At 71.4% G+C, this 109,614-nt stretch carries 123 protein-coding genes and 1 tRNA gene (1 of these 124 only partly in view); 57 read left to right on the top strand and 67 right to left on the bottom strand.

What is annotated here, in order from left to right; all coding sequences use genetic code 11:
- On the top strand, positions 1-822 hold the end of the coding sequence (locus C464_RS09400) for an FAD-binding and (Fe-S)-binding domain-containing protein (protein ID WP_006113453.1). 2,256 nt of this gene lie to the left of the window's left edge; only the last 822 of its 3,078 coding nucleotides appear in the window; its start codon lies off the left edge, out of view; its stop codon occupies positions 820-822.
- 30 nt (positions 823-852) lie between these two features.
- On the opposite strand, the gene C464_RS09395 is transcribed toward C464_RS09400, so the two are convergent.
- The 3 genes from C464_RS09395 to C464_RS09385 form a co-directional block, all read right to left on the bottom strand.
- Complete coding sequence (locus tag C464_RS09395) at positions 853-1,062, bottom strand: hypothetical protein (RefSeq protein ID WP_006113452.1); 210 nt, start codon at positions 1,060-1,062, stop codon at positions 853-855.
- Positions 1,063-1,100: 38 nt separating this feature from the next.
- Complete coding sequence (locus C464_RS09390; protein ID WP_006113451.1) at positions 1,101-2,102, bottom strand: DUF5787 family protein; 1,002 nt, start codon at positions 2,100-2,102, stop codon at positions 1,101-1,103.
- Between the two features lie 81 nt (positions 2,103-2,183).
- Entirely contained in the window at positions 2,184-2,630 is a 447-nt protein-coding gene (locus C464_RS09385) for a bis(5'-nucleosyl)-tetraphosphatase (RefSeq protein ID WP_006113450.1), read from the bottom strand.
- Positions 2,631-2,814: 184 nt separating this feature from the next.
- Here C464_RS09385 and C464_RS09380 point away from each other — a divergent pair, with 184 nt between their 5' ends.
- Entirely contained in the window at positions 2,815-3,147 is a 333-nt protein-coding gene (locus C464_RS09380; RefSeq protein ID WP_006113449.1) for an uS10/mL48 family ribosomal protein, read from the top strand.
- A 129-nt stretch (positions 3,148-3,276) separates the two neighbouring features.
- Here C464_RS09380 and tgtA read toward each other — a convergent pair whose 3' ends face one another.
- The 8 genes from tgtA to C464_RS09340 form a co-directional block, all read right to left on the bottom strand.
- Entirely contained in the window at positions 3,277-4,755 is a 1,479-nt protein-coding gene (tgtA, locus tag C464_RS09375) for a tRNA guanosine(15) transglycosylase TgtA (protein ID WP_006113448.1), read from the bottom strand.
- Positions 4,756-4,855: 100 nt separating this feature from the next.
- Positions 4,856-5,632 carry a Nif3-like dinuclear metal center hexameric protein gene (locus tag C464_RS09370; RefSeq protein ID WP_006113447.1) on the bottom strand — a complete coding sequence of 259 codons (777 nt, stop codon included), beginning with the start codon at positions 5,630-5,632 and terminating at the stop codon, positions 4,856-4,858.
- Positions 5,633-5,711: 79 nt separating this feature from the next.
- On the bottom strand, positions 5,712-7,052 hold the full coding sequence (hemA, locus tag C464_RS09365; RefSeq protein WP_006113446.1) for a glutamyl-tRNA reductase: 1,341 nt from the start codon (positions 7,050-7,052) through the stop codon (positions 5,712-5,714).
- On the bottom strand, positions 7,049-7,720 hold the full coding sequence (locus C464_RS09360; RefSeq protein WP_006113445.1) for a precorrin-2 dehydrogenase/sirohydrochlorin ferrochelatase family protein: 672 nt from the start codon (positions 7,718-7,720) through the stop codon (positions 7,049-7,051). The genes hemA and C464_RS09360 overlap by 4 nt, the downstream gene beginning before the upstream one ends.
- Positions 7,721-7,766: 46 nt before the next feature.
- The gene (ahbB, locus tag C464_RS09355; protein ID WP_006113444.1) at positions 7,767-8,852 is read right to left on the bottom strand and encodes a siroheme decarboxylase subunit beta; all 1,086 of its coding nucleotides are present in this window, start codon (positions 8,850-8,852) and stop codon (positions 7,767-7,769) included.
- A gap of 114 nt (positions 8,853-8,966) precedes the next feature.
- Positions 8,967-9,434, bottom strand: coding sequence for a DUF7112 family protein (locus tag C464_RS09350; protein ID WP_006113443.1), 468 nt, complete (start codon positions 9,432-9,434; stop codon positions 8,967-8,969).
- A 10-nt stretch (positions 9,435-9,444) separates the two neighbouring features.
- Complete coding sequence (locus C464_RS09345; RefSeq protein ID WP_006113442.1) at positions 9,445-9,843, bottom strand: 30S ribosomal protein S6e; 399 nt, start codon at positions 9,841-9,843, stop codon at positions 9,445-9,447.
- Positions 9,844-9,909: 66 nt separating this feature from the next.
- Positions 9,910-10,620: a lipoyl protein ligase domain-containing protein gene (locus C464_RS09340; RefSeq protein WP_006113441.1), complete on the bottom strand. Its 711-nt coding sequence runs from the start codon at positions 10,618-10,620 to the stop codon at positions 9,910-9,912.
- A 135-nt stretch (positions 10,621-10,755) separates the two neighbouring features.
- Here C464_RS09340 and C464_RS09335 point away from each other — a divergent pair, with 135 nt between their 5' ends.
- The 3 genes from C464_RS09335 to C464_RS09325 all read left to right on the top strand — a co-directional run bounded on the left by C464_RS09335 (position 10,756) and on the right by C464_RS09325 (position 13,939).
- A complete protein-coding gene (locus C464_RS09335) occupies positions 10,756-12,432 on the top strand; it encodes a sensor histidine kinase (RefSeq protein WP_006113440.1) in 1,677 nt (558 codons plus the stop codon).
- Entirely contained in the window at positions 12,429-13,403 is a 975-nt protein-coding gene (locus C464_RS09330) for a hypothetical protein (RefSeq protein WP_006113439.1), read from the top strand. The genes C464_RS09335 and C464_RS09330 overlap by 4 nt, the downstream gene beginning before the upstream one ends.
- A 74-nt stretch (positions 13,404-13,477) precedes the next feature.
- Complete coding sequence (locus tag C464_RS09325) at positions 13,478-13,939, top strand: PaaI family thioesterase (protein ID WP_006113438.1); 462 nt, start codon at positions 13,478-13,480, stop codon at positions 13,937-13,939.
- Here C464_RS09325 and C464_RS09320 read toward each other — a convergent pair.
- The 5 genes from C464_RS09320 to C464_RS09300 form a co-directional block, all read right to left on the bottom strand.
- Positions 13,909-15,921, bottom strand: coding sequence for a molybdopterin biosynthesis protein (locus C464_RS09320; RefSeq protein ID WP_006113437.1), 2,013 nt, complete (start codon positions 15,919-15,921; stop codon positions 13,909-13,911). The two genes, C464_RS09325 and C464_RS09320, sit on opposite strands and share 31 nt — an antisense overlap.
- On the bottom strand, positions 15,918-17,156 hold the full coding sequence (locus C464_RS09315; RefSeq protein ID WP_006113436.1) for a molybdopterin molybdotransferase MoeA: 1,239 nt from the start codon (positions 17,154-17,156) through the stop codon (positions 15,918-15,920). Before C464_RS09315 ends, C464_RS09320 begins: the two co-directional genes overlap by 4 nt.
- Before the next feature lie 78 nt (positions 17,157-17,234).
- Complete coding sequence (locus C464_RS09310) at positions 17,235-18,293, bottom strand: CehA/McbA family metallohydrolase (protein WP_006113435.1); 1,059 nt, start codon at positions 18,291-18,293, stop codon at positions 17,235-17,237.
- Between the two features lie 85 nt (positions 18,294-18,378).
- A complete protein-coding gene (locus C464_RS19240; protein WP_006113434.1) occupies positions 18,379-18,798 on the bottom strand; it encodes a hypothetical protein in 420 nt (139 codons plus the stop codon).
- 99 nt (positions 18,799-18,897) lie between these two features.
- Complete coding sequence (locus C464_RS09300) at positions 18,898-19,842, bottom strand: DUF7139 domain-containing protein (protein ID WP_006113433.1); 945 nt, start codon at positions 19,840-19,842, stop codon at positions 18,898-18,900.
- Positions 19,843-19,972: 130 nt separating this feature from the next.
- Between C464_RS09300 and C464_RS19235 the strand changes: the two genes are divergently transcribed.
- The 5 genes from C464_RS19235 to C464_RS09280 are packed head-to-tail and all read left to right on the top strand — an operon-like array spanning position 19,973 to position 22,918.
- Complete coding sequence (locus C464_RS19235; protein WP_167539338.1) at positions 19,973-20,149, top strand: hypothetical protein; 177 nt, start codon at positions 19,973-19,975, stop codon at positions 20,147-20,149.
- A gap of 7 nt (positions 20,150-20,156) precedes the next feature.
- The gene (locus C464_RS09295; RefSeq protein ID WP_006113431.1) at positions 20,157-20,918 is read left to right on the top strand and encodes a hypothetical protein; all 762 of its coding nucleotides are present in this window, start codon (positions 20,157-20,159) and stop codon (positions 20,916-20,918) included.
- Positions 20,919-20,933: 15 nt separating this feature from the next.
- The gene (locus tag C464_RS09290; RefSeq protein ID WP_006113430.1) at positions 20,934-21,266 is read left to right on the top strand and encodes a hypothetical protein; all 333 of its coding nucleotides are present in this window, start codon (positions 20,934-20,936) and stop codon (positions 21,264-21,266) included.
- Between the two features lie 24 nt (positions 21,267-21,290).
- Positions 21,291-21,809 carry a nucleoside deaminase gene (locus C464_RS09285; RefSeq protein WP_006113429.1) on the top strand — a complete coding sequence of 173 codons (519 nt, stop codon included), beginning with the start codon at positions 21,291-21,293 and terminating at the stop codon, positions 21,807-21,809.
- Complete coding sequence (locus C464_RS09280) at positions 21,806-22,918, top strand: carbohydrate kinase family protein (RefSeq protein WP_006113428.1); 1,113 nt, start codon at positions 21,806-21,808, stop codon at positions 22,916-22,918. The genes C464_RS09285 and C464_RS09280 overlap by 4 nt, the downstream gene beginning before the upstream one ends.
- A gap of 18 nt (positions 22,919-22,936) precedes the next feature.
- On the opposite strand, the gene C464_RS09275 is transcribed toward C464_RS09280, so the two are convergent.
- A complete protein-coding gene (locus C464_RS09275; RefSeq protein WP_006113427.1) occupies positions 22,937-23,764 on the bottom strand; it encodes a BtpA/SgcQ family protein in 828 nt (275 codons plus the stop codon).
- A 76-nt stretch (positions 23,765-23,840) separates the two neighbouring features.
- On the opposite strand from C464_RS09275, the gene C464_RS09270 reads away from it, so the two are divergent.
- The 3 genes from C464_RS09270 (at position 23,841) to C464_RS09260 (ending at position 25,281) form a co-directional block, all read left to right on the top strand.
- Positions 23,841-24,308: a DUF7124 domain-containing protein gene (locus C464_RS09270; protein WP_006113426.1), complete on the top strand. Its 468-nt coding sequence runs from the start codon at positions 23,841-23,843 to the stop codon at positions 24,306-24,308.
- A 76-nt stretch (positions 24,309-24,384) separates the two neighbouring features.
- Positions 24,385-24,732 (top strand): 4a-hydroxytetrahydrobiopterin dehydratase, encoded by a 348-nt coding sequence (locus C464_RS09265; protein ID WP_006113425.1) that lies wholly within the window; start codon positions 24,385-24,387, stop codon positions 24,730-24,732.
- Between the two features lie 66 nt (positions 24,733-24,798).
- A complete protein-coding gene (locus C464_RS09260) occupies positions 24,799-25,281 on the top strand; it encodes a hypothetical protein (RefSeq protein WP_006113424.1) in 483 nt (160 codons plus the stop codon).
- A gap of 75 nt (positions 25,282-25,356) precedes the next feature.
- On the opposite strand, the gene C464_RS09255 is transcribed toward C464_RS09260, so the two are convergent.
- The 8 genes from C464_RS09255 to idi form a co-directional block, all read right to left on the bottom strand.
- Positions 25,357-26,604 carry an RNA-guided endonuclease InsQ/TnpB family protein gene (locus C464_RS09255; protein WP_049911012.1) on the bottom strand — a complete coding sequence of 416 codons (1,248 nt, stop codon included), beginning with the start codon at positions 26,602-26,604 and terminating at the stop codon, positions 25,357-25,359.
- 174 nt (positions 26,605-26,778) lie between these two features.
- Complete coding sequence (locus C464_RS09250) at positions 26,779-27,693, bottom strand: hypothetical protein (protein ID WP_006113422.1); 915 nt, start codon at positions 27,691-27,693, stop codon at positions 26,779-26,781.
- The gene (locus C464_RS09245) at positions 27,690-28,007 is read right to left on the bottom strand and encodes a DUF5827 family protein (RefSeq protein WP_006113421.1); all 318 of its coding nucleotides are present in this window, start codon (positions 28,005-28,007) and stop codon (positions 27,690-27,692) included. Before C464_RS09245 ends, C464_RS09250 begins: the two co-directional genes overlap by 4 nt.
- 397 nt (positions 28,008-28,404) lie before the next feature.
- The gene (sod, locus tag C464_RS09240) at positions 28,405-29,004 is read right to left on the bottom strand and encodes a superoxide dismutase (protein WP_006113420.1); all 600 of its coding nucleotides are present in this window, start codon (positions 29,002-29,004) and stop codon (positions 28,405-28,407) included.
- Positions 29,005-29,428: 424 nt separating this feature from the next.
- Positions 29,429-29,512 (bottom strand) — tRNA-Ser (locus C464_RS09235).
- 221 nt (positions 29,513-29,733) lie between these two features.
- Complete coding sequence (locus tag C464_RS09230) at positions 29,734-30,702, bottom strand: CPBP family glutamic-type intramembrane protease (RefSeq protein WP_049911010.1); 969 nt, start codon at positions 30,700-30,702, stop codon at positions 29,734-29,736.
- A 75-nt stretch (positions 30,703-30,777) separates the two neighbouring features.
- Positions 30,778-31,533, bottom strand: coding sequence for a DUF2064 domain-containing protein (locus C464_RS09225; RefSeq protein ID WP_006113418.1), 756 nt, complete (start codon positions 31,531-31,533; stop codon positions 30,778-30,780).
- Positions 31,534-31,629: 96 nt separating this feature from the next.
- A complete protein-coding gene (gene idi / locus C464_RS09220; protein WP_006113417.1) occupies positions 31,630-32,244 on the bottom strand; it encodes an isopentenyl-diphosphate Delta-isomerase in 615 nt (204 codons plus the stop codon).
- 233 nt (positions 32,245-32,477) lie between these two features.
- Here idi and C464_RS09215 point away from each other — a divergent pair, with 233 nt between their 5' ends.
- Positions 32,478-33,929 (top strand): ATP-binding protein, encoded by a 1,452-nt coding sequence (locus C464_RS09215; RefSeq protein WP_006113416.1) that lies wholly within the window; start codon positions 32,478-32,480, stop codon positions 33,927-33,929.
- Between the two features lie 44 nt (positions 33,930-33,973).
- Here C464_RS09215 and C464_RS09210 read toward each other — a convergent pair whose 3' ends face one another.
- A complete protein-coding gene (locus C464_RS09210) occupies positions 33,974-34,549 on the bottom strand; it encodes a class I SAM-dependent methyltransferase (protein WP_006113415.1) in 576 nt (191 codons plus the stop codon).
- 70 nt (positions 34,550-34,619) lie between these two features.
- On the opposite strand from C464_RS09210, the gene C464_RS09205 reads away from it, so the two are divergent.
- The gene (locus C464_RS09205) at positions 34,620-35,297 is read left to right on the top strand and encodes a GNAT family N-acetyltransferase (protein ID WP_006113414.1); all 678 of its coding nucleotides are present in this window, start codon (positions 34,620-34,622) and stop codon (positions 35,295-35,297) included.
- On the opposite strand, the gene C464_RS09200 is transcribed toward C464_RS09205, so the two are convergent.
- The 3 genes from C464_RS09200 to C464_RS09190 form a co-directional block, all read right to left on the bottom strand.
- On the bottom strand, positions 35,294-35,806 hold the full coding sequence (locus C464_RS09200) for a TspO/MBR family protein (RefSeq protein WP_006113413.1): 513 nt from the start codon (positions 35,804-35,806) through the stop codon (positions 35,294-35,296). The two genes, C464_RS09205 and C464_RS09200, sit on opposite strands and share 4 nt — an antisense overlap.
- Positions 35,807-35,841: 35 nt before the next feature.
- Positions 35,842-36,858 carry an AI-2E family transporter gene (locus C464_RS09195; RefSeq protein WP_006113412.1) on the bottom strand — a complete coding sequence of 339 codons (1,017 nt, stop codon included), beginning with the start codon at positions 36,856-36,858 and terminating at the stop codon, positions 35,842-35,844.
- A gap of 108 nt (positions 36,859-36,966) precedes the next feature.
- Entirely contained in the window at positions 36,967-37,563 is a 597-nt protein-coding gene (locus C464_RS09190) for a DUF6149 family protein (RefSeq protein WP_006113411.1), read from the bottom strand.
- A gap of 135 nt (positions 37,564-37,698) precedes the next feature.
- Here C464_RS09190 and C464_RS09185 point away from each other — a divergent pair, with 135 nt between their 5' ends.
- The 6 genes from C464_RS09185 (at position 37,699) to C464_RS09160 (ending at position 43,459) form a co-directional block, all read left to right on the top strand.
- Positions 37,699-38,277, top strand: coding sequence for a DUF1684 domain-containing protein (locus C464_RS09185; protein ID WP_006113410.1), 579 nt, complete (start codon positions 37,699-37,701; stop codon positions 38,275-38,277).
- 124 nt (positions 38,278-38,401) lie between these two features.
- On the top strand, positions 38,402-39,640 hold the full coding sequence (locus C464_RS09180; protein ID WP_006113409.1) for an NAD(P)/FAD-dependent oxidoreductase: 1,239 nt from the start codon (positions 38,402-38,404) through the stop codon (positions 39,638-39,640).
- 94 nt (positions 39,641-39,734) lie between these two features.
- The gene (locus C464_RS09175; RefSeq protein ID WP_006113408.1) at positions 39,735-41,927 is read left to right on the top strand and encodes a PAS domain S-box protein; all 2,193 of its coding nucleotides are present in this window, start codon (positions 39,735-39,737) and stop codon (positions 41,925-41,927) included.
- A gap of 100 nt (positions 41,928-42,027) precedes the next feature.
- The gene (locus C464_RS09170) at positions 42,028-42,243 is read left to right on the top strand and encodes a hypothetical protein (RefSeq protein ID WP_239640216.1); all 216 of its coding nucleotides are present in this window, start codon (positions 42,028-42,030) and stop codon (positions 42,241-42,243) included.
- 81 nt (positions 42,244-42,324) lie between these two features.
- On the top strand, positions 42,325-42,741 hold the full coding sequence (locus C464_RS09165) for a DUF7124 domain-containing protein (RefSeq protein ID WP_049911008.1): 417 nt from the start codon (positions 42,325-42,327) through the stop codon (positions 42,739-42,741).
- Between the two features lie 112 nt (positions 42,742-42,853).
- Positions 42,854-43,459 (top strand): MogA/MoaB family molybdenum cofactor biosynthesis protein, encoded by a 606-nt coding sequence (locus C464_RS09160; protein WP_006113405.1) that lies wholly within the window; start codon positions 42,854-42,856, stop codon positions 43,457-43,459.
- 58 nt (positions 43,460-43,517) lie between these two features.
- Here the strand turns inward: C464_RS09160 and trpG are convergent, their stop codons facing one another.
- The 6 genes from trpG to C464_RS09130 all read right to left on the bottom strand — a co-directional run bounded on the left by trpG (position 43,518) and on the right by C464_RS09130 (position 49,723).
- A complete protein-coding gene (trpG, locus tag C464_RS09155) occupies positions 43,518-44,111 on the bottom strand; it encodes an anthranilate synthase component II (RefSeq protein ID WP_006113404.1) in 594 nt (197 codons plus the stop codon).
- Entirely contained in the window at positions 44,108-45,784 is a 1,677-nt protein-coding gene (gene trpE / locus C464_RS09150; RefSeq protein ID WP_006113403.1) for an anthranilate synthase component I, read from the bottom strand. The genes trpG and trpE overlap by 4 nt, the downstream gene beginning before the upstream one ends.
- On the bottom strand, positions 45,781-46,425 hold the full coding sequence (locus C464_RS09145; protein ID WP_006113402.1) for a phosphoribosylanthranilate isomerase: 645 nt from the start codon (positions 46,423-46,425) through the stop codon (positions 45,781-45,783). Before C464_RS09145 ends, trpE begins: the two co-directional genes overlap by 4 nt.
- Complete coding sequence (trpD, locus tag C464_RS09140) at positions 46,425-47,474, bottom strand: anthranilate phosphoribosyltransferase (protein ID WP_006113401.1); 1,050 nt, start codon at positions 47,472-47,474, stop codon at positions 46,425-46,427. Before trpD ends, C464_RS09145 begins: the two co-directional genes overlap by 1 nt.
- A gap of 175 nt (positions 47,475-47,649) precedes the next feature.
- The gene (locus tag C464_RS09135) at positions 47,650-48,339 is read right to left on the bottom strand and encodes a universal stress protein (protein ID WP_006113400.1); all 690 of its coding nucleotides are present in this window, start codon (positions 48,337-48,339) and stop codon (positions 47,650-47,652) included.
- 100 nt (positions 48,340-48,439) lie between these two features.
- Positions 48,440-49,723 carry a tRNA pseudouridine(54/55) synthase Pus10 gene (locus tag C464_RS09130; RefSeq protein WP_006113399.1) on the bottom strand — a complete coding sequence of 428 codons (1,284 nt, stop codon included), beginning with the start codon at positions 49,721-49,723 and terminating at the stop codon, positions 48,440-48,442.
- Positions 49,724-49,911: 188 nt separating this feature from the next.
- On the opposite strand from C464_RS09130, the gene C464_RS09125 reads away from it, so the two are divergent.
- From C464_RS09125 to C464_RS09090, 8 genes are all read left to right on the top strand, one after another.
- Positions 49,912-50,289, top strand: a complete 378-nt coding sequence (locus C464_RS09125) for a hypothetical protein (RefSeq protein WP_006113398.1) — start codon at positions 49,912-49,914, stop codon at positions 50,287-50,289.
- Positions 50,290-50,468: 179 nt separating this feature from the next.
- Positions 50,469-51,152, top strand: a complete 684-nt coding sequence (gene nth, locus C464_RS09120) for an endonuclease III (protein ID WP_006113397.1) — start codon at positions 50,469-50,471, stop codon at positions 51,150-51,152.
- Between the two features lie 152 nt (positions 51,153-51,304).
- The gene (locus C464_RS09115; protein WP_006113396.1) at positions 51,305-51,862 is read left to right on the top strand and encodes a DoxX family protein; all 558 of its coding nucleotides are present in this window, start codon (positions 51,305-51,307) and stop codon (positions 51,860-51,862) included.
- Positions 51,863-52,020: 158 nt separating this feature from the next.
- Positions 52,021-52,590 carry a hypothetical protein gene (locus C464_RS09110; RefSeq protein ID WP_204365988.1) on the top strand — a complete coding sequence of 190 codons (570 nt, stop codon included), beginning with the start codon at positions 52,021-52,023 and terminating at the stop codon, positions 52,588-52,590.
- Between the two features lie 137 nt (positions 52,591-52,727).
- Positions 52,728-53,807: a glutamate--cysteine ligase gene (locus tag C464_RS09105; protein ID WP_006113394.1), complete on the top strand. Its 1,080-nt coding sequence runs from the start codon at positions 52,728-52,730 to the stop codon at positions 53,805-53,807.
- Positions 53,808-53,932: 125 nt separating this feature from the next.
- Positions 53,933-54,559: a winged helix-turn-helix domain-containing protein gene (locus C464_RS09100; protein ID WP_006113393.1), complete on the top strand. Its 627-nt coding sequence runs from the start codon at positions 53,933-53,935 to the stop codon at positions 54,557-54,559.
- Between the two features lie 68 nt (positions 54,560-54,627).
- A complete protein-coding gene (locus tag C464_RS09095; protein ID WP_006113392.1) occupies positions 54,628-55,122 on the top strand; it encodes a phosphopantetheine adenylyltransferase in 495 nt (164 codons plus the stop codon).
- Positions 55,119-55,571, top strand: coding sequence for a hypothetical protein (locus C464_RS09090; protein WP_006113391.1), 453 nt, complete (start codon positions 55,119-55,121; stop codon positions 55,569-55,571). The genes C464_RS09095 and C464_RS09090 overlap by 4 nt, the downstream gene beginning before the upstream one ends.
- A 45-nt stretch (positions 55,572-55,616) precedes the next feature.
- Here the strand turns inward: C464_RS09090 and C464_RS09085 are convergent, their stop codons facing one another.
- From C464_RS09085 to C464_RS09065, 5 genes are all read right to left on the bottom strand, one after another.
- A complete protein-coding gene (locus C464_RS09085; RefSeq protein WP_006113390.1) occupies positions 55,617-57,065 on the bottom strand; it encodes an FAD-dependent oxidoreductase in 1,449 nt (482 codons plus the stop codon).
- Positions 57,066-57,175: 110 nt separating this feature from the next.
- The gene (locus C464_RS09080; protein WP_006113389.1) at positions 57,176-57,613 is read right to left on the bottom strand and encodes an RNA-binding protein; all 438 of its coding nucleotides are present in this window, start codon (positions 57,611-57,613) and stop codon (positions 57,176-57,178) included.
- Positions 57,614-57,634: 21 nt separating this feature from the next.
- Positions 57,635-57,823 (bottom strand): hypothetical protein, encoded by a 189-nt coding sequence (locus tag C464_RS09075; RefSeq protein ID WP_006113388.1) that lies wholly within the window; start codon positions 57,821-57,823, stop codon positions 57,635-57,637.
- Between the two features lie 79 nt (positions 57,824-57,902).
- Complete coding sequence (locus C464_RS09070; RefSeq protein WP_193366016.1) at positions 57,903-58,484, bottom strand: DUF7524 family protein; 582 nt, start codon at positions 58,482-58,484, stop codon at positions 57,903-57,905.
- Between the two features lie 71 nt (positions 58,485-58,555).
- Complete coding sequence (locus tag C464_RS09065) at positions 58,556-58,750, bottom strand: methytransferase partner Trm112 (RefSeq protein WP_193366015.1); 195 nt, start codon at positions 58,748-58,750, stop codon at positions 58,556-58,558.
- Between the two features lie 94 nt (positions 58,751-58,844).
- Here C464_RS09065 and C464_RS09060 point away from each other — a divergent pair, with 94 nt between their 5' ends.
- Positions 58,845-59,129, top strand: coding sequence for a ribonuclease P protein component 4 (locus C464_RS09060; protein ID WP_006113385.1), 285 nt, complete (start codon positions 58,845-58,847; stop codon positions 59,127-59,129).
- Between the two features lie 21 nt (positions 59,130-59,150).
- Here C464_RS09060 and C464_RS09055 read toward each other — a convergent pair whose 3' ends face one another.
- The 3 genes from C464_RS09055 to C464_RS09045 all read right to left on the bottom strand — a co-directional run bounded on the left by C464_RS09055 (position 59,151) and on the right by C464_RS09045 (position 61,372).
- Positions 59,151-59,831: an HAD-IIB family hydrolase gene (locus tag C464_RS09055; RefSeq protein WP_006113384.1), complete on the bottom strand. Its 681-nt coding sequence runs from the start codon at positions 59,829-59,831 to the stop codon at positions 59,151-59,153.
- A gap of 70 nt (positions 59,832-59,901) precedes the next feature.
- Entirely contained in the window at positions 59,902-61,074 is a 1,173-nt protein-coding gene (locus C464_RS09050; protein ID WP_006113383.1) for a Cdc6/Cdc18 family protein, read from the bottom strand.
- Between the two features lie 94 nt (positions 61,075-61,168).
- On the bottom strand, positions 61,169-61,372 hold the full coding sequence (locus tag C464_RS09045) for a hypothetical protein (protein ID WP_006113382.1): 204 nt from the start codon (positions 61,370-61,372) through the stop codon (positions 61,169-61,171).
- A gap of 154 nt (positions 61,373-61,526) precedes the next feature.
- Here C464_RS09045 and C464_RS09040 point away from each other — a divergent pair, with 154 nt between their 5' ends.
- Complete coding sequence (locus C464_RS09040) at positions 61,527-61,925, top strand: hypothetical protein (protein ID WP_006113381.1); 399 nt, start codon at positions 61,527-61,529, stop codon at positions 61,923-61,925.
- Positions 61,926-62,038: 113 nt separating this feature from the next.
- On the opposite strand, the gene C464_RS09035 is transcribed toward C464_RS09040, so the two are convergent.
- Positions 62,039-63,205: a hypothetical protein gene (locus C464_RS09035; protein ID WP_006113380.1), complete on the bottom strand. Its 1,167-nt coding sequence runs from the start codon at positions 63,203-63,205 to the stop codon at positions 62,039-62,041.
- Entirely contained in the window at positions 63,206-64,744 is a 1,539-nt protein-coding gene (glpK, locus tag C464_RS09030) for a glycerol kinase GlpK (protein WP_049911006.1), read from the bottom strand. It abuts the gene before it with no gap.
- Between the two features lie 374 nt (positions 64,745-65,118).
- Here glpK and glpA point away from each other — a divergent pair, with 374 nt between their 5' ends.
- From glpA to C464_RS08960, 14 genes are all read left to right on the top strand, one after another.
- A complete protein-coding gene (gene glpA, locus C464_RS09025) occupies positions 65,119-66,903 on the top strand; it encodes an anaerobic glycerol-3-phosphate dehydrogenase subunit GlpA (RefSeq protein ID WP_006113378.1) in 1,785 nt (594 codons plus the stop codon).
- Positions 66,903-68,282: a glycerol-3-phosphate dehydrogenase subunit GlpB gene (gene glpB, locus C464_RS09020; protein ID WP_006113376.1), complete on the top strand. Its 1,380-nt coding sequence runs from the start codon at positions 66,903-66,905 to the stop codon at positions 68,280-68,282. The genes glpA and glpB overlap by 1 nt, the downstream gene beginning before the upstream one ends.
- Positions 68,279-69,829 carry an anaerobic glycerol-3-phosphate dehydrogenase subunit C gene (locus tag C464_RS09015; protein ID WP_006113375.1) on the top strand — a complete coding sequence of 517 codons (1,551 nt, stop codon included), beginning with the start codon at positions 68,279-68,281 and terminating at the stop codon, positions 69,827-69,829. Before glpB ends, C464_RS09015 begins: the two co-directional genes overlap by 4 nt.
- A 134-nt stretch (positions 69,830-69,963) precedes the next feature.
- Complete coding sequence (locus C464_RS09010) at positions 69,964-70,956, top strand: hypothetical protein (protein WP_049911004.1); 993 nt, start codon at positions 69,964-69,966, stop codon at positions 70,954-70,956.
- 80 nt (positions 70,957-71,036) lie between these two features.
- Positions 71,037-72,443, top strand: coding sequence for a CRTAC1 family protein (locus C464_RS09005; protein ID WP_006113373.1), 1,407 nt, complete (start codon positions 71,037-71,039; stop codon positions 72,441-72,443).
- 91 nt (positions 72,444-72,534) lie between these two features.
- Complete coding sequence (locus C464_RS09000; protein WP_006113372.1) at positions 72,535-72,717, top strand: DUF7576 family protein; 183 nt, start codon at positions 72,535-72,537, stop codon at positions 72,715-72,717.
- An 84-nt stretch (positions 72,718-72,801) separates the two neighbouring features.
- Positions 72,802-73,527, top strand: a complete 726-nt coding sequence (locus tag C464_RS08995) for a ribosome assembly factor SBDS (protein ID WP_006113371.1) — start codon at positions 72,802-72,804, stop codon at positions 73,525-73,527.
- Positions 73,528-73,652: 125 nt separating this feature from the next.
- Positions 73,653-74,138, top strand: coding sequence for a YbaK/EbsC family protein (locus C464_RS08990; RefSeq protein ID WP_006113370.1), 486 nt, complete (start codon positions 73,653-73,655; stop codon positions 74,136-74,138).
- A 133-nt stretch (positions 74,139-74,271) separates the two neighbouring features.
- Positions 74,272-75,318, top strand: a complete 1,047-nt coding sequence (locus C464_RS08985) for a metal ABC transporter substrate-binding protein (protein WP_049911002.1) — start codon at positions 74,272-74,274, stop codon at positions 75,316-75,318.
- Positions 75,319-75,418: 100 nt separating this feature from the next.
- Positions 75,419-76,159 carry a metal ABC transporter ATP-binding protein gene (locus C464_RS08980; protein WP_006113368.1) on the top strand — a complete coding sequence of 247 codons (741 nt, stop codon included), beginning with the start codon at positions 75,419-75,421 and terminating at the stop codon, positions 76,157-76,159.
- Positions 76,159-77,235, top strand: coding sequence for a metal ABC transporter permease (locus C464_RS08975; protein ID WP_006113367.1), 1,077 nt, complete (start codon positions 76,159-76,161; stop codon positions 77,233-77,235). The genes C464_RS08980 and C464_RS08975 overlap by 1 nt, the downstream gene beginning before the upstream one ends.
- A gap of 84 nt (positions 77,236-77,319) precedes the next feature.
- Positions 77,320-77,604, top strand: a complete 285-nt coding sequence (locus tag C464_RS08970) for a DUF7545 family protein (protein ID WP_006113366.1) — start codon at positions 77,320-77,322, stop codon at positions 77,602-77,604.
- A gap of 78 nt (positions 77,605-77,682) precedes the next feature.
- The gene (locus C464_RS08965; RefSeq protein WP_006113365.1) at positions 77,683-78,126 is read left to right on the top strand and encodes a thioredoxin domain-containing protein; all 444 of its coding nucleotides are present in this window, start codon (positions 77,683-77,685) and stop codon (positions 78,124-78,126) included.
- 37 nt (positions 78,127-78,163) lie between these two features.
- A complete protein-coding gene (locus C464_RS08960; protein WP_006113364.1) occupies positions 78,164-78,667 on the top strand; it encodes a GIY-YIG nuclease family protein in 504 nt (167 codons plus the stop codon).
- 16 nt (positions 78,668-78,683) lie between these two features.
- Here C464_RS08960 and C464_RS08955 read toward each other — a convergent pair whose 3' ends face one another.
- The 3 genes from C464_RS08955 to C464_RS08945 all read right to left on the bottom strand — a co-directional run bounded on the left by C464_RS08955 (position 78,684) and on the right by C464_RS08945 (position 80,479).
- Entirely contained in the window at positions 78,684-79,166 is a 483-nt protein-coding gene (locus tag C464_RS08955; RefSeq protein WP_006113363.1) for an acyl-CoA thioesterase, read from the bottom strand.
- Between the two features lie 87 nt (positions 79,167-79,253).
- A complete protein-coding gene (locus C464_RS08950; RefSeq protein WP_006113362.1) occupies positions 79,254-79,712 on the bottom strand; it encodes a bifunctional nuclease family protein in 459 nt (152 codons plus the stop codon).
- Positions 79,713-79,798: 86 nt separating this feature from the next.
- The gene (locus C464_RS08945) at positions 79,799-80,479 is read right to left on the bottom strand and encodes an ArsR/SmtB family transcription factor (RefSeq protein ID WP_049910999.1); all 681 of its coding nucleotides are present in this window, start codon (positions 80,477-80,479) and stop codon (positions 79,799-79,801) included.
- Between the two features lie 123 nt (positions 80,480-80,602).
- On the opposite strand from C464_RS08945, the gene C464_RS08940 reads away from it, so the two are divergent.
- The 4 genes from C464_RS08940 to C464_RS19230 all read left to right on the top strand — a co-directional run bounded on the left by C464_RS08940 (position 80,603) and on the right by C464_RS19230 (position 84,454).
- Positions 80,603-82,375, top strand: coding sequence for a TraB/GumN family protein (locus C464_RS08940; protein WP_006113360.1), 1,773 nt, complete (start codon positions 80,603-80,605; stop codon positions 82,373-82,375).
- The gene (locus C464_RS08935; RefSeq protein ID WP_006113359.1) at positions 82,372-83,046 is read left to right on the top strand and encodes a metalloprotease; all 675 of its coding nucleotides are present in this window, start codon (positions 82,372-82,374) and stop codon (positions 83,044-83,046) included. The genes C464_RS08940 and C464_RS08935 overlap by 4 nt, the downstream gene beginning before the upstream one ends.
- A gap of 82 nt (positions 83,047-83,128) precedes the next feature.
- Positions 83,129-84,175, top strand: a complete 1,047-nt coding sequence (purM, locus tag C464_RS08930; protein WP_006113358.1) for a phosphoribosylformylglycinamidine cyclo-ligase — start codon at positions 83,129-83,131, stop codon at positions 84,173-84,175.
- A gap of 105 nt (positions 84,176-84,280) precedes the next feature.
- Positions 84,281-84,454, top strand: a complete 174-nt coding sequence (locus C464_RS19230) for a hypothetical protein (protein ID WP_006113357.1) — start codon at positions 84,281-84,283, stop codon at positions 84,452-84,454.
- 19 nt (positions 84,455-84,473) lie between these two features.
- Here the strand turns inward: C464_RS19230 and C464_RS08925 are convergent, their stop codons facing one another.
- From C464_RS08925 to C464_RS08860, 14 genes are all read right to left on the bottom strand, one after another.
- The gene (locus C464_RS08925) at positions 84,474-85,013 is read right to left on the bottom strand and encodes a CBS domain-containing protein (protein WP_006113356.1); all 540 of its coding nucleotides are present in this window, start codon (positions 85,011-85,013) and stop codon (positions 84,474-84,476) included.
- Between the two features lie 116 nt (positions 85,014-85,129).
- Entirely contained in the window at positions 85,130-85,501 is a 372-nt protein-coding gene (locus C464_RS08920; RefSeq protein WP_006113355.1) for a DUF555 domain-containing protein, read from the bottom strand.
- A 95-nt stretch (positions 85,502-85,596) separates the two neighbouring features.
- Positions 85,597-86,595, bottom strand: coding sequence for an isocitrate/isopropylmalate family dehydrogenase (locus C464_RS08915; protein ID WP_006113354.1), 999 nt, complete (start codon positions 86,593-86,595; stop codon positions 85,597-85,599).
- Positions 86,596-86,600: 5 nt separating this feature from the next.
- The gene (gene leuD / locus C464_RS08910) at positions 86,601-87,224 is read right to left on the bottom strand and encodes a 3-isopropylmalate dehydratase small subunit (protein WP_006113353.1); all 624 of its coding nucleotides are present in this window, start codon (positions 87,222-87,224) and stop codon (positions 86,601-86,603) included.
- Positions 87,224-88,684 carry a 3-isopropylmalate dehydratase large subunit gene (gene leuC, locus C464_RS08905; RefSeq protein WP_006113352.1) on the bottom strand — a complete coding sequence of 487 codons (1,461 nt, stop codon included), beginning with the start codon at positions 88,682-88,684 and terminating at the stop codon, positions 87,224-87,226. The genes leuD and leuC overlap by 1 nt, the downstream gene beginning before the upstream one ends.
- A gap of 58 nt (positions 88,685-88,742) precedes the next feature.
- Positions 88,743-89,804: a ketol-acid reductoisomerase gene (gene ilvC / locus C464_RS08900; protein WP_006113351.1), complete on the bottom strand. Its 1,062-nt coding sequence runs from the start codon at positions 89,802-89,804 to the stop codon at positions 88,743-88,745.
- A gap of 22 nt (positions 89,805-89,826) precedes the next feature.
- Positions 89,827-90,525, bottom strand: coding sequence for an acetolactate synthase small subunit (gene ilvN, locus C464_RS08895; RefSeq protein WP_006113350.1), 699 nt, complete (start codon positions 90,523-90,525; stop codon positions 89,827-89,829).
- Positions 90,522-92,327: a biosynthetic-type acetolactate synthase large subunit gene (ilvB, locus tag C464_RS08890; protein WP_006113349.1), complete on the bottom strand. Its 1,806-nt coding sequence runs from the start codon at positions 92,325-92,327 to the stop codon at positions 90,522-90,524. The genes ilvN and ilvB overlap by 4 nt, the downstream gene beginning before the upstream one ends.
- A gap of 376 nt (positions 92,328-92,703) precedes the next feature.
- Positions 92,704-93,885 (bottom strand): LeuA family protein, encoded by a 1,182-nt coding sequence (locus C464_RS08885; RefSeq protein ID WP_449404381.1) that lies wholly within the window; start codon positions 93,883-93,885, stop codon positions 92,704-92,706.
- Positions 93,886-94,221: 336 nt separating this feature from the next.
- Positions 94,222-94,974 (bottom strand): ABC transporter ATP-binding protein, encoded by a 753-nt coding sequence (locus C464_RS08880; protein ID WP_006113347.1) that lies wholly within the window; start codon positions 94,972-94,974, stop codon positions 94,222-94,224.
- Positions 94,958-95,758, bottom strand: coding sequence for an ABC transporter permease (locus C464_RS08875; RefSeq protein ID WP_006113346.1), 801 nt, complete (start codon positions 95,756-95,758; stop codon positions 94,958-94,960). The genes C464_RS08880 and C464_RS08875 overlap by 17 nt, the downstream gene beginning before the upstream one ends.
- Before the next feature lies 1 nt (position 95,759).
- Positions 95,760-96,737: a substrate-binding domain-containing protein gene (locus C464_RS08870; RefSeq protein WP_006113345.1), complete on the bottom strand. Its 978-nt coding sequence runs from the start codon at positions 96,735-96,737 to the stop codon at positions 95,760-95,762.
- 328 nt (positions 96,738-97,065) lie between these two features.
- Positions 97,066-97,344 (bottom strand): DUF7111 family protein, encoded by a 279-nt coding sequence (locus tag C464_RS08865; protein WP_006113344.1) that lies wholly within the window; start codon positions 97,342-97,344, stop codon positions 97,066-97,068.
- 71 nt (positions 97,345-97,415) lie between these two features.
- A complete protein-coding gene (locus C464_RS08860; protein ID WP_006113343.1) occupies positions 97,416-97,958 on the bottom strand; it encodes a carboxymuconolactone decarboxylase family protein in 543 nt (180 codons plus the stop codon).
- Between the two features lie 127 nt (positions 97,959-98,085).
- Between C464_RS08860 and C464_RS08855 the strand changes: the two genes are divergently transcribed.
- On the top strand, positions 98,086-99,015 hold the full coding sequence (locus tag C464_RS08855) for a 1,4-dihydroxy-2-naphthoate polyprenyltransferase (RefSeq protein WP_049910998.1): 930 nt from the start codon (positions 98,086-98,088) through the stop codon (positions 99,013-99,015).
- A complete protein-coding gene (locus C464_RS08850; RefSeq protein ID WP_006113341.1) occupies positions 99,012-100,130 on the top strand; it encodes a mandelate racemase/muconate lactonizing enzyme family protein in 1,119 nt (372 codons plus the stop codon). The genes C464_RS08855 and C464_RS08850 overlap by 4 nt, the downstream gene beginning before the upstream one ends.
- A 12-nt stretch (positions 100,131-100,142) precedes the next feature.
- Here the strand turns inward: C464_RS08850 and C464_RS08845 are convergent, their stop codons facing one another.
- The gene (locus C464_RS08845; RefSeq protein ID WP_006113340.1) at positions 100,143-100,574 is read right to left on the bottom strand and encodes a halocyanin domain-containing protein; all 432 of its coding nucleotides are present in this window, start codon (positions 100,572-100,574) and stop codon (positions 100,143-100,145) included.
- 122 nt (positions 100,575-100,696) lie between these two features.
- On the opposite strand from C464_RS08845, the gene C464_RS08840 reads away from it, so the two are divergent.
- Positions 100,697-101,149 (top strand): DUF5799 family protein, encoded by a 453-nt coding sequence (locus tag C464_RS08840; RefSeq protein ID WP_006113338.1) that lies wholly within the window; start codon positions 100,697-100,699, stop codon positions 101,147-101,149.
- 37 nt (positions 101,150-101,186) lie between these two features.
- On the opposite strand, the gene C464_RS19225 is transcribed toward C464_RS08840, so the two are convergent.
- Positions 101,187-101,336: a DUF7557 family protein gene (locus C464_RS19225; RefSeq protein ID WP_006113337.1), complete on the bottom strand. Its 150-nt coding sequence runs from the start codon at positions 101,334-101,336 to the stop codon at positions 101,187-101,189.
- 1,714 nt (positions 101,337-103,050) lie between these two features.
- Here C464_RS19225 and C464_RS19630 point away from each other — a divergent pair.
- The 3 genes from C464_RS19630 to C464_RS08830 all read left to right on the top strand — a co-directional run bounded on the left by C464_RS19630 (position 103,051) and on the right by C464_RS08830 (position 104,744).
- Positions 103,051-103,326, top strand: coding sequence for a hypothetical protein (locus tag C464_RS19630; protein WP_006113335.1), 276 nt, complete (start codon positions 103,051-103,053; stop codon positions 103,324-103,326).
- The gene (locus C464_RS19625; protein WP_006113334.1) at positions 103,323-103,565 is read left to right on the top strand and encodes a hypothetical protein; all 243 of its coding nucleotides are present in this window, start codon (positions 103,323-103,325) and stop codon (positions 103,563-103,565) included. The genes C464_RS19630 and C464_RS19625 overlap by 4 nt, the downstream gene beginning before the upstream one ends.
- A gap of 144 nt (positions 103,566-103,709) precedes the next feature.
- Positions 103,710-104,744, top strand: coding sequence for a phosphotransferase family protein (locus tag C464_RS08830; protein WP_006113333.1), 1,035 nt, complete (start codon positions 103,710-103,712; stop codon positions 104,742-104,744).
- A 30-nt stretch (positions 104,745-104,774) separates the two neighbouring features.
- On the opposite strand, the gene C464_RS08825 is transcribed toward C464_RS08830, so the two are convergent.
- Positions 104,775-105,572, bottom strand: a complete 798-nt coding sequence (locus C464_RS08825; protein ID WP_006113332.1) for an aldo/keto reductase — start codon at positions 105,570-105,572, stop codon at positions 104,775-104,777.
- Positions 105,573-105,677: 105 nt separating this feature from the next.
- Here C464_RS08825 and C464_RS08820 point away from each other — a divergent pair, with 105 nt between their 5' ends.
- Positions 105,678-106,616, top strand: a complete 939-nt coding sequence (locus C464_RS08820) for a transcriptional regulator TbsP domain-containing protein (protein ID WP_006113331.1) — start codon at positions 105,678-105,680, stop codon at positions 106,614-106,616.
- Between the two features lie 33 nt (positions 106,617-106,649).
- Here C464_RS08820 and C464_RS08815 read toward each other — a convergent pair whose 3' ends face one another.
- Positions 106,650-108,170 carry an aldehyde dehydrogenase family protein gene (locus C464_RS08815; RefSeq protein WP_006113330.1) on the bottom strand — a complete coding sequence of 507 codons (1,521 nt, stop codon included), beginning with the start codon at positions 108,168-108,170 and terminating at the stop codon, positions 106,650-106,652.
- A gap of 87 nt (positions 108,171-108,257) precedes the next feature.
- On the opposite strand from C464_RS08815, the gene C464_RS08810 reads away from it, so the two are divergent.
- Positions 108,258-108,995, top strand: coding sequence for a helix-turn-helix domain-containing protein (locus tag C464_RS08810; RefSeq protein ID WP_006113329.1), 738 nt, complete (start codon positions 108,258-108,260; stop codon positions 108,993-108,995).
- A gap of 12 nt (positions 108,996-109,007) precedes the next feature.
- On the opposite strand, the gene C464_RS08805 is transcribed toward C464_RS08810, so the two are convergent.
- Positions 109,008-109,614: proline dehydrogenase family protein (locus C464_RS08805; RefSeq protein ID WP_006113328.1), on the bottom strand; the 607-nt coding region annotated here is incomplete at its 5' end.

Here is a 109,614-nt window from a genome sequence, read left to right as displayed (position 1 = left end):
AAGGAGCGCGACCTCCCCGAGTTCCGCTCGGAGACGCTCGTCGACTGGTTCGAGGCCCGCGGCGGCGCGGGCGTCCCGCGGGACGAGGCCGACCGCGACGTGCTGCTGTTCCCCGACGTGTACACCACCTACACGGACCCCGGCGCGGGGAAGGCCGCGGTGCGGGTGCTCGAGGCCGCGAACTGCCACGTCGAGATCCCCGACGTCGACGGGAGCGGGCGGCCGCCGCACTCGAAGGGGATGCTCGACGTGTCGCGCGCGACGGCGAGAGACGCCGTGGAGACGCTCGCGCCCCGGGTCCGCGACGACTGGGAAGTCGTGGTCGTCGAGCCCTCGGACGCCGTCATGCTCCAGTCCGACTACCACGACCTGCTCGACGGCGACGCCAGCGATGTGCCCGACGCCGACGTGGCCGCCGTCTCGGAGCACGCCTACGGGATCATGGAGTACGTCGACGCCCACCGGCTCGACGAGTCCCTCTCCCTCGACGCGCCCACCGAGTCGCTCACCTACCACGGCCACTGTCACCAGAAGGCGACGAAGAAGGACCACCACGCGGTCGGCGTGCTCCGGCGCGCGGGCTACGGCGTCGACCCGGTTGACTCCTCCTGTTGCGGGATGGCGGGGTCGTTCGGCTACGAGGCCGAGCACTACGCGATGAGCAAGGCGATCGGCGAGAACCTCTTCGAGCAGGTGGACGCCAGCGACGGCGACGCCCTCGTCGCGCCGGGGACGTCCTGCCGGACCCAGCTGGAGGAGGGGCCCGGCGAGGTGCCGGAGCCGTCGCACCCGGTGGAGAAGCTGGCGGCCGCGCTGGCGTAGCGGGATCTGGTGCCGGGGACCGACCCCCGCTCACTCCGGGGACCTGCGGACGTTCGCGACGACCACGTCGATCAAGTACGAGAACGTCGGGAACAACACGGCGACGGCCGCGAGGTGCGCGGGGTCGATCCCCGGCGGGCCGTCGACGAACGTCCCGGTGTACTGGAGGGTCGCGAGGGTCGCGACGACGACCGCGGTGCGGAGGGCGTAGTCGGCGCGAGAGGGTATCGGGAACTCCACGCCCCCACTCGCGGCGGCTCCCACACAAGCGTTTCCCGTCAGTCGTCGCCCGCGGGCGCGATCCGGTCGCGCTCGCGCTCGCGGCGTCGTTCTAGGAGGGCCGTGAGTCCCTTCCCCGGCCCGCCCTCGATCGGCCACCCCTTCGTGCGCCACTGCGGGGGCTCCGGCGAGAACTCCTTACAGGAGCCCGAGCACTCCCGCGCGGTCGGGACCTTCTCTTTCGCCGCGCAGTACGGGACCAGCGCGCGGCCCTCGCGTCGGAGCTCGAAGTGCCGGCAGTCCGGGCGCATCGTGTCGTGGAAGGAGCGCCACCCCTTCCCGTAGGCGCGCTCGGCGATCTCCAGCCGCAGCGTCTCCGTCTCCGCGTCGCGGCGCTCGCCCGAGCCGGGCGCGAGGTCGCTCGGGTGCCACGCCACGTCGACCGCGTCGGCGTCGACGCCCGCGGAGAAGTCGGTCGCGAGGATGCCGGCCTCGACGGGCAGCTCGCGGAGGAGGGCGGGTTCGACGCGCTCGCCGGTCGTCTCGGTCGCGAGCCACGCCTCGTCGGCGAGCCCGGTCTCGATGTCATGGCCGAGCTGCTCGGCGAGCCGGTCGGCCGCGGAGCGGTCCAAGTCCGGCTTGTTCTCGACCGCGACGATCCGCTCGACCCAGTCCGGGTACGGACGCACCCGGCGGATCTGGATCCGGTTGCCGTCGCGGCGCTTCTCTATCAGGTCGCGGCCCGCGGCCCGGTGGACCGCCTGCCGGACGTAGCGCCACGGGTAGCCGGGGTCCGGCAGCGCGTCGCGGTACCACGTCCACTCGGGGGGCGCGCCGCGGACGACGTGGAGGAGGTCGGAGTCGATCGTCCGCTCGCCGAACGCGCGCCGGCGTTCGAACGCCGCCGGGTCGACCTCGATCACGACCGTGTCCCAGCGCCGCTCCCGCGTGCCGAGCTGGCGGGCGACGAGCGCGGGACGGGGGCCCTCGCTCGGGTGCCAAGACAGCTCGGCGTACCGGCAGACCAACAGCTCGTAGCCGAACTCGGCGTCGGGCGTCACTGGTCGAACCCTCGGCGGCCCCGGACAAAAGCGGACCGTTCGGGGGGAGCGTCCGGCGTCGGCGGGTCGCCCGCGCGCCGCTCAGACGTACTTGTCTTCCTCCTCGTCTTTGCGCTCGTCGAGGAAGCCGTGGGCCTCTTCGAGGATGTCGCGCGGCCCGTCCTGAGTGATCGTGTTGATCGCCTGGTCGTAGTCGCGCCACTGGAGGTCGCGGTGTTCCTTCGAGAGTTCGGCGCTCGCCTCGAACGAGCGAGCGATGAACAGGTGAACCGTCTTGTGGATGGTCTTCCCGTTCGCTTCGAACACGTAGTCGTACTCCTTGCGGAACCCGTCGATCAGCCGGAAATCCTCGATTCCGGCCTCCTCGCCGACTTCCCGTATCGCCGTCTGCTGGAGCTCCTCGTCCCCCTCGACCCCGCCTTTGGGGAACTCCCAGTCCCCCGGTCGGCTCTTCAGGAGCAAGTACTCCCGTTCGCCGCGGGTATCGCGGAAGAGGATGGCTCCAGCACTGGTCGCTTCGACCGTCATTGGCCGCAGGTAAGCGATCACCCCTAAAGAGCGTGTCGGACTCCCGAACAGGTCCGACCGACTCCCCCGCGTCGACCGGTTTCGCGGCGGGATCCGCGGCCGGGTCGCCTCGCGATAGCGCGCGCCGAACGCGGGTAGATGCGTTTTTACCGCTCCGGGGGCCATTCACGCACGACCCCCAGCCATGACCTTCGTCACGAAACTCGACTTCGCGTCCGGCGACCGCGACGTGCTCGTCGAGACCGTTCAGGAACTCAAAGAGACGATCGAACGCAAGGGCGCGGAGTGTAAGGGCCCGCACGCGAGCCCCTCGGAGCGCGTCACTGTACCGCTGTACAAGAACCTCTCGGCCGGCGACGAGTTCTCGCCGTGGCGCTACGACGTGTACCGACGCTCGATGGAGATCCACGGCGCCGACGACATCGCGCGCGCCGTCGTCGGCCGCGACTTCCCCGACTCGATCCACGTCGAGGTCGAGGTCGACCAGAAGAAGCCGCTCGGCCACCGGCGCGACTGAGACCGCCGGCGTCCCGAACCGACGGTCGGACGGTCACGGCTGCGGTCCGCCTTTTCACGGGACCTCCCGCGACGAGCGATGGCTACGCTCCCCCGAGCGGTCGCCGTCTCCGGTCGAGCGACCGCCCCCTTACCCGAGCGTCCGGAGGTTCTCCGTCTCGACGCGGTCCGGCAGTCGCGCCAGCGCGGCGTCACACCACGCGTCGTGGCCGAGCGTGACCGCCGTCTCCGGGTTCGCCGCCGCGAGCGCGGCAACGCCCGCCGCGGCCGCGACCTGCGCCGCGTCGTCGGTGCGCTCCGGCACCTCGGCGGTGAGCGGGTACGTCTCCGAGAGCGCGGGCGGATACGGGCCGAACGGGGGTTTCACGCGCCACACCGCGTCGTACCTGTGGTCCGACGGGGCCTTCGACTCGGTGAGCAGGAGGTCCGCGGGTGCCGCCAGCCGATCGAGCCGGTCGTGGTGCCGACCCACCTCCGGGCGGCGAGCCGCCTCCTGTGAGGTGTAGAAGAAGGCGTCCTTCGAGCCGGGGTCGGTCCGCTCCAGTTCGTCGGCGTGGTCGAGCAGCGCGCGGTAGCCGTCGAGCATCGCCGGGTGGCCGCGAGCGCGGCGGTCGACCAGTTCGAGCAGCGTCCCAGAGCGGATCGCCTCCTTCACGCGGCGCAGCTCCTCGAAGGTGACGTGGAGGTTGTGCTCGGCGAGCAGCCGCTCCGTCTCGCCGTCGTCGAACCCGCGGAGGTCGGCCGGCTCGTGGTCGGCGCACACGGGGCACGAGCAGGGGAAGTAGTCGAGGTCCTCGAGGTGTTCCGTCCCCGAGACGGTCAGGTAGCGCCCGTCGCGGGCCATCAGCGCGTACGCGGCCGAGTCGAACAGGTCGCAGCCCGCCGCCACCGCGAGCGCCAGCATCATCGGGTGGCCGGCCCCGAACAGGTGGACCGGCACGCCCGGGCCGAGCCCGCGCTTCGCCGCGCGCACCGCCTCGACAACCTCGGCGTAGCGGTAGGAGTTGAGCAGCGGCACCATCGCGCCGACCGGGAACACGTCGAGGTCGGTCCCCGCCGCGTGTCGCCCCGCCTCCTCGCGGAGGTCGGCGTACGTCGCCCCCTGGACCGGGCCGTTGACCAGCATCTCGCCGGTCTCGGCGGCCTCGGCGTCAGCGAGCGCCCGCTTCGTCGTCGCCAGCTCGGCTTCGGCGCGGTCGCGGTCGGCGTCCGGCGGCGTCGGCACGTCGACCGGGGTCGCCACGTCGCTGCCGATCCGCCGCTGGAACTCGATGATCTCTTCGGTCGTCACGTCGATGTCGCCGTACTCGGCCAGCTGGAAGGAGCCGGAGTCGGTCATGATCGCGCCGTCGAAGCCGAGGAACTCGTGGAGCCCCTGATCGAGCACGCGGTCGCGGATGCGGTCGGTGCTGCGGATGATGTAGGAGTTCGTGATCAGCATCTCCGCGCCGAACTCCTCGCGGAGCCGCTCGGGCTCGATCGTGAGCACGTTGGGGTTGACCACGGGCAGGAGCGCCGGCGTCTCGACCGTGACGTCGGCGCGCGGGACCGCAAGCCGACCGATCCGCCCGGCGGCGTCGTGGTCCCGGATCTCGAAGTGATCGCGCATACCCCGACTGCGCGGACGCGGGCGGTAAGGGTTGCGTTCGGCGGCGAGCCGAGTTTCGGCGCGAGCCCGAGGCGGCAGCGTCCGCCGCCCGCGGAGCGACCTATAGTCCAGTCGGGTGCGGGAGGTACGTCGTCTCGACGCCCCAGTCGGCGGTCAGCGACTCCAGCGCCCGGACCCCGAACGTCTCGGTGGCGTAGTGGCCGGCGAGGAACACGGTCACCCCGGCCTCGCAGGCGTCGTGGTACACCTGCCCTTTCCCCTCGCCGGTGATCAGGGCGTCGGCGCCGGCCGCGACCGCCTCGTCGAGCCAGTCGACCCCGGAGCCGGTGACGACCGCGACGCGCTCGATATCGTCCGGCCCGAAGTCGAGGACCCGCGTCGGCGACGCCTCCCCGTCCGGCTGTCCCTCGAACCCGTCGAGCGTCCCGCGGAGCGCGTCCGCCGAGCGCGGTTCCGCCACATCGCCGATCGTCCCGATCGTCACCGGACCGATCTCGCCGAACGGCTCGCGGTCTTCGAGTCCGATCTCCGCCGCGACGCCGGCGGCGTTCCCGAGCTGTTGGTGGCCGTCGAGCGGGAGGTGCGAGACGTACAGCGCGACGTCGTGCTCGACCAGCGCCGCGATCCGGTCGTGGACGCGGCCCGTCACGCGCTCGATGCCGCCCCACGAGAGCCCGTGGTGGACGACGAGGACGTCCGCGTCCGCCTCTGCGGCGGCCTCGATCGTCGCCGTCGCGGCGTCGACCGCGAACGCGACGCGCTCGACGTCGCCGTCGTCCGGACCCACCTGTAAGCCGTTCGCGCTCGCGTCGACGTCGGCGTACGCGGGCGTGTCGAGTCGGTCGTCGAGTCGGTCGACGTACTCGGAGAGCTTCATAACGGTTGGTGTGCCCGTCGGCGAATAAAGGGCGCGGAGCGGGCGCGGTCGGGAGCGTCGGGGGCGAGAAGTCTGGGGGTCAGTCGTCCAGTTCCTCGGCGACGGAGTCCGGGACCGCGTCCGGTGAGCCGACCCCGGCGTCGGGGGCGTCCGACTCGACCGCGTCGCCCGCCGTGGGCGTGAAGTCGGGGTCGAACAGCTGAAGCGCCGTGCGGATCGTCTCCCAGTCGTCCTCGCCGGCGGCGTCCCGGAGCGAGCGCGTCGGGGCGGCGAGCAGCTGGCCGACGAGGGCGTCGGCGAGGTCGGCGACCGTCTCGCGCTGCTCCTCCGTGAGGTCGCCCTGCGCCTCCAGCTTCGACATCGCGCGGTCGAGCTCGCGCGCCTTCACCCGGTCCGCGCCGGCGTACATCGCCGAGATGGCGTCGTCGGCGCGCTTGCGCTTGTACGCCTCGAGGATGCGGTCGAGCTCCGCGTCGATGATCGACTCGACCTCGCGCGCCTCCGCGGCGCGGCTCTCTCTGGTCCGCTGGGTGACGTCTTCGAGGTCGTCGATGTCGTAGACGGTCACGCCCTCGCGCGCGCCGGCCGCCGGGTCGACGTCGCGGGGCTGCGCGATGTCGATACAGACGACCCGGCCCGCGCCGTCGACGTACGAGGGGTGGACGACGAGGTCGGGGCTGCCGGTCGCGGTGACGACGAGGTCGGCGTCGGGGATCACCGCGGGGAGGTCGGCGAGCGGCACCGCCTCCGCGGGCGTGTCGACCTCCTCGGCGACGAACTCCGCGTGCGGGACGGTGCGGTTCGCGACGACGATGTCCGAGACCGGCGTGTCGTCGAGCGCCCGGGCCGCGAGCGTCCCCATCTCGCCGGCCCCGACGACGACGGCCGACCCGTCGGTGAGGTCGATCTCGCCGGCCGCCAGCCGGACCGCGGCGGAGCCGAGCGAGACGACGCCCTCGTTGATCGACGTCTCCGTCCGCGCGCGCTCGCCGACGTGGAGCGCCTTCGTCACGGCGTCCTTGAGGACGGGGCCGATGCCGCCGGCGGACTTCGACTCCTCGTACGCCTCCCGCAGCTGCCCGATGATCTGGTCTTCGCCGAGCACGAGCGACTCCAGCCCGGACGCGACCCGCATCAGGTGTTCCAAGCTCTCCTCGTGGTCGAGGCGGCGGACCGCCCCGCCGCGGACGTCGGGCGCGAACGTCGACAGCGCCGTGTTCCCGTCGACGGTGCGGTCGGTGACGACGTACGCCTCCGAGCGGTTACACGTCTGTACCGCGAACGCCTCTTCGACCCCTTCGCGCGCGAGCAGGTCCGAGACGGTCGCGCGGACGCCGTCGCCGCCGGCGGCCTCGATCTCGTCGACGGTCGCGTCGGCGTGGGCGACGCTCGCGCCGGCGATCGCACCCGTCTCTCTCATCGGTCGAGTACCTCCTCAATCACGGTGTCGGCCTCTTGCCGTCCGTAAGATCTCCCCTTTTGTAAACCCTTCCAAACCCCCCGGGATCTGACAACGCGCCGGACCGCCTCCCGGCGTTTCTCCGGCGCGACGCCGTCGGCTTTCAGCTCCTCGCGGATCGCCCCCGAGAGGGCGGCCATCTCGCCGGCCCCCTCGATCTCGGCCTCGATCCGCTCGCGAAGCGCCTTCGCGAGCGCGGGGCTGGTTCCGCCCGTCGAGAGCGCCACGGTCACCGGGTCGTCCTCGACCGTCGCGGGCACGACGACGCTCCCCGGATCGCGACCTCCGGAGACGTCCGTGCGGTTGACCAAGATCCCCCCGTCGAGCGCGGCCGACTCCACGGCGGCGTTGACCGCGGCGTCGTCGGTCGCGGCGACCGCCAGCGCCGGGTCGAGCCGGTCGATCCAGTCGGCGACGTCGCTTGCCTCCGGTGCGGCGCGGACCAGTTCCACCGCGGCGTCGCGGTCACCGTCGCCGTCCGCGAGCGACAGCAATCGCTCGTCGAACGCCGGGCTGACGACGACGACGCGGGCGGCCTCGTCGAACCCGCGAGCCTTCCGCGCACCCACGGACCCGCCGCCAAACACGAGCACCGTCTCGCCGGAGAGGTCGTGGTACAGCGGCGTCACGGCCGGCCCCCGCCGAACGCGGTCCGCGGCGCGGTCGCGGCGCGGGTCACGCCGTGTTGCTGTCCGCCCGGTCCGCGATGCGGATGCCGGTCTTCTTGAGGATGCGCGTCGAGAACAGGGTGTCCCAGTCGTCCGCGCCGACGTCCCAGTAGTCGTCCATCAGGTCCCTGACCTCCGCGATCCGCCGCTCGCTTTCGGCCTCCGTGCGGCCGTGCGTCATCGCGAAGAAGTTGTACTCCCAGACGCCGGCGTGGCGCGGGCGCTCGTAGCAGTGCGTGACGAAGTCTAGGTCGGCGACGACGGGGCCGACCTCGTCGAGCGCGTCCTCGGGCACGTTCCAGACCGTCATCCCGTTCTCCGTGTAGCCGAGCGCGTAGTGGTTCGGGATGACGCCGACCCGGCGCACCTTCCCCTCCGCGTCGAACCGCTTGATCGTCTCGATCACCCAGTCGACGTCGGCGTCGATCGCGGCGGCCACGTCGGCGTACGGGGTCTCCGTCACTGGGAGCCCGCCCTGGATCTCGACGACGAGGTCGCGCTCGTCGGGCGTGAGCGTGTCGCGGTCGCTCGGCGTCACCGCGGGGCCGAGCTCCGACAGGTCCGCGTCGCCCTCGGGGACGGGCCCGTCGACGAGGAACTTCGCGCCGACGTGGAACTCCCGTATCTTCGGGAGGTTGTACGTCTCCTGCCCCGTCGCCTCCTCGATCTCCGCGAGCACCTCCTCGACCCGGTCGCCGCCGTCCTTGTCGGGGTCGGGGTGGTCCGCGACGCTCACCACGAACCACATGTTGAGGTGCGGGTGTTCCCGCTCGTAGTTGTGCGCGACCGCGGTGAACTCGTTGACGGTCTCGGCGATCTCCTCGTAGCGGTCCTCCGGCGCGTGCATCGCGACGAGCGACGCCGCCCCGCCGATCTTCTCGGCGTTCACGAGCGCGCCGAACCGCGAGAGGATCCCCTCCTCGTCGAGCTCGCGCACGCGTTCGGCGAGCGCCGGCCCCGTCACGTCGACGCCGCGCTCCCGGAGCGCGGCCGCCGCCGCGTCGAAGGGGCGCTCCGCGACCGGGAAGCCGCCTTGGAACGCGTTGATGATCGCGCGGTCGAGCGCCGTCAGATCCGCGTCGACCTCCTGCATGAACCGATCTCGGGACCGAGCGAGAATAAGCGATCCGACCTGCCGCCGCGTCGCTGCGCCGGAGGGCGGGGGCCGACGTCCGGGGCGCGCTACGCGGCCGGAGGCGGACGCGCGCTACCCGTCCACGTCGCGAGCGATGTCCGCGAGCGACGAGCGCGGGCCGCGGTTCGCGTCGTAGACGGTCCGCTCGCCCGGGACCCGGAGCCCGTACAGATCGCCCGGCACCACCACGTCGAGGACGACGCTGTCGCCGGGACCCCGACCGTTCGCGTCGAGCCACTCGGTCAGGCGGTTCGTCCCCTCGCCGGTCTCGCGCGCGAGGCGCCGGTTGTCGAACGCGGCCCGGAGGAGCCGTCCCCGCGAGTCGGCCGCGACCCGGGCGTGGTACTCCTCGCGGTCGAACGCGACGCGGACGACGTCGCCCGCGCTCACGCCGAGCGCGTCGCAGGAGCCGGACTCGATCCGGCCGTCAAGCGCGTCGTCGTCGGGGAGCCTGACGCACGGGCGGCGAGTGCCGCCGCTGCGGGCGAGCGAGACGCGAACGGAGCAAACGTCCTCGCCGTCGGAGGGAACGCGAGGCATCCGGGCGTCGTTACTCGTCGGCTTCGGCGTCGTCCTCGCCGAGCGCGGCCGCCACGTCGCCGTCGCCGTCGACGACGCTCGCGTTGATCTGCGCGATGTCGTCGTCGATCTCGCGACCGCGGACGGTGATCCGCTTACGCTCGCCCTCGCGGGACGGCTCGAAGCCGACGCCGCCCTCCAGGAGGAGCTCCTTCAGGCGGGTACCCGAGACGTCCTCGCGCATCGGGCGGCCGGTCTCGTCGGAGCCGCCGGTGAGTTCGATGGTGTGCTCGGGCAGTCCGACGGCGTCGCCGCCGATCTCGTCGCCGAGTTCGCGACCGAGGAATCGGTTGGCGTCCTGTCCGTCGACCTCTCGCTGGAACGTCTCGCCGGTCTCGGGGTCGGCGACGACGACTTTGAATTCGGCCATGCCCGAACGCAGACCCCCGCGCATAAAAAGCACGTCGAAACGTCGGAACCGTGCGGCGCGGCGCGCTCAGTCGGCTGCCCCGTCGACGCGGACGACGCGGCGTTCACCGTCCCCCCACGACCCCTCGACGAACGCGGTCTCGACCGCGCGGGCGACGGCGTCGGGATCGTCCGGACCGCCGGCGTCGGCGACGCTCCCGACCGAGTCCGGGTCGAACGGGAGTCCGAGCGCGTCGTACACCGGCTCGGTGACGGTCGCGACCGCGGCCGCGTCCGCGGACGAGACGACGACGACGCCCGCGACCAGCGCCGCGTCGGCCCGGACGCGCTGTGCGAGCCCGGCGACCTTTCCGCCGCCGGCGACCCGCAGGGAGTGGTCGCCCGGGCAGAACGCCGCCGCCGGCTCCCCGCGCGCCACGTCGGCACCGAGGCCGCGGAGCGCGTCGCGGAGCGTCTCGACCGCGGTCTCGTACCGGGAGTCGATCGACCCGCGGCCCTCGCCCGTCGGCACCGCGACGCCGAACGACAGCGTCGCGCCGGTGTACGCGACCGCGCGCCCGCCGACGTCGCGCTCGATCGGGGGAAAGCCGGCGTCGCGCGCCGCTCGCTTCGCGCGGTCGAACCCCGCCTCGCGGGCGTCTCGACGCCCGAACGCGACCTGTCGCGGCGGCGCGGTGACGCGCACGCTGGGCACGCCGTCGGCCGCGGCCGCCAACAGCTCCGCGACGGGCTCCCGGTCCGCCGCGGGCGTCTCGAACTCCCCCCGGTACACGCGCATGTTCGGACGGACGACGGGGACGCACTAGCCAGTTGCGTCGAGCCCGTCCGAGCGCCGGGCGCACCGAGCCGGGACGACGGACCGCGACCGCGTGACACAACTGTTTTGTCGGCCGTGGAAGTGGTACAGGTATCGATGAGCGATCTCGGCGCGCTGCCGGTCCAAGCGTACCTGACCGCCTGCCTGCTGGCCGGGGTCATCGGGCTCTGGCTCGGCCGGGTCGCGTGGCGGGAGCGCGACCAGCCGGGCGGGCTCGAGGTCGCGCTCTACCTGCTCTGCGGCGGGGGCATCTCCCTCCTGTACGCCCTCCGCATCGGCGCGCCCGGCGAGGTCGCGATGCGGGTCGCGCTCAACCTGGCGACGCCGCTGGTCGGCGCGCTCCCCGTCCTCTGGATCCTGTTCGCGCTGGCGTTCACGGGCCACGACCGCTGGCGGACGGAGAACCGGATCGTCGCGCTCGCGACGCCGGCCTTCGTCTGGGTCCTCCTCGCGTGGTCGAGCGAGACCCACGGGCTGGCCCGGGGACCCGTGACCCCCGTCGTCGACGGGCCGTTCACGCTGCTCGGCTACGGGCTGGGCCCCGTCGGGGGGGCGTACGTCCTCCTCGCGTTCGCGCTGTGCGTCGCCGGCGCGCTCCTCGTCGTCGACCTCTACGAGCGGACCGGGAACCGCTACCGCCTCCAGACGTTCGTCGTGTTGCTCGGGACGCTGTTCCCGTTCCTGGCGGGCGTCGCGACGTTCGTCGACACCGGGAGCTACGCGCACCTCTCGTGGCTCCCCACGGCGTTCGTGATCCACGGCGTGTTCCTCTACGGCACCGTCTTCTGGCTCGGCACGCTCGACGCCGCGGTCGTCGCGCGCGACACCGCCGTCGAGGTGATGCAAGACCCCGTGATCGTCTCCGGCTCCGACGGCCGGATCCGCGACCTCAACCCGGCCGCCGAGGCGGTCCTCCCGCCCGACGCGGTCGGCTCGTCGCTGTCGGCGGTGTTCCCGCGGCTGGAGGTCGGCGTCGAACACCCGATCGCCATCGGCGACCGCCAGTTCGACATCCAAGAGAACCCGATAACCGACCCGCGCGGGACCGACCGCGGGCACGTCTTCCTCCTCCGCGACGTGACCGCGCGGGAGCGGCGACAGGCGGCGCTCGAACGTCGCGAGGCCGAGCTCGAGCGTCAGAACGAGCGCTTAGAGGAGTTCGCGGGCGTCGTCTCCCACGACCTGCGGAACCCCCTCGCCGCCGCGTCCGCGGCCGTCGAGCTGGCCCGCCAGCGCGGCGACGACCCGGACGGCGCGCTGGACCGTGCGGCGAACGCCCACGAGCGGATGGACGACATGATCGAGGGGCTGCTCGCGCTGGCGACGGCGGGCGAGACGGTCGACGACCTCGACCGCGTCTCGCTTGACGGGACGGTCAGGCGCGTCTGGTCGCGGCTGGAGACCGGGGACGCGACGCTGACCGTCGAGGGCGACGCGACCGCGTTGGCCGACGGCGACCGGCTCGAACAGCTGCTCTCGAACCTGTTCCGCAACGCGATCGAACACGGTGGGGAGGACGTGAGCGTCGCCGTCTCCGTCGCCGTCGAGGGCGACCGCGTCGCGGTCGCCGTGGGCGACGACGGCCCGGGCATCCCGGCGGCGGAGCGCGAGCGCGTCACCGAGCGCGGCGTGTCGCTCGGCGGCGGCACCGGGCTGGGGCTGGCGATCGTCGGCGACATCGTCGAGGCCCACGGGTGGACGCTCTCGGTGGACGAGTCCGACGCCGGCGGCGCGCGGTTCGTGGTCGGCGGGATGGAGGTCGCCGATCCGTGACCGACCCGCCCGAGGCGACCGTCGCGCTCCCCGCGGCCGTCGTCGAGTGGTACGAGAAGTTCTCCCGGTTCAACTCGCCGTACCCCGCCCACCGCCGCGGGCGCGCGGTCGACCTCTACCCGGGCGACGGCGTCGGGCGCTCCCCGGTCGCGGGCGTCGTCCGCGCGGTCAGGACCGTCGGCTGCCCGGACCGTCCGTACGCGGCCGCCGAGGACCACCTGATCGTCGTCGACCTCGCGGACAAGTGGTGCGCTCGCGCCGGCGTTCCCACCGGGACCGTCGCGCGGATCCTCCACGTGATCCCCGAGGTGTCGCCCGGCGACCGGGTCGCCGTCGGCGACGCGCTCGGCCCGACGACGCGGTCCGGCTTCTTCGGCCAGTGGGTCGACGACCACGTCCACCTCGGCTTCCGGCCGCCGGACGCGAACCCGTTCCGGGCCAGCGGGTCGCTCCCCGTCGCCGTCGACGCCCCCGTCGAGCCCGTCGCGTGGGACGGGACGGGAGCCGTCGTCGAGCGCGGCCCGACCCACGTCGTCCTCGGCGCCCCGCGACGCGGCGACGGCGAGCGGTCGTTCGCCGCGCTCGCGAGCGACGGCGGGGTCCCGCTCGACGGCGGGGCGACGCACTACGCGGGTGGTGGCGCGTTCGAAATCGGCTCCGAGACGCCCGCGACGGGCGGATCCGAGCCCGCCGCGCTCGAACCGGGCGACGCCGTCTCGCTCTTCGGCACTCCCGTCGGGACCGCGACCGAACACGGCTCGGAGGCGGCGGTCGGCGCGCCGCGGATCGAGTGGGACCCGGTCGACGTCCTCGCGAACGGCGAGCGCGTCGTGGGGCTGTCCCTGTTCGCGGCGCGGGGCGACCGGTTCGGCGTCAAGCTAGTCTGTCCGGACCGCGAGTTCTCGGTCGGCGAGTCGGTGACGGTCGAGGTCGTCCCCAGCGACGACCCGATCCGGCTCGGCGTCGGGTGAGCCGTCGGTCAATCGATCGCCGGTTGTCTCGCGTTTCCGGGGGCTACAAGCCGTCCCGGGACGACCGGCGGGACATGGATCAGACGGAGATCGCGGCGATGGACCCGCTGCCCGACGCGGCGACGCGGTTCGTCGAGCGGAAACTGGAGGACGAACACGGCTACCTCTCGTGGCTGAACACGTCGGTCGAGACGGTCGAGCGAGGGCGGGTAGTGCTCTCGATCCCCTTCGACGAGAAGCTCACGAACACCGACGGCCGGACGATCCACGGCGGCGTCGCGGCGACGCTGATCGACACCGCCGGCGGCGTCGCGCAGCGAACGGCGTTCGAGGACCCCCTCGACGGTGGGGTCGCGACCGTGAACCTCAACGTGAACTACCTCCGGCCCGCCACCGGCGACCTCCGGGCGGAGGCCGAAGTCGTCCGGGCCGGCGGCTCCATCGGCGTCAGCGAGATGACCGTCACGAGCGGGGCCAACGGGGACCGCGGCGAGGTCGTCGTCGGTCAGGGGTCGTTCCGACTGTTCCGCGAGTAGCCCGGCAGGTCGGTCAGGATCGCGTCGACGCCGACGCGACCGTCGTCGCCGTTCCCGAGTTCCGCCGCGAGCGCCGCGACCGGGCCGCGGTCGACGCGGTCGGCGGCGGCGCGGACGACGACCGACTGCTCGCCCAGCGGGACGAACGCACAGCCCAGTCGCTCCGCCGTCTCGCGGAGGCCGAGCCCGGCGTCCGCGTCGCCGGCGACGACCGCGCGGACCGGGCTCTCGAACGCCTTCGCGGTGCGCTCGTAGCCGTCGATCCGCTCGGCGAGTCCGCGGCGGTCGGCGTCGCGCTCGTCCGCGAGGTCGTCGAGCGACGCGTCGAGGCTCCGCCGAAGTCCGGAGACGGTCGGGCGGTTCCGGAACCGGAGGTCGCGGTCGACGAGGTCCGCGACCCCGGTCACCTCGTCGGGGTTCCCGGCGGGAACGACGAGCCCCCACTCGCGGGTCCAGCCGCCGAGCACCTCGGCGTCGACGTCGCGGTCGGTCGGACCCGCGGTCACCGCCACGTCGGGGACGCCGTCGCGCAGGCGGCGGAGCCCCTCGCGCGAGCCGACGGCGAGGTACCGCGGGTTCGCGAGGCGGTCGAGCAGGCGGTTGAGCGCGGGGTCGTCCTCGCCGACGCCGAGGAGGGTCGGCGGGCGCACGTCCGGCGAGAACAGGTCGACCGACACCGCCTCCCCGGCGTCGAGGTACTCCGTGTCCGGGTCGACCGCGACCACGCCGTCCGCCTCGACGAGGCTCGTCGTCGCGCCCGAGCCCTTGTCGACCGGATAGACGAGCGGCGGGTCGTCGCCGTCCAGGTCGAGCAGGCCGACGGGCATCAGCCGCAAGCGGCCCTCCGAGTACCGCTCGCTCACGCCCATCCGCCCCTCGACGGTCGCCGTCGCGGGCTCGGGCTGGCCGGCGGCCTCGCGGATCGCGGGCGCGACGAAGGTCCGGAAGATCGTGAGCGCCGACACCGGGTAGCCGGGGAGGCCGATGTACGCCGACTCGCCGGCCGGGGCGTCGCTCCCGGCGGCCTCGCCGTCCGCGGAGCGGTCGAGCCGCCCGATCAGCATCGGCTTCCCGGGCTTGACCGCGACGCCGTGAAGGAGCAGGTCGCCGCGCGCCTCGATCACGCGGTAGATGACGTCGACCGCGCTCGCCGAGGTCGACCCCGAGGAGAGCACGAGGTCGCACTCGTCGGCCGCCCGGCGCAGCAGCCGCTCCATCTCGTCGTAGTCGTCGCCGGCGTGCGGGTAGAGGACGGGCTCGCCGCCCGCCTCCTCGACGCCGGCGGCGATCGTCGTCGAGTTCACGTCGTAGATCTCGCCGCGGCCGGGGTCGAGCGCCTCGCCCGGCCGGACGAGCTCGTCGCCGGTCGAGACGATCCCGACCCGCGGCCGCCCCTCGACCGGGACCTCGTCGACGCCGAGCGCCGACAACAGACCGATCTCGCGGGGCGTCAACCGCGTTCCCGGCCCGAGCGCGCGCGCGCCGGCCGCGATGTCGGTCCCCGCGGTCATCACGTGGTCGCCCGGCGCGACCGAGGTCCGCACCGCGATCCGCGAGGGGGCGGCGTCGCCGCCGTCGCCGTCCGCGTTGCCGTCGTCGCCCAGTTCGTCCGTCCGCTCGACCATCACGACCGCGTCCGCGCCGTCCGGCATCACCGCGCCCGTGGATATCTCCGCGCACGCGCCCGGTTCGACCGTCACGTCGGGGGCCGCCCCGGCGTGGACCGCGCCGACGAGGTCGAGTTCGGCCGGGTCGGCCTCGTCGGCGCCGAAGGTGTCCCGCGCGCGGACCGCGTACCCGTCCATCGAGGCGCGGTCGAACCCCGGGACGTCGACGGCGGCGTCGACGCGCTCGGCGAGCACTCGGCCGCGGGCGTCCGCCAGCGAGACCGTCTCCGGGGCCGGCGAGAGGTCGAGCGAGTCGACGGCCTCGCGGGCGGCCGCCGGCTCGGCGAGGTCGCGGAACTCCTTGCGGTCGCTCACGGCGTCACCTCCCAGAGCTCCACGTCGACGGCCTCGCCGGCGTCGATCCCCTCCCGCGGCTCGGGGACGACGACCCAGCCGTCCGCGAGCGCGACGCTGGAGAGGATGCCGGAGCCGCTCGCTCGCGTCGGCGTCGCGGTCGGGAGCGCGTCGTCTCCCCCGTCCCCGTCGGACACCGACACCCGCGCGAACGTCCGCACCCCGGGCTCGCTCGCCACCTTCCGGTCGAGCGTCGCGCGCCGCGTCGGAAACGGCTCGGCGTTGGTCCCGCCCGCCCGCTTCATCGCGGGGCGGAGGAACTGCGCCGCGTTGACGATACACGCGACCGGGTAGCCCGGGAGCGAGACGATCGGCGTCCCCTCGGCTTGGCCGAGACACACCGGGTGGCCGGGTTTCAGCGCGACGCCGTGGACCAGCACCTCGCCGAGGTCGTCGACGACCTCGGGGAGCAGGTCCCGCTCGCCGACCGAGGAGCCGCCGGTGGTGACGACCACGTCGGCGTCGAGGTCGGCCGCGACGGCCTCGCGCAGCGCCTCGGGGTCGTCGGTGACGACGTCGCGGTAGCGCGCCTCGCCGCCCCACCGCTCGACGAGCCGGGAGACGGTGAGCCCGTTCGTCTCGATCACCTCGCCCGGTCCCGGGTCGGACTCGACCAGCTCCTCGCCGGTCGGGATCACGGCGACCTCGGGCGGCTCGCGGACCGGGACGCCGTCGAGGCCGACCGAGCGCAGCAGGCCGAGGTCGGAGGGGCGCAGGACGTGGCCGGCCTCGTAGAGCCGCTGGCCGTCGGCGACGTCCTCGCCGGCCTCGCCGACGTTCTCCCCGGTCGCGACCGCGTCGAACACCTCGACCTCGTCGCCGACGGTCTCGACCCGCTCGATCATCACGACCGCGTCGGCCCCCTCGGGGACCGCGCTGCCGGTGTGGACGCGGGCAGCCTCGCCGGGCGCGACCGCGTCGGCCTCGGCGGCCTTGGCCGCGAGGACCGCCGGCGAGCGGTCGCCGGCCCCGAAGGTGTCGCTGGCGCGGACCGCGTACCCGTCCATCGCGGCCCGGTCGTACCCCGGCACGGGCGCGGGGGCGTCTATCGGTTCGGCGACGACGCGGCCGCCAGCCGCCGCGACCGGGACCGACTCCCGGCGGTCGTGCGGCGCGACGGCGTCCAGCAGCGTCGCCCTCGCCTCCGCGACCCGGGTCCGCCGCTTGAACCCGGACTCGCGTCTGTCGTGGCTCATATGGTACCCTTCGCGGCCGCGGGCAAAAACCCCGTTCTCCGCGGCGGTCGCCGCTCGGCCGCGGACCGGCCCGCCCCGTCAGGCGAACCAGGAGAGGAACCGCCGGGTTCGGTGAACCGACTGGAGCGCGGCGACCTTCGCCGCGACGAGCCCGTCTGTCGCGGTCCGCACGGTGGCTCTCGCGCCCCTCGTCGCGCCGGTGCGCGCGTAGTACGCCGACCGGCGCCCGGCCGCGCCGACGTAGTGTTTCGCCGCCATCCGGATCGGCGCGCGCCGCCCGTCGACGGTCGTCGTGCCGCGGCGGATCGCCGCCAGCACGTCGTCCGCGGTGACCTCGCTCGCCGACTCGCGGCCCTCGATCGCCAGTTCGGTGAACGCCCGGCCGACGTACTGGAGATGGTGCGCGTCGCTCGCGGCGACGCCCGGGTAGCCGTGCTCGGCCGCGAACCGGCGCGCGCGCCGGTTTCGGTACCCGGTGAACAGCCAAGCGTTGAACACCTCGATCGCATCGACCTCGGCGACCGGCGCGGCGGGCTGCGGCTCCGGTTCCGGGCCGGTCGCCGCTCCCTCCGCGGCCGCGCCGTCTGTCGCCGCCGCGCTCTCCGTCGCCGCGCTGTCTTTCACCNCCCCCCCCCCCCCCCCCCCCCCCCCCCCCCCCCCGCCACCCCCGCCGCCGTCGGCCGCCCCCGTCCTGCCTCCTTCCGCACCGACCGTCTCTCCGCCGGTCGCCTCGTCGCCGGTCTCGTCGGCCGACCCGGGCGTCGGGATGTTGCGCTGGCGGACGCCGTGGCGCGAGCGCTGGAACGGGTGGGGGACGATAGCGACGCCGCCGCGCTCGCGGATCCAGCGGACCGTGTCGGCGTACGGCTCGCCCCGCGGCGGCATCCGGTCGACGCCGATCGCGAGCAGGTGGCCGTGGGCGGTCGACACCTCCACGCCGGGGATGCCGATCAGGCCGTACTCGGAGGCGATCTCCGCGGCGCGTTTCGACTCCCGGATCACGTCGTGGTCGGTGATGACGACCGCGTCGAGACCGATCTCGGCCGCGTGCTCCAAGATTAGCTCGACCGGCTCGTGGCCGTCGTAACTCCCCTCGGAGTGGACGTGGGGGTCGATGCTGACGGTGACGCGGGACACGCTCGGACTACGCGGCGGGAGACATATAAATGGGCGATCGCCGGCGGTCGGCGGTCCGTCGCCTCGCGTCATCGGTCGTGCGCCGTCAGCCGCCCGCCGCCGAGGCGGTGGCCTCGGCCAGCACGACGAGCGCGATCGCCGACCCCAGCGCGAGCGTGAGCAGCGGCCCGAAGAACGCGCCGTCGCCCCCGTAGGTGAGCGCCACGGGCGACGCGACGACCGTTCGGAGGTTCAGGAGGAACGTCGCCAGCGTGAGGACGCCGAGACCGCCGAGGACGAACGCGTCGAAGCCCCACCCGTCCGAACGGACGCGGTACAGCGCGGAGAGCGCGAGCAGCGACGGGGCGAACCACGTAGCGGCACCGAACGCTGGCCCCGCCGCGGAGCCGGAGATACCGGTGATCACGGACGGCGAGAGTCCGAGGGTCGTGATGACGAGGACCAGACAGGCGACGGAGAGCGCGAACGCGGCCGCCCGCGCTCGGGAGGGTGCTATCGCCGGCATACGCGACCGTGTGTCACCGAACGCACAAATCAGTTGCCGGTTCTCACCGCCGTCCAAACGCTGTTACCGAGCCGACCGCCAGCAACAGGGGCCGGCGACTCAGCCGAACAGGCCCTTGATCCTGTCGACGACCGAGCCGTCCTCGTCGGCCTCCTCGGCCTCCTCCCGCTGCTGCTCGCGCAGTTCGCGGAGCTTCGCGGCCTGGTCGTCCGTCCCCTGCCCGCTGTCGGTCTTCGCCTCGCCCCCCTGGAGCCCTTTCAGTTCCGAGACCGCGTCGGTGACCGTGCCGGAGGTCGTCCGCGTCTCGGTCGCCGACCCCGAGAGCTTCTCCGCGTCGACGTCCGCCTCGTCGACCGCGCTCGTGTTCAGTTCGAGCCGACGGGTCTCGGAGCGCTCGACCCCGCCCCACGTCAGTTCCGCGTCCTCCAACTCGCGCTCGATGTCGGCGCGGACGGACTCCTCGGTGACCGCCTCGCCGCCGGAGTCGGCCGCGTTCCCCGCCGCGCCGTCGGCGTCCGCGCCGCCCGCCCCGGCCGCGCCCGCGGTGCCGGCCGCCGGCGCGCCGCCCGTCGCGCGCTCGACGCGATGCGCGACGAGCGCGCCGCCAGTCGCGCCGATGACGGCCACGAGGCCGGCGGCGTAGACGGCGACCACCTGCGCGCTGTAGTCGGGGTTGACGACGACGTTCCAGTTGTGCGGGTACGCCCAGACGAACGCCCCGGTGCCGGCGAGGGTGACCGCGGTCCCGGCGCTCGCGAGGTACAGCATCCGGCGGTCGACCGGCAGGAGGACGACGATGCCGAACAGCAGCGCGGGGAGCCCGACCGCGCCCGCGACCGCGGCCACCTCGCGGACCGCGTACGTCGACAGCGCGGTCGGGTCGAGCGTCGCGCTGTAGAGGAACACGACGACTCCGATCACGCCGAGCGCGATGCCGGCGAAGAACAGCCCGAATCCCGCGTACACGTCGATCGTCCGGTCCGGGTCGCCGACGTACCGCCGGTAGTACTCGATGAGGACGTTCTCGGCGTCCGCTTCACTCATGTTCGAACGTTTCCGCCGAGTGTAATGACTGTTACCCCCGTCGCGTCGACGGCGGCCCGGGGCGGTCGTCGTCGCGCACCCGTGACCCCGTGTGTTTTTCACCGCGGCCGACGAGATTTCACGCGAGAACGTGTCGCACGAGTGCCCCCGCTGCGGAGCCGACCTCTCGTCGCTCTCGCTCGGCGGCGCCACCGCCGTCGGCTGCGACGACTGCGGCTACGCCGACGTCGAGGCCGACCACTCCGGCGAGCCGGAGTTCGCCGAGAGCTGGGCGGACGCGCTCGCGCGGTTCGAGGAGGACCAGTGACCACACCATGCCAACGCTCGACATCACCGACGACGACGCGGCCCGGATCGAAGCGCTCCGCGAGGAGCTGGCCGCGGCCCACGCCGGCCCGTACGCCTCCGTCGACCGGGAGGACGCGCTCGCGTACCTGCTCGACCTCGCGGACGCGGTCGACGATCCCGACCGCGTCGCGGAGCCGCCGAGCGGCGACCGCGCCGACGAGACGCCCGACGACGCGGAGAACGCGGCGGCGGCCGCGGCCCCGTTCGACCGCGACCGCGCCCGCGACCTGCTGACGGCCCGGAACCGGCGACGCAGCGACCCCGACCTGGACGACCCGATGGACCTGTCGGACATCGCCGCCGCCTTCGAGATCACCGGCCGGAGCGAGATGACGAAGGGCGAGCTCGTTGACGCCGTCCTCGACGCGGCCGAGACGCTCGCCGACGACCCCTTCGCACGCGTGGACGTCGACCTCCGGCCGGCCGAGGACCCTGAGGACGACGAAGCCGACGACGACGAGGCGGGCGCGATCGGAGACGACGGAAACGAAGACAATGCGAGCGAGGACGGCGCAGGTGAAGGCGACGCGGACGGGGGCAACGAGGACGAGGGAGCCGACGGCGGGGCCGGCCAGCTGAACGCGATGATGAGCCTCCTCGACACCCACGGCGACAAGTGGCGGGAGGCGGACGGCGACGCGCGGTACGAGGTCGACCTGCCGGACGGGAGCGTCGAGACGGCGCGGACGAAAGACGACGTGCGCGCGCTGCTGTTCAGGAACTACTGACGACGAGACAGACTCATGGGATTCATCGACGCCGTCCGCGCGTGGCTCTTCGGCGCGGACGAGGACATCGACGACGCGGGCGAACAGGGCGACGAGACCGACGCGAGCGCCGGCGACAGGGACGAACCCGACCCGAGCGACCCCGCCGAGCCCGACGGCCTCGACCCGAGCGGCGTCACCGAAACGCGGACCGCGGACGCCACCGACGACGCGGTCGACGCCCTCCGCGACGTGCGGCAGTCGCAGGGCGCGGACGGGGACGAGCCGACGCCGTCGGGAGACGGGGACCCGAGGCCGCCGGACGACGACCGCACGAAGCCGTCGGACGAGGGCGGTACCAACCGTTAGGTACCCCGAGGCGAACAGGGGCGTATGACCGACGCTGACCACTCCGGCGGCGACGAGTTCCACGACCTCGACGACCTCCCGGCGGACCCGACCGACCGGGAGTACGTCGAGCGGACGATCAGGCTCGCCGAGGAGGCGGTGGAGGCGGGCAACACCCCGTTCGGCGCGCTGCTCGTCGTCGACGGCGAGGTCGTCGGCGAGGCGCGCAACGAGACGCGGACCGAGGACGACGTGGCGGCGCACCCGGAGCTGACGCTCGCGCGGTGGGCCGCGCGCGAGCTCGACGCCGACGAGCTGGCCGACTGTACGATGTACGCCAGCACCGAGCCGTGCCCGATGTGCGCGACCGCGATCCACTACGCGGGGATCGACCGGGTCGTCTTCGGCGTCGACAACGAGACGCTCGGCGAACTCTCCGACGCCGGGGTGGCGATCCCCCTCGAAGAGGTGATCCAGCGGGGGGACGGCGAGACGACCGTCGAGGGACCGATCGCCGTCGACGCCGCGATGGCAGTCCACGACGACTTCTTCGGGGAGTCGTGACGACGGCGTCGGACGCCGAAGCGGAGGCGGGACCCGACGCCGGAGACGGGGGCGACGACGCCACACCCGCGATCCTCTCCGTCGGGGCCGCCGCGATAGACGAGTGGTACGCGGTCAGCAACCTACCGGAGCCGGACGGCGGCGCGTTCGCCCGGGAGGTCACGTCCGCGTTCGGCGGCGTCGGCGCGAACGTCGCGGTCGCGCTCGACCGCCTCGGTCGCGACGCGGGACTCGTCAGCCGCGTCGGCGACGACAAGTACGGCCGACGGGCGCTGGAGTACCTCGCCGAGACGGGCGTCGACGGGACTCACGTCGCGGTCGGCGACGACACTCACACCCGGTCGCTGATCCTCCGCGACCCGGACGGGGAACGCGCCATCGTCACCGCGGGCGAGAGCTTCCGCGGCCTCCGACCGACCGACGCCGCGCTCGACGCGATGGCCGACGCCGACGCGGTCTTCCTCACCGCCTACGCGCCCGACCGCGCGGCGCGGCGGATCCTCGACCGGGTCCGGTCGCTCCGGGCGGCCGCCGCCGAGGCCGGCGAGTCCGGAGCCGACCCGCCAGCGCTCGTCTTCGACCTCTCAGGGTCCGTCGAGGAGCTGGTCGGGCGCGGCACGGAACCGCCGACGATCCACCGGTTCCTCCACGAGGCCGACCTGTTCGTCGCGGACGGCGTCGCCGCGCCGGCGTTCTTCGGGTCGGCGACGGCGGCGGTCGAGCGGGTGGCGAGCGCGCAGGAGTGGGCCCGCGGGTCCGGGTCGCGGTCGCGGCGCGGGCCGACGTGGCCCCGCGCCGTTCTCACGCACGGCGCGGACGGCATGACGGCAGTCGCCGGCGGCGAGGTACGCCGGTTCGACGCGTTCGACGTCGAGACGGTCGACGCGACCGGCGCGGGCGACGCGTTCACCGCGGGGCTGATCGACCGGTGGATCGCGGCGGACCCCGCGGCGTCGTCCGCCGACCGCGACGGCGTCGCTCGCGGCGTCAGGTTCGCGGCCGCGGTCGCCGCGATCAACTGTACCGCCCGGTTCACGCAGCCGGGGCTCCCGACCCGTGACGAAGTGGAGGCGTTCCTGACGGACCGGGGCGTCGACGCCGGTCGCTAGGAGACTCCGGCGCCCCGCTCACCGGACCGCGCCGGCGGCCGCGACGAGGTCCGCGACGCGGTCGGCGTCGACCGGGGCGGTCGTCTCGCCGCCGCGCTTGAGCGCGGTCCCGACGACCGCGCCGTCGGCGACGTCGAGCAGGTCGGCGACCGTCTCCGGGGTGACGCCGCTCCCGACGAGGACGGGCGTGTCGAGGCCGTGGCGCTCGCGCTCGGCGACGACCGCGGCCAGCGCGTCGGCGTCGACCGCCTCGCCGGTCCCGGACCCGGAGGCGATCACGGCGTCGGCGAGGCCGCGCTCGGCGGTGTCGGCGAACGACTCCGCGGTGTACCCCGCCGGCGTCAGCGGCGCGGAGTGTTTCACGTCGGTGTCGGCGAAGACGCCGACGTCGACGCCGAGCCGGTCGCGCAGGCGGAGCGTCTCGTGGGCGCGCCCCTGAACGATCCCCTGGTCGGTGACGCGCGCGCCGGTGTGGACGTTCACGCGGACGAAGTCGGCACCGACCGCGGCGGCGACGGAGAGGGCGGCCTCGGCGTCGTTCCGGAGGACGTTGATCCCGATCGGGAGGTCCGTCTCGGCGGCGACCGCGGTCGCGGCGCGGGTCACGCCGGCGACGACGTGCGGCGGGACCTCGTCGGGGTAGAAGGGCGCGTCGCCGAAGTTCTCGATCATGATCCCGTCGACGCCGCCGCGGTCGAGCGCCCGCGCGTCGCTCGCGGCCCGGTCGACCGCGGCGCGCATCGCCTCGCGCCCGTCGTCGGGCGCTTTGGGGGATCCGGGAAGCGGCGGGAGGTGGACCATGCCGACGAGCGGCGCGGCCGTGCCGAAGGTGGATTCGAACTCCATCCTCGGAGCGGAAGAGGCCCCCGGACAAAAGCCTCCCCACAGCGTTTAGGCCGCCGGCCGCCTGCGTCCGATCGAGATGGCAATCCACGCGACGGCCACCGGTGACGGCGACGTGACGCTCGTCTTCTCGCTCGGTGCGGCGCGGTCGCTCGCCGACCCGCCCGCGGCGTTCGACGACGCGCGTCGGTGGAGCCGCCACGTAGGAATCGTCGCGAACGAGACCGACGCCGTCGCGGCGTTCGTCCGCGAGTACGGGATCGACAACGACTACGCGCTCACGAAGTGGGACAAGTGGGGGACCCTCGCGGACGTCCGCGAGGAGAGCGCCGCCCCGCGCTGCGTGTTCGTCGGCACCACCCGCGCGGACGAGCGCGTCGCGACCGAGACCGGCTACGAGTTCCTGCGGGTCGACGAGGCCGCCGAGAAGGCTGGCTGGGAGCTCTCCGAACCCGGCGCGACCGGCGCGGGTGACGACGATCCCGAGTCGGGACGCCTCGCGCGAGTGCGACGCGCGGTCCGCGACGCGCTCTCGCGGCTCCGGTGAGGGACGGACTCGCGATCGGTGCGGGTCCGCGTCGCGCCCGCGGAAGGTACAAACCGCTCGTCGTCCAACATGGGGTATGTCCTCACCGCTCGCGGACGAGCCGGTCGAGCCGGCCGGCGACGACGCGGAACCGCTCGACGGCGACGAGTGCGCCGACCACCTCGACGAACTGGGCGACGCTTGGGAGGTCGTCGACGACCACCACCTCGAGGCGAGCTACGGGTTCCCCGACTTCGAGACGGCGCTGGCGTTCACGAACGACGTCGGCGAACTCGCCGAGGAGGAGTGGCACCACCCGGACATCTCCCTGTCGTGGGGGGAGGTCGGCGTCGAGATGTGGAGCCACGAGGTCGGCGGGCTCACCCGCGCAGACTTCGTGATGGCGGCGCGGATGGACCGCCTGTACGCCGACTACGAGGAGTGACCGCGTCGGCCCCGGCCCGACGCACCAACGAACGGGTTTAAACCCCTCCCGGCAAAACGACGGGTAATGAGCGAGAACGTCTTCCTGGTCCCGATCGACCCGGAGAACTTCGACCGAACCGTCCGGTCCCCGGTCGACCTCACCGACTACCCCGACCGCCCCGAGCCGCTCGCGGACCTCGACGAGACGCGGCTGTGGGCCGTCGACGACGACAGCGGCAACGGTTCGACGTTCGAGAAGATGGGTGCGGGCGACCTCCTGCTGTTCTACGCCGACGACGAGTACGTCGCGACCGGCCGCGTCGGCGAGGCGTTCGAGGACGAGGACCGCTGGGCGAGCGGCACCTTCTGGACCGCCTTCCCAACCACGCGGGTGTACACGGTCACCGACTTCGGCGCCGTCGCCGCGCCCAAGCGCGCCGTCAACCGGATCTTCGACTACTCGTCGTCGTACACGCCCGGCTTCATGCGCGTCGCCGACAGTCGAGTGACCGCCGACCTCTCGTCGATCGAGTCCGCGCTGGAGCACTACACGAAGCGGAACGCGTAAACTACCCTACCTTACTCCCTCGGCGCTCCGCGCCTCGGTGCTTAAGGGTAGGGCTTTGATGTAGACTCCCGGCAATCAGTCGCCAGCAATAGGCTGGTGACTCTCACCGTTCAGCGTCCCACCATTTATACGCACGTCTACTTGTGCGTCTCCGCTCCCCGACTTGGGCGAGGAGCGGAGTCTGTGTGTCCGCTTTCGAGCGTACCGGAGCCCGATATTCTTCGCACCATTGTAATCCGCGTTCACCTCATACCCACACTTCTGACACTCAAAGTGTTCTCCCTCGCGATTGTTCGGGTGCGTAAACCCACAGTCCGTCCGAGAACAGCGTTGGGACGTGTGGTTCGGCTCGACCTGTACCACGGAGACACCCTGCTCTGGTGCCTTGTAGGAGACGTACTCGACGAGGCGTCGGAACGCCCAGACGTGGTGCCACTTCGCGTGTGGAAGCCGCTCTCGAATGTCGCTCAAGTCCTCAAACGCGATCACGTCACAGTCGTGTTCAACGGCTTCCGAGACGAGTTCGTTGGCGATCGTGTGGATGTACTGTTTCCGCCACGCTTCTTCACGCTTCCCGAGGCGAAGCAGGGTCTTGTGTGCGGCTTGTGTCCCGTGCTGTTGCATCTCACCACGTCGTTTCTCGAACTCACGACACCAGTGGTCGTAGTCGTCTCCCTGCCAAAACGTGCCGGTTGAGGACACAGCGAGGCTATTGACGCCGAGGTCGATACCGAGGACCGTTTGATCGAGGTGCCCGGTATCTTCCGAAACCTCATCGTCACCGTCTGTCCGCCGCGTCGAAATGTTGAGATAGAACTCGTCAGTGGCCGCATCGTACCGAAGCGTACTCTCGCGGAACTCGTAGTTTTCGGAGGGTACGTACCGCTCGTAAGGCGTCGGACTGTCTGCCGGGAGAACGAAGGACGGTTCGACTCGTCCCTCAACAGTTGCCAGCGACACCTTGTTCCGGTAGAAGGTCGCGCTGCGCGTGTCGTAGTCCATCGTTTCGGCGGTGAACGTCGGTTGAGAGACGCGCTGTCCCTTTTTCCACCGTTCGACACACGCTTTGACGGCTTCGACAGCGCGTTTGATAGCGGCTTGGACAAGTTGGGCCTGTAGGTCTGTCTCCTCTCGAAGTTCGGAGTAGAGCGCATCACGAACCCCTCGCTTGTTGGTCTTACACTCGGTGTAGGAGGTTTCGGACCAACAGTAGTCGGCAGTTCGGTTCGCGCAGTACAGGTATTGTTCGGCGGTTCGGTGGAGTGCGTCGCGTTGCTCGTCGGAAACAGCGAGTTTCACGACGGCAGTTCGACGCACATCCATGTTTTCAGAGAGTACCCTACGGTACTTACAAACTTGGGAGTCAGCCGGTCGCAGTGTGGCGGTTGTGTTGTACATGTCGGCTTCCTCCGCGGTCTACTCGCTCACTCCGTTCGCTCCTTGAGGCCGGGGGCTCCACCTCGAAAATGCTGAACGCGGGCGACACCCGGCGCTTCCTCAGTTCTCGACCGCGTCCGCGAGCGTGGCGTACGCCGGTTCGTACGCCGCCGCGATCCGGTGGGGGCCGCTGCGGACGTCGCCGGGCAGCGCCGGCAGCGAGACGGTCGCGAGCGGCTCGATCATCTCCGTCACGGCGTCGACGTGCTCCTCGCGAGTCCCCTCGCGCGGGCTCCCGGCGGCGACCGCGCGGGCCTTCGCGTAGCGGTCGCCGGCGTAGATCCGCGCGCGACCGGGGTCGACGACGGCGACCGCGTCGGGCGCGACCGGCCCGTCGCGGGGGAGGGTCCCGGCCACGTCCGCGTACGACTCGACGACGAGCGGGACCGGCGTCCGCGCGACGCGGTCGGCGAGCCGTTCGATCGCGGGGAGGTGCGCCTCGGCCATCACCTCGTTGAACGCCGGCACGTCGCGCACGCGGGTCGCGTCCGCGAGCGGGAGGCGCTCGGCGAGCGCGTCGGGGAGCAGCCCCGCGTCCTCGGCCGCGCCGTTGACGACGAAGCGCGTCCCGGACGCGGTCGTGACGCGGTCGCAGAGGAACGTGCGTCCGGCGTCGCCCAGCATCCCGGTTCGCCCCGGCGTCGGCCGCCAGAGCCGGTGGACGGGGTTGACCGACTCGGGCGTGACCGCCGAGGGCGACGGCGAGGCGTCGTCGACCGCCGGCAGCGCGCGGGTGTTCGCGGCCGCGAGCGTCCGGGCGTCTTTCCCGTAGAGCCGGCCCGCGTCGGTCGCGACCCGGTAGTCGTCGTGGTCGAACCAAAAGTCGTTGCCGGCGCGGGGTTTGACGCCGACCGCGTCGCCCGCGCGCCCGGCGAGGTGAGCGACCAGTCCCGCCGAGAAGGTGGTCTTCCCGGCGTCGACGCGCGCCCCGCCGGCGACGAGGTAGGTCGGCGGGTCGGGTCGGTCCCCGGTCACGCCGACTCGTCGGCGTCGGCGGGGTCCGCCTCGTCGTCCGCCATCGCGTGTTCCGCGAGCCCGTAGTACCCCGGGCCGTCCTCGGTCAGCGGCTCGGCGATCACCATGTCTTCCGCGTGGACCATGACCCACGGGACCGCCCAGTCGACCAGCACGGCCTCGGTGTCCGGGTCGACCTCCGCGTCCGGCTCCAACCCCTGAAGCAGGCGGCCGATCTCCGGGACGGTGTACATCTGGTCCGGCTCGAACAGCTCCGCGGGCTCGTAGAAGTCGCACGGGTAGGTGGCGTCGAACGCCGACTTCGGTTCGGGCATGCGCCGGGGTACGCGACCGCGTCCGTAAACGCTGCCGATACAGTTCTCCTGGTGCGGTGGCGCGTACCTGCGAGCGGCCGGAGCGAAGCGGAGGCGACTGACGAGGCTGGGGAGGCGTGAGGTGCGGTGCTGTGCGGGGCGGGACGCAAAGGGGCAGTCGCGAGGGCGACGCCCGACGACGTAAGCACTGGAACGAGGGAGCGAACGAAGTGAGCGACCGAGTGAAGCGCGCAGCGAGTCGCGCGAGCCCTCGCGACTGGGGCTTTGGAAGATTTCCCCGCCGATCTGTCAGCAGCTACCGATAAATCACATCGTCTGTACGGGGCCGTCGCTCACCGGGCAACGTTCTGCGAAAAAATGCGGATCTCGACGCGCGTAACGCGTCCGAGAGACGCGCTTACTCGAACAGCTCGACGGCCTGCTCGTAGCGGGTGGACGGTTCGTCCCAGTCGACGACCTCGAAGAAGTTGTCGACGAACTCGCCGCGAGCCGGGCCGTAGTCGTGGTAGTAGGAGTGCTCCCAGACGTCCAGCGCGAGGACCGGGTGACCGCCCCAGACCGCGCCCTCGTCGTGGTTGTCGACCACGACGTTGCGGAGCTGATTCGAGAACGTGTCGTACACCAGGAGCGCCCAGCCGCTCGCGTCGCTCGCGGCGGCTTCGAACTCGCCCTTCCAGGCCTCGTAGGAGCCGAAGTCCTCCTCGATACGGTCGGCGAGGTCACCTTCGGGCTCGTCGCCGCCCTCCGGCGACATGTTCTGCCAGAACAGGTCGTGGAGGATGTGGCCCGACGAGTTGTGGGTCACACCGCGGATGGCGCCGGCCGACGAGGAGAAGTCGTGGTCCTCGCGGTTGGCCTCGAGCGTCTCCTCGGCCGAGTTCCAGCCGTTGACGTACCCCTGATGGTGGGTGTCGTGGTGCCATTCGAGCACCTGCTCGGAGATGTGCGGCTCAAGCGCGTCGTACTCGTACGGGAGCGGATCGAGTTCGTAACTCATGCTTGTATCACCTATCACGAACATGTGCCGGAAACCTGTTAAAGATAATGCGGCACGTGGTACCACGCGACACCGGACGCGAGCGTTACCGGGCGTTTCAGGCGATCAGCGGTGTGATTGCGGTTCCGGCAGTCGGAAGCGCGTGACGGGTGACCAGTCCGGGGCGACCGTCGAGCGAAACGAGTGACCTAATTCGGTTTCGCGGCCGCTCCCGGTCGTCGCACGCGACGCACTCGTCGCTCGCGGTCTGATCCGAATCCGCGCACGAACCGCGCCCGGCGCGAGATGCGCCGGACGCGTTACGGTGGGACTGGGATTCGAACCGATGCGAGACGGTCGCCCTCGCGCCGCTCGGGCGCTGCGACTCGTAGGCTTCGAATCCGCGCACGAGCCGCGCCCGGCGCGAGATGCGCCGGACGTGTTACGGTGGGACTGGGATTCGAACCCAGGAAGCCGTGAGGCTACCTGCTTTCAAGGCAGGCGCAATGGGCCACTCTGCCATCCCACCATCGGACTGTCGTCCCGGTGTCGCCGTCCGGTCCCGACGAGCCGAACCACGCCCGTCCGACGCCAGTTCGATCGACACCGAAACTGGCGTAAGCCGTCGTGACGGAACGCATTCTGACGCACACTCCCGAGAAGTTTGAAGCTATCGCTCCCGCACTTCCGGGCGGAGTCGGAACCCGGCCACTGGGGGTCGGAGCCGCCGCCCGCGCGACCGGCGGTCAACTACTCTCCGACGGCGGATCCGCGTCGGCGCTCGACCGCGTCTCGCAGCGATTCGTCTGTCGATACGCGTCCTCGCGTCGCACGAACCCACGCGGCGATGACGCCGAGCAGCGCCAGCGACGAGACCACCACCGAGAGCAGGTCGACCGGCCCCGCGCCGAGGCTCCGTTCCAACCGGACGAGGGCGGGGAATCCGCTCCCGGCCTGTCCGAACACCGACGCGACCCAGAAGTTCGTCGCGAAGTGGAGCCCGACGGGGAACGCCAGGCTCCCCGTGAGGACGTACGCGGCCACGAAGTACACCGCCGCCGCCGTCGCTTGAACGGCGGCGAACGTCGCGGTCGCGCCTTGTGCCGCCACGAGCACGTGCGCCGGACCGAACGCGAGGACACTGACGCCGCTCGCGGCCCAGACCGCCCGCCGGGGCTCCAGTCCGCGCGCGGCCAGCCCCTCGCTCGCGTTCACGACGAACACCCCCCGGAACAGTAGTTCTTCCCAGAGCGCCGCGGCGGCGAACGCGACCGCCGTCGCCGCGACCGCGACCGCGACCGCACCCGGCCCGCCGCCGCTCGCCACGCCGGCGGAGAACGTCTCGACCACCCGCCCGGAGCCGGTGGCGAGCAGCATCCCGGTGAACAGCGCTTGGAAGGCGCACCCGGCGAAGACCGCGGCGAAGAAGTCCAGCGTCCACCGGCGGTCGAACGCGAACCCGTACTCCCGGAGCGGCCGTTCGCCGGGAACGAGCGACGCGACCACCGCGTACGCGCCGACGGCGATGGCGACGAGCAGCGCCACCGGACCGTTCACCAGTACGTCCGGGAACGCGATCCGTCCGAGGAGCCGACTGCCGCCCAACAACACCCCGAGGACGACGCCGAACCCGAGCAATATCCGCCACGTTGCGCGCATCCGACCGCCGTCGCGACCCCACACCGCCCGGCGGAGCAGGGCGCTCGGTGATAGCGCCATCGTGACAGACAAACTAAACTTGTGGTCGGATAAAATCTGGGGAGGATATCGCCCGTATCCGCCCCGAGACGCCCCTCAGTCCCGAACTAACCGCTGTTCGCCGTCCTCGACGACCACGTCGAGCCCCTTCTCGTGGACGAACGCCGCGGTGTAGTCCGGCACGACGCGCTCCGCGGCGAACCGCGCGCGGAGTATCGGGACCACGTCGAGGAGGTCGTCGCCGGTCTCCAGCGAGGGCGAGGGTTCGACGAAGTCGACCGAGCGGTCGGCGTCGCGGCCGCGCTCCGCGAGCGTCGGGAGGGCCGGAGACTCGAACGCGCCGTCGAAGTCGACGGGCTCGGTGAACCCGGCGTAGTACGCGCGCCCGTTCGTCGAGGGGCCGAGCACGACCTCGGTCGTCCGCAGCTTCATCGCCGCCGAGTCGACGCTGGTCCGCGAGAGCAGCGGGGCGGTCGGGGTGACGACCGCGACCGAATCCGCGTTCTCCTCGCGCAGCAGGTGGGTGACGGTGTTGCCGGCGCGCGCGCCGAACGACGAGCCGACCTGCCGCTCGAAGCGGACCTCGTCGGTCCCGCCGAGGGTGTCGGCGACGAGCGTCCGCAGCTCCGCCTCCGGGCTCGTCTCCGTCCGGTGCGATTCGGGGAGGTCCTCCTCCTCGGGGTAGTTGACGAGCAGTTCGCCGCCCGAGCGGTCGACCGCGAGGACGGCGTCGCGGAATTGGGCCTCGTAGAGGTCGGCCGCCTCGGCGGGCGACAGCGGCGTCGACTCGGCGATCGCGGTTCCGACGAGCCCCTCGCGGGGCGGGTTCGCCAGCAGGACGACGACGGTCATACCGGATCGCGGCGGGGGAGCGCCTTCAAGTCGCCGTTTCGGTCCGAGGGAGGGGAAGCCCGGCGGCGCGGGCCGCTCGGGGGGCGCGTCGACCGCTCAGGAGAAGTCGCGGCGCATCGCGATCTCGAACCACGGGCAGAGGCGGAGCTGCCGGTACAGCGCGGGGTTCTCGTGGAGGTGGTCGTAGTCGGCCCACAGCATGCCGCCGATCTCGTCGTCGTCCGGGTCGAGCGCGGTGTCGTCGAGGGTGACCTTCAACACCGCGCACACCTCCCACTCGACGCCCTCGTTGGGGTAGTAGCGCTTGTACTCGAACTTGTCCGTCACCCGGAGGTCGTCGTACTGGTCGGGCGAGATGCCGAGCTCCTCTTCGAGGCGCTGTTCGGTGGCGTCCTCCTGCGACTGCCCCTCCACCGGGTGGGAGGCGACCGTGCCGTCCCAGTGGCCGTCCCACAGGCGCTTGTTCGGCGCGCGCTGGGCCAGCAGGATCCGGCCGTCCCGGTCGAAGACGAGGCAGGTGAACGCGCGGTGGCGGATCCCGTCGCCGGTGTGCGCGTCGAGCCGGTTCACCGTGCCCTGCGCGACGTCGTCGGGATCGACGGCGATGACGTCCTGAAGCGCGTTCTCGTGGTCGGTGTCGCCCGTGTCGCCAGTCTCGCCGGAGCCGTCGCCGGCGGGGTTCCCCGGCGCGGCCGCGTCTTCGGAACTCATGCGCGATAGGTCGCGGACCAAGGCTAATAAGGGTTCGATACGCCGCCCGTGCTCCGCCGGCGAGCCCGCGGTCGCCCGAAGTGCGCTTCCGGCTCCGCCGCGACGCGCGCTTCCGCTCTCACCGCGATTCGGTCCCGAACCGGGTCGGACTGGCCCCGCACGCAGCGGCGCTCGCCGTCGCGGTCGCCGCGGCTTCGACGCTCTTAACCGCGTCCCGGCGCTACTAGCCGCGGATGAGTGACCCGGCGCTCGACGTCGTCGAGTTCGTGTTGACGACGCACTTCTACACGCAGGACCGCGACCTCGACGAGAACGACCTGCCCCCGCGTTTCCGGCAGGTGTTCTGGTCGGCCGACGCCGCCGAGGACGCCCCCGGCGGCGTGGAGCGACCGCTGAAGGCGACCGACGAGACCACCCGCACCGCGACCGGCGTCGACCGGGCGTGGGACGCGGTCTCCGACCTCCTCTTCACACAGCGCACGGAGTTCTCCGGCGAGATCTCGCTGACCCAGCCGACGATGGGGTTGGAGTGGTACCGCGACCGCGCGGACGACGAGCGGGTCGCCGGGAACCCGACGCTCGTCGCCGCGCTGGAGGCCGCGGACGACCTGACGGCACCGGTGACCCGCGAGGAGGCCAGAGACGACGTGCGGCCGGTCCAGGCCGACCGCGTCTGGATCGACGCGCTGCTCGCGGAGTACTTCGACGAGGACGAAGACGGGGAGATGCTCGACCTCGTCAACGTCCGCGCGCCCGAGGAGATCGAGACGACGCTCGCCGACCTCGTGTTGACCGGCGACCAGGAGGGCGAGATACAGAAGATCGTCAAGGCGATCGAACACCGCGAGTACCTCGCGGAGATCGGCCTGCGCGAGATCGGCAAGTTGCTGTTCGTCGGCCCGCCGGGAACCGGGAAGACGACCGTGTCGCGCGCGCTCGCCCACGAGCTCGGCCTGCCGTTCGTCGAGGTGAAGCTCTCGATGATCACGAGCCAGTACCTCGGCGAGACGTCGAAGAACGTCGAGAAGAGCTTCGAGGTCGCCAAGCGGCTCTCGCCGTGTATCCTCTTCATCGACGAGTTCGACTCGGTGGCGAAGACCCGCCGCTCGGACGAGCACGCCGCGTTGAAGCGCGCGGTCAACACCCTCCTGAAGTCGATCGACGAGGTGTCGCTCGTCCGCGACGAGGTCCTCCTCATCGGCGCGACGAACCACCCGGACCAGCTCGACGCCGCCGCGTGGCGTCGCTTCGACGAGATCGTCAACTTCCCCAAGCCGGACCGCGACATGCGCGCGGACATCCTCCGGGTGGTGACCAAGGAGATGAAGATCGCGGACTTCGACCCCGAGGAGGTCGCCGACCGGACCACCGGGCTCACCGGCTCCGACCTCCGGATGGTGCTCCGGGAGGCGGTCCTCGGCGCGCTCACCGAAGACCGGATGACGATCACGCAGGCGGACGTGATGGAGGCGGTCGCGGACTTCGAGGAGCGCGACAACCTCAAGAACATGGACATGATCGACGGCGAGGGGGCCGAGGTGCTCGGCGAGACGGGCTCGAACGACGCCCACGACCACGGCGACCACGATCACGGCGAACACGACCACGCCCACGACGAGGACGCCGAGGGCGACTCCCCGGAGCCGACGCGCGGCGCGGAACCCCGCGGACGGACGCAGGACTGACGCGACCCCCGCTTCCGACCGGCACCGGTCGCAGTCGCGGCGGTTCAGCGCCGGACGCCGACGACCGTGTAGCCGAAGCCGCGGTCGACGATCCGCGGGTCGAGGTCGACGGCGTCCATCGCAGCCGCGAGGTCGGCCGGCGTGTGGAACCGCGATGTCATCCCGATGGCGTGTTCGCCGGCGACGAGCAGCCGCCCGAGCGGGTGTTCGGGGTCGAACTCGCGGACGACGAGCGCGCCGCCGGGGGCGAGCACGCGCGCCGCCTCCGCGAGCGCGGCCTCGTGGTCCGGCAGGTGGTGGAACGCGTCGACGACCGTGATCGCGTCGACGCTCGCGTCGCGGAACGGGAGCCGGCCCGCGTCGGCGGCGAGCCCCGAGAGCCCGCGGCCCCGGCGCGCCCGCGAGAGCATTCCGACCGAGGCGTCTACGACCGTGATGTCCGGGCCCGTCAGCGCGGCCGCCGCCCTGCCCGACCCGCCGCCCACGTCGAGCAGGCGTCCGATCGGGCGCGCGGCGTGGTCGAGCCCCGCGGCCAGCGCCGCCCCGTCCGCGGGCGGCATCGCGAGGTCGTACAGCGGCGCCACCCGGTCGAAGAACGTCACGTCGCCGAGTCCGTACATGGACGCGGTAAGCGCCGCGGCGGACAAAGAGCCACCGACCCATTTAGTCGCTCGCCGCCGTAGGCCGCCCATGGAGTACGCGCTCGTGTGTCCCCCCGGAGAGGGAGAGACCCTGCGGCTCGACTACCGGGCGTTCGCGTACGCCGGGAAGTTCGTCGTCGGAAAGCCGGGCAAGGCGGTGATCCGAACGGCTGACGGCGGCCCCGCCGCGCCCGACTGGGAGCCCGGCGAGCCGCTCCCCGGCACGGTCGACGCCGAGGCGTTCGACGACGGGGTGATCGCGGCCGTCTCCTTCTCGCCGGACCGCACCGATCCCGCCTGCTGCCGGCTGCGGTACGTCACGGTCCACGGCGCGCGGCGCGGCGAGGGGATCGGCCCGCGGCTGATCCGCGAGACCGTCGCGGACCTGTCCGCGGCCGGCTTCGACCGCGTGAAGATCGCCGTGAACAACCCCTTCGCGTACGAGGCGTGTCACAAGTGCGGCTTCGCGTACACGGGCGAGCGGACGGGGATCGCCGAACTGGAACTCGCCCGGCCGGCCGCGACGCCCGCCCGCGTCGACCCGGAGCGGTACCGCGAGGGGCTCGAGGCGTTCCGCGAGACGGACGGCGAGCTGACCCGGGCGGAGCGCCGGTTCGTTGCCGAGCGGCTGGAGCGCGGGCCGCCGGCGGCGGACGGTCCGGCGGGAGGGGGAGACAACGCGACGGAGACGGCAGACGACGCGACGGAGACGGCAGACGACGGCTAGTTGAGCGTCCAGATCGCGTAGTTGAGCGCGGTCGCGAAGGAGACCCACGCGAGGTATGGGAGCAGGAGCACCGCCGCGCGGCGGTCGACGCGGTCGAAGGCGCGGATCGTCGCGACGACGAGGGGGAGGAGGACGACGAGGACGACGAGTCCGAGGTCGGGACGTTCGAGTCCCCAGAAGACCGGGGACCACGCGACGTTGACGACGAGTTGGACGCCGAACAGCGCGAGCGCGGTCCACACCCGGCCGGCCGTCGCCGCCCCGTCGCGCCCGGCGAGGTAGACGAGCGCGGCCGCGGCCCCGCACAGCGCGTACAGGATCGGCCAGACGACGCCGAACGCCCAGCCCGGCGGGTAGAATCCCGGGAGCTCCAGCGCGGCGAACCATGCGCTCTCGGTGTCCGTGAACGGAACGCCGAGCGCGCCGATCAGGTTGACGGCGACCGCCGCGCCGGCGATGAGGAGCGCGTCGCGTCGATCCGGCACTCGGGAGGCCGCGGTCGTCACCATACCGTCTGTCGTCCCCGCGACGACTTAACTCTCGCTCAGATCGCGTCGTAGTCCTCGCGGAACGTCTCCAGCGTGGCCGCGAGCACCCCGATCACGATGGGGCCGACGAACAGGCCGGTGAACCCGACCGAGTAGATGCCGCCGAACACGCCGAGGAGGATGATCGCCGGGTTCAGGTGCGCCTGCTGGTCGATGACGAGCGGCCGGGCGTAGTTGTCCACCATCGCGATCACCGCGACGCCGTAGACGGCGAGGAACACGCCCGCTGTCACCTGGTCGACGATCACGAGGTACGCCGCGGCCGGCCCCCACACGAAGAAGGCCCCGATGAGGGGTAGCAGCGCCAACACCGCCATCACGAACGTCCAGAACACCACGTTGGGGATTCCGGCCGCCCACAGGCCGAGCCCGGCGACCAGCGCCTGAAGGAGGGCGACCGAGATGTGGCCGATGACCACCCCGCGGGTCATCACGTTGACGCGGTCGACGAGGTCGGCGGTCACGTCCGGCGGCAGCGGGCTGCTCTCCCGGATCCACTCGACGAAGGCCGGGCCGTCGATGAGGGTGTAGTACACCAAGAAGAGCGCGAGCGACAGCCCGACCGACGCCCGGATCGCCGTGTTCAACACGCCACTGAACCCGCCGAACAGCGTCTGGACGAGGAGTTCGCCGCCGGTCTGGAGGAAGTCGCCGATCTCGGGATCCTGTCCGGTGAGCGTCGCGATCTCGGCTTCGATCGCGGCCACGTCTATCGCCGTCTCGCCCGCGGCGATCGCGGTGAGATCCCGGACGAACACCCACGTGATGTACGCGAGCGGGAGGATTACGGCGACGATGGCGGAGAGGATGAGGGCCAGCGCCGACAGCATCTCCCCGAACCGGGTCGAGACGCGGCGGCGGAGCCGGCGCGTGAGCCGCCGGTGGAACGGGTAGAGGACGAACGCGAGGATCGCCGACGCGATCACGTACTCGACGAACGGGAGGATGACGAAGAGCGTGAGGAGCGAGACCGCTCCGATGAGCAGGAGGAGGAACGATTGCCCGCGGTTCATACGGCACGGTGTCCCCCGCGGATTATAAACGTGGCCGGGGCCGGACGCGGCCGCCGAGTCGGGCGGAAAGGGCGGTGAAGGGAACGCGCCGACCGCCCGCGGCGGCCGTCAGGCGCTCGCCTCGTCCTCGTCGAGCCCGGGCGCGGCGGCGGGGTCGACCTCGTCCGGCTCCTCGGTGTCGCCCCCGACGACCGTCTCGCCGTCGTCGGTCTCGACGTACACGTCGTCGGCGAAGCCGGCCAGGGCGTTCTCGTACTCCGGCGAGTCGAGCCGCTCGGGGGTCTCGGGAGCCCCGACGATCCCCTCGGCCGGGCGGAACTCCCCCAGCGGGTCGTCGATCGTGATCCCGTAGTCGGCGAAGAACGACTCGTACCGGCGGTAGTGGGCTTCGAGCTCGTCGCCCGGGATCTCCATCATCTCCGTCCACCCGTAGTTGAAGAAGTCGAAGTTCGCCTGAACGTGGGTGATCTCACGGGCCTCGGCCTCCGGGAAGCCGTCCTCGAGGGCGGCGACGTAGGTGTCCATCGTCGCGTCGAAGAAGCTGTCGAGGTGGTCGCGACGCTCCTCCCGGCGGTCCTCGTCCGCCTTGTTGAGGAAGATGCTCGTGTGGAGGTCGACGAGTTTGTCGTTTGCGACGTCGCCGACTACCGGCGTGGTCAACGCCTTCTTGGCGGCCCAGTGACGGATGTTCTGCCGGATTTTCATACCCGTGATTGGGCCGGGACGCTCTTGAATGTGTGGCGTCGGGACCGGACGCGACGCCGGTCGCGTCGGGCCGTGCGCGTCGCCGACCCCGCCGCGGAACTGTTATTGCGCTTTGTGAACAATACCGACGTACTGATGACATCGAGCGAGGCCGACGACGACTGGGCGGCGCAGGTGGAGGCGCAGCGCGAGGCGAAGGTCCGGCAGTTCCGCGAGTCGGCGCGGTCGCCGCTGCCGGTCTCGATGCGCGGCGACGACTTCCCGGGACTGGCATACTTCGAGCCCGACCCGTCGTACCGGTTCGTGGTTCCGCTCCACGAACACGAGGAGAAGGAGACCGTCACCGTCGAGACGACCGCCGACGGCGAACAGACGTACCGGCGCTGGGGGGAGTTCCGCTTCGAGGTCGACGGGGAGTCGACGACGCTTCAGGCGTACCGGCCGGTCGACGGCGCGGACCGGTTCTGGGTGCCGTTCCGCGACGCCACCAGCGGCGACGAGACGTACGGAGCGGGTCGCTACCTCGACTTGGAGCCCGACCGCGACCGCGTCGACGGCGAGTGGGTGGTCGACTTCAACAACGCGTACAATCCGACCTGCGCGTACAACCACGCGTACGAGTGCCCGCTCGTCCCGACGGAGAACTGGCTCGACGTCGCGATCGCGGCCGGCGAGAAGGACTTCCCCGCGGAGCCGGCCGGCGCGGACCACTGACCGCGCGGACGGATCGGCCGCGAAAGGCGGCTCAGGACCGCTTCTTTCCCGCGAGTGCGAGTGATTCCCACGATCCGAGACGCGGATGACAACCCACATTAACCATGAATCCGAACGGCCGGCTATGAGCGATTCGTACGTGATCGTCGGTGACGGTATCGCGGGGGCGTCCGCGGCCGAGACGCTCCGCGAGGAAGCGCCCGACGCCGAGATCACGGTTCTCACGGACGAGGGAGAGTCCCTCTACAACCGGATTCTGATCAAGGAGTACGCGAAGGGGAAACTGCCCGAGGCCCCGATCTCGATCCACCAGGAGGACTGGTACGACGAACACGACGTCGACCTCCGGCTCAACACGATCGTCGACGACATCGACGTCGAGGGCGACGCGGTCCACACCCACGAGGGGGAGACGTTCGCGTACGACTCCCTCCTGCTCGCGATCGGCGGCACGCCCCAGCAGCTCCCGGTCGAGAACGCCGACGCCGAGGGGATCCACCACTTCTGGACGTTCCAGGACGCCCGCCGGATCAAAGAGAGCGTCGAGGACGCCGAGCGGGCGGTCATCGTCGGTGCCGGCCTCCTCGGCATCGACTTCGCGGCCATCTGCGGGGCGCAGGACGTCGAGGCGAAGTACCTCATGCGCGGCGACAACTGGTGGCGCTACGCGCTCTCCGCGGAGGGCGCGGAGATCATGCACGAGGCGATGCGCGAGCGCGGTGTCGAGCCGGTCTTCGGCTCGGGCGTGGACCACTTCGAGGTCGACGACGACGGCCACGTCGAGGCCGCGGTCGACCCGAACGGCGAGCGCTACGAGTGCGACTTCGCGGGCGTCGCCATCGGTCTCGACTTCAACACCGAACTCGTCCGGGACACGCCGCTGGAGCTCGACGACGGCATCGTCGTCGACGAGTTCATGCGCACGAACGTCGACAACGTGTTCGCCGCGGGCGACATCACCACGTTCAACGACCTCATCCTCGGCGAGCGGGCGAAGAACGGCTCGTGGGGGTCGGCCAAAGAGCAGGGGACGATTGCCGCCCGGAACATGATCGACTACGCCAGCGAGGAGTTCAGGTGGGTCTCCTCGTACTCGATCACGCACTTCGACTTCCCGTTCCTCTCGTTCGGCCACCCGACGCTCGGCGACGACTACGCGGAGGCGACCACCGCCGAGGGCGAGTGGCGGCGCGTCGCGCTGAAGGACGGAAAGGTGGTCGGCGGCGTGCTCATCGGCGACCTCTCGCCGCAGTCCGCGTTCAAACAGCTGATGCGCGAGGGGCGCGACGTCAGCGGACAGACGGACCGCCTCATGGAGCCCGGCTTCTCGGTCGACGACCTCGCGGCCCCCACCGAACAGTAGCGGCGGACCGGCGGGTCGGGAGCGAGTTCGCGTCGGTCCGACCGGAGCGGCGGTTCAGGTCCCTTTTTAGGCTCTGCGCGCTACTACTGTCCAGATGCCTCTGGGATCGCCGCGACCTCCCGACGACTTCTTCGCCTCCTTCGTCGAGGAGTGTGTCGACCCGGTCGTCTCGCTCGACGACGAGGGGACGATCGTGTACGCGAACCCCGCCGCCGAGGCGGCGCTCGGCTACGAGCCGGTCGACCTCCGCGGTCGCACGCTCGCCTCCCTCGTCGCGTCCGAGACGGCGGACGGGCGGACGCGGTCGGTCCGCGAGCGGCTCTCGCGGGTCGAGGGGCTCCCCGACCGCGGGAGCGTCTCGGTCCCGATCCGGCACGCCGACGGGCACACGGTGACGTTCTCCGTCCGGTTCCACGAACACGCCCCCGGCGGCGAGACCGAGGGGAGCGACGGGGGCGACGATCCCGAGGCTGCGGGGGACGGTCTCGACGCCGTCTACACCGGCGTCTTCCGCGACGGCGTCGAGGAGGTGGGCGGCGCGGTGACGGAGACGTTCCGTAACCTCGTCGAACACGCCGGCCACGCCATCTACGTCACCGACGTCGACGGGACGATCGAGTACGTCAACCCGGCGTTCACCGATCACACCGGGTACGACGTCGACGAGGCGCTCGGGGAGACGCCGGCGATCCTCAACTCCGGCCGGATGCCCGACGAGTACTTCGACGCGCTGTGGTCGACGCTCCAGGCCGGCGAGGTGTGGGAAGAGGAGATCGTCGACCGGCGGCACGACGGCGAACTGTACCACGCCCATCAGACGATCGCCCCCGTCGCGGACGACGACGGGGAGATATCGCGGTTCGTCGCCATCCAGACGGACATCACCGATCGCAAGGCCGCGATGGGGCGGCTGAAGCAGTACCGCGCCATCGTCGAACGGCTCGACGATCCCGTCCTCCTCCAGAACCGCGACGGGGAGTTCGAACTGTTGAACGAGGCGGTGAGCGAGTTCGCCGGGGTCGACCGCGAGGTGCTGTACGGGACCGACGAGTTCGCGTTCATGGACCCGGAGACGGCGGCGGCGGTCGACGAGCGGCGGACGGCGGTGTTCGAGACCGAGGAGATGGCCGAGTACGAGATCTCGCCGACGTTTCCGGAGAGCGGCCGCGAGGCGACGTTCAGCACGCAGCGGTACCCCTACTACGACGCCGACGGCGACCTCGCGGGCACGTTCGCCATCTGCCGGAACGTCACCGACCGGAAGGAACGCGAGCGCGACCTGGAGCGGTACGAGCGCGCGATCAACGGGGCGACCGACCTCATCGCCGCGGTCGACCGGGACGGTCGGCTCCTGTTCGCGAACCCGCAGTACCGGGAGTACCACGGGCTGGGGAGCGACGACGTGACGGACCTCGCTCTCGACGACGTCGTTCCGGAGGGCGGCTACGAGACCGTCGAGCGACAGGTCGAGCGCGCGCTCCGCGGCGAGACGGTGGAGTACCGGACGACGCGGACGCATCCGACGCGCGGCAGGCGGACGTTCGACGTCCGGTACTACCCGCTCGAGAGCCCGGCGGGGGAGAACCCCGACGGCGTCGTCGGCGTGCTCCGGGACGTGACCGACAGCGAACACCGGGCGCGACAGCTCCGGGTCGTCGACCGCGTGCTCCAGCACAACCTCCGGAACGCACTGACGGTCGTTCGGGGGCGGGCGGAGCAGATCACGGCGGGCGACGCCGACCCCGCCGACGCCGAGTACATCGTCTCGCGGGCCGACGACCTGTTGGAGACGAGCGAGAAGGCCCACCACATCACCGAGATACTGGGCGACGCGCCGGAGACCGAGCCGATCGACGCCGGGAGAGTGGCGCGGCACGTCGTCGACGGGGCGAGCGAGGAGTTCCCGGACGCGACGGTCGAGGCGTCCGTGCCGGAGGAGGGGGTCGCGACGGCGTCGGCGACCACGTGGCTCTCGCGGGCGGTGGACGAGCTGGTCCGAAACGCGGTCCTCCACAGCGACCGGGACCGACCCGCGGTCGAGGTGTCGGTCGAGTCGGACGCCGACGCGGTGCGGGTCCGCGTCGCCGACGACGGGCCGGGACTGGCGGGGATGAACCGGGACGTGCTCGTCGACGGAACGGCCGTCGACGCGCTGTACCACGGCAGCGGCCTCGGGCTGTGGCTCGTCTACTGGGTCGTCCAGCAGTCGGGCGGCTCGGCGGCGGTCGCGGACGCGGACCCGCGCGGCACCGTCGTCACGCTCACGCTCCCCCGGTCCGACGGCTGAACCTCACGCCCCCTCGGTCGTCCCCGCTCCGGGGCGCGAGACGGACTGAGACGCCGATCGGCGCGAAACGTTTATGATTAATCGTGTTATACGATACCACATGTCACTGAGAGACACCGGGCGACGACTGCGGCTCCGCCGCACGGGCCGTATCCCATCCGACGCGCGGGTGCGCCACTACGACGAACTGGACGAGGAGGAACAGAGCGTCGTCCGAGAGTTGGCGGGGGAGCCGTGGACGGCACCGGAGATCGGGGACCTCGACGACGGCGACGTGGTGAAGTTCACCGACTACTACCAGATCCGCTCGCGGTGAGGGTCGTCGGGTCGCCGCGAGCGGCCGCGGCGTCTCCGCGGAAGCGAAGTTGTTTTCGCCGGTCGGGGGTAAGCGGTGCGCATGGACAGCGGCGGATCTACAGACATGACGCTGGCGTTCGAGTTGGAGGCGCTGAAAGCGCTCGCGGACCCAAACGCGGTGTTCAACAACGCCCGGCAGTGGACCGAGTACGTCGGGGTCGTCAGCGAGAAGCCGACCTACGTCGTCACGAACTTCACGCGGAAACACCGCGTGCGACAGGACTTCTTCTCGGGTCCGCGCGGCGTCGAGGAGAGCTTAGAGAACATCAGCGGGCAGTTCGACACGGACCGCCACGTCTTCGTGGGGGTGGACGAGGCGGACGAGGCGATCGCCGACGCGACCGACTGGGAGTTCCTCCACGTCGAGGACGCCGCCGAGGCCGCCGGCTGGACGCTCGCGACCGGCGAGGCGGTCGACGAAGCGCCCGACGAGCAGACCCGCGACGACTGGCCCTAAGCGGAGACGGGGGCTCCGGGCGGGATCCTGCGCTCGCGCCGGTCTCCGGTGAACGCCGCGCGCGGCTCCGCCGACCGGGAGATGTTTTCACGCGGGCGCCGAACGTCGGTCCATGAGCGACCACGACGACCACCAGCACGGCGGCCACGACCACGGGCACGACGACCACGACGACCACCACCACCACGACGCCGAGTCGGTCGCGGCCGCGATCGTCACCGTGTCCTCGTCGCGGACCGCGGACGAAGACCCCGCCGGCGACTACGTCGCGGCCGCGTTCGAGGAGGCGGGCCACGAGGTCGCCGTCCGCGAACTGATCGACGACGACTACGACAGCGTCCAAGGGACCGTCGACCGCCTCGCTCGGCGGAAGGACACCGACGTCGTGGTGACGACCGGCGGGACGGGCGTCACGCCGGACGACGTCACGCCGGAGGCAGTCCGGGGGCTCCTCGCGAAGCGGCTCCCCGGGTTCGGCGAACTGTTCCGCCGGCTCTCCTACGAGGAGGTCGGCACGCGGACCATCGGCTCGCGCGCGACGGCCGGGGTCGTCTCGGCCACGCCGGTGTTCTGTCTCCCGGGTTCCGAGAACGCGGTGCGGCTCGGCGTGGACGAAATAATCCTCTCCGAGGTCGGCCACCTCGCCGGGCTCGCCGCGCGCGGGCTCGACGACGGGGACGAAGCCGAGGACGGGGAGGAAGCCGAGGGCGAGAAATAGTCGGGGACGGAGCAGGCGACGACGGACGGCGGGACAGGGAGGCCCGAAACGCCGCGTCTCAGACCCCGGTGAGGAAGTTCCGGATGAGGTCGTGTCCCGACCCGGTGAGCACGCTCTCCGGGTGGAACTGGACCGCCTCGATCGGGTGCTCGCGGTGGCGGATCCCCATCGCGATCGACTCGCCGTCGTGGTCCGTGGTGGCCGACACCGCGAACGCGTCCGGAATCTGGGTCGCCGCGAGCGAGTGGTAGCGGCCGGCCCGGAACCCCTGTTCGAGCCCGCGGAACACCCCCTTCCCGTCGTGGTCGACCGGGAACGCCTTACCGTGTACCGGTTCGGGCGCGTGGCCGACGGTCCCGCCGTACTCGTGGACGGCGGCCTCCAAGCCGAGGCACACCCCCAGCGTCGGCACCGTCGGCGAGAGGTCACGCAACACCGGCATCGTCACGCCCACGTCGCGGTCGTTCTTCGGGTGGCCCGGCCCGGGACTGATGATCACCGCGTCCGGCTCCGCGCCCTCGACGTCGTCGAGCGAGGCGGTGTTCTTGAACACGTCGACGCCGACCGGCTCGCCGTCGATCGTCTGGTCGGAGACGTACTCGACGAGGTTGTAGGTGAACGAGTCGAAGTTGTCGACGACGACGACGTTCATCGCTCCGCCTCCGAGCCGGTGGCGATCGGATCGGCGTCGTCGCCTTCCGCATCGCTCTTGTCGCCCTCGCGGATCCGGTCGATCGCGGTCAACACGCCGTCCATCTTCTGTTCCGTCTCCTCGTACTCCGCGGCCGGGTCGGAGTCGGCGACGAGCCCCGCCCCCGCCCGGACGCCGACGACCGACTCGTCGCCGGACTCGTCGAGGGTCGCGGTGCGGATCACGATCGCGAAGTCGGCGTCGCCGGTCCACGAGTAGTAGCCGACGCCGCCGCCGTACGCCTCCCGCGGCGTCGTCTCGAGGTCGTCGATGATCTCCATCGCGCGCACCTTCGGCGCGCCGGTGAGCGTCCCCGCCGGGAACGTCGCGCGCGTCGCGTCGAAGGCGTCCGCGTCGCCCGCGAGCGTCCCGGTCACGGTCGACTCGATGTGTTGGACGTGGCTGTACTTCAGGACGTTCATGAACTCCTCGACGCGGACGGAGCCGGGCTCCGAGACGCGCCGCACGTCGTTGCGCGCGAGGTCGACGAGCATCGTGTGCTCGGCGCGCTCCTTCCCGTCGGCGAGCATCTCGCCCGCGAGCCGGCGGTCCTCGACCGGGCTGGTCCCGCGCGGACAGGTGCCCGCGATCGGGTTGGAGACGACGCGGTCGCCCTGGACTGAGACGAGCGTCTCCGGGCTCGCGCCGACGACGGTCCGGTCGTCGTGGCGCAACACGTACATGTACGGCGAGGGGTTTACGTCGCGGAGGGCCGCGTACAGGCCGAGCGAGTCGACCTCGCCGCGGAGCTCGCGGCTGCGCGAGATCACGCCCTGGTAGATGTCGCCGTCGAGGACGTGCCGCTTGGCGGCCCGGACGGCCTCCTCGTACTCCTCGCGCGGATCGGCGGACTCCTCGCGGACGCGCACGCCGTCGGGGTCGGGCGGCGCGGCCGCGCGCAGTTCGGCGGCGACGCGCTCCGCCTCCGCGGCGAGATCGTCGTACACCGCGGCGGGGTCGTCGTCCGCGCCGATCACCGGCGTGAACACGAGCTCGACGCTCCCCTCCTTCTCGTCGAAGACGACGGTCCGGGTCGTGAGCGCGAACTCGGCGTCGGGGAACTCGGTCTCGGGGCGGTCGACGCCGACCTCGTCCAGCCAGAGGTCGTAGACCGCCTCGTACGCGAGGAAGCCGACGAACCCGCCCGAGAGTATCTGCCGGTCGGTGTCGGGGAACCCGCGCAGGCGCACGTCGGGGAACGCGGCGCGGATGCGGTCGACCGCGTCGCCGGCGTCGGGGCCCAGACCGGTCGCGCCCTTCGGGTCATCGGCGGAGCCGTCGCTCCCGTCGCCGACGAACTCGGCCGCCGGGCCGAGCTCGGTCACCTCGGTGCGGTCCGGATGGACCGAGACGATCGCTTCCGGGTCGTAGCCGACGAACGAGTAGCGGGCGTGGCGGTCCGCCTTCCCGCCAGAGGTGAACGCGCCGTCGGGGTCGCTGGAGGCGACCTTCTCGCCGGATTCGAGCAGGAATCCGTAGGGACTGTCGCCGACGAGGGTCGCGTACGCGCCGAGCGGGGTGACGTCGACGTCGAGCGAGGCCGACGCGCGGACGACCACCGGCTTCCCGGCGTCGGCCGCGAGGTCGACGAACGCGGCCTTCGAGCGGTCGAGCGGGGGGCCCGCGTCGCTCATAGCAGCTCCATCTCCCGGCCCGCGTTGGCGACGAACCGGGCCACGGCGTTGTGGTCCTTCCGCCCGCCCTCGATCTCGACGCCCGAGGCGACGTCGACCGCGAAGGGGTCGGCGACGCGGACCGCCTCGGCGACGTTGTTGGCCGTGAGCCCGCCCGCCAGCACGACCGGCGTGGTGAGGCGGGCGGCGAGGTCACCGGTGGCGCGCCAGTCGTGCGTCTCGCCGGTGCCGCCCGCGCCGTCGTCGTCGGTGGAGTCGACGACGAACGCGTCGACCGCGCCGTCGAACTCCTCGGCTCGGGCCGGGTCGTCGGCGTCGACCGTGAGCAGCACCTTGCGCTCCGTCTCCGCCCGGATGTAGCGGAGTTCGTCCGCGGTCCACTCGCCGTGGAGCTGGATCGCGTCGGGGGCGGTCGTGCGGACGAGTTCGACCGCGTGCTCGGCGGAGTCGGGCATCGTCACGAGCGTCGCGGTGACGAACGCGGGCACGTCGGCGAGCAGTGCCGCCGCCTCGGCCGGGTCGACCTCGCGCGGGGAGTCGACCGGCACCTCCGATATCACACCGATCGCGTCCGCGCCGGCGTCGACCGCGGCGCGCAGGTCGGCCTCCCGGGTGATCCCGCAGATCTTCACCCGCGCCATCAGTCGTCGTCCTCCGCGGTCGCCGCCCCCGCACCCTCCGCGGGCGCCTCGTCGCCGCAGAGCGCCGCGAACTTCTCGGCGGCCGCGCCGGAGTCGATCGCCGCGGCCGCGCGCTCGACGCCGGCCGCGAGCGTGTCGGCCTCGCCGGCGACGTAGACGGCGGCACCCGCGTTCGCGAGGATCAGGTCGCGCTTCGCGCCCGTCACGGAGCCGTCGACGATCCCGCGCAGGTCCGCGGCGTTCTCCTCGGGCGTGCCGCCCGCGACCGCCTCGATCGGCGCGCGGTCGAGGCCCAGGTCCGCGGGCGAGATGGTGAACTCCGTCACGTCGTCGCCGTCGACCTCGGCCGCGACCGTCTCGTCGTGGATCCCGATCTCGTCCATGCCCGCGCCGTGGACGACGAGCGCGCGCTCGACGGGCATGTGCGCCAGCGACCGCGCGATGACCGGCACGAGGTCGGGGTCGTACACGCCGAGCACCTGCGCGTCCGCGCCGGCGGGGTTGGTGAGCGGGCCGAGGACGTTGAAGATGGTCCGCATGCCGAGCTCCTTGCGCGGGCCGATGACGGCCTTCATCGCCGGGTGGAAGACGGGCGCGAGCATGAAGCCGATCCCGTCCCGCTCGATCGCCTCCTCGACGGCCGGCGGCTCGGCCTCGACGTCGGCCCCCGCGACCTCCAGCACGTCCGCGCTCCCCGAGGAGGAGGAGACGGAGTAGTTGCCGTGCTTGGCGATCGGCACGCCCGCGCCCGCGGCGACGACGGCCGCGGTCGTCGACACGTTGATCGTGTCGTAGTCGTCGCCGCCGGTGCCGCAGGTGTCGACGAGCGGCTCGCGGTCGGGCTCGATCGTGCGGGCCGCGTCTCGCATCCCCTGCGCGAAGCCGGCGATCTCGGCCTCGGTCTCGCCCTTCGTCCGGAGCGCGGCCAGCAGCGCCCCGATCTGCGCCTCGGTCGCGTCCTCGAAGACGAGCCGCGCGGCCTCGCGCGCCTCCTCTACGGTCAGATCCTCTCCGTCCGTCACGCGCTCGACCGTGTCGTTGAGATTCATTGTGTCCACCGATGTAGTATTCCGCGTTGTGATGTACAAGTGTGTACACTGTTTTAACGCTGTCGCCGAGGTGCGGAACGGTAGCAGACGGCGAGAACGCGGACGGAACGGTGGCGAACGGAAGGCGGGACCGAGGCGGTACGGAAGCGGAGGGGGAGAGCGGGAGCGACCGACTCTACGCCGCGTCGAGCGCGGTCGACCCGTCGGCCTCGACGACGACCACCGGGACCTCGGCGTCGCCCACCACCGTGTCGGTCGTCGACCCGAAGACGAACCGCCCGACGGTCCCCGTCGTCGGCGCGCCCACGACGACCAGGTCGTAGTACGCCGACTGCTCGACGATCGCGCCGGCGGCGGTCCGGTCCTCGACGAGCCACCGGTCGGCGCGGTCGAACTCGCCGAGCCGGTCCGCGGCCGCGTCGAGGAGCCGTTCCCCGGCCGCGGCGTAGTCGGTGTCGGCCGCGCCGGCGGGGGCGACCGTCCCGGAGGCGTCGGCGTCGGGGGGCGCGTCGGCGAGCGCCGCGTCCGAGGGAACGACGTGGAACAGTTCGAGCCAGGCGCCCGTCGCCGCCGCGATCTCGCGCGCGACGTCGACGGTGGCCCCGGAGTGCGGCCCGGGACCGACGGCGACGAGGACCGAGGAGACCCGATCGGGTCGTTCCGCGCGGTCGGCACCGTTCAGCGACACGTCGGCCGCGGCCGGGACGCCGCTCGCGTCGTCGACCGCGGGCCGGATGACCGGGTCGCCGACCGCGGGCGATCCCGCGTGACCGGCGGCGGTCGCGCCGCCCGATTCGCCGCGCGCGCCGCCGTTTCGGGTGCCGCCCTCTCGGGCGTTTCCACCGTCGACGTCGCTCCCATCCATGCGTGAACGTCTGACGCTCGTCAGATAAATCCCGTTGGTTCCGCGGCCGCGGTCGGGTCGGCATGACGCGGTGAGGCCCCGGTAGAGGGCGCGCGCGGCGTCACTCCCGGAAGAACTCGTCGCGCTCGAACGGCTCCGCCTCGCCCTCCACCGCGAGGACGTCGAGCGCGGTGACCTCGGCCCCGACACCGAGCAGCCCCGCGAGGCTCGGCTCGGTCCGCCCCTCGTCGCCGGAGATCAGCTCCTTGATGTAGAGGCCGCCCTCGCCGCGGATCTCGACGGTCGCGTGACGCCGGTCGTCGAGTTCGGCGGTCACCTCGTACACGTCGCGCTCGCGGGTCATGCTCGCGCGGCGGTGGTCCACCCGGTTCGGCGTGTACTGCTCGACGGTCGCTCCCTCCAGCGCGGCGACCGCGTCCGCGAGCGCGTCGGCGTCGACGTCGGCGTCGAACGTCACCGCGGCGCGGTAGCGCTTGGCCGCGTCGTGTCCCTTCACTCGCTCGACCATCTCGTAGGTCGCGAGCCGGAGCCCCTCGACCTCGACCGCGCCGTCGGCGAAGGCGTTGATGTCCGACTGGAGGCGGTCGGTGTCGACCCGGCGCCGACGCGGCTCCTCGACCTCGACCACGAACGGGCGTCCGGTGCCGAGCATGAGCGCGTCGACGTCCTCGCGGCCCGCGCCGTGGAACGTCGCCTCCGTCCCGTCCATCACGTCCTCGACGACCGGCGCGGTGTACTCCTCGACGCTGTCGTCGTAGAGGTAGCCGGAGCCGCCGCAGTGGTCGCAGGGGTCGGCCCCCTGCCGCCCGGAGCCCTTACACTCGCGGCAGGGCCACTCCGTCTGGGGGATGTCGCGCTCCAGCTTCCTGTATCGGCCGTAGACGAACGTGGAGTTGATCTTCGCGTCGATCTCGTCTTCGGCCAGGTCGATCGTGAACTGGACGTCGGGTCGGTCGAAGGAGACCTCCGCGCCCGTGAGCCGCCCGAACCGCTTGCCGACCTCGCGGTTGAACTCCGATTTGAACGGCTCGCCCGCGTCCTCGTCGAGGCCGGCGTCCGCGCGGAGCAGCGCCTCGTTCTCCTCGATCAGCGGCGGGGGGCGCGTGCCGACGTTGTACGTGGCGAACTCGACGCCCTCGGCCGCGTCGGCGGCGCGGTCGGCCCACTCGTCGAAGGCGGCGCAGCGCCCCTCGCACACCCAGCAGTCCGCGGTGTCGACCGGCTCGTGGTCCTCGTCGTCGCGCAGCGCGAGCGACACCCGGAGCGCCGAGCCGCGGTCGGCGTTCGACAGCCCGAAGCTCCGGTCGGCGACGAGCCGGCCGAGACAGGCGTCGCACACCGGCCCGGTCTCGGTCGCGCGCGCCGCGACGTCGAGTACGTCCATACGCTCACCAGCGCGCCGCGTGGTAACTGTCTTACTACTCGGTGGCTCCGTCGAGATCCGCAGCGGACGACGCGCTCCGTTCGGATACCGTCAGCGTAGTTGACTCGTGGGCTTCAGTCGGCGTTTCTCTCCGATTCTGAGCCGGATATGTCACTAGAATATAAGGAAGAACAGCCTCATATCACGGTATGCGATTTTTCAGCAAAACCGTCGCCGCGGGCGTCGCCGTCGGCTCGGCCGTCGGACTGATCGGCGGAGTGCTCGTCGGCCCGGACGGGTGGGCGCTCGGGGGGGCGGCGGCGGGAGGTGCCGTCGGCTCGGGAAGCACCGATCTCGCGGAGTCGATAATCGAGAGCTCGAAGGCCGGCGTGCTCGCCGCCGTCGTGTTCGCGGCGGTCTTCGGGCTCGGTACGGGCGTGCGCGCCGCGATCTTCTTGAGAAGTCCGGAGGCGCTGACACAGGGCATCGGACCGTTCTTCTCGATCGCGTTCGTCTACGGGTTCGGCTGTTTCATCGCCGCCGCCGTCACCGGCGCGGCCGTCCACGTCCTCCGAAATTCGACGTAGGTGGCCGACTCGTGCGACTCGGCGACCGGCCGTCTCGGCCGCGTCCGTCCGAGGCGCTGCGTTCGGCGGTGCCCGCTCGGTCACTCCGTCGGTCCGCCGCGCGGTCGAGCGCCGGCCCGACCGTCGGCGAGGGGGCTCGCAGTCGGATCGTTCAATGTCGCCCGGACGGAGGGACTGGTATGGGAACGCCACTCGATCCGCGGGCGGAGCAGGTCGCCGAGGTCCTCGACCGGCTGTACGAGGAGTACCCCGACTCGACCATCTCGCTCAACTACTCGAACCGGCTGGAGCTGCTCATCGCGGTGATCCTCTCCGCGCAGTGTACGGACGAGCGCGTGAACGAGGTGTGCGCGGACCTGTTCGAGACGTACGAGACGCCCGAGGAGTACGCGGACGCGCCACAAGAGGAGATGGCCGAGGAGATAAACTCGATCACCTACTACAACAACAAGGCGAAGTACATCCGCTCCGCGTGCGCGGACATCGCGGAGGAGCACGACGGCGAGGTGCCGGACACGATGTCCGAGCTGACGGACCTCGCGGGCGTCGGTCGCAAGACCGCGAACGTCGTCCTCCAACACGGCCACGACGTGGTCGAGGGGATCGTCGTCGACACCCACGTCCAGCGGCTCACGCGGCGGCTCGGGATCACGGAAGAAGAGCGGCCAGAGGCGATAGAGCAGGACCTGCTGGACGTCGTCCCCGAGAGCGACTGGCAGCAGTTCACACACCTCATGATCGACCACGGCCGGGCGACGTGTACCGCGATCAACCCCGACTGCGACGACTGCGCCCTCGCCGACCTCTGCCCCTCGGAGAAGGGGGACGCCGCGGTCGACCTCGCCAGCGGCGAGGCGTGGTGAGGCCGGAGAACCGGTCTGACCCGATAGCGTTCGGGAGCTATATTTAAAGACCCCGCAGATGCGGGGACCCGGTCGAACTCGTCTCGCCGAGGGGGAACTCGCTTTTCGGTTTATATATTCATCCGGCGTATCCGCAAGTGAGGAGAGACACAATGTCCACGAAGACCACAAACGAGTTCGGCGGCGAGTTCGGCGGAATCACGCTACTGGGGAAGGCGCACTCGCTGTCGGCGCTGTTCATCGTCCTGCTCCGGGCGACGATCGGCGGGATGATCCTGTTCGCGGGCCTCGGGAAGGTGACCGGCGAGGCGTTCGACGCCAGCGGCTACCTCGTCCACGCCCCCGCCGCGGCGAGTCCGGTCAGCGGGCTGTACGCCGCGATGGGGTCGACGCCGTGGTTCGTCGAGTTCGCGAACGTGTTCGTGCCCGCGACGCAACTGCTCATCGGCGCGGCGCTCATCACCGGCGCGTTCGTCCGGCTGGCCGCGCTGGGCGGGGCGATGCAGATGACGCTGTTCTACCTCGGCGGGTGGAGCGGCGACTTCCTCGCCCTGTTCGACTCGACGCTGGTGTACGCGGTCGTGTTCCTCACGGTCGCCGCGTTCGGCGCGGGCCGCGTCCTCGGCCTCGACGCCTACATCGAGCAGATCCAGGTCGGCGGGCAGGCGCTCGTCGAGAGGGTCCCGGCGCTCCGGTACGTCCTCGGCTGAACCGACGCCCCTCGCGGCGGTGACGGAGGCGCAACCGCCCGCTGCCGGCTCGTTTTCGGTCCGTCACTCGAACCGTTCTCTGTTCTGCGACCGTTTCGGCGGAATCGAACCCGAGCAACGGGTGGGATCATAAGCCGCGAGCCGGTCAGTACGAGATGATGACCGACACTGACTCGGACGACGCCGCCCGAAGCCCGGACATCGACGACGTGTTGACGGAGCTGGACGAACTCGAAGAGCTGGTCGACGGGGAGGAGGAGCGACGGCAGGTCCGAGAGGCCATGCGAACCGCGCGGCAGGTCAGGCCGGAGGGGGTCATCGGCCGATTCCGGACGCAGTTCGGCTCGCGCGACGCCGGCGAGGCGCTGGTGGGGAGCTTCGTCTTCGGACTGCCCATGATCGTCGAGGGCGGCGCGCTGGAGATCGGTCGGTTCATCGCGGAACGGCCGCCGGCGTTCCTCCTCACGCTCCTGTTCGGCGGGGCGGTCGTCGTCGGGATACTGCGTGCGGGCGAGTTCGAGCGAGTCGTGGAAGACCGGATGTTCGGCGTCGTTCCGCTTCGCCCCCTCGCTATCGTCGCCATCGCGGGCGGGCTGGCCGTCGCGCTGATGACAGGGTGGGGGCGGGTGTCGTGGAGCGATCCGATGGTCGCCGGCGGACAGACGCTGCTGGTCGCCATCGCGATGAGCATCGGGGCGTCGATCGGCGACATCCTCCCGGAGAACTGACGAAGTCGCCCGTCGAGACGGGCCACGCGTGACGTCTCGACTGAGCGCCCGGGAAACGGAGCCGGGGGCGCGTCCGCCGAGCGCGCCGGTTTCGGGTTTCAATCCTTATAAGAGCGAGCGACCGGTACGAGGCTGTAATGGAACTCGGTTCGCGGGAGGCGTTCTCCCGGATGGGGACGCTCGGCATCGAGGAGGAGTTCTATATCGTCGATGCCGACGGCCGCCCGACGTCCGGGACCGACGACCTCGTGTACGGCCGCGACCCGCCCGCGGCCGTGCCGGAGGGATTCGACCACGAGCTGTTCGAGTGTACGATCGAGGCGCAGACGGAGCTGATCGAGGACGGCGACGACGCCGGCGACGCGCTCGCGACGGTCCGCGAGGCGCTCGTCGACCACGCCGCCGTCGACGGCTATCGGGTCGCGGCCGCGGGCCTCCACCCGGCGGCGAAGTGGCGCGAGCTCGACCACGTTCAGAAGCCGCGGTATCGGGCGCAGCTGGACTGCATCCAGTACCCGCAACACCGGAACACGACCGCCGGGCTCCACGTCCACGTCGGCGTCGACGACGCGGACAAGGCCGTGTGGGTCGCGAACCGACTGCGGTGGCACTGCTCGGTGCTGCTCGCGCTGTCGGCGAACTCCCCGTTCTGGAACGGGTTCGACACCGGGCTCGCGTCGGCCCGGGCGAAGGTGTTCGAGAACCTCCCGAACACCGGGATCCCCTCGGCGTTCGAGGACTTCGACGCGTTCCAGCGATACGAACGACGGATGGTCGAGACCGACTCCATCGCCGACCGCGGCGAGCTGTGGTTCGACGTGCGCCCCCACACCGGCCACGGCACCGTGGAGGTCCGCGCGCCCGACGCGCAGCGCGACCCCGACGTGACGCTCGCGCTCGCCGAGTACGTCCGCGCGCTGGTGGTCGACTACGCCGAGCGGTACGAGGACGGCGAGTCGCTCCCCTCGCTGCGCCGCGAACTCCTCGACGAGAACAAGTGGCGCGCGATCCGGCACGGGCACGACGCCGCGTTCGTCGACCGCGACGGCGAGGGGACGACCCCGCTCGGCGAGGTCGTCGACGCCGAGTGCGACCGGCTCGGGATCTCGGGGGTCCGCGAGGTGTACGATGCGGAGAGCGGCGCGGCGCGCCAGCGCCGGATCCGCGAGGAGTCGGGCCCGGACGCGCTGCGCGAGGACCTCCTCTTGAACGCCTGAACGCCGGGACCGAGTTCGGGGAGTGCGACCGGACGACGACTCCGCGGGGCGCGTCTCCCGCCGACGTTTCGTCGGAACGAAAGCGACGAGAAACCCTTTTGCCCGCGTAGCCCCCACTTTCCGTCATGACCACGGACGATTCAGCGTCGGAGCCGGGGGACGATCCGGAGGAGTCGCCGACCGAGCGGACCCGCGAGGAGCTTCGGAAGACGAGGGAGCGGCTCGGCGAGGGGGCCGACAGGGCGGTGAAGGGGTTCGACGACAACGTCGTCGACCTGCTCGCGTGGCTGCTCGACACGGAGACCCGCGCCCGCATCTACGTCTACCTCCGAGACAACCCCCACAGCACCAGCGACGAGGTCGCCGACGGGACCGGGCTGTACCCCAGCACCGTCCGCGAGGCGCTCGCCGAACTCCACGACGAGGGGACCGTCGAACGCGACAAGCGCAAGGCCGAGGGCGCGGGCAACAACCCCTACGAGTACGAGGCCATCGCGCCGAGCGACCTGGTCCGCGGCGTCGTCGGCGACGTCCAGGCGGAGCTGAACGCCGTGTTCAACCTCGACCGGCGGCTCGGCGGCGAGTCGCCCGACGGCGACACCGAGCCCGTCCAGATATCCGTCGACGGGCAGGACGACGCGGTCGGTACGGAGATCGACGCGGCGGGCGACGCGAGCGAAGGGGACGCGGAGGGTGCGGACGGGGGCGCGGCCGACGCGGGCGAGGGCGACGAAGCCGAGCCCACCAACTGAGCGGCGGCGCGGTCCGGCGACGGTCGCGGTTCGGGACGTTTTAAGGTCGACCCGCGCAACGGAGAGGCATGAACGTCGCGCTTGGGGGTACGTTCGATCCCGTTCACGACGGCCACCGGAAGCTGTTCGAACGGGCGTTCGAGCTGGGTGACGTCACCGTCGGGCTCACCTCCGACGAGCTCGCGCCGAAGACCCGGCACGTCGAGCGGTACGTCCGCCCCTACGACCGGCGCGAGCGCGACCTGGAGGCGGAGTTGGCACCCCTGGCCGCGGCGCACGGCCGCGAGTTCGCGGTCCGCGAGCTGACGGAGCCGACCGGCATCGCGGTCGAACCGGAGTTCGACGCGCTGATCGTCTCGCCCGAGACGAAGGGCGGCGGCGAGCGGATAAACGAGATCCGCGCCGAGCACGGGCGCGACCCGCTGGATCTCGTCGTCGTCGACCACGTGGCGGCCGAGGACGGCGAGCGGATCTCCTCGACGCGGATCGTCGCGGGCGAGATCGACGAGCACGGTAACCTCACCCCCGACCGCGAGGGGCGGGGCGCGACGCGCCCGGAATGACCGACGCGAACGCGACCGAGGGGAGCGCGGCCGCGTCCCGGCGCGCGGCGCTGCTCCGGATCGCCCTCGGCGAGACCGGCTTCGAGCGGGCGACGGTGTGGAGCGCGGTCGGGTGCGCGCTGACGTACGTCGCCTTCGACGCGACCGCCGCGGCGGGCGTCGGTCCCGCGGCGACGGCCGGCGGACTCGCCGCGGTCGCCGCGGTCGGCGCGGTCGCCTTCGCCGCGACCGGCGGCGGAGCCCTCCCGACGGCCCTGCTCGCGTACGGCCCCTTCGCGGGCACGCTGCTCCGCGCGCTCGGCCCGACGCCGTACGCGCTCCCGGGCGGCCCCGGCGGCCCTCCCCTCGCCGCCGTCACCGCGCCCCTCGCTCTCGCCGCCGCGGTCGCCGTCGCCGTCGGCTTCGCGGCGGCCGTGGTCGGGTTCCTCGTCGGTCGGATACGGGGGTGAGCGGGCCGCGGGAGTCGGCAGCGTCCTCCCCGACTCACCGTCCGCTCAGCCGTCGATCTTCCCGTTCAGCACCTTCGCCGCGACCAGGATCGGGTCCCACACCGGACTGAACGGCGGCGCGTACGCGAGGTCCAGTCGCTCCACCTCGGGCACGGTCATGTCCGCCTCGATCGCGGTCGCGAGCGTGTCGATCCGGATCGCCGCGCGGTCGGTGCCGACGACGCTCCCGCCGAGGAGTCCGCGGGTGTCGCGGTCGGCGACGAGGGTCACGTCGGTCTCGGCCGCGCCGGGGTAGTAGCCGGAGCGCGACCCCGCGGTCACCGTCTCGCGGACCGGGTCGAACCCGGCCGCCTCGGCCGCGTCCGGGTCGAGGATCCCGACGCGGGCGGCCTCGGTGTCGAACGCCTTCACCGCGGCGGTCCCCGCGATGTCGCCGACCGGCGTCGGGTCGCCCGCGACCGTCGCCCCGATGGCGCGCCCGGCGCGGTTCGCGGTGAGGCCGAGCGGCGTCCAGTCCGGCTCGCCGGTCACCGCGTGGCGCGCGGTCGCGCAGTCGCCGGCGGCGTACACGTCCGGGAGGCTGGTGCGGCCGCGGTCGTCGACCCGGATCGCGTCGCCCGGGCCGCGGTCGAACCCGGTGCCGTCGAGCAGCTCCGTGTTCGGGCGGATCCCGACCCCGACGACCGCCATGTCGACCGGGATCCGCTCGGGGGACGCGCCGCCGCCCCCGCTGCCGACCTCGACCGCCTCGATCCGGTCGTCGCCGACGAGCGCGTCGACCGGCGCGTCCGTGTGGACCGCGACGCCCTCCGCTTCGAGCGCGGCCTCGACGCGGCTGCCGACCGCCTCGCCGAACGGCGAGAGGAGGTGGCCGGACCGGTGGAAGACGCGGACCTCCAGCCCGCGCTCCGCGAGCGCCTCGGCGACCTCGACGCCGACGTACCCGCCGCCGACGACCGCGGCGGTCTCGGGGGCGGGCATCGCCGCGTTGCGCTCGGTCCTGTCGCGGTCGACCGCGCTCACGTCGGCGCGGTCGGGGTCGTAGGCCTCGGGCTCCGCGACGTACGCGTCGATCGCGGCCGCGGCGTCCATGTTGTGAAGCGTGAACGCGCCGTCGAGGCCGCGCACGTCGAAGGGACCCGGGTCGGCGCGCGCGCCGGTGGCGACGAGCAGGTCGCCGTACGCCCGCTCGAACCGGTCGCCCTCGGCCGTCTCGACCGTGACGCGCTTCGCGTCGGGGTCGACCGCGATCACTTCGCGGCCGCGCCGGAGGTCGATCCCCCGCTCGGCGACCTCGCTCGGCGACAGCGACAGGAGGTCGGACAGGCGGTCGACGTAGCCGGCGATGAAGTACGGCATGCCGCAGTAGGCGTACGAGATCCACCGGCCCTTCTCGAAGACGACGACCTCGCGGTCCGGCGCTTCGCGACGGAACTTGCTAGCCGCGCTCAACCCCGCCGCGTCGGCCCCGACGACCACGAACGGATCGCTCATGACGGGACATCGACGGGGCGGGTGAAAAAGTCACGCCGCGGGTGCGGCCGGGGCACGCGACCGGTCGGGGCCCTAACCGCCGGAAGCAACGGCGGCTCAGTCGCCGTCGCTCAGTCGTCGTCGGCCAGCCGCGAGAGCGTCTCGCGGGCGTTCGCGACGGCCTTCTCCTTCTTCGCCGGGTACGCCTCGACCTTCGTTCGGACGGTGATCCCGGGGCCGAGGCGGACGTCGCCCCGGAAGGCCGCCTGCTTGTCGAGCCGGAGGAACAGCGCGCAGTTGTCGTCGACCCGCTCGTCGAGTTCGTCGAGGACGCGGTCGAGGTCGTCCAGTTCGGACAGGCGGTCCAGCACGTGTCGCATCTCGTCGGCGGTCTCGACGCGCGCCGAGAGGACGACGATCCGGTCGCCGTGATGCCCCACGTTCTCCACGCGGTCGAGTTCGACGTCCTCGGGGAGGAGGGTTCGCAGCGACTGCTCGACCCGCTTGACGTCCTCCGTGGCGTACGAGAACGCGCGGAGGTCGACGTAGTGGAAGGGGACTTTCGGCATGCGAAACGAGTGGGTGCGGCGTTACTCCTCGCTCTCGACGGCGTCGAGCGCGTCCTCTGGGACGCCCGTCTCCTGACCGTCCTCGAAGCTGACCGTGTACGTCGCGTCGCCGAACATGGTCTCCATCACCTGCGTGATCGTGCCCGACTCGCCGTCGTACTCGCTGTGTTTGTCGTGGAGCACGACCTCGTCTTCCTTCTCGAAGCTCATGACGTCTCGTTCCGCCGGGACGGTTAAAAGCGCGCGGATCCCGACCGAGACGAGGGGGTCCGGACGGGCGGGCGTCGGCTCACGTCACCGCGAGCAGCACCGCGCCGAACGCGATCATCAGCGCGATCCCCACCGCGAGCCACACGACGGCGCTGTCGACGGCGAGCGCGACCGCGACCGCGGCGGCGACGGCGAGGAACCCGAAGACCGCGCCCGCGGTCCCGCCGCGCCTGACGAGCCGGTCGAGCGCGTTCACCGCTTGCCGGCCGGGCGGCACGTCGGGGGGACGCTCCGGGGGCGCGGAGAAGGTCTCGTCGACCGCGACCGGCTCCTCGGGGGTGTCGGTGGAGGGGTCGAGCCGCACGTCGACGTAGCTCGTGTTCGACCCGTAACCGGTGACGATCTTCAGCTTGCCGCGGACGCGCTCGTCGACGTCGGCCGTCGACACGTGGACGTGGCGGGTGGCCTCGTCGGCGACGAAGTGGTTGACCTCGTCGACCGCGGTCACCCGGTCGAGGTCGTCGTCGAAGTGGAGGTGGACGTGCGTCGAGCGCCCGGTGTTCTCGAGCACGACCGGAAACGGCCCGTCGGTGGCGAACGCGTCCGGCGCGTCGATGTCGTGGACCGCCTCCCCGTTCAGTTCGACGTCGAGTGTCGGCACGGTGGAGACCACGACCCCGTACTAAAAAAAGATTCACACGGGCGAGGGGTCTCCGGGCGGTGTGTCGGCGTTTACGCGGCCGCCTCCTCGCGCATGTCCGGCGGCAGGAGGTTCGGGATCCCGTCTTCGATGGGGTACGTCTCGCCGCACTCCGTACAGGTGAGCGTCCCGGCGAGGACCTCCTCGTCGTCCGCCTCGTCGACGTCGAGTTCGAGGGTCGACTTGTCGAGCGGACAGCAGATCACGTCCATCAGGGATTCCTTCATACCGCTCGGTTGGGTTGGACCGATAAAAAAGCGTGCGGGTCGCGGCCGCGTCGGATAACAACCCCTTTTGCCGACGCGCTCGCCATCCGGGAGCATGGGCATCCCGGCGGAGCGAATCGAGCGGCTGTTCGTCCTCGCTCGCGAAGCGGTCGTCGACGACGAGTACGACCGCGCCCGCGAGTACGTCGCCCGCGCCCGTCGAGTCGCCGAGCGCAACCGCTGTGGCGTCCCCGCGGCGCTCTCCAGGCGCGCCTGCGACGACTGCGGCGTCTACCTCCGGCCCGGGAAGACGAGTCGCGTCCGGACGCGGCCCGGGCGCGTGGTCGTCCGCTGTACCGAGTGCGGGGCGACGGCGCGGTACCCCTACGGCGAGAAGTAACCGCGGCGGTGCGGCTCGGAACTACTCGACGCGCTCGCGGAGCTCGGCGAGCACCGAGACCGTCCCGTCCATGAACTCCTCCGCGACCACCTCGTCGGCCGCCTCGCGGGCCACGGCGTCCGCGTTGGCGACCGCGTACGACTCGCCGGCGACGCGGAAGGTCGAGGCGTCGTTCTCGCTGTCGCCGACCGCGACGAACGCGGCGGGATCGAGGTCGAGCGCCTCGGCGACGCGTTCAAGCGCCCGACCCTTGCTCACGCCCGTCGACTTGACGTGGAAGGCGTAGCCGGTGTCGACGACCTCCACGTCCTCGACGGTCGCGGCAACCTCGCGGAGGAGCGCCTCGTCGGCGTCGGGCGAGACCGCGACCTCCGTCTCGCGCCAGCGGTTCACGGTATCGCCGTCGCCCCACCCGACCGCGCCGCCGCGCTCGCGGAACGCCTCGACGACGGCCCAGGCGGCGTCCGGGTCGCCGACGACGGTCGTCTCGCCGCCGACGTACGCGACGCCGCCGTTCTCCGCGATCACCGTCTCCTCGCGGCCGAGGAAGTTCGCGAGCGCGACGGGGTACGGGAACGCCTTCCCGGTGGCGAACACCACCGGCGCGTCCCACGCGGGCAACAGCTCGAAGACTCGCGGATCGATCCGACCGGTCGGCGTCGTCAGGGTGCCGTCGATGTCGAGCGCGAGGGGCGGAACCATACGCCGAGTCGGGGACTCCGCGTCAACTGTCTTCCGTTCGAGAAGGTGACGGTGACCGCCCGCGCCGGGGCTATGCGGTCCGGGCGCGGCGGTCGAACAGCTCGCGGAAGACGAGCGTCGGGAAGAGCGGCACGAGTCGGCTCGGCGGCCGGCCCTTGCCGTCGCTCCGGTGGACGGTGACGCGTTCGAGCAGTCCGCCGTCGGCCAGCTCGTAGAGCACGCGGCGCACGGTCGACGCCGAGAGGTCGACCCCCGGCCGCGCCGCGATGGCCTCCGTCGCCACTCCGACGGTCGACCGCTCGTCCTCCGACAGCCCGGCGAGTTCGTAGAGGAGCCGCTGCCGGCTCTCCGGGAGCGCGAGCACGCGACCCAGCGCGACGCAGGGCCGGGGCACGCCGTCGATGCCGGCGTCGACGTCGCCCGCGCGGACCGTCGACGCGCCCGCCCGCTCCGCGTGGACCGCCGCGCCCATCACGGCGGCGAGCGCGTCGTGGGCGTCGCCCGCGGCCCACTCGACGATCTCGCGGATCTGGTCGTGGGTGAGCGCGTCGCGGCCGAGCCCGGTCGAACACCGGCTCGTCAGCAGTTCGACGAGCATGTGCCGGCGGTACTTCGCGAACTCGACGGTGGCCTCCGGCTCCCAGTCGATCGAGTCCGGCGGGTCGCGGCCGAGGAACGCCGGCGTGAGCCGCTCGCCGACGTCGGCCAGCCAGTCGACGAGCGTCGCCGCCGCGGGCGTCTCCGTCTCGTTGGTGTGGTCGACGGCGACGACGAGATCCGGGCCCGTGCGCATCGCGTCGCGCAGCGACTCGGCCAGCTCGTCGGTCCCGATCCCGTGGTCGGGGACGGGGTCGTCGCTCATCGCGGCCAGCATCGCGTGGTACAGTCGGAAGCGGGTCGACGCGCGCCGGGCGTCGACGTAGACGAAGCCGGGGATCGTCGGCTCCACCGCGCGCGTAGTCGTCTGGATGGCGCGTCGCGGGCCGCTGTGGCTCGCGAGCCGGTCGACCAGCGCCGAGACGACCGCCGACTTCCCGCTCCCCTTCGGGCCGTACACGTAGACGCTCGGCGGGAGCGACCCCGTGAACGCGGGCTCGAACACGTCGAGGAGCCGCTCGATGGCCGGGCCGCGGCCGACCGGCGAGTCGACGTGCGTGACCGGCGACACGGCTTCGAAGTCGGCGAGGACGCTCATCGCCGCGTCGTAGCCGAGCCGTCGCTCGATCCGGTCGTCGATGTTCACGGCCGGCCCTCCGTGACAGCCGAACTAAACCCCCCCGGATCGCGACGGGGCGACGGCCGCCGAGTCGGGCGGATCCGCCCGCCCGAGACGGCGCCTACCAGTGGGCCGGCTTGTACCGGTTGATGACGACCGTCGACACCACGAAGACGGCCCCGCTGATGAGGCCGGCTATCAGCCCGACCGGGAGTCGGACGCCGAGCGTCCCCTCCGACACCACCGCCGTCACGGCTCCCACGACCCCCATCACGACGAGGAGGTTCCGTCGATCCGTCCGGTCCAGTCCGATCCGATCCAACATACCGCGTCATCCCGGTCGGGGAAGTTAAACGCCCCGCGTTCGCCTCGCGACCGATGGCCGCGGACCGGGCGGGCGGCGACGGCCTCGCTCCGGGCGGACGGCCGGGGTCGCCCCGATGGAAACCTATAGGACCGTCGGACGAACTACGACGGGTATGTCGAACGATCCGGCCGTGAAGACGCTGCACACCGTCGACAACCGGAGCAAGGTCGTCGCCGTCCTGGCGACGGCGGCCGCCTTCGGGGCCGGGATGCTCGCCGTCGGCGACATCGAGTTCGTCTCGATCGCCGCGGCCGCGGTCGGCGTCGGCGTCCGATTCGGATCGGTGTGGTGGGGCGCGCGCGTCTTCGTCGACCGCGACGCAGCGTCCGTGACGGAGCAGCCGACCGCCGGCGGGTTCCACCACGGGGCGGTCGGAGTCGCGCTCGCGGCGGCCGGCGGCCTCGCGCTGGTCGCCCGCTCCCTCGGCGGCGCGGTGTCGACGGTCGCGGTCGCCGCCGTCGCGGCCGCCGTCGTCGCGTTCCTCGTTCTCTCCGTGCTGCTCCCCGAGTGACGGCCGCTCGCGGTCGGGGTCACCGAGACACCGGTCGCTGTCCGGGCGATTCCGATCGACCGCGGATAAGCGATGTGCCATGATAAAAAGATCCTGCCGAGAGCGGGGACGCGTTAGATCCCCGTGCCGGGGATCCACACGGCCCAGTTGAGCAGTCCGGCGATGACGAGCAGCCCGAGCGTCAGCGACCAGACCACGATGGCGGCCGCCGGCGGGTCGAGGTGCGTGTCGGAGTGCGCGTAGAACACGCGCTGCGACGCCTCACCGACGACCGCGGCGAACACGCCGAACGCCGCGCCGAACAGCAGCGCGGGCGCGGCACCGAACGCCAGCGGCGCGGTCAGGTCGGCCGCCGAGAGGTCCGTGAGCGTCGTGATGCCCCCCTGCCACACGGAGAGGAAGGCTGTCGACCCCGCCAGTGTCATGTGGTGGGTGACCGGGATCCGGTCGACGCCGAGGTTCAGGAACAGCAGCGACCCGGCGCTGATCCCGAAGCCGGCGAACACGGCGATGAGGCCGTGCCCGCTGCTGACCATGTTGTACGTGATGACGCCGGAGGCGAGACCGGCGAAGAAGCCGATCGCCGCGACGTGCGACCACTTGTACATGTTCGGGAGCCACGGTTCGACGGCGAGGCGGTCCTCGCTGGCCTTCCCGCCGTCGCCCTTGACCTCGCCGGGTTCGCGCATCTCCTCGCGCTCGAACGGCCCCATGTCGAAGTAGCCGCTCGCCTTGTCGCTCACTTCGCCGACGATACTGTACCCGAAGACGGCCCGAACCACGAGCGCGCTGATGACGATGCTCACCGGGATCGGGTCGACCGGTATGGCGAGCTGTCGAGAGAGCTGCTCGATCAGGACGCCGAAGACGCCGAAGACGGCACCCACGGCGAGGATGTCCGGCTTACTCCCCAGCGCGAAGCCGATGTCCTTCGCGTTGTGGTAGTCGAATCCGGACTCCATGTATCCCCGGTCGGCCGCGTACGCGGCGGCCGCGGCACCTCCCGCGAAGGAGATGTGCGGCCCGAACACCGGACCGAACCCGACGTCGACGCCGAAGCCGCCGCCGCCGAGCGACCCGCCGATGACGAGGAAGCCCGTGAAGATGAACGCCGGCAGCGCGCCGAGCGCCGCCCCGAACGCGCCGCCCGCGAGCGCTCCGAGGAGGATCGTCGGGTTGGTCAGACTCTGGATCACGTCCGTCGGTGCGCCGGGCTCGTACCCGACCTGTAGCACGGCGTCGGCCGCGACGGCCAGTTCCGGGAACAGTTCGACGCCCATTTATTCGTCCTCCTCGTCCAGCGCCCAGTTCTTCGAGCGATCGATCGCGTCGTCCCAGCGGCTGTAGAGCTTGTCTACCTCCGCTTGGTCCTTCTCGGGGCTGAAGTCGCGATCGATCTGCCAGTTGTCGCGGAGTTCGTCGACGTTGTCCCAGTAGCCGACGGCGAGGCCGGCGGCGTACGCCGAGCCGAGCGCGGTGGTCTCGTCGACCTCCGGACGGACGATGTCCGTCTGGATGATGTCAGACTGGAGCTGACAGAGGAAGTTGTTCTTGACCGCGCCGCCGTCGACCCGGAGGCTCGTCATCTCGACGCCGGAGTCGGCCTCCATGGCCTCGGCGAGGTCGCGGGTCTGGTACGCGATGCTCTCGAGCGTCGCGCGGACGATGTGCTCCTTGGTCGTTCCGCGGGTCATCCCGACGATGGTCCCGCGGGCGCGACCGTCCCAGTGCGGCGCACCGAGCCCGGTGAACGCCGGCACCATGTAGACCCCGTCGGTCGAGTCGACCGACCGGGCGAGTTCGGCGGTCTGGGCCGCGTTGTTGATGAGGTCGATGTCCTCGAGGAACTCGATCGCCGCGCCGGCGATGAAGATCGACCCTTCGAGCGCGTACTGGACCGGCTCGCCCGACATCTGGAACCCGACCGTCGTGAGCAGGCCGTTGTCGGACGCGACGGCCTCTTCGCCGGTGTTCATCAGGTAGAACGCGCCGGTTCCGTAGGTGTTCTTCGCGTCGCCCTTGTCGAAGCAGGTCTGGCCGAACAGCGCAGCCTGCTGATCGCCGAGGGCGCCCGCGACCGGGATCTCCTCGCCGAGGAAGCCGTCGGCGTCCGTGTGGCCGTAGTAGTCCTCGTCGGAGGAGGGGCGTACCTCCGGCACCATCTCCTTCGGCACGTCGAACTCCTCGAGGAGCTCGTCGTCCCACTCCATCTCCCGGATGTTGTACAGCATCGTCCGGGACGCGTTGGTGACGTCCGTGATGTGGTTCCCCGTCAGGTTGTGGATGAGCCACGTGTCGATGGTCCCCATGATGAGCTCGCCCTCGCGAGCGCGCTCACGGAGGTCGCCGCCGCGGGAGCTCTGCATCTTGAGCGGCTCCGCGTTGTCGAGGATCCACTCGGTCTTTGTCGCGGAGAAGTACGCGTCGCACTCCAAACCGGTCTTCTCGCGGATCTCCTCGACCTTGCCGGCCTCCTGGATCTCCTCGACGCGGTCCGTCGTCCGCCGGTCCTGCCACACGAGGGCGTTGTGGACCGGCTTCCCGGAGTCTTTGTCCCAGACGATCGTCGTCTCGCGCTGGTTGGTGATGCCGAGCGCCTCGAGCTGACTCGCCTCGAGGTCGGCGTCGGCGAGGCCGTCGAGGACGACCTGCTTGGTGTTCTCCCAGATCTCGAGCGGGTCGTGTTCGACCCAGCCCGGGTTCGGATAGATCTGTTCGTGCTGTTCGTAGGCGTTCGCGACGACCTGGCCCTCATGGTCGAACACCATGAATCGGGTTCCGGTCGTCCCCTGGTCTATCGCACCGACATACTGTGTCATGTTGTGGATCCCTCCTGTGGCGCTGGTCCGTGTGCGGCGGTGGCCGGGTCGCCGTCGACGGCGACTCCGGTGCCGCGTCCGCTGTCGCGTCGCGCGTCCGCTCCGTCAGACCCGTTCAGAGCCGGGCAGAGACGGCCGCGAGGCGTATCGACGCCGCCACGACATATTTTCACGGAAGCTACCACGCCGGTCGTGAACATAATGTACTACCATAATAATCTTCCTGTTAAAATCCGGACATCGGCGCGAGTGAAAAACGTCCGTATATAAACACATCGGCAACGACGGCGATTACACTACTTGAATGACCCTGATAGTTATGCGTGGGGCGCGTCGGGAGGTAAAGTAAAGTGGGCGTGGTCCAAGGGCCTCGCATGGACAGACAAGTAGACGTCGTGGTCGTCGGTGGGGGGTCGACCGGATGCGGCGTCGTCAGGGACCTGGCGCGGCGGGGGCTCGACACCGTTCTCGTCGAGAAGGGGAACCTGACGCACGGCACGACCGGCCGGATGCACGGCCTCCTCCACAGCGGGGGCCGCTACGCGGTCTCGGACCAGAAGAGCGCGAAGGAGTGTATCGAGGAGAACATGGTGCTCCGCGACATCGCCGGGCACTGCGTCGAGGAGACCGGCGGCCTGTTCGTCAAGCGGCCGGAGGACTCGGAGGAGTACTTCCAAGAGAAGCTGGAGGGCTGCCGCGCGTGCGACATCCCCGTCGAAGTGATCGACGGCGAGGAGGCGCGCCGCCGGGAGCCGTACCTCGCGCGCGACGTCGAGAAGGCAATCGCCTTGCCCGACGGCGCGGTCGACCCCTTCCGGCTCTGCGTCTCGAACGCGGCCGACGCCCGCGAACACGGCGCGCGCGTCGAGACGCACGCGCCGGTGACCGACGTGCTCGTCGAGGACGGCGAGGTCGTCGGCGTCGAGATCGAACACGAGACGGGGCCGGGCAAGCGCGTCCACCGCGATCCGGGGACGACCGAGGAGATCCGCGCGCGCCACGTGGTCAACGCGACCGGCGCGTGGGCGGGTAACGTCGGCGAGATGGCCGGCGTCGACGTGGAGGTCCGCCCCTCGAAGGGCGTGATGACGGTGATGAACACCCGGCAGGTCGACACCGTGATCAACCGGTGTCGCCCGAAGGGCGACGCCGACATCATCGTCCCCCACGAGACTGCCTGTATCCTCGGCACGACCGACGAGGAGGTCGACGACCCCGAGGACTACCCCGAGGAGGACTGGGAGGTCGACCTGATGATCGAGACCCTCTCGGAGCTCGTCCCGGCGCTCGAAGACGCGCGGACGCTCCGCTCCTTCTGGGGCGTCCGCCCCCTCTACGAGCCGCCGGGGACGGGCACGGAGGACCCGACGGACATCACGCGCGACTACTTCCTCCTCGACCACGGCGACCGCGACGGCCTGCCGGGCATGACGACCATCGTCGGCGGGAAGCTCACCACCTACCGCATGATGGCCGAGTCCATCAGCGACCACGTCTGCGACGCGCTCGACTACGAGGCGACCTGCGACACCGCGGACGCGCCGCTGCCGGGCTCCGAGAACCCGGCGCGCATGGAGGAGCTGATGGACGAGTTCGGGCTGCGCTCGCCCGTCGCTCGGCGCTCTGGCCAGCGGCTCGGGTCGCGCGCCGACGACGTGCTCGACGAGTACGACCCGAACCCGATCGTCTGTAACTGCGAGAGCGTGACCCGCGCCGAGATCCAGGACGCGGTCGGCGAGGCCGGCTCCGACCTCAACGCGGTCCGCCTGCGGACCCGCGCCTCGATGGGGAACTGTCAGGGCGGCTTCTGTACGCACCGCATCGCGTCGGAGCTCGCCGAGGAGTACCCCGAGCCGGTCGTCCGCGACGCCGAAGACGAGCTGTACCAGGAGCGCTGGAAGGGGCAGCGCCACGCGCTGTGGGGCGAGCAGCTCTCGCAGGCGATGCTCAACCACATGCTCCACGCGACGACGATGAACCGCGACGGCGACCCCGCGAACCTCGACGAGACGGTCGACTTCGGCGCGTTCGACGCCGGCGCGGGAGCGCCCGGCCCCGGCGGCTCCGGGGGCGAGGCCGGGACCGCGGCCGCAGATGGTGGCCGCGCAAGCGACGACGCGGCCACCGATCGGGGCCGCGCGAACGACGGAGGGCGCTGATGGCGATCAACAGCGACGTCCTCGTGATCGGCGGGGGCCTCGCCGCGGTCACGGCGGCGGTGTCGGCGTCCCGCGAGGGGGCGGACGTGCGCCTCGTCTCGCACAAGGCGAGCACGCTGCGGCAGGCCTCCGGGCTGATCGACGCGCTCGGCTACGTCCCGGCGACCGAGCCCGCGAAGCCCCTGCGCGACGGACCGCCGACCGCGGGCCGGGAGCTCGACCCCGACGAGTGGCCCGATCCGGAGGGCCCGCTCGCCGACCCGTTCGAGGGGCTTGACCGGCTCCCCGAGTCCCACCCGTACCGGGTCGTCGGCGGCGACGCGCTCCGCGAGGGGCTGACCCTGTTCGACGACCTCGCCGGCGACGCGTACCGCGGCGGCCACACCGACCGCAACGCCCTCGTGCCCACCTTCGGCGGCGCGGTGAAGCCGACGGCGCGCTACCCCGCGGCCGCCGAGGCCGGGCTCGCGAGCGACGACCGCCCGATGCTGGTCGTCGGGTTCCGGTCGCTCACGGAGTACGACGCGCGGGCCTTCGCGGGGCGGCTGGAGGCCGCGGGCGTGCCGTTCGACGTCGCCGGCGCGGAGGTCGAGTTCGCGGAGGCGTTCCGCGCCGACGCGAAGATCACCCGGCTCGCGAAGGCGCTCGACCACGACGAGGCGATCGACGGCGTCCCCGCCCGCGAGGCGCTCGCGAAGGCGGTCGCCCCGCACCTCCACGACGTGGTCGACGAGAAGGGCGGCGTCGACCGCGTCGAGCGCGTCGGCTTCCCCGCGTTCCTCGGCGACGACCGCGGCGAGGAAGTCCGAGACGAGCTCGCGGACCGCCTCGGTGCCGACGTCTTCGAGATCCCGATGGGGCCGCCGAGCCTCCCCGGGCTGCGACTGGAGGACCAGTTGTTCGACGCGCTCGACGCTGAGGGCGTCCGGTTCGAGACCGGGAACCCCGTCGTCGGCGTCGAGTCCGCGACCGACGGGCGGGTGGAGACCGTCGCGGTCGATCGGAAGGGGCGGACGGCCCCGTACGGCGCGGACGCGTTCGTGCTGGCGACCGGCGGGCTGGTCGGGAAGGGCCTCGACTCGGACCGCGAGGGCGTCAGAGAGCCCGTCTTCGACCTCCACGTCGACCAGCCGGACGACCGGTACGAGTGGTTCGTCGACGACGCGTTCGGCGACCAGCCGTACGCGCGGTTCGGGGTCCGGCCCGACGAGCGGTGTCGGCCGACGGACGGCGACGGCGCGGTACAGTACGAGAACGTGTTCGCGGCCGGCGGCGTCGTCGGCGGCGCGGACGCGGCGAGGGAGAAGTCCGCGAGCGGGGTGTCGCTCGCGACCGGCCTCGTGGCCGGGCGGCAGGCGGCGACGGAGGCGAGCCAATGACACGACACACGGAGGACGACGACGCGGGGGACTCGAACGAGACGACCGAACCGAGCGGCGGCCGCGCCGACGGCGACCGCGGCGGGTGCGGCTGCGGAGGACCGGCCCCGGGCGTCCCGGACGCCGGTCGCGACGAGCAGCCGCCGGTGTTCCTCCCGGACGGGGGCGGTGTTCCGGAGGGCGACGCGGCCGGTGACCGCGCCGCCACCGACGGCGGCGTCGAGAGCGCCTCGGCCGGGACCGAGAGCGCGACCGGCGGGACCGACTCGGCGGAGCTCGACCCCGACGCGTACGACCCGGTCGACGTCTTCCCCGGCGGCGACCTCGACCTCCGCGAGGGGGCCGACTCCTGTTACAAGTGTACGAGCTGTGACACCTCCTGTCCGGTGGCCGAGGTCGACGACGAGTTCCCCGGACCGAAGTTCCAGGGCCCGGAGCAGTGGCGGCTCAAGCGCAAGGACGACCACGACATCGACGAGTCGATCACCTCCTGTTCGAACTGTATGCGCTGTGACGACGCCTGTCCCTCCTCCGTGCCGCTCTCGCAGATGCACAACGAGGCGCGCGGGCAGTTCGTCGAGCGCCAGATGGAGAAGTTCTCGGTCAAGTACGTCCGGAACCGGATCTTGGCCAACTACCGCACGTCGGCGAGCCTCGCGAGCATGTTCCCGCGGACCGCCTCGTTCGCGATGAACTTCGGGCCGGCGCGGTGGGCGATGGAGAAGGTGATGGGGATCCCCAAGGAGCGCGACTTCCCCGAGTTCGCCACGGAGACGTTCCGCGAGTGGTGGAAGGCGCGCGGCGGCGCGCAGGTGGAGAACCCCGACAAGCGGGTGGCGTACTTCCACGGCTGCTACTCCAACTACAACACGCCCGAGGTCGGCAAGGCGATGGTCCGCGTCTACGAGCACTTCGGCTACGAGGTGATGGTCCCGCCTCAGAAGTGCTCGGGCACGCCGATGTTCGCGAACGGGATGCTGGAGGACGCCCGCCGCCACGCGGAGACGAACGTCGAGAACCTCGTCGAGGCCATCGGCGAGGGCGCGGACGTGATCGCCTCCTGTACCTCCTGTTCGATGTCGCTGCGTCAGGAGTACCCCGAGCTGTTCGACCTCCACGGGATCGAGGACCTCGCGGAACACACGTTCGAGGCGCTGGAGTACCTCCGGATCCACGAGGACTTGGAGGGCGAGCTCGACGCCGCCGGCGGGCTCGACGACGAGCGCGCGTTCGCGTACCACGCGCCGTGTCACGCCCGCAATCAGGGTCTCTCCCGGCAGGCCGTCGAGACGTTCCGCGACGTCGACGGGGTGACCATGGAGGACGTCGGCGACTCCTGTTCCGGCATCTCCGGGACCTACGGCTGGAAGGAGGAGAAGTACGAGAAGTCGATGGAGATCGGCGCGGAGATGTTCGACCACATGGAGGACGCCGAGGGCGAGGTCGGGATGACGGAGTGCCCGACCTGCGCGATGCAGATGGAACACGGAACGGGCTACGAGATCGAGCACCCGCTCCAGCTGTTGGAGGACGCGCTGAGCGCGTAACGCCCTCGTCGCTCGCGGCGCTGCCCTCGCGGCCGAGCCGCTCCGGGGCCCCTCGTTCCCGCTCGCTCGCTGATTCTCACATCGAATAATTCTCCGCGAAATCTTATGTGGCGGACTCGCTCACACCGGTACACGTGACTCTCGAACAGTTTCTCGATCGCTTCGATGGCCTCGAGCGCTCCGTGGTCATCGTCAACCGGACCGACCCGGACCCCGTGCTGAACATGCTCGTGGACACGTTCGGCGACGACGCAGTACGGGTGGTCGACGGCCGCGTGACCGCCGGTCTGCGCGATCGACGCGTCACCGACGGCGCGGGGACCGCCGGAGCCGCGGGCGGCGACCGGGCCCCCGCTCTCACCGCCCGAGAACTGGCGACGACCGGCGTCGTCGACGGGAACGGCGAGGCCGTCCCGTCGCTCGACGTCGAGGTGCTCCGCCGCCACGAGGACGTTCCGTTCGACGGCGGCGACCCCGACGAGATCGAGAACCTCGTGTTGCTCATGGAGGACGACGAGGTGGTCGCCGGCTCGACGCTCGCCGAGCTCGGCGACGCGGTGCTCTTCGTCAACTCGGACCTGTACGTCACCGGCAGTCGGTCGCTCGGCGACGTCGACCTCCCGTCGGTGATAAGCGGCCTCAACGACGCCACGTTCACGCTCCGCGGATACCCCGAGTCGAACCGGCAGAAGCTGCTTCTCATCACCATTTCTCGGTTCATCGAGCGGGTGGCGTGGATGGCCGGTGACGGGACCCTTCGCTCGTCGTTCCAGCGGCTCTCGCGCATCGACGACGAGGTCGGCACGCGGGAGGTGTACGACCGCGTCTCCGGCACCGGCGTCGACACGCACCTCTACGGGGTGCCGGACAGGCTCCCGGCGGACCTCGACGCGGTGGTCCACGCCGGGAACGACCCGGACTTCACCGACAGCTGGTTCGTGGTGTTCCGGCCCCCGGAGGGACCGCACCCGGCCCAGAGCGACCCGGATACAGACCTCGAACGCGGAGTCGAGGGCGGGGTCGGGCTCCTCGCGGTCGAGACGGAGCCCCGGGTCTGGCGCGGGCTGTGGACGTTCGACGCGGACCGGATATCGCGGGTGAACCGCTACATCGAGCGGAACCTGTAACCTCGGCTAGGATTTCTCCCGGCGGCCGCCGGTCGTATCCAACCCGTGCGTTCATATTCTCGGAGCGGTGACGGGCGGCCATGTTCACGGAGCGGTCCGGTCTCCTCGACGACGGACGCCCGATGCGCGGCTACGGGGTCGCGGTGACGCCCGGCCGCGACGGACCGCTCGTCTTCGTCGCCGGCTACGGCGAGCCGAACCGGCTGTACGCCCGGGAGGACGGCCGGTACGTCGACACCGCCTGCGGCATCGTCGCCGACGGGACGCGCCACGGGATGGGCGTATGCGCGGCCGACCTCGACGCCGACGGCTGCGAGGAGGTGTACGTCCACAACTGCGCGCGCGGCGTGGACGGCGGCGACCCGGACCTCCTCTTGAGCCGGCTGGAGGCCGACCGGTACCGCTGGACCGACGTGTTCGCCCGCGAGGTGAACGCCGACCGCCTCGACGTCCGCGCGGGCCGGTCGGTCGCGGCGCTCGACCGGCTGGGGACCGGTCGGTACGGCGTCGCGGTCTCCGGCTACGCCGCCCCGCTCGCGTTCTACGAACTCGGCGACGACGGCGAGGTAACCGACATGGCCGAGGCGGTCGGGCTGGAGGTCGACGGCGGCTGTCGGTCGCTGCTCGCGGTCCCGTACCGCTCCCGCGAGGGCGACCTGTTCGCGGGCGTCGAGGGCGGACCGAACCGGCTGTTCAGCAACTGCGACGGCCACTACGACCCCACGGACGGCGGCCCCGCCCTCTCCGACCCGGGTGGTGACACCCGCGGCGCGGCGGTCGTCGACGAGGGCGGGACGTTCGCGCTCGCGGTCGGCAACGAGGCCGCGCCGAGCCGCCTCCTGCGCTGTTCGCCGCCGGGCGGCTACGACGACGTGGCCCCCGCCCCGCTCCGCGAGGTGGGCGCGGTCCGGACGGTCGTCGCCGCCGACTTCGACAACGACGGGCGCGAGGAGCTCTTCTTCAACGTCTGCGGCGCGGAGAACCGGCTGTTCGAGCGCGTGGACCGCTCGGGCGAACCGCCGGGGTGGGAGCCCGTCCCGCTCGGGGCGGCCGCGGAGCCGGACGGGTTCGGCACCGGCGCAGTCGCGACCGACGTCGACGGCGACGGTGTCCTCGAACTCCTCGTCGTCCACGGCGAGGTCGCCGCGCAGCCGGTGACGGTCTACGGCGACCCGGACGCGGCCGACGCCGGCTGGCTCCGCGTGCGCCCGACGACGCGGCAGGGCGCGCCGGCGCGCGGCGCGGTCGTCACGCTGGAGACCGCCGACGGCGTTCAACGACGGACGATCGACGCGGGGGGCGGCTGCCTCTGTCAGACGGAGCCGGTCGCGCACTTCGGACTGGGCGGCGAGAAGCCGCTGCGCGTGGACGTGCGGTGGCCGGACGGCCGCGAGCGGACCGTCGTCGGCCCGAGCCCCGACCGGGAGATCACCGTCAAGCACCCGTCTCGGAGGGCGACGGACCGCGACGCGCGGACGAGGCGATAGCCGCCGGGGGCGTCCGGCGGGGGCGGGGCGTCGCCGTGGCCAGAACTGCCGCCCTTCGCGGGTTCAAGTGCCCCCGGGCGTACGGGGAGGTATGGTGGATCCGACCTCGGACCTCGAGGAGGACGTCGACGAGGAGTCCGCGCCCGGGTGCGCGACGTGCGGCGAACCGGCGCTGGGGAACGGTCGTCGAACGATCACGTGGGTCGACGGCGGCGGCGCCGTCCACCGACACTTCTGCTCGGAGTCGTGTCGCGAGGAGTGGGACGACGAGTGACCGTCGGCGAACGGATAGCCGGGTCAGCGCGAGGAAGGCTCGGCGGCGGGAGGCTTTTTGCCCGCGGGGGTGGTAGCGTCCTGTATGATATCGCTCGACGAGGCCGTGACGGCCCGACTGGAGTCACACGGGGAGCGCTTCGAGGTCCTGATCGACCCCGACGCCGCGCTCGCGATCAAGCGCGGCGAGTTCGACGGAGAGCTGGAGGACGTCATCGCGGCCGAGGACGTCTTCGAGAACGCCTCGCGGGGCGATCGCCCGGCTGAGGAGGACCTAGAGACCGTCTTCGGCACGACGGACCCGCTCTCGATCATCCCGGAGGTCGTCGAGCGCGGGGAGATCCAGATCACCGCCGAGCAGCGCGCGGAGATGCAAGAGCGGAAGCACAACCAGCTGGTGACCACCATCACGCGCAACGCGGTCAACCCGCAGATGGACGACTCGCCACACCCGCCCGAGCGGATCGAGCGCGCGCTGGAGGAGGCCGGGTTCCAGATCGATCCGATGGAGCCGGTGGAGAACCAGGTCGACGACGCGCTCGACGCGCTCCGGCCGGTGATCCCGATCCGATTCGAAGAGGTGACGATGGCGGTCCAACTCCCGGCCGACTACGCGGGGTCCGGGCAGGCGCAGATCCGGGAGTTCGGCGACTTGGAGCGCGAGGAGTGGCAGAACGACGGCGGGTGGGTCGGCGTGCTCACCTTCCCGGCCGGGCTCCAAAACGACCTCTACGACCTCGTCAACGAGGTCACCTCGGGCGAGGGCGACGCCCGCGTCATCAAGGACAAAGACGAGCTCCGGACCCGGTAGCGAGGCCGGACGGCCGGGCGACGGCGTCCGCGACCGCAACCCGAGAGTGATCAGAGCCGGGACCGCGCCCCGCAGTTTCACCGCCTCCGGGAGGTTGATGTCGGCTAGGCGCGGCCTCGTATCGCATGCATCCACGCGCGGCGGAGTTCGCGGAGCGGGCGGGGGACCGGTACGGCGTCGACGTCGACGTGCTCGAGTTCGAGGCCGGGACGGAGACGGCGGCCGCCGCGGCCGAGGCGCTCGGCTGCGAGACGGGCGCGATCGCGTCGACTATCGTCGTCTCGCTCTCGGGCGGCCCGCGCGACGGAGCGCTCGTCGCCGCGATCACGAGCGGCGCGAACCGGCTCGACCTCGACGCCGTCGCCGACCGCTTCGACGCCGACGACGCCGAGATGGGCGACCCGGAGCGCATCCGCGAGGTCGTCGGCTGGAGCATCGGCGGCGTGCCGCCGATCGCTCACGATGCCGCGCTCCCGACGGCGTTCGACCCGACGCTCACCGAGTACGACACCGTCTACGGCGCCGCCGGAACCCCGAGCGCGGTGTTCGCGGTCGACCCGGAGAGGCTCGCCGACCTCGCGGACGCCGCGGTCGTCGACCTCACCGAGTGAGCCGGCGACGCTTCGGACCCGACGACGCACCGCGTTCGACGTTGTTAACCGACTGTCGGTCGCGACGCCTAGATTATTAACATAGGGTTGTAAAATAATAACTCTTTTCTGGTAACCCGTCGTAGCGATCGGTATGACTCACTCACGGCGGTCGGTGCTGCGGCGCGGTGCCGGACTCGCGGTCGCGGGAGCGGCGGCGTCGCTGGCGGGGTGTGCCGGGGACGGTGGCGGCGGTTCCGAGGGGTTCGACTCCGGGTACGCCGCGTTCTTCACGCTCAACGACTGGGCCAACGCGGTCGCGGGCGAGAACGCGAGCTTCGAGGACCCGGTCGACGTGGGCCAGCTCGGCCACGGGTGGACGCCGGACGGGACCCTCGCGGCCGACGTCGCGGCGACGGACGCGTTCGTCTACCTCGACAGCCCGGAGTTCTCGTGGGCGCAGGACTTGGCCGCGACCCTCGAGAGCGACTACGACACGGTCGCGACGGTCGACGTGCTCGCCGGGCTCGAAGGCGATCTGCTCGAATGGAACCACGCTCACGGCGAGGAGAGCCACGACGGCGAGACGCACGACGGCGAGGACCACGACGACGAGACGCACGACGGTGGGAGTCACGACGGCGAGAACCACGACGACGGGACCCGGTACGACCCCCACGTCTGGACGGACCCGGTCCTCGCGGGCGAGATGGTCGACACGATCGCGACCGGGTTGGGCGAGGCGGACCCGGACAACGCCGAGGCGTACGCGGCCAACGCCGACTCGTACGTCGAGGAGTTGGGAGCGATCGACGACGCCTTCCGGTCGATCGCCGAGGACGCCGCGCGCGACGTGGCGGTGCTGGCGGGTCACAACTCCTTCCAGTACCTGGAGGCGCGCTACGGCTTCCGGCTCCACTCGCCGGTCGGCGTCTCCCCGCAGAACGAGCCGACGCAGTCGGAGATCGCCGACACGATCGACCTCGTCGACTCGGAGGGGATCGATGTCGTGCTGTACGACCGCTTCCAGTCGCCGCGGCTCGCCGAGTCGATCGTCGATAACAGCGGCGCGACGGAGGCGGTCCCCGTCTCGCCGGCCGGGGGGACGACCCGCGAGTGGAACGACGCCGGCTACGGCTACCTCGAGCAGATGACCGAGGTCAACGTCCCCGCCTTCGAGCGCGCGTTCGACGCACAGTGACGGCGTCGGCCACCGCACCGCCCGCCGGGGCGGGGGAGCGTCGGCGCGACGGCGGAGTAAAAGAGCTAAACGTGCGGCCGGTCCAAGTGAGGCACACGCAGTGACCGCAATCGTCGACCTCGACGGCGTGACGTTCTCCTACGGCGACACCGTCGCCGTGAGCGACGTCTCTCTCACGGTCGAGGAAGGGGACTTCCTCGGGCTCGTCGGACCGAACGGCTCCGGGAAGACCACGCTGCTCCACCTCATGCTCGGCCTCCACGAGCCCGACGCGGGCTCCGTCGAGCTGTTCGGCCGGCCGGTCGACGAGTTCGACGACGGCGGGCGGATCGGCTACGTCTCGCAGAAGGCGACGAGCCGCGGCGGCGCGATGCCCGTCACCGTCCGCGAGTGCGTCACGATGGGCCGGTTCGCGCACGCCGGGCGGGGACGGCTCTCCGAGGCCGACCGCGCCGCCGTCGCCGACGCCGTCGAGACCGTCGGGATCGGCGACCTCGCCGACCGCCTCGTCTCGGAGCTGTCGGGCGGACAGAAACAGCGGGCGTACATCGCGCGAGCCCTCGCGAGCGACGCGGACCTGCTGGCGCTCGACGAGCCGACGGTCGGCGTCGACGCCGAGTCCCGCGACGCGTTCTACGCGCTCCTCGACGAGCTCAACGACGACGGGATCACGGTCATCCTCATCGAACACGACATCGGCGTCGTCACCGACCGCGCGAACCGCATCGCCTGTATCAACACGGAGCTGTACCACCACGGGGACACGGAGTCGTTCGTCGAGAGCGACGCCCTCGGGGAGGCGTACGGCGCGACCGGACAGGTCGTCCACCACCACCACTGATGAGCGGAGACACCCCGACCGACGACGACAGGGGCCGCCCGCGCTCGGACCGCGTCGGCCGGGGGCGCGGGCTCCGCCGGACCGCGGAGCTCGCCGGGATCGGCCTCACCGGCGTCGTCGCGGCGGTCATGCTCTCGTTCCTCCTCCTCTACTGGGCGCAGGACCTCCCGGTGGCGAGCGAGCTGTACGCCGCGTTCCGCTCGGTCGGGCGCGCGATGGACGCCGCGTTCGGGACGAACGTCTTCCGACACCCGATCATGTGGCAGTCGATGGCGGTGGGCGTGCTCGTCGGCGTGGTCGCGCCGCTCGTCGGCTCCTTCCTCGTTCACCGCGAGATGGCGCTGATCGGCGAGACGCTCGCCCACACCGCGTTCGCCGGGGTGGCGGTCGGCATCCTCGTCACCTCCTCGACGGGGTGGAACGGCTCGCTGCTGCTCGTGGCGCTCGCGGTCGGCATCCTCGGGGCGCTCGGGGTCCAGTGGCTCACGGAGCGGACCGACGCCTACGGCGACGTCCCCATCGCGATCATGCTCAGCGGGAGCTTCGCGGTCGGGACCCTGATCATCAGCTACGGCGACGGGCTCACCGGCGTCAACATTCAGGGGTACCTGTTCGGCAACCTCGCGGTGGTCACGCCGGACGGCGCGCGCCTGATGGGAGCGCTGTCGATCGTCGTCGTCGCGGCCGTGGCGCTGACGTACAAGCAGCTCCTCTTCATCACCTTCGACGAGCAGGCCGCGCGGGTCGCGCAGCTGAACGTCACCGGCTACAACACCCTGCTCGTGGTGTTGACCGCGGTCGTCGTCGTCGGCGCGATGCAGGTCCTCGGCGTCATCCTCGTCGCCGCGATGCTGGTCGTCCCCGTCGCGGCCGCCTCGCAGGTCGCGCGGAGCTTCCGCGAGACGATGTACCTCGCGGTGATCTTCGGCCAGCTGTCGGTGATCGGCGGCTTCGCCGTCTCGATCGGACTCGGCCTCCCGTCCGGGGGCTCGATCGTCGTCACGGCCATCGCGGTGTACCTCGCGACCATCGTCGGCTCCGGCTCCTCGATAAAGGCCATCTCGGCGCACGGGTGAGCCGAGCCGCTGCGCGTTCCGGCTCGTGGCCCGGCTCGCGTCCGGTTTCCACAGACCCTTATGTCGCGGCCGCGACTGACCGCTATGGGAGACACCGAGACCTACACGGTCACCGGCCCCGACGGTGACGAAGAGTCGTTCGAACTGCCCGCCGGCCTCGTCGACGTGCTCAGCGAGCAGGGCGAGCCCGCGACCGCCGTCGTCTCCGACGTCGTCGTCCAGGCGATGGCCCAGCAGGCGCACGTGATCGTCCACCACAGCGAGGGCGACGTGCCCGAGGACATCGCGGAGATGAACGAGACGGCCGCGGAGCTGTTCGAGGAGCGGTTCGGGCAGTCGCTCGAAGACGCGCTCGGCCACTCGCACTGAGCGGGCTCGCCCCGTCGCGTCCACCGATTCGGCCCGTTCGGCCGGCCGCTTAAGCCGGTCGAGTTCGTATCTATGGCTATGTCTACCGATCCGGACGGCGCGGCGGCTCCGGTGTTGATCTTCGACGGCGACTGCCCGTACTGCTCGGTCGCGGCGGTCGCGCTCCGGCGGCTCGACGGCGTCGTCGCGGTCCCGTGGGAGGCCGACCCGGTCGGCCCGTTCCTCGACGCCCAGTTCGGCTCGCGCCCGTTCGCGATGGTGCTCGTCGATCCCGCCGAGCGGCGGGTGTACGCCGGGCGGTCGGCCGCCGAAGAGCTGGCGAACCGCGCCGGGACGCCCGGGATCGTCGGCGGGCTCGTCCGCGACAACTACGACCGGATCGCCGACGTCGTCGGGGCGCTGTCGGGCCGCGGCCGCGACCCGGCGGACGTCCACGACACCTACCGGCTCGACGACGACGCCGGCGACTTGGTCGGCTCGCTCCGGTCGGCCGCCGCCGAAGCGCCGACCGCGCTGTCGTGATCGAGGTCGCCGCAGACTCCGTCTGCGGGGTCGATCGATGAGCGACGCCGTCGGCGGCAGCTACACCCTCGTCGTCGACCTCGCGGCCGACGCGACGCTGTCGGCCGGCGCGCTCGGCGAGCACCGCCTCCCGGCCGGCGCGTACGCGTACACGGGGAGTGCGCTGGGCGCGGGCGGCTTCGCCCGGGTCGACAGACACCGCCGGACCGCGCGCGGCGACCACGACGTCCGCCACTGGCACGTCGACTCCCTGCTCGGCCACCCGGCGGCGCGGATCGATCGCGTCGTGCGGAGCGCGGGCGTCGACGTCGAGTGTCAGGTCGCACAGCGCCTGCCCGCGGGGCCGGTCGACCGGTTCGGCGCGTCCGACTGCGACTGCCCGAGCCACCTCGCAGGCGGGGGCCGGTACGGGGGCGACGGCGACCCCGACGACGCGCTCACCTCGCTCGCGGAGCGCGCGCTGGCGGCGCACGAGGCGGCGGTCGCGGCGTCGGGCGACCGGGACGCCGTCGTCGAGGTCGTCTCCGGGTCCGACGGGTGAGTCGCCGACGCTCCGCTCAGAGGTCGTAGCGGTCGACGACCTGCCGCAGCTGTTCCTCCCGTCCCTCCATGGCGTCGTCGCGGAGCGCCGCCTCGTCCTCGGTCGGGCACTCCAGGTCGGGGACCGGCGTCGGGCGACCGGCGTCGTCGAGCGCGACGAAGGTGAAGTAAGAGGTCGTCGTCCGGCGCGTCTCGTCCGTGCGGGGGTTCTCCGCGCGCACGTCGACCTTCACGTCGACGCTCGTCCGCCCGGTGTTGAACACGTACCCCTCGATGATGGCGACCTCGCCCATCTCGATCGGCGCGATGAAGTCGACGTGGTCCATCGAGGCGGTGACCACCTGTCGGTTCGAGAACCGCATGCCGGCGATCGCGCCGCAGATGTCCATCCAGTGTAACACGGCACCCCCGAGCGCGCGACCGAGGTTGTTCGTATCGTTCGGCAGCAACATCTCCGTCATCTCGGTGTGCGAGGAGGCGAGCGTGGCCGTCTCGTCCATGCCCGTCGTGAGAGGTGCGACGACTTGAACGGCGGGCTTCGTCGGCGGCGCGGGGGACGGAGCTGTCGCCGCCGGCGCGGAGCGGCCTCAGCGCCCTCCGGACCGGTCGTCGTCTTCGCCGAACCGGACGGAGTCCGGCGGTCGGCCCGCCTCGTCGACCACCTCGTCGGTGACGACGATCGGGCAGTCGACGCGCACCGCGAGCGCGAGCGCGTCCGAGGGGCGGGCGTCGAAGACGAATCCCTCCGGCTCGCCGTCGTCGTAGCGCTCGGCGTCGACCTTGGCGTAGAAGGTGCCGTCGTGGAGGTCGTCGACGCGGACGCGGTCGATGGCCCCGCCGAACTCGGTGAGGATACTCACGAGCAGGTCGTGGGTGAGCGGTCGGTCGAACGGTTCGCCCTCCAGCGCCATCCCGATCGAACGGGCCTGGTCGCCGCTGACGAAGATCGGCACGTACTCGCCGCGCGCGGACAGGATCACCGCCGGGACGTCGCCGCTCGGCGCAGAGCCCGCCCCGACCCCGACGACCTCGGCCTCGTGTTCCATACGTGAACGTGGTGACGGCGGCTTGAATAGCTGTCCCACGCGCGGGCCGTTCCGCTCGGGTCGCGCCCGCCCCCCCCCGGCGCTTGCTAGTTCGACGCGCGGTACCAGTACGCCCACGCCAGCGTGAACACGAGCGCGGCGGCGACGAAGAAGACGACGCCCGGTTCGACGAGCGAGACGGCGTACTCAGCGAGCGGGTCGCCGACGAGTTCGACCGCCCCGTCCGCGCCGTCGGCGGCGGCGTTCTGGTCCGGGGCGCTCTCTATCGTCGGCCCGTCGGTGGTGGCCGTCCCCGCGTCGCCGCCGCCGGAGCGCGGGTCGGCGAGCGAGCCGACCGCGAGGAGGCGTTGCGCCGCGACCGCCGCGAGGCCGATCAGCCCGTAGCCGCCGAGCAGACGCATGAGCGCCGTCTTGAGTCCGGTCGGCTCCTCGGAGCCGCCCGAGAACAGCACGAGCGGCTCGTCCGCGGCGGCGTACACGTCCATCTCGCGGCCCTTCTCGGAGTAGGCGGTGTCGACGACGTCGACGAGGTCGGCCTCGTCGAGCCGCGAGAGGTGATACTGGACGTTCTGGAGCGAGGTGTCGACCTCCTCGGCGAGTTCCGACTTGGTGGCCGGTCGGTCGTGGAGCGTCGAGAGGATCGTCCGCGCGGTCTCCGAGCCGAGGGCGGCGATGAGGTCGTCGGCCTCGTCGTCGTCCACGCCGACGACCCGCGGCTCGCGCTCCTCGGGGGACGCGTCCGGCAAGGAGGGCAACAGCCGGGACATACGGTACCGTGTGAAGCGTGAGGATACAAACCTGTTGGATCGTTGGGGACGGTTCGTCGCCCCGCGGGAGGGAGCCGGGACCGACGCACAAACCCTAAACGCGGTGGCCGAGTACGACGGGTGATGACAGAGACGTCACGGGGGCGCGACGAGGCGTCCCCGTCGACCGACGGACCCTCGCGGACCGACGGCGGCGACCTCGACCGGGAGCCGCGCGCCGCCGCCGGCGAGGGGAGCGTCACGGTCGTCGGGACCGCACACGTGTCGGAGCGCTCCGTCGACGAGGTCGAGGAGACGATCGAGCGGGAGCGCCCCGACGTCGTCGCCGTCGAACTCGACGAGGGCCGCTACCGCCAGATGAACGGCGAGACGCCCGACGACCTCGACGCCGGCGACCTGCTCAGGGGGAACACCGTGTTCCAGTTCCTGGCGTACTGGATGCTCTCGTACGTCCAGACGCAGCTCGGCGAGCGCTTCGACATCGAGCCGGGGGCGGACATGAAAGCCGCCGTCGACCTCGCCGAGTCGCTCGGCATCGACGTCGCCCTCGTCGACCGCGACATCCAGACCACGATCCAGCGCTTCTGGGCCCGCATGACGGTCACGGAGAAGCTCAGGCTCGTCGGCGGGCTCGCGTTCGGCGTCAGCGACCCGCGGGTCGCCGGCGTGGTCGGCGGGCTCATCGTCGGGATCCTCGCCGGCCCGGCGATCGGCCTCTTCGGCGGCGCGGTCGGGATCACCGACGCCGTGCTGACGAGCGTCGCCGCGGGAGTCCTCGTCGCGCTCGTCGTCGGCATCGTCGTCGACCAGGTCAGCGCGCTCGCGCTCTCGCCGGACCAGCGACTCTACGCCGGGGTCGGCACCGGGCTCGCCGCCGGCATCGCCGCCGGGATCACCGGGGTCGCGAACGGGCCCGTGTCGACGTACCTCGGCGGCTTCCCGGTGGCGGCGATCGGCGGCTTCGGGATCGGTATCGGGCTCGGACTGGTCGTCGGCGCGGTCCTCGCGGTCGCGGTCGGCGCGCTCGCCGGCGGCGAGCCGGAGACCGAGGCCGGCGGGATCGCGGAGCTCGACGAGGCCGACCTCACCGACACCGACGTGGTGTCGATGATGATGGAGGAGTTCCGGCAGTTCTCCCCGGGCGGCGCGGAGGCGCTCATCGACGAGCGCGACGCGTTCATCGCCCACCGACTCGTCGCGCTCCGCGAGGCCGGACACGACGTGGTCGCCGTCGTCGGGGCCGGCCACCGGGCCGGGATCGAGGGCTACCTCGCCCGTCCGACGACGCTCCCGCCGATGGAGACCCTTGTCGGCGAGGAGTCCGGCCGGGGACTCCCGTGGAAGAAGGCGATCGGCTACGCGATCACGGTCGGCTTCGTCGGCTTCTTCCTCCTCTTGGCGCTGGGCGGCGCCGGCAACGCGTTCCTGCTGCGACTGTTCGGCGCGTGGTTCGTGATCAACGGCGTCTTCGCGTTCGCCTTCGCGAAGGTGGCGGGGGCGCGCTGGCTCTCCGCGGGCGTCGGCGGGGCGGTCGCGTGGATGACCTCGATCAACCCGCTGCTCGCGCCCGGCTGGTTCACCGGCTACGTCGAACTCCGGAGCCTCACGGTCAACGTGGCCGACATCGGCGCGCTCAACGACCTGCTCGGCGACGAGACGCGGTCGGTGACGGATCTGGTGTCCGCGATGCTCGACGTCCCGCTGTTCCGGCTCATCGTCGTCGTCGCGATGACGAACGTCGGCAGCATCGTCGCGAGCTTCCTCTTCGCGGCGTACGTGATCCCGGCGATGTTCGGGGCCGAGGTCGGCGGCGTCGACGAGGTCGGCCGACTGCTCGTCGAGGGCGCGCTCAACGGCGCTGACCTCGTCCGCGGGGCCGTGGGGGGACTCGCATGAGCGGCGGCGCGACCTTCTCCGGACGCCGGATCGGCGGGCTCTACTTCAGCGGGGCCGAGCTCCGCGACCTGCTCGTCGCGTGGCTCGCGCTCGGCGTGGCGTTCACCCTGTTCTTCGTCGGCGGCTCGGGGGGAATCGGCCGGATCGTCGCCGCCGGCGTGTTCCCGCCCCTGTTCGTCGCGCTCGCCACCGCCGGGGTCGGCTTCCTCCTCCACGAGGTGGCACACAAGGTCGTCGCGGTCCACTACGATCAGGTCGCGGAGTTCCGCGCGGACAACAGCATGCTGTTTCTGGCCGTGATGAGCTCGCTCCTCGGATTCATCTTCGCCGCGCCGGGGGCGGTTCACCACCGCGGCCGGCTGACGCCGCGCGAACACGGGCACATCGCGCTCGGCGGCCCCGTCGTGAACCTCGGGCTGATGGCGGTTTTCCTCCCGCTGTTCGCGCTCGGCGGCGTCCTGGGCAGCCAGATCGTCACGGTCCTCGGCGCGCGCGGCATCGCGATCAACGCGTTCCTCGCGGCGTTCAACCTGATCCCGTACGGCCCCCTCGACGGGAAGACGGTGATGGGGTGGAGCAAGCCGGTCTGGGCGGCCGTCTTCGTCCCGTCCGTGCTGCTCGCCGTCGGACTCGTCTTCGTCGTCGGCCTCGGCTTCGGCGGCCCGTTCTGAGCCGCGAGCCGGTGACCGCCGCGTGCCCGGCGGCCCCGCCCGGAACGGTGCGTTTTTGCTCCGCCGGCGTGGCTCCACACACATGTCCGAGGGCGACGGGAGCGACGACGGGGCACCGGACGGCGACGACGAACTCACCTACGCGGACGCGGGCGTCGACATCGACGCGAGCGAGGCCGCCACCGCCGCGCTGATCGGCGCGGTCGGCTCGGACCCGGAGGCGGACGACGACGCGAGCGACTACGCCGGCCTCCTCGACATCGGCGACCGCTACCTCGCGCTCGCGACCGACGGCGTCGGGACGAAGCTCCTCGTCGCGGAGGCGCTCGGCGACTACTCCACGGTGGGGATCGACTGTATCGCGATGAACGTCAACGACCTCGTGGCGGCCGGGGTCCGCCCGGTCGCGTTCGTCGACTACCTCGCCGTCGACGAGCCGGACGAGGCGTTCGCCGAGCAGGTCGGCGAGGGGCTCGCCCGCGGTGCCGACCTGGCGGACATCGAACTCGTCGGCGGCGAGACGGCGGTGATGCCGGAGGTGGTCCGCGGGCTCGACCTCGCGGGGACCTGCGCCGGCCTCGCCGCGAAGGACGGCGTGTTCGACGGCCGCGCCGAGCCCGGCGACGCGCTCGTCGGCTGGCGCTCGTCGGGGATCCACTCCAACGGGCTCACGCTGGCGCGCGAGGCGGTCACGCGCGACCACGCCTACGCGGACCCCTGCCCGTTCGGCGACTACGAGACGCTCGGCGACGCGCTGCTCGAACCGACCGCGATATACACCGACCTGCTCGACCCGATGCGCGAGCACGGCGTCCGCGGCGCGGCCCACGTGACGGGCGGCGGCTGGACGAACCTCGACCGTCTCGGCGACCGCCGCTACGTCGTCGAGGACGCGTTCGACCCGCAGTCAGTCTTCGAGTTCGTTCAGTCGGAAGGGAACGTCTCCGACGAGGAGATGTATCGCACGTTCAACATGGGGACCGGGTTCGTGGCCGCGGTCGACCCGGACGCGGCCGAGTCGCTGGCGACCGCGACCGACGGCCGCGTGATCGGTCGCGTCGAGGAGGGCGCGACGGACGCCGGAGCCGACGGCGGGGCGAGCATCGCGATCCGCGGGCTAGAGCTGTAGGCGACCGCGTCCGAGATAGCGGCGAGGGTTGCTGCCGCCGCGGAGTGTCGGCGGTCCGTTCCGTCGACTGACCCGTTATGCCCGACGGCGGTCTAGGTTTGGATAATGACAGACGGGGCCGCGACGGAGGACGAGGAACGCGACGCCGAGGCCGAGGCCGACGGCCCCGAAGGGGACGGCGAGGAGGACACGGACGAGTCGGCGCACGTCGCCGACGTGCCCGACGGGGCGGGCTGTACGGAGATTTGGGAGCGGCTCTCAGAGCGGCGGGAGGAGTGAGCGTCGGTCCGCGGCCCGGTCAGGAGAGCTGCGCCGCGATGTCGGCCTCGGTGATGATCCCGACCGTCTCGCCGCCGTCGGTGACCATCACGGCCTTGTAGTGGTCGAGGAGGTTGCGGACCTCGTCGACGGTCGCCGACGGCGCAACCGTTGGGAACGACTCACTCATCACCTCGCTGACGGGGTGGTCACCGACGTTCTCGCCGGCGTGGACGACGTCCCCTTGGCTGATCGAGCCGACGGGCACACCTTTTTGAAGGACGGGGAGCTGCGAGTACGCCTCCGCCTCCATCAGCTCGACGGCCCCGCTGACGGCGTCGTCCGGCGCGACGCTGATCACGGTCTCGTTCATCAGGTCGCTCGCGCGCACGACCTCGCCCTCCGCCTGCTGGAGGGCGTTGACGATGCGGCGCAGCGTCGAGAGCCGCGGGTCGACGTCGCCGCCCTCGATCCGCGCGATGAGGGGCTGGGAGACGTCCGCGGCGTCGGCGAGCTCGCTCTGGGTCAGGTCCAGCGCGGTCCGTCGCTCGCGGAGGTCCTGTGGCGTCGGCAGTTCCATACCGGCTAATTACTTAGGGTTATTAGAAAAGCTTTCGGCACCGACCGGGACCGCGGTCCCGGGCCGCACGCGCGTCGTCTCGACGCCGGCGTCCCCGCGACGGGCGCGTCCCCGGCTTACCGCTCCGGCTCCTCGTCCTCGTCGGCGTCGGTCTCGAAGACATCGATGACTTCGAGGGGGACGTCGCGGAGCGCGCCGCCGACCTCGCTCTTCGCGATCCGCTCGGCGTGCTCCTCGCTGTCGGCGTTGAACACGTCGATCTCCAAGAGGAGCCCCACGAGGGCCGTGTTCGCCGCGAGGAACGCGGCGTCGAACGGCTCGCCGCAGGCCGGACAGCCGGTGACGCCGGGCTCGACCTCGACGTACTGCTTGTCCGTCTCGTTGAGTCGCTTGCCGGCTTCGCTGACCGCGACGCCGATGGCGTCGTCGGTCTCCTCGACGTCACGGACCAACCAGGCGGCTTCCATCGCGACTTCGTAGTTGCTCATACGCGGTCGGAGGGGCCGCAGGGTTTCTTGTCTTGTGATTTGGCCGCGGTCGAAAACGAGCGGCCCCGCAGGGTGATCCGCGGTCGAGACGCCCCCTACAGGCGGTCGACGATCGCCGCGGTGACCTCGTCGGTCGTCGCCGAGCCGCCGAGGTCGCCGGTGCGCGGGCCGTCCGAGAGGACGCCCTCGACCGCGTCGCGGACCAGTCGCCCCTCCTCGACGTGGCCGAGGTGTTCGAGCAGCATGGCCGCCGAGAGGACCGCCGCGGTCGGGTTAGCGACCCCCTCGCCCGCGATGTCCGGCGCGGTCCCGTGGACCGGCTCGAACAGGCCGTTGTCGTGACCGACGTTCGCCGACGGGAGCAGGCCGAGCCCGCCGACGAGCCCGGCCGCGAGGTCGGAGAGCACGTCGCCCGCGAGGTTCGGGCAGACGATCACGCCGTACTGGCCCGGGTCGAGCGGGAGCTTCGTCGCGAACGCGTCCATCAGCTCCTCGTCCGCGTCGACGCCGCGCTCGTCGGCGACCGCCGCGACCGCGTCGCGGAACCGGCCGTCCGTCTCGCGCATCACGTTCGCCTTGTGGGCGATCGTGAACCCCTCGTCCGGGTCCCCGGCGGGCCCGCGGCCGTCCTCGACGAAGTCGCAGGCGTACTCGGCCAACTCGCGCGAGGCCGACGAGGTGACGACGCGCGTCAGCGTCGAGAGGTCCCCGCTGAGCCGGTCTTCGTGGCCCGCGTAGACGCCCTCGGTGTTCTCGCGGAGGAACACCACGTCGGTCTCCGGCCGGAGCGCGTCGACGCCGGGGAACGCCTTCGCGGGCCGGACGTTGACGAACGAGTCCACCGCCTCGCGCAGCGGGAGGATCACGTCGGCGGCCGTCTCGCCCGCCGCGCCGAACAGCGTCGCGTCCGCGTCGGCGACCAGGTCGTACGTCTCGTCGGGGAGCGCCTCGCCGGTCGCGTCCTTCGTGGCGTCCCCGGCCTCCGCGGCGACGAACTCGAAGTCTGGGCCGACCGACTCCAACACGTCGACGGCGGCCGGCACGACCTCGCGGCCGATGCCGTCGCCCTCGATGACGACTATCTCGTCCGTCATCCGGCTCAGTCGTCCCCCTCGACGTACGGCAGGTCGGCGACCGTCTCGTCGACCTTGCTCCGGTTCGAGTACATCAGCGCGGTCGTGTCCCAGATCCCCTCGACCAAGGCCTCGCGCATCGCGTCGTCGACGTCGACGTCGATGACGGTGTCGCCGTAGGTGACCGTCTCCCCTTCGACGTCGATGTCGATGTGGCCGTCGGGGTTCGCCTCGATCCACTCCTGTAGCTCCACCACGGTCTCGTGGTCCGCGGTGACCGCGGGGATGCCGAGCGACTTGCAGTTGTCGCGGAAGATCTCCGCGTACGACTCGCCGACGACGCCGTCGACGCCCCACCGCATCATCGCCTGCGGCGCGTGTTCCCGGGAGGAGCCGCAACCGAAGTTGGAGTTGACGACGGCGATCGACGCGCCCTCGAAGCGGTTGAGCGGGTGGTCGTTGAACTCCCCGTCCTCGTCGCGCCGGGCGTCGTAGAAGAGGTAGTCCGCCATGTTGTCGAACGTGACCTCCTTCATGAACTGCGCCGGCAGGATCTGGTCGGTGTCGACGTCGTCGCCCGGGATCGGGACGCCCGTACCGGAGACCTCGGTGATGTGTTGATCCGTGCTCGCGTCGGCGTCGGGGGCCATCAGTCCGCCACCTCCTCGACGCCGCCCGCGCCGCCGGTCGGCCCGTCGTCCAAGTAGTCGCGCGCGTCGACGACCTCGCCCTCGACGGCCGCGGCCGCGACCATCGCGGGACTCATCAGCACGGTCCGGCCGTCCTTCGAGCCCTGCCGCCCGACGAAGTTGCGGTTCGACGAGGAGGCGCACACCTCGCCGGCGTCGAGCCGGTCGTCGTTCATCGCGAGACACATCGAGCAGCCGGCGCGCCGCCACTGGAAGCCGGCCTCGATGAACGTCTGGTCGATGCCCTCCGCCTCGCACTGCGCGCGGACCGTCTCCGAGCCGGGCACGGCGAGCGCGCGCACGTCCTCATCGACGCTGTGGTTCTCCAGGATCCGCGCGGCCTCCCGGAAGTCGGAGAGGCGCCCGTTCGTACAGGTGCCGAGGAACGCCACGTCGACGTCGTAGCCGAGCATCGACTGCCCGGGATCGACCTCCATGTGGTCGATCGCCTTCTCGGCGGCCTCCCGGTCGGTCCGCTCGTCGAAGTCGTCCGGATGCGGCACCGGCTCGTCGATCTCGACGACCTGTCCGGGGTTGATCCCCCACGTGACCAGCGGGTCGAGCCCGTCCGCGTCGACCGTGACCACGTCGTCGTACTCGGCGTCGTCGTCGGAGGCGACCGACTCCCAGTACCGCTTCCGCTCCTCGAACGCCTCGCCCTCGGGGACGTACTCGCGGCCCCGCAGGTACTCGTAGGTCGTCTCGTCGGGGTTGACGTACCCGGCGCGCGCGCCGCCCTCGATCGACATGTTACAGACGGCGAGCCGCCCCTCCATGTCGAGCGCCTCGATGGCGGGGCCACCGTACTCGTACACGTGGCCGACCCCGCCGTCGACACCGAGGTCCTTGATCACTTTCATGATCACGTCCTTCGCGTAGACGCCCTCGCCGAGTTCGCCCTCGACCTCGATCCGGCGGACTTTCTGCTTGTCGGCCGCGATACAGCCCGTCGCGAGCACGTCGCGGATCTGGCTCGTGCCGATTCCCACGCCGATGGAGCCGAACGCGCCGTGGGTCGCCGTGTGGCTGTCGCCGCACGCGACCGTCATCCCGGGCTGCGAGAGCCCCAGTTCGGGCGCGACGACGTGCGTGATCCCCTGCTTGCCCGAGTCGAAGCCGAAGAAGGTGATCCCGCTCTCGCTCGTGTTGCGTTCGAGCGCCGACAGCATCTCCTCGGCCTGGTCGTCGGCCAGCGGGCGCTCGCGCTTGTCGGCCTCCGTCGGCGCGATGTGGTCGGTGGTCGCGAACGTCTGGTCCGGGTACGCGACGTCGAGGTCGCGCTCGCGGAGCATGCCGAACGCCTGCGGGCTCGTCACCTCGTGGACGAGGTGGAGCCCGATGAACAGCTGGTCCTGTCCGTTCGGGAGCTCCGTCACCTTGTGGCGCTCCCACACCTTGTCGTACAGCGTCCCCTCGCTCATCGGGCGTCACCCCGGGCCGCCGCGCCGTCTGAAGACCGACCGCCCACCGCTACGCCCATCAGGCGGTCACCTCGGCGCTCTCCTCTTCCTCGTCGCTCTCGCTCGACTCCTCCCACGCGAAGAGGCCGCGGAGCTCCTCGCCGACGGCCTCGATCTCGTGGTTCTTCTCCGCCTCGCGGAGCTGGGTGTACGAGGGCCGTCCCGCCTGGTTCTCCGCGATCCACTCGCGGGCGAACTGACCGTTCTGGACCTTCTCAAGCACCGCTTCCATGTTCTCGCGGGCGTGCTCGTCGACGACCACGTCGCCCTGCGTGAGCCCGCCGTACTCGGCGGTGTCGGAGACCGAGTCCCACATGCCGCCGAGCCCGTCCTCGTACATCAGGTCGACGATGAGTTTGAGCTCGTTGAGGCACTCGAAGTACGCCATCTCGGGGGAGTAGCCCGCGTCGACGAGCGTCTCGTAGCCCTGTTTCACCAGCGAGGTGACGCCGCCACAGAGGACGGCCTGCTCGCCGAACAGGTCGGTCTCGGTCTCCTCGCGGAACGACGTCTCGACGACGCCGGCGCGGGTACAGCCGATCGCGGCCGCGTACGCCAGCCCCTGGTCGTGGGCGTCGCCGGTCGCGTCCTGATACACCGCCAGCAGCCCGGGGGTCCCCTCGTCGTTCTCGTAGTTGCGGCGCACGAGGTGGCCCGGCGACTTCGGCGCGACCATCGTCACGTCGACGTCTTCCGGCGGCTGGATCTGGTTGTAGTGGATGTTGAACCCGTGCGCGAACTGGAGCGTGTCGCCGGCGTCGAGGTTCGGTTCGATCGCGTTCTCGTACACGTCCGGCTGGACCGTGTCGGGGACGAGGACGCTCACCACGTCCGCCTCGGCGACCGCGTCCGCGGGGGTCTCGACGCGGAGCCCGTCGCCCTCCGCGGCGGCCCGCGAGGAACTGCTCTCGCGGAGGCCGACGATCACGTCGACCCCGCTGTCGGCGAGGTTCTGCGCGTGGGCGTGGCCCTGCGAGCCGTAGCCGAGGACGGCCACCGTCTCGTGGGCGATGGCCTCCTCGTCGGCGTCGGCGTCGTAGTATACTGTCGAGTCGAACGTCTGGGTGTCGTCTTCGGTCATGTGTTTGGTGGAAATCCGCGTGTCAGTCGTCGTGCGTGGTCGGTTCGCCGGCCGTTCCGGGTTTCTCTCCTGGGGCCGTCGGCGTGTTGCCGCGGGCGAGGGCGGTCGGCCCGGTCCGCGCGATCTCGACGATGCCGAACCGGTCGAAGGCCCCGAGCGCGTCGTCGATGCTGCGCTTGTCGCCGGTGAGTTCGACGGTGATCGTCTCCGGGCCGGCGTCGACCGTCCGGCCGTCGTACATCTCGGAGACGGCGTGGACCGCGGCGGGGTCGTCGGCCTCGACCTTCAGCAGGACGAGCTCCGAGGTGACCGCGTCGCCGGCGACCTCGCCGACCGAGATGACCGGCTTCAGCTTCGCCATCTGCTTCTCGATCTGGTCGATGCCCGAGTCCGTCTCCTCGACGACCATCGTGATCCGCGAGTGCCCGTCGACGGTCGTCGGCCCGACCGTCAGGCTCTCGATGTTGAACTGTCGTCGAGAGACGAGCCCGGAGACGCGCGCGAGCACGCCCGGTTCGTCCTCCACGAGCGCCGAGATGACGGCGCGCCGCGACTCCTGTTCCGCCTCGACGACGGGGTCGATTCGGATCCCTTCGAGGTTCCGCCGCCCCGCGGGGTGCTCGCGCTCCTCGGGGCCGGGCTGCTCGCCGGGGAGCGGTCGGGAGTCCGCCTCGGGGGTCGTGCGCGACTCGCCGTCGACGCCGGGGGCGTCGCCGCTCATAGCTGGTCCTCCGCGGCCGCGAACTTCCCGTTCGCGCCGCCGCTCGGCACCATCGGCAGGACGTTCTCCTCGGGGTCGACGTGGAAGTCGATCACGGCGGGGCCCTCGTACTCCAGCGCCTCCTCGACCGCGGGCGCGACCTCGTCGTAGTCGTCGACCCGCAGCCCCAGCGCGCCGAACGCCTCCGCGAGCTTGTCGAACTCGGGCATCCACGTGTAGTCGGAGGCCATGTGTCGGCCCTCGTAGAACGCGTCCTGCCACTGTCTGACCATCCCGATGTACTCGTTGTTGAGCACGGCGATCGTGATGTCCAACTCCTCGCGGACCGCGACCGACAGCTCCTGCATCGTCATCAGGAAGGAGCCGTCCCCGTCGAAGCACACCACGTCGCGGTCCTCCTCGCCCATCGTGTCGGCCGCGACGCGCGCGCCGACCGCGGCCGGCACGCCGTACCCCATCGTGCCGAGCCCGTGCGAGGAGACCCACGTTCGGGGCTCCGTGTACGTCCAGAACTGCGAGGCCCACATCTGGTGTTGGCCGACGCCCGTGGTGACGACGGTGTCGTCGTCCGTCGCCTCGTCGAACGCCTCGACGACGAACTGGGGTTTCAGCGGCTCGTCGTCCGGGGTCGCGTACGTCATCGGGTAGGTCTCCTTCCACTCCTCACAGCGGTCGCGCCACGCCTCGGCGTCGGGCGCGTCGCGGACCGCGGCGGTCAGCTGGTCCAAGACGCGTCCGGCGTCGCCGACGAGCGGGTAGTCGGCGTGGACGTTCTTGCTGATCTCCGCGGGGTCGATGTCGACGTGGATCACCTCGGCCTCGGGCGCGAACGTGTCGATGCCGCCCGTGAGGCGGTCGTCGAACCGCGTGCCGACCGCGATCAGACAGTCGGTGTGCGTGATCGCCAGGTTCGCGTAGCCGGTGCCGTGCATGCCGCCCCACGACAGACAGAGGTCGTCGTCCTCGGGGAACGAGCCGATCCCCGGCATCGTCGTCGTCACCGGGATGCCGTAGCTCCGCGCGAAGGTCCGCGCCTCGGCGCTCGCGTCGGCCTTGATGACGCCGCCGCCGAACAGACAGACGGGGCGCTCGGCGGCCTCGATGGCGCGCGCCGCCTCCTCGACCGCCTCCGGGTCGGCGTTCGGGTCCGGGTCGGTCCCCGCCGGCGGCGTCGCCGGGCCGGGCGTCCGGTCGGTCTCGTCCTGCGTGACGTCCTTCGGGAGGTCGACCAGCGTCGGCCCGGGCCGTCCGGCCCGCGACAGCTCGAACGCCTCGCCGACCGTGTCGCCGACGGTGTCGGCTCCGCCGGCGAAGTAGTTGTGCTTCGTGATGGGGCGCGTGACGCCGACCGTGTCGGTCTCCTGGAACGCGTCGTTCCCGACGAACTCCGTGGGGACCTGCCCGGTGAGCGCCAGCATCGCGTCCGAGTCCATGTCGGCGTCGGCGATGCCCGTGACGAGGTTGGTCGCGCCCGGTCCGGAAGTGGCCATACAGAGCCCCGGCTCGCCGGCGACGACGCCGTACGCGTCGGCGGCGTGTGCCGCGCCCTGCTCGTGGGCCATCGTCACGTGCCGGATCGACGAGTCGTACAGCGCGTCGTAGACGGGCATGATCGCGCCGCCCTGAACGCCGAAGGCGGTCTTCGCGCCCGCGGCTTCGAGGGCGGCGACGACCGACTCGGCCCCGGTCGAGACGGGTCCCGCGGTCTGGTTCTCGTCGGGGTCGGTCGGATCGTCGGTCGCGGTCGACGAGTCGGCCGACTCGTCTCCGTCGGATCGCGGCTGTGCTGCTGTGTCGCTCATTGTCGTGGTGGTGTGCGGTGTGGCATCTGGCGGGTTGTCGTGTCGGTCGCTGCGAGCGCCGGACGGACGAGGCCGCGCCGCGCCCGCGGTGATCGCGGTTGCGCGGGGCGAGAACGGCTCGGCCGCCGGCGTTCGGCGGTGCGTCGCGTCGGTGAAGAAGGGGTAGTGTAGGGGGTTATACCCCTACGATGATCGGCGCGACGGCTCCGGGAACGGCGGCGCGTTCCGCGAGCGTGGTGTGCCGTCGCATCTCGCTCGAAGCAACGTATCCGGGGTATAAATCCCTGTCGGGAGTCCGGAGCCGGCCCGCGATCGGTCGCCGTCGGCGACCGCGAGCGCGGTCGCTCGGGGGGCGTTCCGGTCGGGGAGGCGGCCATCAGACCCGGACCTCCTCCTCGCGCGTGACGTCCGCCTCCTCGGCGAACCGCTCGACGTCGCCCGCGGTCACCTGCCGCTTGCCGGAACCGTACTCCTTGACCCGCTTCGTGATCGTCCGGACCTCGCCGTCCGTCGGGTCGAAGCCGGCTTCCACCAGGTGCTTGCGCACGCTGTGCGTGCCGGTGTGTTTGCCCAGGACGAACTCGCGTTCGGCCCCGACCATCTCCGGGGTCATCACGCCGGTCTCGAACGTGTCGCTGTTCTCGATGACGCCGGCGGCGTGAATGCCGGACTCGTGGGCGAACGCGTTCCGCCCCGTGATCGGCTTGTTCGCCGGTACCGGGATGTCCGAGGCCTCCTCGACGATCCGGGCCAGCTTGGTGATCTGGGTCGTGTCGATGCCGGTGTCGACGCCGTACACCGATTCGACGGCCATGACGACCTCTTCGTAGGCGGCGTTGCCGGCGCGCTCGCCGATGCCGTTGACCGACACCTGCGCCTGCTCCGCGCCGTTCTCGAAGCCCGTGACCGCGTTGGCCGCGGCCATCCCGAAGTCGTCGTGGGTGTGGACGTCGACGCGGGCGTCGGTCGCCTCGACGACGGCGCTCACCGTCTCGCCGAAGCTGGTCGGCATCCCGACGCCGCAGGTGTCGGGGATGTTGATCCAGTCGGTGCCGGCCTCGGAGACGGCCTCGACGATGTCCACCAGGTAGTCCGGGTCCGTCCGGGTGGCGTCCATCGGCGAGAACATACACTCGACGCCGGCGTCTTTCACCTTCTCGACGGCGTCGACCGCGCGTCCCTTCGCCTCCTCGCGGGTCGCGTGCATCGAGTCCTCCAGCTGAACGTCGCTGGTGGAGACGAACACGTGGACCATCTCGACGCCGGAGTCGATGGCGGCGTCGATGTCGCCGTCGACGACCCGGGCCAGTCCGCAGACGGTGGTGTCCGTCGCGGCGGCGATGTCGCTGACGGCCTCGAACTCCGCGTCCGAGTTGACCGGGAACCCCGCCTCGATGACGTGGGTGTTCATGTCGTCCAGCGTCGCCGCTATGCGGCGTTTCTCGTCGTAGCTGAACGACGTCCGTGGTGACTGTTCTCCGTCTCGCAGGGTCGTGTCGAAGATCCTGACAGGACCGATTTCGACGTTAGAAGCTATCGTGCCCTGGAAGAACTCGATCCGCCGGGGTGTCCGACGAAGCCTCCGTGATGTCTGTCATCGATTCACGACAAGACGGTCGGGTACTTAACGGTTTGGACGATCGCAAAATCGGAGCGGACCGGCAGTTCGGACGTGTTCGACGGGTTGCGAGAAAACCGCATGACGGCACCGGTGTCAATACACCTTAAGGAAGTTATACGCACACCGATGATCCGGCGTGTATTCCGATCCGGAAGCCGGTTAATAAGCCGGATCGACGTTCGTTTCGTTCGGTAGCCTGCCGGCGCGCGACGCGTGCTGGCTATTCGCACTGGTGGAACGGGGACGTATCGCGTCGGCGGGATCGGCCCGGCGCTACCGCCCGAGCGCGTCCGTCACCTCGCGCCGGAGCGCGACGAGGTCGGGGTCCGCCCGCTCGCGGGGGCGCTCGACGTCGACGTCGACGACCGACGCCACCGTCCCGGGCTGGCCGTCGAGGACGACGACGCGGTCCGCGAGGTAGACGGCCTCCTCGACGTCGTGGGTGACGAGGACGACCGTCGTCCCGCGCCGTTCCCACACGTCGAGCAGGTGGTCCTGCTGGTCGGCCTTCGTCAGCCGGTCGAGCGCCGAGAACGGCTCGTCGAGCAGCAGCACGGCGGGGTCGTACGCCAGCCCGCGCGCCAGCGACACGCGTTGGGCCATCCCGCCGGAGAGCTCGTCCGGGCGGCTGTCGGCGAACCCGTCGAGCCCGACCGTCTCGATCAGGTCGTCGACGCGGTCGCGGGCCGCCGGACGCTCGGGGTCGACGTCGGCCGGGAGCCCGACGGCGACGTTCTCGCGCACGTCCGCCCAGCCGAGCAGCCGCGGCTCCTGGAACACCATCCCGACGTCGTCGCTGCCGCCCGCCCTGACGTCCGTGCCGCCGACGGCGACGCGGCCGTCGAACTGCGCTTCGAGCCCCGAGAGGACGCGGAGCAGCGTCGACTTCCCGCACCCGGAGGGGCCGACGACCGCGACGAACTCGCCGTCCGCGACCGCGAGGTCGACGCCGTCGAGCGCGACCGTCTCGCCGTACCGCTTCCGGAGGTCGTCGACCGCCAGGACGGGATCAGCGTCCGACGACACGGTCTCTCACCCCCTTGGCCGCGACGTCCGAGCAGTTGCCGAGGAAGGCGAACAGCAGGATCGACCCCACGATGATGTCGGGTCGCGCGAGGGTCCGCCCGTCGCTCAGCAGGAACCCGATCCCCTGGCTCGCCGCGATCAGCTCGGCGGCGACGACGAACATCCACGCCAGCCCGATCCCGCCGCGGATCCCGACGAGCAGGTCCGGGAGCGCGGCCGGGAACACGACCCGGCGCAGCGACTCGACGCGCCCGAGGTCGTACACCTCAGCGACCTCCAGGAGGTCCTCGTCGACCGCGGCGATACCGGTCGAGAGGTTGAGGTACACCGGGAAGAACGCGCCGACGGCGATGAGCAGCACCTTCGCGGTCTCGCCGATGCCGAACCAGAGGAGGAACAGCGGCACCCACGCCAGCGACGGGATGTTCTTCAGGCTCTGGAGCAGCGGGTCGAGGAGGTCGCTCGCGGTCCGCGAGAGCCCGGTGACGGTCCCGAACGCGGTGCCGGCGACGATGCCGAGGCCCGCGCCCAGCGCCACCCGTCGGAGCGTGACGGCGACGTGGCCCCACAGCTCGCCGGAGGCGGCCATCCCGGAGAGCGTCTCCGCCACCCGCAGCGGGGTCGGAAGCTGGTACGCCGCGACGGTGCCGGTCGCGACGACGAGGTGCCAGACGACGACGAGCGCGGCGGGAACGAGCAGCCCGAGGAGCGGTCGGAAGCGCTCCGCCGAGGGGAGCGCGACCGGACCGATCGTTCGCGGCTCGGTTCGCGTGTCGGCGGCCATCTCAGACGACCTCGCTCGCGAACTCCGAGTCGATCAGGTCGTCGACGGCGCCGGCGGGGTCGGCGTCGTCGGTCACGAGCCCCTCGCGTTCGAGGACCGGCGAGAGGGTCGACAGCAGTTCGCGGTGTGCGTCCCCCGGAATCGGCTCCGAGAGGTCGTTCCGCTGGGTGAACACGCGCTCCGCCACCGGTTCGGACATCTCGGAGGCGTCGGCGAGGATCCCCGCGGTCGCTTCCGGATTCTCGACGGCCCACTCGCGGCCGCGCTCGTACGCCTCGATCACGCGGCGCGCGTCCTCAGTGCGGTCCGCGAGGAACCCGTCGAGGAAGTTCAGGAAGCCGTAGGTGTTGTACCGCGGCTCGCGGAAGAACAGCTCCGCGCCGTCGCGTTCGAGCTCCAGCTCGGCCATGTGGGGGTCGAGCCCGGCCCACGCGTCGACCTCGCCCCGGACCAGGGCGGACTGCCCCTCGGGGTGCTGGAGGTTGACGACCTCGATGTCCGCCTCGCTCAGCCCAGCGTCGTCGAGCGCCTGAAGCAGGAAGAAGTACGGGTCGGTCCCGCGGGTGGCGGCGACCCGGCTCCCTTCGAGGTCCGCCACCGACTCGATGCCGGTCTCTTGAAACGTGACGAGCGCGGTCCACTCCGGCTCCGAGTAGACGTACGGCGTCGTGATCGGCACGCCGTTGGTGCGGGCCATCAGCGCCGCGATTCCGGCGGTCGAGGAGACGTCGGCCTCGCCGCTCTGCGCGTACTCGTTGGCCTGGTTGCTCCCGAGGCTCAACACCCACTCGACGTCGGTGCCGGCGTCGGCGAACGCCGCTTCGAGCCAGCCCTTCTCGCGCAACACGAGGCTGACCGGGTTGTAGTACGCGTAGTCGACCGTCACCGTGTCCGATCCGCCGCCGTCGCCCGCGCAGCCGGCGAGCAGCGAGCCGCCGATCGCCGCGCCGGTGCCGCGGAGGAACTGTCTTCGGTCCATCGTGACTCTCCGTACCGGTGCCACTCGTAAGAGAATATGGCTATCGAGAATATTCAACTACACCTATGATGCTCCATAGTTATTCATTTTCGGGCACTGTGCCGAGTTGGCACGGGTTTCGACGACCGTTTCACGGACGTAGACGGCCGGACGCGCGTCTCCGCTCGGCGACCGGACACTAACGAATCGGTCCGTCTCGCGTTCCGGACTTCAGAGTATGTTGCCGGTTTCTCACGTCACTCGCGCGGTCGGGCGCGAGACGGGTCTCGGCGGGGACGAGTCGGGGATCTGCTCTCCCGACGGCGGCGAGTCGAGACCGCCTCCCGGGCTACATCCCCATGTCGGCGGCGGCGTCCGGCACCGGGAGGTCGGGGACCGAGACGCCGAGCAGCTCCGCGGCGTGGTCGAGCGCCATGTCGAAGCCGTAGTAGCGCTCCAGTTCGTCGCCGTCCGGGCCGGTGCGCACCTTCAGCATGGCGTACCCGTCGGCGTTCTGTGCGACCGTCGCCTCGCCGCCGTCGCGGGAGAAGGTGAGCCGGCGCTCGCCGTCGATCTCCTCGTACCTCGCATCGATACCGTTCGCCGACGCGGCCTCCGTGTCGGTCATACAAGCGATACGGGCCGATCCCTGTCGAACCTGTCGGTCGCCGAGGCGGGCCCGAGGCGGTCCGCGCCCCGCTATCGGGGATCCCAGCCGTGGAACTCGGTCCCCGGCTCCAGTTCGAGGTCGAACGCGTCGATCATCCCGCCGAGCGCGTCGTACCCGCGGGCGACCGCTGCGACGCCGACCATCGTCTTGTCGTCGTACAGCGCCGCGGTCTCGTCGTGGGCGACCGCGTCCACCTCTCCCCGGACGACGGCCAGCGCGTACTCGACGAGAGTCGTCTCCGCGTCGTCGAAGGGGGCGAGGTCCCCCGCACCGAGCGCCGCGATCTCGTCGTCGTCGACCCCGGCGTCGCGGGCGACGTTGACGTGCTGGTGCCACTCGTACCGGTTCCCGATATCGCTCGTGACCGCCAGGATGACGAGTTCGCGCTCCCGGTCGGTGAGCCCGCTGTCGGTCCACAGCGACCCGAGGAACGACCGGAGTCCCGCCAACACCTCGGGGTTGTTGCCGATCGACTGGTACACGCGGAGCGGTTTCCCCTGGAGCGACGACTCCAAGAGGTCCTCGTACTCGTCCGGCACGTCCGACGCCTCGGCGTAGGGAACGCGGGCCATGGGCGTCGCTCGCGGCGGCAGGGCATAGGTGTACGTGCCCCGGTACCGCTCGCGGGATCGAGACCGAACCGTCCCGCGGCGATCCGCGATGGCAAATTTAAGGGACGCCACGCACCAACCGAGGGTAATGAGTACAGAGGTGACCCGGCGGCGGGCGTGGGTGATCGCCGCCCGGCCCCAGACGCTCCCGGCGGCGGCCGCGCCGGTGGTCGTCGGCGTCGGACTGGCGTTCGCGGACGGCGTGTTCGCCCCGCTGCCCGCGCTCGCCGCGCTCGTCGGGGCGGCGCTGATCCAAGTCGGCACGAACTTCGCGAACGACTACTACGACGCGATCCAAGGGGCCGACACCGACGACCGCGAGGGGTTCACTCGCGTCGTCGCGAGCGGCCTCATCGAGCCGGCGGAGGTGAAGCGGGCGATGTGGCTCACCTTCGCGGCCGCGATCGGCGTCGGGACGTACCTCGTCGCGGTCGGCGGCGTCCCCATCCTCGTGATCGGCCTCGCCTCCGTGGCGGCCGGGATCGCCTACACGGGCGGCCCGTACCCGCTCGGCTACCACGGGCTCGGCGACCTCTTCGTGTTCGTCTTCTTCGGCGTGATCGCCGTGACCGGGACGTACTACGTCCAGGCCGCCGCGCTGCTCTCCGGCTGGTTCCCCGTCGGGATCCCCAGCGGGACCGTCACGCTCGCGGCGGTCGTCGCGAGCCTCCCGATCGCCGCGCTGTCGACGAACATCCTCGTCGTCAACAACCTCCGCGACCGCGAGGAGGACGCCTCGACCGGCAAGCGCACGCTCGCCGTTCGGTTCGGCTACCGGTTCGCCCGCGCCGAGTACCTCGCGATGCTCGCTGTCGCCTACCTCGTTCCCGTGTGGTTCGTCGCGCGCGGCGACGGCCTCGCGACGCTGCTCCCGCTCGTCACCCTCCCGCTCGCGGCGGCCGTCGCGCGAACGGTGCTGACCGAGACCTCCGGCGAGGCGCTCAACCCCGCGCTCGAGTCGACCGGCAAGCTGCTCGCGGCGTACGCCGTCGCGTTCGCGGTCGGGCTGGCGCTGTGACCGACGACGACTCCCCGGGAGCGGGCGAGGTCCGGGCGATACGCGCTCGGCCGTTCGCGCTCGACCTGACCCGACCGCTCGGCACCGCACGCGGCGAGATAACCCGCCGAGAGGGGTTCTTGATCGCGGTCGAACCCACGGGCGACGGATCGGACGCGGTCGGCGTCGGCGAGGCGACCCCGTTACCGGGCTGGACGGAATCGTCCGAGGCCTGCGACGCGGCGCTCGACGCGGTCTGCGACCGCGATGGAACCGATGCGCCCCTCGAGGCGCTGCGCGCGGCGTCGACCCCCGCGGCCCGGCACGGCGTCTCGCTCGCGCTCGCCGACGCCGCGGCCCGCGACGCGGGGCGGTCGCTCGCGGAGCGACTCGCGAGCGAGGCCGACGTCGACGCGTCGCCCGCCGACGCGGTCCCGGTCAACGCCACCGTCGGAGACGGTCCGTCGGCGGAGACCGCCGCCGAGGCGACGCGGGCCGTCGAGGAGGGGTTCGACTGCCTCAAGCTGAAGGTCGGTGTCCGCGACGTCGACGAGGACGTCGAGCGCGTCCGCGCGGTCCGCGAGGCGGTCGGCGACGCGGTCTCGCTCCGCGCCGACGCGAACGGCGCGTGGGACCGAGAGGATGCGAGGCGCGCGCTCGACGCGCTGGCCGCGTTCGACCTCGCGTACGTCGAGCAGCCGCTTCCGGCGGACGACCTCGACGGGCTGGCGGCGCTCCGGGGCGGGGCGCGCGGCGGGGGGGTCCCCGTCGCGGCCGACGAATCGGTGGCAGCCCGCGGGATCGACGCGGTCTTGGAGGCGGACGCCGCCGACGCGGTCGTCCTCAAACCGATGGCGCTCGGCGGCCCCGACCGCGCGCTGGCGGCCGCACTGCGGGCGCGGTCGTCCGGCGTCGATCCGGTCGTCACCACCACCATCGACGCGGTCGTCGCGCGGACCGCCGCCGTCCACGTCGCGGCCGCGGTCCCCGAGGTGTCGCCCTGCGGGCTCGCCACGGGGAAGCTGCTCGACGAGGACCTCGCGCCCGACCCCTGCCCGATCGACGACGGCCGGATCGCGGTCCCGACCGGGCCGGGACTCGCGGGCGGCGCGTTCGACGGTCTGCGGCGCGAGTGAGGCGGCCGCGGCTCAGGCCTCGTCGGAGACGACCTCGACGCTGCCGCGCATCCCTCGCGTCTGGTGTGGCGTACAGACGTACTCGCGGACGCCCGGCTCGTCGAACGTGCGCTCGAAGGTGTGGCTCGATCCGGCGAGGATGTCCGACGCGAACGAGCCGTCGACGGCGTACACATCGTGGCCGCCGCCGCGCCCGGTCCACTCCCAGACGACCGTCGTCCCGGCATCGATCCGGACGTGCGCCGGCGCGTACGAGAACCCACCGTCCACGCCCACGGCGACGGTGACGGTCGCTTGGCCGGTCAGATCGACCCGCTCGTCGCCCGTCGTCCCTCCGCCGGTCGTCCCCGCGCCCGGGAGGACCGCGCCGGCACACCCGGCGAGCGCGGCGGCAGTCGCGGTGCCGGCGGCGGCGAGGAGGGCGCGGCGACTCCTGTCTCTCATACCGGAACTGAGGCGCTCCGCCGTATAAACCCCTCCGCGTCACCGCGGGATCTCGACCGCGTGACCGCCGGCGGCCGGCGGCGGGGAACGGACTTTTCACCGCGACCGTCGAACGGAGCCGTATGAGTGAGTGGACCGACGCCATCGTCGGCGAGCGAATGACCGTCGACAACCAGTTCAACGAGCGGGTCGCCGCGTCCCGCTTCTCCAGCCAGGAGTGGGGACTGATCATGACGGCGGCCGAGTTCGAGATCGAGAACGCCGACGACGCCGAGGCCGCGCGCGTCGTCGCGGACACGTCGAGCCTCCCCGCGATCATGCCCGAACTGGAGAACCTGCGGTCGCAGATGGCGGGGATGGGAGGCGCGCCGGGCGGGGGCGACGCCGGCGGGTCGGGCGGCGGCGTCGTCGACTCGATCAAGGGCGCGCTCGGGCTCGGCGGGGGAAGCGGCGGTCCCTCGGACGAGGAACTGGAGGCGGCGGAGCGGCTGGTCCAGGAGTACGCCGACGAGCTACAGGCCCACCTAGAGGAGGTCGGGAAGTGGGACCAGGTCCGCGTCGCATATCAGGAGTAGGGTCGAGCTGCGGCGTCGCGGGCGCTCGGCGGGTCGACTACTCCACGTCGCTGCCGCGGAACAGCGTGAGCTCTTCCGCCTCGTAGATGTTGATCAGTTCGGTCACGAGCTCGTCGTACTCCTCGTCGTCGATCCGGAGTGCGTCGAGCCGCTCGACCGTCTCCTCGTCGAGGTGGACTTGTGGCATGGATCGTGGTTCGTAACGGAGAGATAAAATACCCGCTACAACCGAGGCCGCGTTCTAGGCTGTCCAGAAGAACGGCATCCAGTCTCGTGGCGCAACTCACTCGCAGTGTCTGAAATTGGGTGGCTCGGCGTTTGAATCCACCGACCGTGCCGATATTTCAACATCTTCGGCCGTGAGATCTCCACCCGGTGGGACGAGTTCACCGTTCAGGAAGAGCACGGTCTCCGGTTCTTCGGCAACACCGGCGACCTCTTCGGAGGTGACCTCGTGGGTTGCGGATATACCGTACCCGATGAGTCGGGCCCGCTTGTCGAGAAAATCTGGTGAAACGTTGTACTCCCCGCCGACCCACGAAGCGGGAGTGATCGGCGTGCCGAGAGTGAGTTCGTGGCTCGATACGGACTTCGACTCGACGAAGACCAGCTCTATAACGGGTGTTGTCGGTGGGACCACGCTCATCGATGCGTTTCCCGCGAACCGAACAGACGGGGGTTCAGCCCCAGAAGCCACGGATAAGGTAGTATTAAGCGGAGCGCCCACCGATGCGAGCAGGGTGATGGCCGTTCGAATCTGATCGAGAGCGAAGGGACGGTCGAGGAACGCGGCCGCGACCCCCCCGCGACTAAGCGCATCGAATCCGATATCGACATCTCTGGATCCCTCAAAGATGCTCACTGCCGGTCCGTTCTGCTCCGACGGACGACCNGGACGACCTGTGCTCGGAAGGGTGACCGGGCCGTCAGCAGCCACCAAGTGGCCGTCTTCGATCGGAAGGTCGGAATACACGAGATCGGCCGACGAGCCTGACCAGACGTCCCTGACGGTTTCAGCTTCCGGGGCTTCGAGAACTGAAAAAATCCCGATCCCGTCGGGGACTGACGGACTCGTGAGTACGTTCCGAACGCCCTGTGCCCGGTCGGCGGAACGGATGAGGAATACAACGTTCAGGTCGCCGTGATCTGGTGGTGTCCTGTGGAGGTCGTTATCGTACGCGACCGATGAAATTGCCGAGGACCAGCTAGGAATCGGGTCCGCGGTTACGTCTGGAACGTTATCGACATCTGAGTGCGCGGCGGATGGCTGTCCGTGGGTCGGGACCGCCGTCGCGAGCGCGAGTCGCTCGTGCGGAGCCGATAAAATTGAATTGCCGCGAACGCGGATCGGCGCGAGGAAGTGCGCGAGGTGCGGAAGCAGTTCCGCGGCTGCGGGTGCGGGACGGAGGACGGCCTCGGTCGGCCACGCGGGTAAGTGCGGGGAGACCGTTTCGTGGTCGACCTCAAAGTACTCCATCAGCCGCTCGCTCATCGTCCGGTCGGCGAGGTTCGGCGGGTAGAACGGCAGGCTCGACCCGACCGCCTCGTAGGCGTGCCGGTCCGACGGGATATACCCCTCCATCCGGGCGAGCGTGTCGAGGAAGAACCACGTCTTGAGCAGCTCTGTGACACGTTCTTCGAGGGGTCGCCCCTCGGTCGGGAGCCGCTCCTCGTACCCGTTGTCGAGTCGGATCGCCGGGGCGTCGCCGGTCGTCATCCGAGCGCCGAGGTAGTACGACAGCGTCGAGAGCCGGTAGACGTCCTCGTACGTCGGCCGGACCACGACCTCGACGCCGGTGTCGGAGACGGTGAGCGGACTGGGAACATCGAGGGTGTCGCCGCGCTCGATTCGCGGCGGGTAGCCGCGGAGGGTCGGCCACGAGCGCTCCGGGGTGAACTCCTTGATCGACGACCCGAGGACCGACACCGCCTCCGTCAGCGCGGTCGGGTCGTCGGGAACCGTGATCGTCGCCTCGGGGCGCGTGTGGAGCGACCGCCCGCCGACCGAGACGGTTCGAGGGCGGTCGAATGACAGCGTGACTGGCTCGGGGCCGGCCGCACCGCTCGCCGAGATCTCGACGTCCGTCACCCGGATCGTCACCTTCGTCGCGCCGTTCACCTCGATGGAGTACGATCCGCGCGGGAGGTCCATCGGCTCGTCGAGGCGCGCGACGTGATCGCCGTCCACGTCACGGACGACGACCGACGCGTACTCGGGAAACTCCAGCGACTCGGCCTCGAAACTGACGGCCCGGTCGACCGGAGCCGGGAAGAGTTCCGGGAGCGCCGGCGAGAGGTCCGGCTCGACGTCGGCGCGGAGCCGGAGCTCCTCGCCCTCGATGGCGTCGCGCACCGTCAGCGTCGCCCCGTCGACCGCGAACTCGACGCGTCCGTCGGACAACTCGCCTGTCACTGAACTTTCCTGATTGGCCTACACGTATGACGTTGTTGGTGATCACCGGGATTCGAGAGGCTGACCCGTGTGCTGTCTGTCGTCACGCGACGTGGCTCGGCGTCTCTGACAACAATCTTAACATCGGTCGGACACGGAACGAAGGCCATGAACGGCGTCGAGTCCGGGCCGATCGATCGCGCTCTCGCCGCGGCGTTTCCGGGCCGCTCCGTCGAGCGGTTGACCGGCGTCGGACCCTCGTGGAACGGAGCCAACGAGACCGTCGGCGTCGTCTTCGACGACGGCAGTCGGGCGTACCTCAAGATCGCGCTCGCGGACGAGAGTCACCGGCTCGCGCGCGAACGCGCCGTCCTCCGATACCTGCGAGCGCACGGCCCGGTTCCGGTTCCCGAGGTGCTGGCGGCGGACCCCGACGGCGACCCGGCGTACCTCGCGACCGCGCCGGCTCCCGGTCGCGAACTGCTGGGCGCCTACGAGGCGGCGGACGACGCGGAGCGCGAGCGCCTGCTCCGGCGGGTCGGCAGCGCCCTCGCGGCGCTCCACGCCGACCGGTTCGCGGGCCACGGCGAGATCGTCGGCGCGGGCCGAGAGACCGGGAGCGCGGCGACCGGAGCGGAGGCCGACGGTGTCGCGCCCGACGAGGGCGAGGCCCCGACCGGCCTCTCGGTCGAGTTCGCGTCTTGGACGGACGTCCTCCTCGCGACGGTCGAGCGGACCCGCGAGATCGGGACGTCAGACCGGCTCGCGGACCACTACGACGCGGTCGTCGACTGCGTGCGTGCGAACCGAGACCTGCTCGACGGCGCGCCGGCCGCGTTGCTCCACGGCGACGTCGCGAAGCCCAACCTCTTCGTCGACGGCGACGCCGTGGCGGCGATCGACTGGGAGCTGTCCCACGTCGGCGACCCCGCCCGCGACTTGGTCCGCGCCGAGGACCAGCTGCTCAACGGCTTCGACTCGACCGGGCCGGAGCGGTTCGCCGCGGCTCTCCGGGCGGGGTACCGCGAGCGCGCCGGCGGGCTCCCGGCCGGGTTCGAGCGCCGGCGACCGGTGTACGAGGTCGTCAGGATGCTCGGGCGCTCCGGCTTCGTCGACCAGTGGACGACCTACCTCGACGGGCCGCTCGACGCGCTGGTCGAGCGGGCGGACACCGAGCTGCGGGCGCGACTCGACGCGGTCTGACCGCGCGGACGGCCCGCCGACCGCGCCCGGTCAGCGGTTCCACGCCGCGTCGTCGGGGTCGATCTGGCGCTCGCCGGGGTCGAGCGCGTCGATCGCGTCGAGGTCGTCGTGGGGCAGGTCGGCGTCGACCGCCCGGAGGTTCTCGCGCACGTGGTCGCCCCGGGCCTTCGGGATCGGCGCAATCCCGCGGTCGACGGCCCACGCGAGCGCGACGACCGCGGGCGAGCAGTCGTTGCGCTCGGCGATCTCGGCGATCGCCGGGTCGTCGAGGATCGCGCCGCGCCCGAGCGGGGAGTAGCCGACGAGGTCGTGATCGAACTCCGCGGCGAGGTCGCGGAGCGTCTCCTGCCGGAACCGCGGGTGGCACTCGACCTGATGGGCCGCGATCGGCGCGTCGAGGATCTCGCGGGCCTCGCGCAGCAGGTCCGGGGTGAAGTTCGAGACGCCGACGTGGTCCGTCACGCCCGCGTCGCGGAGGTCGTCGAAGGCGGGGAGCGTCGCCTCGGCGTCGTACGCCCGGATCGGCCAGTGGACGTACAGGAGGTCGACGCGGTCGAGCCCGAGCCGGTCGAGGCTCGCGCGGGCCGTCTCCCGCACGTCCTCGGGCGCGAGGTTCTCGGGGTGGACCTTCGTGGCGACGACCACGTCGTCGCGGTCGACGTCGCTCGCGGCGATCCCGTCGCCGACGGCCGCCTCGTTGTCGTACATCTGCGCGGTGTCGACGTGGCGGTAGCCGGCGTCCAGCGCCGCGGCGACGGTCTCGGTACAGGTCTCGGGGTCGTCGAGCCCGGAGGTTCCGAGCCCGATCGACAGGTCCAGCGGTGGCACGGGGGTCCGTTGCGAGCGCGCGGTGAAAAAGGCGCGCGAGCCGGCACGCCGCGATCCGCCGTCCCGCCCCGCATGCTTAATCCGTCGGCCCCGTAGGATCGACCGATGGCAACCGGTCCCGCGCTTCCCTCGACCGCCGACTCGGTCCCGCTGGGCGCGCTCTCCGATCCGATCCTCGTCGACCCGGGACCGCGACTGCTGGGGGACGTGGTCGAGGCGTACCGCGAGGTCGCCCCGTCGCTCGTCGAGCCGAGCCTCGCGAGCGACAACGCCGACGAGCGCGGCGAGGGCGGGGGCGGTCCGACTCCGGCCACCCAGCTCCCGACGCTGCGGGTGTTCGCGGGGGAACCCGCGATCGAGACGGCGACCGCCGGGTTCCGAGCGGCGAGCCGGCTCGCGGCGCTGCTCGACGCCGACGTGGTGGACCTCCGCGTCCTCGACGCGCCGCAGCCCAACGCGGCGCTGGCGGGGGCCGAAACCGGATACGCCCTGGTGCGGGGCGAGAACGGCGAGGGATGTGACGGCGACGGGCGTGACGACGTCGTACGGTGGCACCGCGTCGGCGACGACGCCTCGCTCCGCGAGCGGTACGCCTCGGCGTTCGGGGACGCCGACCCGTACCGGCTCCGAACGCCCAGCCGACGACGGGTGTACGAGGGGTTCGCGGCGCGGTGCGACGAGTCCGTCGCCGCCGCGGTGCTCCGCGCGCTCGACGTGCCCGCTGGACCGGCGGGTCTCGACGACGTGCGATCGTCGCCCGCCGGTCCTGACCCGGAAGCGAGCCGTCTCCGAGCTTACGCCGTCGGCGCACGCGAGGGCGTCCTCGACCGCACCCTCCGGCGGGCCTGCGAGGACGCCGGACTCGGGAGTCCGTCGACGTTCACGCGGATAAAGCGGCTCCTGCGGGAGACCGGCCTGATCGAGACGGCCTCGGAACCGCAGCCGGTGGGGCGACCGCGGGAGCGACTCGCGGCCCGCGGCGCGCTCGCGGCGGCCGAGACGCCGGAAGAGACGGTCGCGGCGGTGCGGGGCGTCGCGGACTGAGGCGACCCGTGCGACCGAGTCGGTCGCCGGTCGTCAGTCGTCTTTCGTCTTGATGTCCGCGGAGAGGCCCTGCGCCATCTCGATCTCCTTGGAGTTGTTCAGCGTCCACGCGGTGCGGTCGGTGACGGCCTCGATCGCCTCGCGGGCGGACGGGTAGCCGTTACCGGACTTCTTCACGCCGCCGAAGGGGAGCTGGACCTCCGCGCCGATACACGGGAGGTTCCCGTACGCCAGTCCCACTTCGGCGCGGTCGCGGTAATAGTTGATCTGCCGGTAGTCCTCGGAGATGATCGCGCCGGCGAGCCCGTACTCGACGTCGTTCTGGATCTCGACCGCGCGCTCGATGTCGCCGTCGTACTCCAAGAGCGCGACGTGGGGGCCGAACACCTCCTCGTGGGTACACCGGAGGTCGGCGTCGGGGTCCGCCTCGTAGACGAACGGCCCGACCCAGTGGCCGTCGTCGTGGCCGTCCGGGATCTCGTGGTCGCCGAGCTCGGTCCGGTCGACGAGGACGTTCACGTCCTCCTCGCGGGCGAGCTCGTTGTACTCGGTGACCTTCTCGCGGTGCTCGTCCTCGATGAGCGGCCCCATGAACGTCTCCTCGTCGAGCGGGTCGCCGACCGCGACCGACTCCGCGACCTCGACGAACCGCTCCTTGAACTCGTCGTACACGTCCGTGTGGACGATCAGGCGCTCGGAGGAGACGCAGCGCTGGCCCGTCGTCTTGAACGAGGACATCACCGCCGAGTGGACGGCGGTGTCGAGGTCCGCCTCGTCGGTGATCACGATGGCGTTCTTGCCGCCCATCTCGCAGGCGGCGCGCTTGCCGGGGACGCCGCCGAGCTTGTCCTGAATGTGGTGGCCGACCTCCGCGGAGCCGGTGAAAAGCACCGTCGAGACGTCGTCGTTCTCGACGACGGCGTTGCCGGCGTCACCGAACCCTTGGACCATGTTGAACACGCCGTCCGGGATGCCCGCGTCGTCGAACATCTCCGCGACGATCTGCGCGCACCACGGCGTCTGCTCGGCGGGCTTGAACACGACGGGGTTCCCCTCGACCAGCGCGATAGCCATGTGCCAGTACGGGATCGCGACCGGGAAGTTCCACGGCGTGATACAGCCGGTGACGCCGCGCGGCGTCCGTCGCATGTACGCGTCCTTCGAGGGGATCTCCGAGGGGACGATGTCCCCTTTGGGGTGTCGGGCGTCGCCCGCGGCCCACTCGACCATGTGCGCGGCCTCGACCACGTCGGCTTTCCCCTCGCTGATCTCCTTGCCGCACTCCTTGGAGACGACCTCGCCGAGCTCGTCGGTCCGGTCGCGGAGCTCGTGATAGACGTCCCAGAGGTACTCGGCACGCTGGATCCGGGAGAGCTCTCGCCACTCTTCGAACGCCTCGTCGGCGGCGTCGACCGCGCGGTCGACGTCGTCCGGCGTCCCGCGGTGGAACTCTCCGAGCGACTCCCCCGTCGCGGGGTTCTCGCTCTCGAACGTCTCGGATCCGTCGCCGTCGACCCACTCGCCGTCGATGTAGTGTTGGTAGGGCTGCGCCATGTACGGCGATTATCGTCGGCAGCCCAAATAACCCACCCTACCATGGTCGGCAGGGTCTTCGTGATGCGCTACCAAGTATACAGGATCATGGCGACGACCGACGCGGAGAGGAGCGACGAGTGGGCGGGGACCCGGCTCACGCTCGACCTCTGGCATCCGAACTGTTGGGCGATCGAGGCGACGAACAGGGCCGACGGCGGCGTGCTCGCGCACGCGATATACAACTCGCCGCGGACCGAGACCGACGCGCCCAACTCCGTGAACGGGCTCTTCACGGCGTTCGGAGACACGAACGAGGAGGTCGAGGCGCTGCTCGACGCGATCAGCGAGTCCGACCGCGCGGGGAACCTCTTGGAGCTACAGGAGCGGTTCGGGCGCGCCCGCGACGCGCCGGGCAACGTCGTCCGCGAGTTCTTCCTGGAGTACGACCCGGCCGACATGGTGTGTCCGACGCTTCTGGAACACGGCTTCGTCCACAGCGCGCCGGTCAGGATCGAGGGCGGGCGCGAGGAGTGGCAGGTGTGTTTCGTCGGCGAGCGGACGGACATCCGGGAGTCGCTCGACGCGGTCCAGGAGGCGTCCGGCGCGGAGGTGTCCGTCGAGTCGATGTCGTCGTCGGGTCACGCGGGCCGAACCCCCCGCGAGCACCGGCTCGACACGCTGACGACGACCCAGCGGAAGGTGTTCGAACACGCCCGCGAGGCGGGCTACTACGAGTGGCCCCGCGAGGCGTCGACCCGCGAGCTGGCCGACGACATGGACGTCTCGAAGACGACGCTGCTCGAACACCTCCGGAAGGCGGAGTCGAAGCTGCTGGACCCGTGACCCGGCCGCGGGTCAGTTCCCGACGATGGCCCGCAGCGCGAACAGCGCGTTCGACTTCCGCTCCCTGATCCGCCGGTAGAAGTAGGAGAACCACTTGGAGCCGTACGGGATGTACTGGTACACCGCCGCGTCGTCGTCGGCCGCGAGGTCGAACTGCGCCGACTCCCTGACGCCGGTCAGCATCTGGACCTCGTAGGGCGTCCCGTGCTCGGCGTACAGCTCCGCCGCGTACTCGATCATCGCCGGGTCGTGGCTCCCGACGGCGACGCAGTCGTCGAACGCCTCGAACATGTACGCCAGGCAGTCCCGGTACGACTCGTCGACGCGCGCCTTCTCCTTGTACGACAGTCCCGCGGGCTCGTCGTACGCGCCCTTGACCAGCCGGACCTTCCCGGGGAGCTCCGCCAGCCGTTCGAGGTCGTCGCGGGTCCGTTTTAAGTTCGCCTGGACGCAGACGCCGACGTTGCCGTCGGTGTCGAGGGCGTGCCGCTCGAACGCGTCGAGCGTCACGTCGGTCGTCTCGTGGTCCTCCATGTCGATCCAGACGAAGGTCCCCGCGCCGTCCGCGCCGGTCGCCGCGGGCGCGTTGGCCGCCGCGACGATGCGCGCGAGGTTCTCT

Source organism: Halorubrum coriense DSM 10284, from assembly GCF_000337035.1.
Taxonomy (GTDB): domain Archaea; phylum Halobacteriota; class Halobacteria; order Halobacteriales; family Haloferacaceae; genus Halorubrum; species Halorubrum coriense.
The sequence above is the reverse complement of the archived record's forward strand: the minus strand, read 5'-3'. Positions and strand labels throughout refer to the sequence as shown.

Excerpts from the sequence above, each read along its gene's own strand:
- C464_RS09385 (WP_006113450.1), bottom strand. The coding sequence starts at position 2,630 with ATGACGGTCGAAGCGACCAGTGCTGGAGCCATCCTCTTCCGCGATACC.
- C464_RS09380 (WP_006113449.1), top strand. The coding sequence starts at position 2,815 with ATGACCTTCGTCACGAAACTCGACTTCGCGTCCGGCGACCGCGACGTG.
- tgtA (WP_006113448.1), bottom strand. The coding sequence starts at position 4,755 with ATGCGCGATCACTTCGAGATCCGGGACCACGACGCCGCCGGGCGGATC.
- C464_RS09370 (WP_006113447.1), bottom strand. The coding sequence starts at position 5,632 with ATGAAGCTCTCCGAGTACGTCGACCGACTCGACGACCGACTCGACACG.
- hemA (WP_006113446.1), bottom strand. The coding sequence starts at position 7,052 with ATGAGAGAGACGGGTGCGATCGCCGGCGCGAGCGTCGCCCACGCCGAC.
- ahbB (WP_006113444.1), bottom strand. The coding sequence starts at position 8,852 with ATGCAGGAGGTCGACGCGGATCTGACGGCGCTCGACCGCGCGATCATC.
- C464_RS09350 (WP_006113443.1), bottom strand. The coding sequence starts at position 9,434 with ATGCCTCGCGTTCCCTCCGACGGCGAGGACGTTTGCTCCGTTCGCGTC.
- C464_RS09345 (WP_006113442.1), bottom strand. The coding sequence starts at position 9,843 with ATGGCCGAATTCAAAGTCGTCGTCGCCGACCCCGAGACCGGCGAGACG.
- C464_RS09340 (WP_006113441.1), bottom strand. The coding sequence starts at position 10,620 with ATGCGCGTGTACCGGGGGGAGTTCGAGACGCCCGCGGCGGACCGGGAG.
- C464_RS09335 (WP_006113440.1), top strand. The coding sequence starts at position 10,756 with ATGAGCGATCTCGGCGCGCTGCCGGTCCAAGCGTACCTGACCGCCTGC.
- C464_RS09325 (WP_006113438.1), top strand. The coding sequence starts at position 13,478 with ATGGATCAGACGGAGATCGCGGCGATGGACCCGCTGCCCGACGCGGCG.
- C464_RS09315 (WP_006113436.1), bottom strand. The coding sequence starts at position 17,156 with ATGAGCCACGACAGACGCGAGTCCGGGTTCAAGCGGCGGACCCGGGTC.
- C464_RS19240 (WP_006113434.1), bottom strand. The coding sequence starts at position 18,798 with ATGCCGGCGATAGCACCCTCCCGAGCGCGGGCGGCCGCGTTCGCGCTC.
- C464_RS09300 (WP_006113433.1), bottom strand. The coding sequence starts at position 19,842 with ATGAGTGAAGCGGACGCCGAGAACGTCCTCATCGAGTACTACCGGCGG.
- C464_RS09295 (WP_006113431.1), top strand. The coding sequence starts at position 20,157 with ATGCCAACGCTCGACATCACCGACGACGACGCGGCCCGGATCGAAGCG.
- C464_RS09290 (WP_006113430.1), top strand. The coding sequence starts at position 20,934 with ATGGGATTCATCGACGCCGTCCGCGCGTGGCTCTTCGGCGCGGACGAG.
- C464_RS09285 (WP_006113429.1), top strand. The coding sequence starts at position 21,291 with ATGACCGACGCTGACCACTCCGGCGGCGACGAGTTCCACGACCTCGAC.
- C464_RS09275 (WP_006113427.1), bottom strand. The coding sequence starts at position 23,764 with ATGGAGTTCGAATCCACCTTCGGCACGGCCGCGCCGCTCGTCGGCATG.
- C464_RS09270 (WP_006113426.1), top strand. The coding sequence starts at position 23,841 with ATGGCAATCCACGCGACGGCCACCGGTGACGGCGACGTGACGCTCGTC.
- C464_RS09265 (WP_006113425.1), top strand. The coding sequence starts at position 24,385 with ATGTCCTCACCGCTCGCGGACGAGCCGGTCGAGCCGGCCGGCGACGAC.
- C464_RS09260 (WP_006113424.1), top strand. The coding sequence starts at position 24,799 with ATGAGCGAGAACGTCTTCCTGGTCCCGATCGACCCGGAGAACTTCGAC.
- C464_RS09255 (WP_049911012.1), bottom strand. The coding sequence starts at position 26,604 with ATGGATGTGCGTCGAACTGCCGTCGTGAAACTCGCTGTTTCCGACGAG.
- C464_RS09245 (WP_006113421.1), bottom strand. The coding sequence starts at position 28,007 with ATGCCCGAACCGAAGTCGGCGTTCGACGCCACCTACCCGTGCGACTTC.
- sod (WP_006113420.1), bottom strand. The coding sequence starts at position 29,004 with ATGAGTTACGAACTCGATCCGCTCCCGTACGAGTACGACGCGCTTGAG.
- C464_RS09230 (WP_049911010.1), bottom strand. The coding sequence starts at position 30,702 with ATGGCGCTATCACCGAGCGCCCTGCTCCGCCGGGCGGTGTGGGGTCGC.
- C464_RS09225 (WP_006113418.1), bottom strand. The coding sequence starts at position 31,533 with ATGACCGTCGTCGTCCTGCTGGCGAACCCGCCCCGCGAGGGGCTCGTC.
- idi (WP_006113417.1), bottom strand. The coding sequence starts at position 32,244 with ATGAGTTCCGAAGACGCGGCCGCGCCGGGGAACCCCGCCGGCGACGGC.
- C464_RS09215 (WP_006113416.1), top strand. The coding sequence starts at position 32,478 with ATGAGTGACCCGGCGCTCGACGTCGTCGAGTTCGTGTTGACGACGCAC.
- C464_RS09210 (WP_006113415.1), bottom strand. The coding sequence starts at position 34,549 with ATGTACGGACTCGGCGACGTGACGTTCTTCGACCGGGTGGCGCCGCTG.
- C464_RS09205 (WP_006113414.1), top strand. The coding sequence starts at position 34,620 with ATGGAGTACGCGCTCGTGTGTCCCCCCGGAGAGGGAGAGACCCTGCGG.
- C464_RS09200 (WP_006113413.1), bottom strand. The coding sequence starts at position 35,806 with ATGGTGACGACCGCGGCCTCCCGAGTGCCGGATCGACGCGACGCGCTC.
- C464_RS09195 (WP_006113412.1), bottom strand. The coding sequence starts at position 36,858 with ATGAACCGCGGGCAATCGTTCCTCCTCCTGCTCATCGGAGCGGTCTCG.
- C464_RS09190 (WP_006113411.1), bottom strand. The coding sequence starts at position 37,563 with ATGAAAATCCGGCAGAACATCCGTCACTGGGCCGCCAAGAAGGCGTTG.
- C464_RS09185 (WP_006113410.1), top strand. The coding sequence starts at position 37,699 with ATGACATCGAGCGAGGCCGACGACGACTGGGCGGCGCAGGTGGAGGCG.
- C464_RS09180 (WP_006113409.1), top strand. The coding sequence starts at position 38,402 with ATGAGCGATTCGTACGTGATCGTCGGTGACGGTATCGCGGGGGCGTCC.
- C464_RS09175 (WP_006113408.1), top strand. The coding sequence starts at position 39,735 with ATGCCTCTGGGATCGCCGCGACCTCCCGACGACTTCTTCGCCTCCTTC.
- C464_RS09170 (WP_239640216.1), top strand. The coding sequence starts at position 42,028 with ATGTCACTGAGAGACACCGGGCGACGACTGCGGCTCCGCCGCACGGGC.
- C464_RS09165 (WP_049911008.1), top strand. The coding sequence starts at position 42,325 with ATGGACAGCGGCGGATCTACAGACATGACGCTGGCGTTCGAGTTGGAG.
- C464_RS09160 (WP_006113405.1), top strand. The coding sequence starts at position 42,854 with ATGAGCGACCACGACGACCACCAGCACGGCGGCCACGACCACGGGCAC.
- trpG (WP_006113404.1), bottom strand. The coding sequence starts at position 44,111 with ATGAACGTCGTCGTCGTCGACAACTTCGACTCGTTCACCTACAACCTC.
- trpE (WP_006113403.1), bottom strand. The coding sequence starts at position 45,784 with ATGAGCGACGCGGGCCCCCCGCTCGACCGCTCGAAGGCCGCGTTCGTC.
- C464_RS09145 (WP_006113402.1), bottom strand. The coding sequence starts at position 46,425 with ATGGCGCGGGTGAAGATCTGCGGGATCACCCGGGAGGCCGACCTGCGC.
- trpD (WP_006113401.1), bottom strand. The coding sequence starts at position 47,474 with ATGAATCTCAACGACACGGTCGAGCGCGTGACGGACGGAGAGGATCTG.
- C464_RS09135 (WP_006113400.1), bottom strand. The coding sequence starts at position 48,339 with ATGGATGGGAGCGACGTCGACGGTGGAAACGCCCGAGAGGGCGGCACC.
- C464_RS09130 (WP_006113399.1), bottom strand. The coding sequence starts at position 49,723 with ATGGACGTACTCGACGTCGCGGCGCGCGCGACCGAGACCGGGCCGGTG.
- C464_RS09125 (WP_006113398.1), top strand. The coding sequence starts at position 49,912 with ATGCGATTTTTCAGCAAAACCGTCGCCGCGGGCGTCGCCGTCGGCTCG.
- nth (WP_006113397.1), top strand. The coding sequence starts at position 50,469 with ATGGGAACGCCACTCGATCCGCGGGCGGAGCAGGTCGCCGAGGTCCTC.
- C464_RS09115 (WP_006113396.1), top strand. The coding sequence starts at position 51,305 with ATGTCCACGAAGACCACAAACGAGTTCGGCGGCGAGTTCGGCGGAATC.
- C464_RS09110 (WP_204365988.1), top strand. The coding sequence starts at position 52,021 with ATGACCGACACTGACTCGGACGACGCCGCCCGAAGCCCGGACATCGAC.
- C464_RS09105 (WP_006113394.1), top strand. The coding sequence starts at position 52,728 with ATGGAACTCGGTTCGCGGGAGGCGTTCTCCCGGATGGGGACGCTCGGC.
- C464_RS09100 (WP_006113393.1), top strand. The coding sequence starts at position 53,933 with ATGACCACGGACGATTCAGCGTCGGAGCCGGGGGACGATCCGGAGGAG.
- C464_RS09095 (WP_006113392.1), top strand. The coding sequence starts at position 54,628 with ATGAACGTCGCGCTTGGGGGTACGTTCGATCCCGTTCACGACGGCCAC.
- C464_RS09090 (WP_006113391.1), top strand. The coding sequence starts at position 55,119 with ATGACCGACGCGAACGCGACCGAGGGGAGCGCGGCCGCGTCCCGGCGC.
- C464_RS09085 (WP_006113390.1), bottom strand. The coding sequence starts at position 57,065 with ATGAGCGATCCGTTCGTGGTCGTCGGGGCCGACGCGGCGGGGTTGAGC.
- C464_RS09080 (WP_006113389.1), bottom strand. The coding sequence starts at position 57,613 with ATGCCGAAAGTCCCCTTCCACTACGTCGACCTCCGCGCGTTCTCGTAC.
- C464_RS09075 (WP_006113388.1), bottom strand. The coding sequence starts at position 57,823 with ATGAGCTTCGAGAAGGAAGACGAGGTCGTGCTCCACGACAAACACAGC.
- C464_RS09065 (WP_193366015.1), bottom strand. The coding sequence starts at position 58,750 with ATGAAGGAATCCCTGATGGACGTGATCTGCTGTCCGCTCGACAAGTCG.
- C464_RS09060 (WP_006113385.1), top strand. The coding sequence starts at position 58,845 with ATGGGCATCCCGGCGGAGCGAATCGAGCGGCTGTTCGTCCTCGCTCGC.
- C464_RS09055 (WP_006113384.1), bottom strand. The coding sequence starts at position 59,831 with ATGGTTCCGCCCCTCGCGCTCGACATCGACGGCACCCTGACGACGCCG.
- C464_RS09045 (WP_006113382.1), bottom strand. The coding sequence starts at position 61,372 with ATGTTGGATCGGATCGGACTGGACCGGACGGATCGACGGAACCTCCTC.
- C464_RS09040 (WP_006113381.1), top strand. The coding sequence starts at position 61,527 with ATGTCGAACGATCCGGCCGTGAAGACGCTGCACACCGTCGACAACCGG.
- C464_RS09035 (WP_006113380.1), bottom strand. The coding sequence starts at position 63,205 with ATGGGCGTCGAACTGTTCCCGGAACTGGCCGTCGCGGCCGACGCCGTG.
- glpK (WP_049911006.1), bottom strand. The coding sequence starts at position 64,744 with ATGACACAGTATGTCGGTGCGATAGACCAGGGGACGACCGGAACCCGA.
- glpA (WP_006113378.1), top strand. The coding sequence starts at position 65,119 with ATGGACAGACAAGTAGACGTCGTGGTCGTCGGTGGGGGGTCGACCGGA.
- glpB (WP_006113376.1), top strand. The coding sequence starts at position 66,903 with ATGGCGATCAACAGCGACGTCCTCGTGATCGGCGGGGGCCTCGCCGCG.
- C464_RS09015 (WP_006113375.1), top strand. The coding sequence starts at position 68,279 with ATGACACGACACACGGAGGACGACGACGCGGGGGACTCGAACGAGACG.
- C464_RS09005 (WP_006113373.1), top strand. The coding sequence starts at position 71,037 with ATGTTCACGGAGCGGTCCGGTCTCCTCGACGACGGACGCCCGATGCGC.
- C464_RS09000 (WP_006113372.1), top strand. The coding sequence starts at position 72,535 with ATGGTGGATCCGACCTCGGACCTCGAGGAGGACGTCGACGAGGAGTCC.
- C464_RS08995 (WP_006113371.1), top strand. The coding sequence starts at position 72,802 with ATGATATCGCTCGACGAGGCCGTGACGGCCCGACTGGAGTCACACGGG.
- C464_RS08990 (WP_006113370.1), top strand. The coding sequence starts at position 73,653 with ATGCATCCACGCGCGGCGGAGTTCGCGGAGCGGGCGGGGGACCGGTAC.
- C464_RS08985 (WP_049911002.1), top strand. The coding sequence starts at position 74,272 with ATGACTCACTCACGGCGGTCGGTGCTGCGGCGCGGTGCCGGACTCGCG.
- C464_RS08975 (WP_006113367.1), top strand. The coding sequence starts at position 76,159 with ATGAGCGGAGACACCCCGACCGACGACGACAGGGGCCGCCCGCGCTCG.
- C464_RS08970 (WP_006113366.1), top strand. The coding sequence starts at position 77,320 with ATGGGAGACACCGAGACCTACACGGTCACCGGCCCCGACGGTGACGAA.
- C464_RS08965 (WP_006113365.1), top strand. The coding sequence starts at position 77,683 with ATGTCTACCGATCCGGACGGCGCGGCGGCTCCGGTGTTGATCTTCGAC.
- C464_RS08960 (WP_006113364.1), top strand. The coding sequence starts at position 78,164 with ATGAGCGACGCCGTCGGCGGCAGCTACACCCTCGTCGTCGACCTCGCG.
- C464_RS08955 (WP_006113363.1), bottom strand. The coding sequence starts at position 79,166 with ATGGACGAGACGGCCACGCTCGCCTCCTCGCACACCGAGATGACGGAG.
- C464_RS08950 (WP_006113362.1), bottom strand. The coding sequence starts at position 79,712 with ATGGAACACGAGGCCGAGGTCGTCGGGGTCGGGGCGGGCTCTGCGCCG.
- C464_RS08945 (WP_049910999.1), bottom strand. The coding sequence starts at position 80,479 with ATGTCCCGGCTGTTGCCCTCCTTGCCGGACGCGTCCCCCGAGGAGCGC.
- C464_RS08940 (WP_006113360.1), top strand. The coding sequence starts at position 80,603 with ATGACAGAGACGTCACGGGGGCGCGACGAGGCGTCCCCGTCGACCGAC.
- C464_RS08935 (WP_006113359.1), top strand. The coding sequence starts at position 82,372 with ATGAGCGGCGGCGCGACCTTCTCCGGACGCCGGATCGGCGGGCTCTAC.
- purM (WP_006113358.1), top strand. The coding sequence starts at position 83,129 with ATGTCCGAGGGCGACGGGAGCGACGACGGGGCACCGGACGGCGACGAC.
- C464_RS19230 (WP_006113357.1), top strand. The coding sequence starts at position 84,281 with ATGACAGACGGGGCCGCGACGGAGGACGAGGAACGCGACGCCGAGGCC.
- C464_RS08925 (WP_006113356.1), bottom strand. The coding sequence starts at position 85,013 with ATGGAACTGCCGACGCCACAGGACCTCCGCGAGCGACGGACCGCGCTG.
- C464_RS08920 (WP_006113355.1), bottom strand. The coding sequence starts at position 85,501 with ATGAGCAACTACGAAGTCGCGATGGAAGCCGCCTGGTTGGTCCGTGAC.
- C464_RS08915 (WP_006113354.1), bottom strand. The coding sequence starts at position 86,595 with ATGACGGACGAGATAGTCGTCATCGAGGGCGACGGCATCGGCCGCGAG.
- leuD (WP_006113353.1), bottom strand. The coding sequence starts at position 87,224 with ATGGCCCCCGACGCCGACGCGAGCACGGATCAACACATCACCGAGGTC.
- leuC (WP_006113352.1), bottom strand. The coding sequence starts at position 88,684 with ATGAGCGAGGGGACGCTGTACGACAAGGTGTGGGAGCGCCACAAGGTG.
- ilvC (WP_006113351.1), bottom strand. The coding sequence starts at position 89,804 with ATGACCGAAGACGACACCCAGACGTTCGACTCGACAGTATACTACGAC.
- ilvN (WP_006113350.1), bottom strand. The coding sequence starts at position 90,525 with ATGAGCGGCGACGCCCCCGGCGTCGACGGCGAGTCGCGCACGACCCCC.
- ilvB (WP_006113349.1), bottom strand. The coding sequence starts at position 92,327 with ATGAGCGACACAGCAGCACAGCCGCGATCCGACGGAGACGAGTCGGCC.
- C464_RS08875 (WP_006113346.1), bottom strand. The coding sequence starts at position 95,758 with ATGGCCGCCGACACGCGAACCGAGCCGCGAACGATCGGTCCGGTCGCG.
- C464_RS08870 (WP_006113345.1), bottom strand. The coding sequence starts at position 96,737 with ATGGACCGAAGACAGTTCCTCCGCGGCACCGGCGCGGCGATCGGCGGC.
- C464_RS08865 (WP_006113344.1), bottom strand. The coding sequence starts at position 97,344 with ATGACCGACACGGAGGCCGCGTCGGCGAACGGTATCGATGCGAGGTAC.
- C464_RS08860 (WP_006113343.1), bottom strand. The coding sequence starts at position 97,958 with ATGGCCCGCGTTCCCTACGCCGAGGCGTCGGACGTGCCGGACGAGTAC.
- C464_RS08855 (WP_049910998.1), top strand. The coding sequence starts at position 98,086 with ATGAGTACAGAGGTGACCCGGCGGCGGGCGTGGGTGATCGCCGCCCGG.
- C464_RS08845 (WP_006113340.1), bottom strand. The coding sequence starts at position 100,574 with ATGAGAGACAGGAGTCGCCGCGCCCTCCTCGCCGCCGCCGGCACCGCG.
- C464_RS08840 (WP_006113338.1), top strand. The coding sequence starts at position 100,697 with ATGAGTGAGTGGACCGACGCCATCGTCGGCGAGCGAATGACCGTCGAC.
- C464_RS19225 (WP_006113337.1), bottom strand. The coding sequence starts at position 101,336 with ATGCCACAAGTCCACCTCGACGAGGAGACGGTCGAGCGGCTCGACGCA.
- C464_RS08830 (WP_006113333.1), top strand. The coding sequence starts at position 103,710 with ATGAACGGCGTCGAGTCCGGGCCGATCGATCGCGCTCTCGCCGCGGCG.
- C464_RS08820 (WP_006113331.1), top strand. The coding sequence starts at position 105,678 with ATGGCAACCGGTCCCGCGCTTCCCTCGACCGCCGACTCGGTCCCGCTG.
- C464_RS08815 (WP_006113330.1), bottom strand. The coding sequence starts at position 108,170 with ATGGCGCAGCCCTACCAACACTACATCGACGGCGAGTGGGTCGACGGC.
- C464_RS08810 (WP_006113329.1), top strand. The coding sequence starts at position 108,258 with ATGGCGACGACCGACGCGGAGAGGAGCGACGAGTGGGCGGGGACCCGG.